This window comes from Novosphingobium sp., assembly GCF_965229225.1.
Taxonomy (GTDB): Bacteria; Pseudomonadota; Alphaproteobacteria; order Sphingomonadales; family Sphingomonadaceae; genus Novosphingobium.
Genome location: NZ_OZ245867.1, coordinates 1,472,595 through 1,584,134 on the forward strand (window position 1 = coordinate 1,472,595; position 111,540 = coordinate 1,584,134).

The window sequence follows — 111,540 nt, forward strand, 5'->3', positions numbered from 1 at the left end:
GCGCCCTGGGTGCACGCTATCGACACACTGGCCTTTGTCTGCGCCGTCTACTTCTCGGAGGCAGACAAGGCCGATTTCAACAGTCCGTTCATGGCCCTCACCGCCTTCCTGCTGATCAGCGCCACCTTGCGCTGGGGTTGGTTCGCGGTGGCCTGGACCTCGGTCGCGCTCATAGGTTTCAACGTTGCAATCGGCGCGAGCCTCTTGCTATCCGGGCTGCCGATCGAGCTGTATCGCTACGGGCGGCGGCTGATGTATCTGGGCGTGCTGTCGATCATGATGGTCTGGCTAAGCGGCGAACAGCGTGGCCCCCGATCAGCCCCAATGCCGCGAACGCCGGGCACGCCGGGCGAGCGGCGCAACGCCATTCTGGTCGAGACGCTCACCTTCGCGCGGGTTGCGCTGCAAGCGCGCGGGGCAGCGATCGCTGTCCCGCATGGCGAGGAACCCTGGACCGAGTTGCTGCGCGATTCCGGTTATGCAGTGATCGTCGACCGGCTCGGGCCCGAAGCGCTCGAAGGCAGCTTCGGCGAGCCTGACCGCGCGGCCCTGATCGATCGCATGCGCGGCCGGCGGATCATCAGCCGCACCAGTTCCTACCCACTCGCGATTCCCGGCCCGGTCAACGCGCCGCTGGCAGCCCATTGCGGGATTAATGAAGCCATGATCGTCACCTTCGAAACGGTGGCGGGCCCCGGGCAATTGCTGATCTGGGGCATCCCGGACATGTGCGTGGACGACCTTCCACTGGTCGAGACGATCGGCCGCCACCTCAGCACCGAGCTCGACCGCGAAGATCTGGCCGAGCTGGCGCAGGCAGCTTCTGCGGCCGCGCTGCGCGATGCACTGGCGCGCGACCTGCATGACAGCGTGGCGCAGTTCCTGGCCGGCACCCTGTTCCGGCTCGAGGCCCTGTCGCGCTGGATCCGCGAGGGCCATGACCCGACAGCCGAGATCAACGATCTGAAAACCGCGCTGCGGCGCGAACAGGGCGAGCTGCGCGCGATGATCCAGCGGCTGCGGCGCGGCGAGGAGGGCGACCGGCGCACCGACCTCGTCGAGGAAATGGAAACGCTGCTCGGCGAAATGAGCCAGCATTGGCACATTGCAGTCCGGCTTGACGCGCAAGTGCGGCCGATGCCGGTCTCGATCGGCCTCGCCCATGAACTGCGGCAGGTGCTGCGCGAAGCGGTTGCCAATGCCGCGCGTCACGGTCACTGCCGTGAGGTCGTCGTATCGGTATGCACCTGCGCATCGGGGCTGACATTGCGCATCGGCGATGACGGCGAGGGTTTCCCGACCGACCGCCCCCCGCCCCGCCCGCGCTCGATCAGCGAACGGGTCGAGGCTCTGGGCGGAACGCTCTCGATCTGCCATAATCACCCTGGCGCGTTGCTCGACATCGCCTTGCCCAATAGGATTGCCTGATGATTCCCGTTCTTGTTGCTGATGACCACGGTTTCATTCGTGCTGGCGTGGAAGCCGTGCTGCGTGGCAGCAGGTTCCAGGTGGTCGCCGCGACTGCCAGCGGCGAAGAGACGTTGGCCGCCATCGCCACCCATGATCCTGCCATCGTGTTGCTCGATATCAACATGCCGGGCATGAATGGGGTTCAGGCCCTCGAAGCGCTGCGGTCGAAGGGAGACAAGCGCGCGGTGGTGCTGCTGACCGCCGGGATCAACGACCGCCAGCTGCTCGCGGTGATGCGTGCCGGGGTGGAGGGCATCGTGTACAAGGACGGTGCCGAGGGCGGCCTCGTCGATGTGTTGGACAAAGTGCATTCGGGCGGGAAAGCCATCGATTCCGCGCTGCTGCAGCGCGCACTCGACCTCTCTCTCAGTGCCGATTCCGGTGGCCCGCTCGAACGGCTCAACCAGCGCGAGCGGCGTATCGCAAGGCTGGTCGCGCGCGGGATGCGCAATCGCGATATCGGCACGGAGCTGGGCATCGGTGAAGGCACGGTGAAGGTCTACCTCCACGCGATGTACCAGAAGCTGGGCATCGAGAACCGCACCGAGCTGGCGCTGCTCGCGGTTAACGATCCGGGCGAATAGGGTTCGCCCTCCAGCCGGTTCAGGCCGGTTCGAGCACCACGGTGGCCGCAGCGGTATTGCTGATCGGCACATGATAATTACGCATGACCATCGCCTGCGGCGCTTCGCCCAGCGCGCCGCGTGCGGCGATCCAGTTGAGAATCTCGACGCCCTGCGTGCCTGCCAGTTCGGCCACTTCTTCCGCCGAATGCGCCGTCAGCGCCGCCGGATCGTCCGCCAGATGATCGAGGCAGAAGCGGTCGTAGTCCGGGTTCATGAAACCGGCGCGCGCACCTTCAAGCTGGTGCGAAAGGCCGCCGGTGCCCATCACCACGATCCGGTCATCACCCTTCCAGCTGCGCAGCGCCCGGCCGACCGCCTGCCCGAGGGCAAGGCAGCGCCGCGGCGAGGGCAACGGGAACTGCACCGTGTTGATCGCAATGGGCACGAGTTTGACCGGCCAGACTTCGGCATCGGGCCAGGCGAGCTCGAAGGGGATCGACAGCGCGTGATCGACCATCATCTTCTGGCAGGTGGTGATGTCGAACTCGGCCTCCACCAGCGCCTCGATCAAGTGCCAGGAGAGATTGGGATGCCCCTCGAAGCTCTTGTAGACGGGCAGGCCCCAGCCCTCGTCAGCATTATCATACCGTGCAGCCGCGCCGACCGCGAAAGTGGGCATGGCATCGAGGAAGAAGTTGAGCCCGTGGTCGTTGTAGAACACGACAGCGACATCGGGGGCGACTTCGGCGAGCCACTGGCGGACCGGCGGAAACCCATCGAAGAAGGGCTTCCAGTATGCCGACTGCTGGTCACCGCGCTGGATGGCACCGCCGATCGCGGGAACGTGGCTGGTAAAATATCCACCGACAACATGGGCCATCACGCGTTCTCCCTCTCGCGGGAAGAGGTCGATGGCCGCGACCCGAAATGCAGGCCGCCCAGATCGGGATCGACCCCGGCACGCGCGGCGACGAGCATCGCCTTGAAATCGTCCACGCTGCGGCCGGTCTGCAGCGCGCCGAGATCCTGCACGTTGAGGCCGAGGATCCCGGCCAGCTTGGCGAGGTAATAGACGTTGCCGCCGGCCTCGAGCATGGCGAGCACATCGCGCGCGGCCACGGCGGCGCGCTGCTCCCCGGTCACGCCATATCTGGCGCAGTAGGCGTCCTCATCCGCGACAAAGGCAGTGCGATTGGCCGCATCGTTGAACGAATAGCACATCGCATTGAGCGCAAAGCCGCGCATCGCCAGATCGCCATCAAACAGCGCGGTGCCCGGAATGGAGCGGCGCAAGGCGCGGGGATCGACTGCAGGGCCGGGACTGCGTTCAGACGGTGCGCTGGATGGTGGCGACATGGGCACTTCTCTTCGCGGAAGGCCGGGATGCCCCGGCTTCTTCTGCCTAACAACGTGGACGCGCCGACGAATTGACCGGGGTCAATCCGCAGGCTGCGATTATGAAATGCGGCCCGATAGGCAGTGTTACGTAACAGACAATGCGGATTGCGCGGCACCAGGCCGGGGCGCACATCCAGTGCCATGGCCCTCACCAATGCCGAGCGGCAGCGCCGCTACCGCCAGAATCTGAGAATGCGCGCTTCGCCGGACGGCGTGGGCGAGCAGGCGCGCATGGCGGTGGAGCGCGCGGTGCAGGCGCTCTGGGCTTTCCATCAGCGTCCGGGGCCGGGCGGGATCGATTGGTCGGCGATCGACGGCTGCACGACGATAGCACAATATCGATCCGAACTGGAGCGAAGCCCGGGTAACCTGATCCAGGCCGCCCGCGCCTTCCTGCCTGATTTTGCCGATCTCTCGCCAGAAGAAGCGCGCGCCATCGCCGTGATCATCGAGATTTCCGACGCGTTGCGCCTTGCCCCGCGCCGCGCTGGCCGCGCAGCCGAAGGCGCCTGACCGGCATTCCCGCACAATCGGGAAAAGGCTGCATTCCCCATGCCTGATCTGGGGTTAGCGGTGTTTCCGCGCACCAGAACGACCTCACGCGTCCTGTGCCGGCCGTGTTGCCGCCGACGGCATTTGCCTCTTCCGAACTGGATTTCAATTTGCGGGCATTTATTCGGTATTTACCAGGGTCTGAAACAGAATACTGTTAACCTGGGCGTGCGCCATTGAGGATGTAATGGCGCTTGCTGGGGTAGTTCCGATGGGTTAGCCGCCGGACGTCAGGAGAAATATGAGCGTCGACCGTCAGTTTATGCGGCTCTTTGCGGCGCGCTATCGCGGCAGCCTCATTCTCGTCGGCATCGCCAGCGTGATGCTCAATGTGCTCGTTTTCGCCGGTTCGGCGTACATGCTGCTGGTTTACGACTCTGTTCTGCCGAGCCGCAGCGTGCCCACCCTGATCGGCCTGTTCGGCATGTTGCTGCTTGTCTATGCGTTCCAGTCGGTGTTCGAGGCGATCCGCGGCGAAGCTCTGCTCGGCATCGCCAACGGCGTGCACGACGACCTGTTCGAGGCGGTGCATTATGCCACCGTCACCCGCCCCCTACGCGCGGGCGCCGACAAGGGCGACGGGCTGCAGTTCACGCGCGACCTCGATTCCATCCACACGTTCCTCGCAGGGCAAGGCCCGGTTGCGCTGATCGATCTGCCATGGGTGATCACCTTCATGATCGTGCTGTTTGCGCTGCACTGGTGGCTGGGCGTGACGGCGCTGGCCGGCGTGTTCATCATGGCGGGCATCGCTATCATCTCCAATCGCCGCACCCAGGCCGGATCGCGCGAGTTGGCGACCATCACCGGACGCCGGTCTGCCGCCGCGCTTTCGGAGATCCGCTTTGCCGAAAGCGCGCTGGCGATGGGTATGCAAGAGCGGCTTGTGGCACGCACGGCAAGCTGGGAAACCGGCTTCATCGAGGCGCAGTCGTATCTTTCGCGCACGGTCACGCGGCTCGGCGGCGCGAGCAAGGCGTTTCGCATGCTGTTGCAATCGCTGATCCTTTCGGTCGGCGCGCTACTGGTGATCGACGGCCAGGCGAGCGGCGGCGTGATCCTTGCCTCCTCGGTGCTTTCTGGCCGCGCGCTGGCGCCGGTGGACCAGGCCATCGCCAACTGGAGAGGCTTCGTTGCCGCACGCACTGGCTGGGGCCGGATCGCGCAGGCGGTCACCACGTTCCGCAAGCCGCCCGTGCGCGGCGTCACGCTGGAGCGCCCTTCATCCGAGCTTTCGGTGCGCGATATCTGGGTCGCACCTCCGGGCACGCAGCGCCTCACACTATCGGGGGTGTCGTTCACGCTCACGCCGGGCCAGGTGCTGGCGGTGATCGGCCCCAGCGCCGCCGGCAAGACGACGCTGGTGCGCGCAATTCTGGGCATCTGGAAAGCCAACCGCGGCGAAGTGCGGCTGGACGGGGCGACGCTCGACCAGTGGGACCCGGAAGCGCTGGGCAGCTATTTCGGCTATGTGCCGCAGACGGTCGACCTCGTGGACGGCACGATCGGCCAGAACATTGCGCGCTTTGATCCTGCGGCCACATCGGCGGGCGTCATGGCTGCGGCCAAGGCGGCCGGCCTGCACGAAGTGATCCTCGCATTGCCCGATGGCTATGAAACGCCGGTCTCGGCGGGAGCGGTGGAACTTTCCGCCGGCCAGCGCCAGCGAGTCGGCCTCGCCCGCGCGCTCTATGGCGATCCGTTTCTCCTCGTGCTCGACGAAGCCAACTCCAATCTCGACGCGGCGGGCGATGCCGCGCTGGCCAACGCGATTGCCGGGATGCGCGCGCGCGGCGGCATCGTGATCATGATCACCCACCGCCCGGCCACGCTTGGCCCGGCGACCCACCTTGCCGTGATCAACAGCGGCCGTCTCGCCGATTTCGGCCCGCGCGACGAAGTGCTGCAACGCATGCAGGCCCAGAACGGCCCCGGCGGCGCGGCGGCGCAGGTCCCGCAGGGCGCGCCCGGTGAGAGCAATTCGGCCAAGGAAGCCACCGCATGACATTGCCCACCACCGTTTCCGATCCCGTGCGCCAGTTGCTGCCGGTGTTCGGCGAGGAAGGGGCTGAGAAGGCGAACTCGCCGGTCCTGCTAAAGCGGCTGCTCTATGCTGTCGGCGGCCTGTTTATCGTGCTCTTCGCGCTCGCGGCCCTCGTTCCGATGGGCGGCGCGGTGATCGGCGGCGGCTCGGTCGGTGTCGAATCGCGCGTGAAGCGCATCGCCCACCCGACCGGCGGCGTGATCAAGGCGATCTACGTTCGCAATGGCGAGCACGTCGCGCAGGGCCAACTGCTCATGCGGCTCGACGACACTGTGACCGGCGCCGACGCGACCTATTCCAACCTCACGGTCGAGCAACTGCTGGCGCAGAAGGCGCGGCTGGAGGCGGAACGGCTCGGCTCCGGCAAGTTGCTGTTCCCGCCCCAGTTGACGAATTCGAAAAGCACCAGCGCTGCGAAGGCCATGACCGACGAGGCGCGGCTCTTCGCGATCCGCCAGACCGAGGAAGCGGGGCTGCGCGCGCAGCTTGCCGCGCGGGTGCTGCAATACAACGAGGAAATCCACGGGCTGGAATCCCAGATTTCCGCGCTCAAACAGCAGCGCAAGTTGATCGAGCCCGAACGGCAGGGCGTCAAGGACCTGTGGGACAAGCAGCTCGTCACGATCAACCGCCTGAACCAGCTGGAGCGCACGGCGGTAGATCTGGATGGCAATGTCGGCTCGCTCCAGGCACAGATCGCGCAGGCCCGCGCCAAGATCACCGAAGCGCAGGAACAATCGATCCAGCTCGGCCAGACGCGGCGCGTGCAGGCAGGCACCGATCTCGCGCAGGTCAACACGGTGCTCAATCAGCAGCAGCTGCGCAGCGTGGCCGCATCCGACCAGCAGGACCGCAGCGAGATCCGCGCGCCTTACACCGGGGTGATCGAAAAGATCGCGTTCGCCGCGATCGGCGATGTGGTGCGCCCCGCTGAACCCATCATGGAAATCGTGCCCGATCGCGATACGTTCGTGGTGGAGGCGATGATCAACCCTTCGGACATCGACCAGACCATGAAGGGGCAGACCGCCCGCGTGCGCTTCACGTCGTTCAACCGGCCGACCACGCCGGAAATCCTCGGCAAGGTCACTTATGTGGCGACCGACCGCACCGAGAACCCCGAATCGCGGCAGGCCTATTACATGGTGCGGATCGAAGTGGACCTGGCCGCGGTGAAGAAGGAAGGCCTCGCGCTGCGCAGCGGCATGCCGGCCGAAGTCTATATCGAAACCGGCAACCGCTCGCTGCTGTCCTACCTCACGAAGCCGTTCATGGACCAGTTCATGCGCGCCTTCCGCGACAACTGAGCGGCATGGCGATGATACCTGCCCTGCCCTTGCGCGCCGCACTGCTGGCCGCGTGTGCCGCCAGCGCCGCGTGCGCTGCGCTGGCTCCCGCTTTCGCAGAGGATGCGGCGCTGCCTGCCCCACCCATGCAAGGCCCGCCCGATAGCGGCGCTCCGGCGGGCAGTTATGGCAACGACGATCCCGACAGCGGACGCGACGGGGGCGACATCAGGGCAGACGGGGGGGCGGACAGCGCCGACGACACCGCAATTCCGGAGGCAGACCGCATCGCGCTGCGTCCAGAACTGCCCGCAGAAACCCCCGCCGACATCGCTGAACGCGCGACGAGCGGAGCGCCGATCACATCGCTGACCGATGCGCTGCGGCTTGCCTATTGGACCTCGCCCTTGCTGCTGGCGCAGCGCTCGACGGTAAAAAGCTACGATTACCGCATCGCGCAGGCCCGGGCGAACTACGGCCCCAAGCTGAACTACAGCCTTGCCACAACCTTCCAGAGCGACCGGTTCGAGCAGCGGCGCGGCCTTCCGGTTGCCTTGTCAGGCTGGACCACAGCCGCTTCTGCCGTACTGACGCAGCCGATCTTCACCTTCGGCCGCAATGCCTCGCAGGAGCGCAACTCGGCCGCGCAGCTGGAGTTCCAGCGGCAGGTGCTGCGTTCGACCGAGCAGCAGGCGCTGCTCGATGCCATCACGAGCTATATCGGCGTGCTGCGGGATCGGGCTGCGGTGCTGATCGCCAAGGACAACCTTGCGGCGCTGGAACGCCAGCTGAATGACAACAAGGCGCGGCTCGCGGTGCGCGAAGTGACCGCGACGGACGTCCAGCAGATTTCCACCCGCGTCGCGCTGGGACAGGCCCAGGTCTATGGGGCGCAGCGCGATGCTGCCTCCAGCGAGGCGAGCTTCCTGCGCATGGTCGGCGTGCCCGCGGGCGATCTGGTGCCGCCAAATCCGCTCCAACTGCCGGTGCGGCAACTGGAGGAAGCCTATGCCTATTCGGAAATGCACAGCCCGGTGATCCTTGCGGCACAAGCGCGCGAGAAAGTCTCGCGCGCCAGCGTGGCGGCGGCCAAGTCCGATCTCATGCCGCGCATCGATTTCCAGGGAAGCGCAAGCTACGGCTCGCAGAGCGCCTATAGCGACGATTTGCGGCAGCGGGGCCTGCGCGGGCAGTTCATCATTTCGGGGCCGATCTTCGAAAGCGGGTTGCGCCGCGCGCGGGTGAGCGAAGCCATGGCGGCAAACGATGCCGACTGGCGCCTGCTCGATGCGTCGCTGCGGGAAAGCCGGGCGACCCTCGCCGCATCGTGGAACGACTGGCAGGCACAGCAAGCGGCCATCGCCAGCTACCGCGCGGCAGAAGAATCCGCGCGCAAGGCCTATGAAGGCGCGATCCTCCAGCAGCGCGCGGGCCTCATCACCACGCTCGACGTGCTGGACCTCGCGCGTGAATTGCTGGTGGCGCGAAGCAATTCGAACACCGCGATTGCCAACGCCTACATCGCCAAGGCGCGCGTGCTGGCGGCGGCGGGCGCGCTTGAGCAATCGTGGCTGATGCCCGATGCCGCGCGCTATGATGTGGACCGGCATCTCGGCAAGGTGAAGCACAACGGCGATGTGCCGATCTACACGCCGATTGCGCGCGCGATCGAAAACGCGGGCGTGATCGGCAGCACGGCAACACGCCCGGTGCGCGATCCGGCAGGTGCGCGCACGGCAGCGCCGATCGTGATCCTGCCGGCGGACAAGCTGGTGGAACCGGCGCCCTCACCCGCCGCTTCGGCGCCCGCTGGTGCTCTGGCAGATCCGCCGAATTGACCGGGTGCTTGCGCCAGGGGCCGGTCGCCTGAAAATAACTCTCGCTTGTATCCGGCGGCAGGAGTAGCGGCGCGCCGATGGACCACAACGCGATTCAGGATGGCGCGCCTGCAGGCGGTGAGCCCGTTTCCGGCCCGGCCGTTGCAGGGGCTGGGGCAGTTGCAGGGGCCACAGCCCCAGCCGATGCCCCCGCAGGGAGTGGCGAGCAGCACCCGGATGAGCAAGGCCACGGCCACCAGCGCGAAGGTCTTGCCACGCTGGCCGTCGGCGCGATCGGTGTGGTTTTCGGCGATATCGGCACCTCGCCGCTCTATTCGTTCAAGGAAACCTTTGTCGGCCACCACCTCATGAAGGTGGATCAGCTACATGTGTTCGGCGTGCTCAGCATCGTGTTCTGGACGATGATCGTCATCGTGACGGTGAAGTACCTGTTCCTCGTGCTGCGCGCAGACAACAAGGGCGAAGGTGGCAGCCTGGCCCTGCTCGCGCTTGTCAGCCGCTGCCTGTCAGACCGGCGCTGGACATATGTCATGTCCGTGTTCGGCCTCACGGCCACGGCATTGTTCTTCGGCGATGCGATGATCACGCCGGCGGTTTCAGTGCTGTCTGCGGTCGAGGGCCTGACGGTGGTCCACCCCGGCTTCGAGCATCTGGTCCTGCCGATCTCGATCGCGATCCTGATCGGCCTGTTCGCCATCCAGTCGCGGGGCACTGCGGCGATGGGCAAGCTGTTCGGCCCGGTGATGATGTTCTATTTTCTGACCATCGCCGTGCTGGGCGTGATCGGGATCATGGAAGCGCCGAATATCCTTTGGGCGCTCAACCCCATGTACGCAGTGCTCTTCTTCGCCGACGACCCACTGATGGCCTACCTCGCGCTGGGTTCGATCGTGCTGGCGGTGACTGGAGCCGAAGCGCTCTATGCCGATATGGGCCACTTTGGCCGGCCTGCAATCATGGCGGCGTGGCTGTGCCTCGCCTTCCCGTGCCTGTTGCTGAACTACCTCGGGCAGGCAGCGATGATCATGAACCGGCCGGAAACGGTGGCCAACCCGTTCTTCATGCTCGCCCCTGATGCTCTGCGCCTGCCGCTGGTGCTGCTCGCAACAGCCGCGACCGTGATTGCCAGCCAGGCGGTGATTTCCGGCGCGTTCTCGGTCTCGCAGCAGGCGGTGCAGCTCGGCTATCTGCCGCGCATCCGCATCCGCCACACGAGCGCGAGCGCCGCGGGGCAGATCTACGTCCCGATCGTCAACTGGACGCTGCTGGCGCTGGTGGTGATGCTGGTGCTGGGCTTCCGCACTTCGGGCAACCTCGCCTCGGCGTACGGCATCGCCAACACCGGCACGATGTTCATAACCTCGTGCATGTTCGGGGTGCTTGCCTTCCAGGTCTGGAAGTGGCCCGCGCCGATTGCTGGGTTCTTCACCTGCCTGTTCCTGCTGGTGGACGGCGCCTACTTCTCCTCGAACATGACCAAGATTCCCGATGGCGGCTGGTTCCCGCTGTTGGGCGCAAGCATCACCTTCACCATGCTGAGCACGTGGTCCACCGGCCGCCGCATCATGCGCGAGCGGCTGGCCGAGGATTCGATGCCGTTTGACATCTTCCTCGGTTCGGTCTGCCCGAAGGTGCGGCGCGTGGCCGGCACTTCGGTGTTCCTCGCCTCCAACGTGGAAGGCATTCCGCCCGCGCTGCTCCACAACCTCAAGCACAACCACATCCTGCATGACCGGGTGGTGGTGCTGACGGTGGAGACCCAGAACGTGCCGCACGTGCCGCCCGAAAAGCGGCGCGAGGTGGAAGACCTCGGCTACGGGTTCTACCGCATGATCATCCGCATCGGTTTCATGGACGAGGCCAATGTGCCCGCCGAACTTGCCGCCGAAACGCGCGCTGGCGGGGCGTTCAAGCCGATGGAGACGAGCTATTTCCTCGCCCGCCAGACGCTGATCGCCTCAAAGCGCCCGGGCATGGCGATCTGGCGCGAAAAGCTGTTCGCATGGATGGTGCGCAATGCGGAAAGCGCGATGGTTTTCTTCCGCCTGCCGACCAACCGCGTAATCGAACTCGGCAGCCAGCTGGAAATCTAGGGTCCAAACTCCACCACCTGATCCGCCAGCCGGGCGACATCGGCGCGGTCGTGGCTGACGAGCAGGATGGGCAGCGCCAACTCGGCGCGGATGCGTCCGATGACCGCAATGATCGCCTCGCGCCGCGCATCGTCGAGCGCGGTGAGCGGTTCGTCCATCAGCAGGAAGCGCGGGCCCGAAAGCAGCGCCCGCCCGATGGCGACGCGCTGCGCCTCGCCCCCTGAAAGCGTACGCGGGCGGCGGCCGAGCAGCGGGGCGATGTCGAGGAAAGCCGCGGCTTCGTCGAGGCCGAGGAAGCGGCGCTCGGGCGGCGCGAGCTTGTAACCATAGAGCAGGTTGTCGCGCACGCGATGGTGCGGAAAGAGGCGCAAGTCCTGAAACACCATGCCGCAGGCGCGCTGCTCGGGCGGCAGGTTCACGCCCTGCGCGCTGTCAAAAAGAACGGTGCTGCCGACCGCGATCCGCCCGGCGGAAGGGCGCAACAAGCCGGCAATCGCCTCCAGCATGCTCGACTTGCCCACGCCTGACGGCCCCACCAGCGCGGTGATCCCTGCCGGAGCGGTGAAGCGGCAGGCAATCGTGCGCTCCCCCCGCTGCAGCCTAACGTCAACATCAAAGGACATGGCCGCCCCTGCCACTACCCGAAGCGCGGCTGAGCGCCTCGGAGGCGACCAGCGCCGCCAGTGAGAGCGCCACGGCCATCAGCGCCAACCGCCAGACCGCGCTCTCGCCTTCGGGCAGCTGGAGCGCGGCATAGATCGCCAGCGGCAGTGTGCGGGTTTCCTCAGGAATGTTGGAGACAAAGGTGATCGTGGCGCCGAACTCGCCGAGCGAGCGCGCGAAGCCGAGCACTGCGCCCGCCAGCACGCCCGGCGCGGCAAGCGGCAGCGTGATCGTGGCGAAGGTGCGCCAGCGCCCCGCACCCAGCGTGCGCGCGGCCTGTTCGAGCCGGGGATCGACGGCTTCGAGACTGAGCCGGATCGCGCGCACCATCAGCGGCAGCGCCATCACGGCAGCAGCGATGGCCGCGCCGGTCCAGCGGAACAGCACGGTGACGCCGAACAGGGCAAGCAGCCGCCCCCCCGGTCCTTCCGGCGCAAAGGCGATCAGCAGTAACCAGCCGATCACGACTGGCGGCAGCACCAGCGGCAGGTGGACAATGCCATCAAGCAGGATCTTGCCCGGAAAGCGCAGCCGCGCGAGCGCCCAGGCGAGGCCGAATGCCAGCGGCAGCGCGCCGGCAATCGCAGCGAGGCTGACCTGCAGCGAGAGCAGGACGATGCCCCATTCCTCGGCGGTCATGCCGATGCCAGATCCATCGCCGCTCAGCGCGTGCCGAAGCCGTAGCGGCTGAGGATGCCCTTGCCTTCCGCCGAAACGAGAAAGCGGCGGAAGCCCTCCGCCTCCGGATTGGACGAGGCGACGAGGCGGGCGAGCGGATAGACGATCGGCCGGTGCATGTTCGCCGGAATCCAGCCTGCCACGCGGACAGCTCCGTCAGCCCGCGCATCCGTGGCATAGACGATGCCGAGCGGAGCCGCCCCGCGCGCGACCAGCGCCAGCGCCGCCCGCACATTCTCTGCACGGGCCAGGCTGCCCTCCACGCTCGGCCAGACCTTGAGCCGGGTCAGCGCTTCCTTGGCATAGCGGCCAGCGGGAACCGCATCGGGATCGGCAAGCGCGAGCCGCCCGCCGCCAAGCGCGGCCGCAAGCGGAAAGCCGGGCCTCACCGCAAGGCTCACGCGGCTCTTGGCGGGGGCGACGATGACGAGGCGGTTGGTGAGCAGATCGGCACGGGTGGCGGAAACGATCAGATTGCGCGCTGCGACATAATCCATCCACTCCTCATCGGCGGAGAAGAAGAGGTCGGCCGGTGCCTTGGCCGCGATCTGGCGCGCGAGCGCGGACGATGCTGCAAACGACAGGACGGGCCGAGGGTGCCCCTTCTTTGCCCAGCTGTCCGCAGCCAGGGTCAGCGCTTCCTGCAGACTGGAGGCCGCCAGCACGAGTGGGCCGCGCGCTTGGGCATGCGCCGGAGAGACCTGCGCCGTGATCAGGAGCAGGCAAAGGGCAAGGCCATGGCGAAGGCGGCGCAGCAGAGACGGCAAGGACAGCTCCAGTCAGCTATATTCCGGGATATACAACCCCGCACCAAATTGCCTAGAGCGAATTCGGCGCCTATGCTTTGCGCGATGGGCGGTCTCCTGCGCTGTCATATCCGTTTCACCGTCTCAGCCGAAGGCCCACCGATGCACCGACTCCGCCCCCTCAACACCGGCCTGCTTCTGGCGGCATCCGCCCTTGCGGCGCTGGCGGCATCCCCTGCCTCGGCGCAGGCCGCTGCGGAATCGATCTGGCACAGCGCTGGCACGGTCGCGCCGGTCGATGCGGCGCGTGAGCCGGTCTATGGGCAGCCCGCGAGCGATTTCAGCGTGATCGTTTGGCTCGATCCCGAATGCCCCTACTGCAAGATGCTGGGGCGGACGCCGGAAAAGGTCGTCGATACCAGTGGCGGCCGGGTGAACCTCGTGGTGCGCCTGCTGCCGCTGCCCATGCATGGGCGGGCAGCATTCGTTGCGTCGGCAACGGCCATCTGCGTGAGCCGGCAGACGCCTCCGGCTGGCTACTTCCGGTTTCTCGATCGCTACATGGAGCTGACGCGGACCAATGGCGCCGGTCTTCCCGAAACCACGGGCGCAAGTGTCGAAGCCCTCGCTCGGGAAGCCGGCGTGAACGACATGGCCGCGCTCGATGCCTGCGTCCATGCGCCGGATACGGTTCAGGCGCTGGGCCAGGAATTCAACGCCGCCAATGCCGCCGGGGTGACCGGCACACCCGCCATCGTGGTGCGCGACAACCGCTCGGGCAAGCTCGCCATGACCGAGGGCGCGATCCCTGCGTCCGAGATCACCGGTGTGATCCGCGCTCTGGGCGCGAACGGGGCGGATTGAAAAACGGCGGCGGAAGCCGAAGCTGCCGCCGCCAGGAGAGGGGTGTAACGCTCGCCTGCAGCGCAGAAGCGTGATGCCCCGCTATAGCGCTGCAGCGCTGAATTTTTGATGAATTGGCCAATCCGGCTGAAATTGCACGCGCGGGCGTCGCGATGGCTGCGCTCCCCCAACAAATCCTGCGATGGCTGCAACACACTCGGCGGCAAACCCGCTCGACCGTGAGGCGGCGGAGGGCATCGCCTTTGCCACCGGGCGGCGGGTGGAGCGCCGCGATGCGCGCGCCGGTAGTCAGCCGCATCAAGGTCATGGCGGGGCTCAACATCGCCGAGCGGATCATGCCGGTGCCGGCAGACAGCATCGTGATCGACATCCGCACCGTGGGGCCGGCGGGGGATGCCGGTGGCGGGGCGGCGGATGCGGGGGTGGAGATCGCGCTCGCCCGGCTCACCCGCCCCGGGCTGACGGCGCGCTGGGCCTGCCGCCGCCGCAAGTGAAGACCCTGCGCGACAGCTTCGACGACTGGATCGACCAGGACGACGAGCCCCGCACGGACGGCGCGGAGAGCGAGATCGCCGGTCAGCGCCCCGCCTTCCCGATCAGCGATCCGGCGGACTGGCGCGGCCGGGTGGTGACGATCATCGCCACGGCGCGCGGCCCCGGCGGCGCGCAGGCCCAGCGGCGCGTGGTGGCCGAAATCACCGGCAATCCGCGCCAGCCCTATGTGCTGCGCTGGGGGGCGTGAGGGACAGCGGCGTAAGGGACAGGGGCGGGCGGGCCGCAATCAGGGCGCGCAAGTTGACACGGTTGACACGGTCCTGAGGGAGTTTGGCGGACTTGGTTTCGATGGCCGGTTCGGCGGGCGGCGGGAATTCGTGTTCATCGAACAGCATGTCGAGCGCGGCGAGGCGGGTCTGGCTGGCGGCGTCCCATTCGGCGGCGGCGGCGGTTTCGGCGGTGTGCTGGGCTTGGGCGAGCGCCTCGGGCCAGATATCGATGGGATCGATGGCATCGAGATCGAGCCCGGCGAGCGCTTCGGCGGGGAGGTCCTCCGATTCAGGGGGGAAGGCATAGAGCACCTCTTCGCGCGCGGCGAGGAGGGCTTCCTCGCGGGTGGGCTGCGCGGGGGTCCATTGCGGCGGGGCATCGAAATCATAGTCCGGCGGCGCGAAGGCGGGTTCGTCACCGGGCTCCGCCGCTTCGCGCAGCTCGGCGAGGTATTCATCGAAGCGGGCGGCGATGCCCGGCGCGGGCTCACCCTCCTGCACCGCCTGATCGGCATGGCGATCGAGCCGCGCGATGTGGGCCAGCAGCAGGCGCGCATCGAAGCGGACGCGGTGGCCGACAGCCTCACCCCGGTAGAAGATCGTCTCCTGCACCCCATTCATCGCGCGTTCGGCCAGCACTTCCTCCGCCGCATCGCGCGCAAGGAGCAGCGCAGCGTGCCAGCCATGGGAGAACGCGGCATCGCGCCGCTTGTGGACATAGGCCGCCTGCGCCGAAACGCCGACCGCAGCGCAGGCGCGGCGGACATTGCCGGTGGTGGCAAGGAAATGGAGGAAGCGCACGCGGCGGTCCGGCGTGAAGGGGCGCGAGAAGGTGAACTCCCCCTCCCGCCTGCGGGAGGGGGTTGGGGGGAGGGTGTGTTCGGGATACGCTGCGCTTGACCCAACATGCCCTCCCCCAGCCCCTCCCGCAGGCGGGAGGGGAGCAAAAGGATCGACATCATCGGGCAGCCCCAGATCGCGCTCCATGGGAATCCACCCGCGCCCGAACCCGCTGGAATTGTGCTGTGCCATGCCGTGCGACTCCCGATTGGAACAAAGGGGGATCATTGTGGCATGGGTGGGGGTGTGTAGGAAAAAATTTTTTCCCAAACCCTAATTTTGATCGAAATTGAAGCTAATCACTCTTGCTCAACAACATTCTAGATAAGCTCAGAAATGACATCTCTAGTAGCATTAAGCGCTTCTTTTGATTCCCGCCAATACTTACTACGACGGACTACGGGAGGAGCTTTGTCCGCTAGAACCAATAATCTCCCACAACTGTCAAATACTTGCCTCTTCTGGGCCTTATCCATCGATCCAATTCTTGCATCCACAAACTCAAGGTATAAACGCGCAACACGATAAGGATAGTAACCTTCCCTTACTGACGACATTTGCTTCGATAAAATTTCGTGAGCGGACATAAATGCATCATAATAGTCATCCCACTTATCGGTTCTAGATCGACTTTCAAGAAGAAACCGCGCATAGGTATTTTCTATTTGATAAGGATCGTACCCACCTCGATTTTTTGTCAAACCGAATGCTGTCGTAAAATGAAATCCAGCATCTTCATATTTTTTGAATGACATGCAAGCAATTGCATATTGAAGCCAAAACTGTGGATTTGACACACCTACACCGGTAGATCGAATATTTTCAAAATAAGAAACTAATTTCGCCTCTTTTTGATTGTCATCCGCAAGTATTCTTTCAATGAACCCAAATCTCATCATCTGCTTAACAGGCTCCTCATAAGCCCGTATATCCAAACAAAGTCGATCAAGGCGTGCTATAATCCACGGAAGCTCACTCACTAATGTACTATCTGAGACAGAATCCTTAAGAACAGCCTGTGCAAATGCTGGAGATCTTACTGAAATTCTATTCCGGCTTATATCAAAAAATTCTCTAATTACTTCATTTGTCTGCGTCGAACTCAGTTTAAATACATCACTCCCCACGATTTCACTTAACTGCGAAACTGTAAGATTACTACCTGCATATGCTAGTGAAAGCGCGGTTACTACGCTCTTGCGAAGACCGCTCACGCGGCCATCAATTCCGTCGAACAAGCGCGAAACTCGCGAAAAAATGTCAGTCGACTTACAAACATCCAAAAGAACGCTAGCCAAGCTACCTTTGTAACGGCGCGTGAGAAGCCTAGACCGCTCTAGAAATTTCAAGCCTTGCCGATCGCCCCACAGCCCATTCTCGTAAAGAAGCTCATTCAGTCGATCTGCCTCGCTTGACGACAAAACAGATATATCGATTAAATCAAAATCATCGCCAAGTGTATTGGATAGACTAGTCATCCGCGTTTGCAACACTGCACTTCTCTGAGTTGCAACAAATGAAATCAGTGGAAACCGCTCAATTAACCCTCTGAGTTCTGTAGCAAGTGCAATTCCACCTTCGACAAATATTACTGTCTTTTTGTGATCATCAGATGTTAGAGAGCTAAGGAAGTCCAAGTCGTCAGCAAAACCATCAAGATCTCCGTCCAATCGCAGGACCCGACGTCCCTGCGACAAAAATGAGTGCGCAATCTCGTTCAGACAGATGGACTTCCCTTCCCCCAACCCCCCCGTGCACGAACCAACGCAAAGCACCCTTATTCGGCTCGGCAAGCTTCGCACTAATCTCATCTCGAGATACGTAGTAATCTGTCGTCCCGTTTACTAAATCTCTCGAAATGAAATCTGGATTACAGTCACCTTTAATTAGAAGATCAACGACATCTTTGCGACTCGGCTTTTCCGGGGATGGCACTAGGCAAACATCACGAAGAGCGGCAAGAAACGGACTGGCCTTGGGGACGTCTATCCTATCTGCTGGGGGTATCATTGCGCAAACTTCATCAGTATCGAGCCTGTGAGTTGATCCAAATGCAGATGCACGGATTTCAACCGATCTAGGGGCACCTTTTCCAATTAAGAAGAATGTCTTATCTTTCAGGCTCGGGTTTGAAAACAACAAACGGGCGACATCAATATCTCCTACTCCATAGCCAAAAAATATTAGCGAATCAGCATACTCGACGTCATTTCTAAACATCTCGATCCAGCCAGATTCTCTGAGCTTGTCCGACGCATACTGTTCATTAGTGAGGACGTATTCCTCTTCCCAGTCCTCTGTAGAAAGGCGATCAACATAACCATGAAGATGAACAACCGTGAATTCGTGCGCATGGTGTACTGGACGATCACTTGAAGTAGCAACGCTGTAATTTAAACCTCTACTAGCACGGCCAAACTCGATTGAATTATCATAATTCGTCGTGTATATCCGTCGCCACGGCAAGCATGCTATGACCGTTTGGGGATCGGACTGCGATTTTACAGTAAACCGCTTTTGTATGAGTTCCCTAAGTGAAGGGACACATTTGTTTTGCTCATAAATGCTCGCAGCCAAATCCAACGACAGGTGGTCTGTCTCTCCAGCTGCGCCCCCAAGTTCAGCTGCAAATTCAAAGCCATATGGGACGGAACCTTCGATCGCGGCAATCCCGGCTGAGAAGCCAGCCCCCATGAATGCAATTGAACGTCCAAGATACACTCGACGAAGCGCTTCCTCTAAATCCATAGCGGTTCCCTTTCGAGGGCTAAGCTACCGACTTGCAAACACCCGTCAATCGGGACCGGCATTTGCTTTTTGACGCATTTCGATTTTTCGGGGTGCGGGGCGATGGCCCTCTTCTTTGCTTTTGCTTTGTGGGTGGGTCCGCAGTGGTGGGGGCGGATGGGATTTGTGTTTGCGGGGGTGGTGTGTTTGCCGAGGGTGCCCCTCCACCACCTTCGGTGGTTCCCCTCCCCGTTCCGGGGAGGAACTACCCCTCCACCACCTGCTTCCTTCGACAGGCTCAGGATGAGCGAGGCGGTCCCCCTCCCCATTTGTGCGTGCCGCAAAAATGGGGAGGAATGGGGGCTTATTTCCAGGTGAAGCGGTAGCCGTAGGCGAGGCCGAGGGTGAATTGATCGCGGCGGCCGCGTTCGCGGATGAGGGTGCTGTTGGCGGCGGCGTTGCCGAGGCGGTCGTAGCCGGCGAGGAGGGTGAGCGCGCCGTGCTGGCCGCGGCTCCCCAGGGGGCGGGTGAGCGTGCCGCCCAGCCCTGCGGAGACGAGGCCGGAGCCCGTCTGGTAAGCCGTGAGGCCGGCGCGGGCGGCTTGATCGGGGGTCACGCCGAAGTAGACCTGCGTGTACTTCGCGCTGGCGAAGGTGCTGCGCGCGGTGAGCGAATAGCGGAACGCGCCGGCGCGATCGGTGAAGCGGATCGAGGGTTCGGCGACGAGGCCCTCGTGGCCGCCGGTGCCCTGGCGGACTTCGGTGCGCAGGGCGAGGCGGCGGTCTGGACTATATTGCACGAAGCCGCCGAATTCCCCGGCGAGGCCGACGTTGCCGAAGCCGCGCAGGGCATCGCTGCCGCCGGCGACGAGGAAGGGCGAGCCGCCGGTGGATTCGCGTCGGCCAAAGCGGAGGCGGGCGATGGGGCCGATCTTCCAGCCATCGCGGTTGATCGCGTTCCAGCCGAGGCCTTCCTGCACCGAGGCGAAGACGGCATCCTTGTAGGCCAGGCGGATATCCGGGAAGATCGAGAAAGCGGTATCGCGCGAGCCTTGCCAGGCGGGGGCGACGATGGGCGCGACGCCGACGGTGAGGACCCAGGTGGGCGGTGCGGGCGGGCCGGCGGGGCGGGCGGGTGTGCTTTGGCTTTGGGCATGCGCGGCGGGCGCGAGGAGGGTGAGCGCGGCCGCGAGGGCGGTGCAGTGGGCGGTGTTCATGGGGGCCAGGTCCTGACGATGGCGTCTTGCGGAGTGGGGTGCGACTGCGCAGCGCATAGCAGGCGGGCGGCGTGGTTGCGTTGCTATGTTATAACGTATTGTTGCCGGGGTGGACGGGAAGGAAGAACCCCTCCGTCAGCCCTTACGGGCTGACACCTCCCCATTTGCACTTCGTGAAAATGGGGAGGAACAACTGTCAGCGTTTGAGGAGCGGCGCGAGGTAGTGGCCGGTGAAGCTGCGGGGGTTTTTGGCGACCTGCTCGGGCGTGCCTTCGGCGACCAGCTCGCCGCCGCGCACGCCGCCTTCGGGGCCGAGATCGAGCAGCCAGTCGGCCGTTTTGATCACATCGAGGTTGTGTTCGATGACGACGACGCTGTTGCCCTGATCGACGAGGCGGTGGAGCACTTCGAGGAGCTTGCGCACGTCTTCGAAGTGGAGGCCGGTGGTGGGCTCGTCGAGGATGTAGAGCGTTTGCCCGGTGGAGCGGCGGGCGAGTTCCTTGGCGAGCTTGACGCGCTGCGCTTCGCCGCCGGAGAGCGTGGTGGCCTGCTGGCCGACCTTGACGTAGCCGAGGCCGACTTCGTTGAGCATGTGCATCCGATCGCGGATCGGGGGGACGGCCTTGAAGAATTCCTCGGCGTCCTCGATCGTCATATCCAGCACATCGGCGATGGAGTGGCCCTTGAACTTCACCTCGAGCGTTTCGCGGTTGTAGCGGCGGCCGTCGCACTCCTCGCAGGTGACGTAGACATCGGGCAGGAAGTGCATCTCGATCTTGATGAGGCCGTCGCCCTGGCACTTCTCGCAGCGGCCGCCCTTGACGTTGAAGCTGAAGCGGCCGGGCTTGTAACCGCGCGCGGCGCTTTCGGGGAGGCCGGCGAACCAATCGCGGATGAGGGTGAAGCTGCCGGTGTAGGTGGCGGGGTTGGAGCGCGGGGTGCGGCCGATGGGGGACTGGTCGATCTCGATCACCTTGTCGCAGTGTTCGAGGCCGGTGACGCGATCATGCGCGCCGGCGATGACGCGGGCGCCGTTCAAGGTGCGCGCGGCGACGGCGTGGAGCGTATCGATCGTGAAGCTCGATTTGCCGGAGCCGGAGACGCCGGTGACGCAGGTGAACGTGCCGAGCGGGATGGAGGCGGTGACGTTCTGCAGGTTGTTGGCGCGGGCGCCTTCGACGGTGAGCTTGAGGCCGTTGCCCTTGCGGCGCTTCTTCGGCACTTCGATGCGGCGGGCGCCGGTGAGGTATTGGCCGGTGAGGCTGTTGGGGTTCGTCAGGATCGCCTGGAGATCGCCCTGCGCGACGATCTCGCCGCCGTGGACGCCGGCGCCGGGGCCGAGATCGACGATGTGATCGGCGGTGCGGATCGCGTCTTCATCGTGCTCGACGACGATGACGGTGTTGCCGAGATCGCGCAGGCGCTTGAGGGTGATGAGCAGGCGATCGTTGTCGCGCTGGTGGAGGCCGATGCTGGGCTCGTCGAGCACGTAGAGCACGCCGGAGAGGCCGGAGCCGATCTGGCTGGCGAGGCGGATGCGCTGGCTCTCACCGCCGGAGAGGGTGCCGGAGGTGCGATCGAGGTTGAGGTAATCGAGGCCGACGTTGTTGAGGAAGCCGAGGCGCTCGTTGATTTCCTTGAGGATGGCCTTGGCGATCTGGCTCTGCTGCGAGGTGAGCTGGGCATCGAGCGCGCCGAACCATTCCACCGCAGCGGCGACGGAGAGGTGCGTGATCGACGAGATGTCGGCCATGGCGACCTTGACGCTCAGCGCCTCGGGCTTGAGGCGGGCGCCGTGGCAGGTCTCGCAGGGCTGCGCGGTCTGGAACTTCGAAAGCTCCTCGCGCATCCACGCGCTTTCGGTTTGGAGCATGCGGCGGTTGAGATTGCCGATCACGCCTTCGAAGGCCTTCTGGACGGTGTAGCTTTTCCGGCCATCGACGAAGGTGAGCGGGACGGCCTTGCCGGCGGTGCCGTAGAGGATGACGACCTTGGCCTCGCCGGGGAGCTTTTCCCACGGCGTTTCAAGGCTGAAGCCGAAGTGGCCGGCGAGGCTGGCGAGCACCTGCATGTAGTAGGGCGACGGCGGGTTGGACTTGGCCCAGGGCACGACCGCGCCCTGCTTGAGGCTGAGCGCTTCGTTCGGCACGACGAGCTGGGGATCGAACAGGAGCTTTTCGCCGAGGCCGTCGCAGGCGGGGCACGCGCCTTGCGGGGCGTTGAAAGAGAAGAGGCGGGGTTCGATGGACTCGATGGTGAAGCCGCTGACCGGGCAGGCAAACTTTTCGGAGAAGACGATGCGGTTGGCGGGGAGGCCGGTTTTCTTCATGCCCTTGGCGCTGCGCTTGCCCGAGGGGCCTTCGACAGGCTCAGGCTGAGCGGGGGTGGGAGCAGCCCCTTGCCCACCAATCGCCTCAACCGTGGTATCCGCCAGATCGAGATAAACGGTGCCATCCGCCAGCTTGAGCGCCTGCTCGAAGCTGCCTGCCAGCCGGGTGCGGAAGCCTTCGTCGGCCTGCTTGACCGCGATGCGATCGACCACGACTTCGATGTCGTGCTTGAGCTTCTTGTCGAGCGCGGGGGCGTCCTCGATGGCCATCAGATCGCCATTGATGCGCACGCGGGTGTAGCCGGCGCGTTGCCATTCGGCGAGCTCCTTGCGGTACTCACCCTTGCGGCCGCGCACGACGGGGGCGAGCAGATAGGCGCGCGTGCCTTCCGGCAGGGCGAGCACGCGGTCGACCATCTGGGTGACCGTTTGTGCCGCGATGGGCAGGCCCGTGGCGGGCGAATAGGGAATGCCGACGCGCGCCCAGAGGAGGCGCATATAGTCGTAGATCTCGGTGACAGTCGCCACGGTGGAGCGCGGGTTGCGGCTGGTGGTCTTCTGCTCGATCGAGATCGCGGGGCTGAGCCCGTCGATATGTTCGACATCGGGCTTCTGCATCATCTCGAGGAACTGGCGCGCATAGGCCGAGAGGCTCTCGACATAGCGGCGCTGGCCTTCGGCATAGATCGTGTCGAACGCGAGGCTCGATTTGCCCGAGCCCGAAAGGCCGGTTATGACGATCAGGCTATCGCGCGGGAGATCGACGTCGATCCCCTTGAGATTGTGCTCACGCGCGCCGCGAATGGAGATGGTGCTGAGGGACATGGGGGCAGTCTGTTCCAGATTTGTTCGATTCCGGCAAGAGGCGCGCGGGCGTTTTGCGACACGTGGGTGGCGGGGCGCGCGATAGCAAGGTGGCGCGGGGGGCAAGAAAGCCGCTCGACAGAGCCGGGGTTGTGCCCCCGTATCTTCAGGCAGATCAGGCGGCGGCAGACACGCCCTCTGCCTTGAGACGCACGCCGAGTGCGGCCAGTACCTTGAGCAAGGTATCGAGCGTGGGATTCCCGCATTCGCTGAGCGCGGTGTAAAGCGCCTGGCGGTTCATTCCCGTCGCGCTGGCCAACTTGCTCATGCCCTCGGATCGCGCAATCACGCCGAGCGTGCTGGCGACATAAGCCGCATCGCCGCTTTCCAGAGCATCGTTCAACGTATCAAGCACATCATCCGCGGTGCGAATGAACTTGGCCGCATCAAAAGGCGTAGTGGTCAGCTTCGTCATCGCTCATTCCCATGCCCTGATCTTCCCGAGGGAGGGCAATCCTCGTCATCAATCAAATTTGATCGGCCAATTCATTTGCGCGCTTGATTGCAGCGCCCTGCCCCTGCTTGTCGCTGCCACAAAGCAGAATATAAACCACCTGATCGCGGACCGTGTAGTAGACCCGGTAGCCCGGACCATGATCGATCCGCAGCTCGCTGAGGCTCCCGCCAAGCGATTTCCAATCACCCGGGTTGCCTGCCTGCAATCGCATGATGCGCTGGGCAATCTTGAGTTGCGCCCGGGGATCGCGCAGCCCTTGATGCCAGCGGGCAAATTCATCGGTCTGCCGGACTTCGAACATTTGTCGTTTATATGCGACAAGCGTTATGAGATGTCAAGCCTGCCCAAGGCGGCAGAGCCTCTTTATCCATCTGTGCGGGAACTTGCGGCGGCGCTGAGCGGGGTACGGCACTAGACCGCATGAGCCCTCGACCGTGCGGGGGTGTGCGGATTTAAAGCGAAAGCGCGCGGGCGCCTTGGGGGCCGGTCCACTGCGCGCGGACGTTCCAGACGTGTTCGATGATTTCCTCGGAGAGGGCGACCGCTGGCGGCCCATCGGCGGCGAGGCGGCCGTTTTGGAGGACGATGACGCGGTCTGCGTGGTTCATCGCGTGGGCGAGGCTGTGGACGACGAGGACGACCCCTGCCCCGGCATCGGCGAGCCCCCGGAAATGCGCGAGGAGCGTGGCGGCGTGGGCGAGGTCGAGGCTGGCGAGGGGTTCGTCGGCGAGGATCCAGCGGGGCTGGCCGGCGAGGACGCGGGCGAGGAGGACGCGGGCGCGTTCGCCGCCGGAGAGGGTGTGGATGCCGCGGGGCGCGAGGTGCGCGGCATCGAGCGCGGTGAGTGCGGCTTTGGCGGCGGCCTCATCCTCGGCGCGCGAGGTGCGGTGCGGCAGGCGGCCGAGGCGGACGAGTGCTTCGACGGTGAGGTTCCACGCGGGCTCGGCATGCTGGGGCAGATAGCCGATCTCCTGCGCGCGGCGGCGCGGCGGGAGGACGGCGAGCGGGGTTTCGCCGAGGGTGACGGGGCCGGCCTCCAGCCCCGCGAGTGCCCGCAGCAAGGTGGTCTTGCCCGCGCCGTTGGGGCCGCAGATTGCGGTCAGTTCGCCGGGGCGGAGTGCGGTGGTGAGGCTGGCGAGGCGGCCGGGGACGGTGAGGTTTTCGGCTGTGAGGTTTCGGGGAGCAAGGTTCATGCCAGTTCGCTCCTCAGGCGCAGGAGCAGGTGCAGGAAGAACGGCGCGCCCAGGAGGCTTAGCGCAATGCCGATGCGCAGTTCGCCGCCCGCGAGCGGCAGCAGGCGGCAGAGACAATCGGCGATGAGCAGGAGCAGCGCCCCGCCCAGCGCGCTGGGGAGGAGCAGGCTGGACGGGCGCTGATCGGTATAGGGGCGCAGGATGTGGGGCACGACGAGGCCGACAAAGCCGATGATCCCGGCGGCGGCGACCCCGGCGCCCACGACGAGGCCGGTGCCGAGAACCACGAGCCAGAGCAGGCGGGTGGGATCCACGCCCAGGGAGCGGGCGGTTTCCTCACCCAGAGTGAGCGCATCGAGCGCAGGAGCGGCGCGGGAAAGAAGGATCAGGCCAAGCGCGGTGGGCGGCGCGGCGAGCAGGACATCGTGCCACGAGCGGCTTTCGAGGCTGCCCATCAGCCAGGTGACGATCTCGCTGAGCGCGAAGGGATTGGGCGCGAGGCTGATGACGAGGCTGGTGAGCGCGCCGGAGAGGCTGGCGAGCATGAGCCCCGCGAGCGCGAACAGGGTGGTGCTGTTCTGCCCGCTGGCATTGCCCGCGATGAGCGCTAGCGCGGCCATGGCGATGGCCGCGCCAAGCAGCGAGGCGAGCGGGAGCAGCGTGCCGAGACCGAGCGCGAGGCTGAGCACCGCGCCGAACGCGGCAGTGGGGGCGACGCCGAAGAGGCCGGGATCAGCCAGCGGATTGCGCAAGTAGCCCTGCATCGCGGCCCCTGCCCCGCCCAGCCCCGCACCGATGACCAGCGCCAGCGCGGCGCGGGGCGCGCGCAGTTCGGCGAGGATGGTGAAGGCGTTGACGGTGTGGGGCGCGAAGGGGTTGAGCCAGACTTGCCCGGCGAGGAGGCTGAGGGGGATCGCGATGGCCAGTGCCGCAAGGAGAAGGGGGACGGGGCGGGTCATTGGCTGGCTATCAGCTTGGGCGGAACAGACCCTTCCCGGACCCCTCCCGCATGCGGGAGGGGAGAAGAACCCCTCCGTCTCGCTTCGCGAGCCCCCTCCCCATTTGTGCCTGCGGCAAAAATGGGGAGGGGAGAAAGAGTGCGCCGCACTTCGGCGAGGCGCTGGGCGGCGGGGATGATGGTGGGGCCGGCGCAGTAGAGCAGACGCGGATCAAGCGCTGCGCGGGTGGTGCCGGTGAGATGGGTCAGCGCGGGATGGCTGAGCGCGCGGTCTGACCCGGCGACGAGGATCACGCGCGGGGGATCGGCGAGGACGCGTTCGAGCGGGAGCTGGTCCGCCTGCCCCAGCCCGCGCGCGGCGGCGAAATTGGCGAAGCCGGTGCGGCGCAGGAGATCGGCGATCAGGGTGTTGTCCCCCGGGACGATGCCGCCGGGCTCCCACACCAGCGCGGGCAAGGCGCCCGCACGGGTGGGCGCGGCGGCGGCGAGGGCCGCATCGATGCGCGCGATGAGCGCTTCGCCTTGCGTGGGGTTACCGGCCATCGCGGCGAGCCCGCGGATCTGGGCGCGGCTTTCCTCGACCGTGCTGGCGATGCCGATGGTTTCGAGGCGCAGGCCGAGGCGCCGGTAGGCTGCGGCGGTGGCGGGGGGGACGAAGGTGCTATCGACCACCACATCGGGGCGAAGCGTGAGGACTTCCTCGAGCGTGCCGCGCGTGGTGGGGAACTGGCGGGCCTTGGCCGGGTCCATCGAGGCGGCGCGGGGATCGGCGCTGTAGTGCGAAAGCGCGAGGAGCTGGCCGGGGGCGGTGACTTCGGCGAGGATCGCGTCGGCGCAGGGGTTGAGGCTGACGATCGTGGGGATGCGGTGGGCCTGTTCGCGCGGTGTTTCGCCTTTGGGCTGCGGGGTGCAGGCGGTGAGCGCCGCGAGCAGGAGGCAAAGAACCCCTCCGACCCGCCTGCGGCGGGCCACCTCCCCATTTGTGCTGCGCAAAAATGGGGAGGACAAAGTGGAAGGGTTCTGCGGCATCAGTAGCGCACCCTGAGGCCGGCGAAGGCGCCTCGGCCGACGGCGCTGTAGCCGGCGGCGGTGGGGAGGCGGTTGTCGAAGACATTTTCGACGCGGGCGTAGAGCGTCACGCGGTCGTGCAGCGGGAGGCTGGCGCGGAGCGTGGCGACCGGGCCGCCGGGGAGGCGGACGGTGTTCGACGCGTTGTCGAAGCTTTGGCTGATGAGGCGCAGGTCTGCGCCAAGCGCGAAGCCTGCCAGCGGGGTTTCCCAATCGCCGCTGAGCGTGAGCGCGTGGCGCGGGCGGCGGGCGAGATCGTTGCCGAACTGGGCAGTGCCGGGGGTGAGATTGCGGGCCTTGGTGTAAGTGTAAAGGCTGCGCAGAGTGAACCTGGCGGTGGGCCGCAGGGTGAGTTCGGCCTCGGCGCCTTCGGCGCGGGCCTTGCCGACATTGTCGTAAGTGCCGAAGGGACGATTGGTGCAGATCGCGGAGGTCTGGCCGAAGCAGGAGACGAAGGCGATCAGGTTGCGGCTATCGCGGCGGTAGACCGTGACGGCGGCGGTGACGGGGCCGCTCTTGTATTCAAGGCCCGCATCGTAGCTGCGGCTGCGTTCGGGCTGGAGCGCGGCGTTGCCGTAGTCCGAGAGGAGCTGGAACAGCGTGGGAGCCTTGAAGCCCTCACCGTAGCTGGCGCGCAGGCGCAGGTTTGGCGCGAGGCGGACGGTGCCGTTGGCGCCAAGGGTGGTGGCATTGCCGAAGCGGCTGTGATCATCATAGCGCAGGCCAGCGGCGAGCGAGATGGCATCGGTGTACCAGCCGAGCATCATGTGGCCGCTGGTCTGGCGCGCGGTCTGGCGGGCATCGAAGGTGCCGGAATAGCGCGTCCATTCGCTGTCCGCGCCGAAATCGAGCGCGAAATTTGCGGGCAGTGTGGCGCGGCCGGTGAGATCGGCGCGGTGGCTGCGGCCGCGGTAGCCGTAGCTGGGGGCAGTGCCGCCATTTGGGCCGAAAGTGGGGTCGTAGTAATCGCGCTTCGTATCGGAGAGGGCGAAGCCGGTGTTCAGGGTGAGCCACGCGCCTTCGTAGCGCAGATCGGCGCGGCCGGAGGCCTGACGGGTGGTCTGGTATTCGGGGGTATCGGCGAAGGTGTAGTTTGGCGCGGGGTAGCCGTCGATCTCGGTGCGGGTATCGGCGTAGCGCGCATTGGCGACGAAGGAGAGGCCGGGGGCGAGATCGAGGCGGGCCTTGCCGCCGAAGTGCCATTGGCGCGCGCCGTCCGCTTCGGTGCCGACCGCAGCGGCGGAGACGCCATCGGTGGTGGTGTAGCCGCCGGTGAGCGAGAGGGCATACTTTTCGCGTGCAAGGCCGGCGGCGGCCTCTCCCGCAAAGGAGCCGCGGCTGCCGCCTTCGGCGCTGGCCTCATAGCCGTTCAGTTCGCGCGTCTGGATGGCGATGACGCCGCCGAGCGCCGCGCTGCCCCAGGTGACCGAGTTGGAGCCGCGCAGGACGTCGATGCGTTCGATGCCGCCGGTGGTGAGCGTGCCGAAATCGAAGCCCGCGCCGGGGGCGGCGACGTCTTCGACGCGGACGCCGTCGATGAGGACAAGGACTTGTTCGCTATCGGAGCCGCGCAGGCGGACGCCGGTGAAAGCGCCGGGGCCGCCATTGCGGCTGAGCGTGAGGCCGGGGACCTGTTCGAGCGCGCGGGTGATATCGGGGCCTTGCAGGCGGGCGAGATCGGCGGCGGTGAGGACGGTGATGGGCTGGCCGGTCTGGTCGATGCGGCTCGGGCTGCCGGTGGCGATGACGGTGATCTGATCGGCCTGCTGGGCAAGCGCGGGGGTTGCCAGAGCGCATGAGGCTGCGGCGGCAAGATACAGATTTTTCATTCGGTTTTCCTCCCGGCCCATGGACGTTGCCGTCCATGGCGGGAGAGTGCGCGGGGCCATAAGGCGCGCCGTCTCACGCATGCGCCCGGTACACCCCGCCCGGCCGCGGAACGACCACACACCGGCAGGTTTCCTGGCTCGCCCGGGGTCATCGCCCCCTGCCCGCCTTCCCAGCCTTGCGGCCAGTGGCATGATGGACAGGGCGCTATCCGGGCACAGTTGCGGGGGCAGCTTCGGGGGCAAATCGTTGAAGACTTGTCCGAATTCCCTCTTAGCCCGCTTTCGCGGGCACCGGTGGCGTCGAGGGGATGTGTAGCGGGACCTGCACTTTGGGGCAAGTCCCCCTCCGTCATCGCTCCGCGATGCCACCTCCCCATTTGTGCTTCGCAAAAATGGAGAGGGAAGAGGAACTGCGGCGGAGTTGGCGTTAATGCTCTGACAGGGGCCTGTGCCTTAGCGGGACGGGGTGAAATGGCAGGATGCGCAAGCCCCACAGAGGCTCTAGCGCTGCAATGCCGCTAAATGAGTCCCTCTGTTCCATGCCTCTGATCATTGACTACCGGCCGGTGAAGCTGCCGCCCCAGGCACTGGCGCCTCGGCGGGTGGTGGTGCCTGCGGTCAAGGTGGCTGCGGCGCCGGTAGTGCATGACATGCCCTCCCCCGCACGGGAGAGGCTTTTCAAGCGCTGGGGCGGAATCCTTGGCGTTGCGGTGTTGGGCTTTGCGCTGTGGCTGGCGGGGCCGGGGTGGATCGCGCCGGGAGTGCCTTCGGCGCAGGCGCGCGATGGGTTGCAGCCGTTCGAGCGGCCGGGCGACAGCTTTCCGGGCTCGGCGTTCTATTATCTGGCGAGCGATGACACCGGCATGCTCGCGCCCGATGCGGCGAAGTCTGCGTGGGATGCGCAGCTGGCGCAGATCCATGGCGACGACGCGGCCCCGATCACTGGCGTGGGACCGGCGGCGCGGCCAATCGCGATGCGGGGCACGAGCCTTGATCAATCGCGCGCGCTGCAGTGCCTGACGGCGGCGATCTATTACGAGGCGGCGAGCGAGCCCGATGCCGGGCAGCGCGCAGTGGCGCAAGTTGTGCTCAACCGCGTGGCGCATCCGGCCTGGCCCAAGACGGTTTGCGGCGTGGTCTATCAGGGATCGGAGCGCGCAGGCTGCCAGTTCAGCTTTGCCTGCGACGGATCGATGGCGCGGCGGCCCGTGGCCGCGTTCTGGGACCGCGCGCGGCGCGTGGCCGCCGATGCGCTGGCAGGGTCCGTCTATGCGCCGGTGGGGCTGGCGACGCATTACCATACCAGCGCGGTGCATCCCTACTGGGCGGACAGCCTGACCTTCATCGGCACGATCGGCGCGCACCGGTTCTATCGCTGGAGCGGCGCGGCAGGACGGCCGATCGCGTTCAATGCGGTCTATTCGGGCGGAGAGCCGGTGGCGGCCCCGCATCCGCGCACCTGGACTCCGGCGGCGGCGGACGTGGCCGATCCGATCCAGCTGGAAAAGGCGTTCGAGGCGGGGCGGATCGAAGCGCTCAAGTCTGCACAGGCGGCACCGGGCGCGGCGGGCCGCAATGCAGCCTCGTTCGGCCAGTCCCCGCTGCCGAGCTATGGCGAGCCGCGCGCGGCCACGCCGCAGTTTGCGCCCGCAGTCGAGGCGCGCGGGGGCGATGCGCTGTACCGCGCGGGGCAATTGCCGGGCGGGGCGACGGTCAATCCCGCCTACGAAAATGCCGGCAAATGGATTGCCCAGCCGGGCGGCTAGGTTCAGCCCAATGCGGGCTCATCTTGCCAGGGAGGCCCATTTCGGCGCGCTCTGGCATCATCCTTAAACCACTGTACTGATTATACTTGTTCTCCGCTAAGTAGGGTTAGCTATACCTTTACCCTAAGGGCGAACGCGCTGTTCACCCCGGCCTGCTATATCCGCTCCATCGGCAACCGAGGAGAGCCCCCCATGCTGCATTTTGCCCCTCGCTACGGGATCATCTCGCCCTGCCTCCACTGGGGCGACTTGCGCCCGCGCGCGCTGCGTGTGCCGCGCGCTTTCAACGACAACGGCGCTGCGCTGGCAGCGCACAAGGCCGGTGCCAACGATTCCGATCCGCAGGACGACGCGCTGCTCACCGCAGCGCTGCGGCTGTTCGCCGCGCATGGCCTGTCTGCCGCGCAGCGCGCGTGCGAGGCGGCGGAAATCGCGGCCGAGAGCGGCGACAGTGCCAGTGCCGAGTGGTGGCTCGCGGTCTGCGCGATGCTGGACGGGCCGCTCGCACGGGCCTGCGCAGCGCGGGCCAGACTGCAAGGCTGAGGCGCAAGCAAGCCCTTTTGCTATTGCGAACTGTTATCACAAAAACCCGCAGAGAGCGGGTTTTTGCGCCTTGCAATCACCATCCTGCAGGCTTAGGTCGCTCCTATCCGCTTGGATTCCTTCCCGTCATGCGGGACGCGGGAGGCCCTTATGGCGGTAGCTCTCGGGCGGCCTGACAGGGCTGCGTGTCCCGCGTATCCGGGAAAGGAATGCAAAGGCATGGCTCGCAAGAAAATCGCGCTGATCGGCGCCGGCAACATCGGCGGTACGCTCGCGCACCTCGCGGCGCAGAAAGAACTTGGCGACATCGTACTGTTCGACGTGGTCGAGGGCGTGCCGCAGGGCAAGGCGCTCGATCTTTCGCAGTGCGGCCCGGTTGAAGGGTTTGACGCGAAGATCACCGGTTCCAATGATTATGCCGATATCGCCGGGGCCGATGTCATCATCGTGACCGCCGGCGTTGCGCGCAAGCCGGGCATGAGCCGCGACGACCTGCTCGGCATCAACCTCAAGGTGATGAAGGCCGTGGGCGAGGGCATCAAGGCCAATGCGCCGAACGCCTTCGTGATCTGCATCACCAATCCACTCGACGCGATGGTCTGGGCGCTGCGCGAATTTTCGGGCCTGCCGCATCACATGGTGGTGGGCATGGCGGGCGTGCTGGATTCGGCGCGTTTCAGCCACTTCATTGCCGATGAGTTCCAGGTTTCGGTCAAGGACGTGAACACCTTCGTGCTCGGCGGCCATGGCGATACGATGGTGCCGGTGACACGCTATTCGACCGTCAACGGCATCCCCGTGCCCGACCTCGTCAAGATGGGTCTTTCGACGCAGGAGCGCATCGACGCGATCGTGCAGCGCACCCGCAGCGGCGGCGGCGAGATCGTGGCCCTGCTCAAGACCGGCTCGGCGTTCTATGCGCCCGCCACTTCGGGCATCGCGATGGCCGAAGCCTATCTCAGCGACCAGAAGCGCATCCTGCCCTGCGCGGCCTATGTCGATGGCCAGTACGGCGTTGACGGACTCTACGTGGGCGTGCCGGTGATGATCGGTGCGGGCGGCGTGGAAAAGATCATCGAAATCGAACTGGACGACGCCGACAAGGCCGGCCTGCAGGTTTCGGTCGATGCGGTGAAGGAGCTGCTGGTGGCGTGCAAGGGGATCGACCCGTCGCTCGCCTGAGTGGGCTGGCGTGAGGCTGGGCCGGGGCGCGAAGACCTGCCCGCAGCAGGTTCGCGCCCCGTTCAGCTACGAGGTTTTACGTGGCCCCGGGAGTGCGCTCCTTTTGCAGGGACACGGGTAAACCCGCTGGTTGTGCGGGTTTGCATGGTTATCGTTCCGGGCGGCGCATTTCGCTCATGGGAAAGCAAGTGGTCCGACGCCCCAACCTCCCCGGGGCGAGAGGAGTGAGAGATGGGTTACGAAGAGCGCGCTTTCGAAGTGGATCCGTTGCAGGAGGGTCCGCAGGCGGGGCCTTCCTGGGCTTCGAAGCGCTGGCCGGTGAGCGATCCCGGCGCGGGCGACGACCTGACCCGCGCGCTCGACCCGATGGCGCTCAAGCAGGAAATCGCCAAGGCCGCGAAGGCGGCTGGCGCGCCGCTGGACGAAGCCGCGCTGGAAGCGGCGGCGGGCGCTTCGATCCGCGCGATGATGCTGGTGCGCACCTACCGCGTGCGCGGGCATCTGGCCGCGGACCTCGATCCACTCGGCCTTGCGCGGCAGGAACTGCCGGCGGACATCACCCCGGAATACCACGGCTTTGTGGGGCCTGACCTCGACAAGAAGGTCTTCGTCGGCGGCGTGCTCGGCATGCAGTGGGCGACCCCGCGCGAAATCGTGAGCGTGCTGCAGCGCAACTATTGCGGCAAGGTTGGCCTCGAATACATGCACATCGCGGACGTGGAGGAGCGCAAGTTCCTGCAGGACCGGATCGAGGGCGGCGACAAGTCCATCGATTTCACCCCCAACGGCAAGAAGGCCATTCTGGCGGCGGTGGTACGCGGCGAGCAGTACGAGAAGTTCCTCGGCAAGAAGTACGTCGGCACCAAGCGCTTTGGCCTTGATGGCGGGGAATCGATGATTCCGGCGCTGGAGGCTGTCATCAAGTATGGCGGCCAGCTTGGCGTGCGCGAGATCATCTATGGCATGGCGCATCGGGGGCGCCTCAACGTGCTGGCGAATGTGCTGGCCAAGCCTTACCGCGTGATCTTCCATGAGTTTTCCGGCGGCAGCGCGAACCCCGAGGACGTTGGCGGTTCGGGCGACGTGAAGTATCACCTCGGCACCAGCACGGACCGCGAGTTCGACGGGATCAAGGTGCATATGAGCTTGCAGCCCAACCCAAGCCATCTGGAAACCGTCGATCCCGTCGTGCTGGGCAAGGCGCGCGCGCAGCAGGCGTTCCGCGAGGATATCGGCCCAGGCAAGCACAAGCAGGTGCTGCCGATCCTGATCCACGGCGACGCCGCCTTTGCGGGCCAGGGCATCGTGTGGGAGTGCCTCGGCTTTTCGGGCGTGAAGGGGTATAACACCGGCGGGTGCCTGCACTTCATCATCAACAACCAGATCGGCTTTACCACCAGCCCGCAGTTCTCGCGCGGTTCGCCCTACCCGTCCGACGTGGCGAAGGGCGTGCAGGCGCCGATCATCCACGTAAACGGCGATGATCCCGAAGCGGTGACCTTCGCGTGCAAGCTGGCGATCGACTATCGCCAGAAGTTCGGCCGCGATGTGGTGGTCGACATGTGGTGCTATCGCCGCTTTGGCCACAACGAGGGCGACGAGCCCAGCTTTACCCAGCCGCTGATGTATGCGCGGATCAAGCAGCACCCGGCGGTTTCGGAAGTCTATGCGCGCCGCCTGATCGAGCAGGGCGTGATCGACAAGGACTGGAAGGGCGAGACCGAGGACCGCTTCGTCGCGACGCTGGAGGCCGAGTTCGAGGCAGCCAAGGGTTACAAGGCCAACCATGCCGACTGGTTTGGCGGGCGCTGGAGCGGGCTGAACAAGCCGGCGGACCCGGAAACCGCGCGCCGCAACGTGGCGACCGGGATCGACCAGAAGCGGTTTGACGCGCTGGGCCGGACGCTGACCACGGTGCCCGACGACCTGACCATCCACAAGACACTGGGCCGCGTGATCGAGGCCAAGAAGGCGATGTTTGCGGAAGGCGAGGGTTTTGACTGGGCAACCGGCGAGGCGCTCGCGTTTGGCAGCCTGCTGACCGAAGGCTTCAACGTGCGGCTTTCGGGCCAGGATTCGGGGCGCGGCACGTTCAGCCAGCGCCATGCGGTGTGGGTCGATCAGACCAGCGAGCGCAAGTTCGTGCCGCTGACCACCCTGCCCCACGGCAAGTTCGAAGTGCATGACAGCCCGCTCTCTGAATACGGCGTGCTGGGCTTCGAATATGGCTATGCGAGCGCGGACCCGAAGACGCTGGTGCTGTGGGAAGCGCAGTTTGGGGACTTTGCCAACGGCGCGCAGATCGTGATCGACCAGTATATCGCGGCTTCGGAAGCCAAGTGGCTGCGGGCCAACGGCCTCGTGATGCTGCTGCCGCATGGCTATGAAGGCCAGGGTCCGGAGCACTCCTCCGCGCGGCTGGAGCGCTATCTCCAGCTCTGCGCCGAGGACAATATCCAGGTGTGCAACATCACCAGCCCGGCGAACTACTTCCACGTGCTGCGCCGGCAGATGCAGCGGCCCTTCCGCAAGCCGCTGATCATCATGACGCCCAAGAGCCTGCTGCGCCATCCGCTGGCGAAATCGAAGGCTTCGGACTTTGTTGGCGAGGGGCACTTCATGCGCATCCTTTCCGACCTGAATCCGGCGAGCGATGCGAACACCAAGCGCGTCGTGCTGTGCAGCGGCAAGGTCGCCTACGACCTGATCGAGGCGCGCGATGCGGCGGGGATCACCGATACGCAGATCATCCGGCTGGAGCAGCTCTACCCGTTCCCGGGCGAGCCGCTGGCGCTGCGGCTTTCGCGCATGACGCAGCTTGAAGAGGTGGTGTGGTGCCAGGAAGAGCCGCGCAACAACGGCGCGTGGTTCTTTGTCGAGCCGCTGATCGAGGAATCGCTGAAGGCATCGGGCAGCAAGGTGAAGCGCGCGCGCTATGCCGGGCGTTCTGCGGCGGCGTCCCCGGCGACGGGCCTTGCCAAGCGCCACGCAGCCGAACAGGCCGCGCTGGTGAGCAACGCGCTTTCGCTTTCGGTGCGCGGCGAGCTGCGCCGGACCAAGAAGAAGGCCTGATCGGCCGCAATTTTCTCAGGAAGACAATCCCATGTCTATCGAAGTCAAAGTTCCGGTTCTGGGCGAAAGCGTCAGCGAAGCGACGGTTGGCCAGTGGCTGAAGCAGCCCGGCGAGGCGGTGGCGCTGGATGAACCCATCGCGAGCCTTGAGACCGACAAGGTTGCGGTCGAAGTGCCCTCCCCCGTTGCGGGGATCATGGGCGCGCATGTGGCCGCCGAGGGTGATACCGTGGCGGTGGGCGCGGTGCTGGGGATGATCGAGACGAGCGGGGTGGCTGCGGCGGCCCCTGCTCCGGCGGCTGCTTCAGCCCCTGCCCCGGCGGCTGTCGCTGACGATGCGGCGGCGCTTTCGCCGGCGGTGCGGCGCGCGGTGCTGGAGCATGGGATCGACCCGGCCACGGTGAAGGGCACCGGCAAGGACGGGCGCCTGACCAAGGAAGACGTGCTGGCGGCGGCGGTGGCCAAGCAGGCTGCGCCCGCGCCGGTCGTGGCGGTTCCGGCCCCTGCCCCGGCTCCGGTCGTGGCGGTTTCGGGCGGGCGCAACGAAGAGCGGGTCAAGATGACCCGCCTGCGCCAGACCATCGCCAAGCGGCTGAAGCAGGCGCAGGAAACCGCCGCGATGCTCACCACGTTCAACGACGTGGACATGAGCGCGGTGATGGAAGCGCGCGCGAAGTACAAGGACGTGTTCGAGAAGAAGCACGGCGTGAAGCTTGGCCTGATGAGCTTCTTCGCCAAGGCTTCGGTGCTGGCGCTGAAGGACATTCCTTCGGTCAACGCGCAGATGCAGGGTGATGAGATCGTCTACTTCGATTACGTGGACATTTCAGTCGCGGTTTCGGCGCCCAATGGCCTCGTCGTGCCGGTGGTGCGCGATGTCGACAAGATGAGCTTTGCGGGCATCGAGAAGGCCATCGCCGAATACGGCAAGAAGGCCCGCGACGGGACGCTGACCATGGCCGACATGGCGGGCGGCACGTTCACGATCTCGAACGGCGGTGTGTTTGGCGGGCTGATGTCCACCCCGATCATCAATCCGCCGCAGTCTGCGGTGCTGGGCCTTCACCGGATCGAGGACCGGCCGGTGGTGCGGGGCGGGCAGATCGTGGTGCGGCCGATGATGTACATCGCGCTTTCGTATGATCACCGGATCATCGACGGGCGCGAGGCGGTGACGGCGCTGAAGACGATCAAGGAAGCGATCGAGGATCCGACGCGGCTGCTGATCGATATGTGATCTGGTACAAGACTTTCGTCATTCCCGCGAAGGCGGGAATCCAGTTCTGCGCCGCCCTGGATTCCCGCCTTCGCGGGAATGACGAGGGATGGTGGAAGACCCGCAAGGAAAGAGCCTCAACATGGCTGAATACAACTACGACGTCCTCATCATCGGTGCCGGCCCCGGCGGCTATGTCGCGGCGATCCGGGCGGCGCAGCTGGGGCTGAAGGTGGCTTGCGCCGATGGGCGCGAGACGCTGGGCGGCACGTGCCTCAACGTGGGGTGCATTCCTTCCAAGGCGCTGCTGCACGGCTCGGAGAAGTTTGCCGAGGCGGTGGACGGGACCTTTGCCAAGTACGGCATCAAGACCGGGCCGGTGACGCTCGATCTGGCGGCGATGCAGGCGCAGAAGGTGGATTCGGTCAAGCAGCTGACCGGCGGGATCGAGTTCCTGTTCAAGAAGAACAAAGTGACCTGGCTCAAGGGCTATGCCGCGTTCGAGGATGCGCACACGGTTGTCGTGGCGGGCGCGAAGGTGACCGCGCGAGACGTGGTGATCGCGACCGGTTCGAGCGTGACGCCGCTGCCGGGCGTGACGGTGGACAACGACGCGGGCGTGGTGGTCGATTCCACCGGCGCGCTGGCGCTGGAGCGGGTGCCGGAGCATCTCGTGGTGATCGGCGGCGGCGTGATCGGGCTGGAGCTGGGATCGGTGTGGCGGCGGCTCGGCGCGAAGGTGACGGTGGTGGAATTCCTCGACCAGTTGCTGCCCGGCATGGACGGCGATGTGCGCAAGGAAGCCGCGAAGATCTTCAAGAAGCAGGGCATGGAGCTGAAGCTTTCCACCAAGGTCACGGGCGTTGCCGTGAAGGGCAAGACCGCGACCTTGACGGTGGAACCTTCGGCAGGCGGCGCGGCGGAAACGCTGAGCGCGGACTGCGTGCTCGTTTCGATCGGGCGGCGGCCGAATGTGGAAGGGCTGGGGCTCGAGAGGATCGGCCTTGAACTGAACAAGCGCGGGCAGATCGAGACGGGGCATGATTTCCGCACCGCGGTGCCGGGCGTCTGGGCCATCGGCGACGTGATCCCGGGGCCGATGCTGGCGCACAAGGCTGAAGATGAGGGCGTCGCGGTGGCGGAGTTCATCGCCGGGCAGACGGGCATCGTGAACCACGCCGTGATCCCGAGCGTGGTCTATACCTTCCCCGAGATCGCGGGCGTGGGCCTGACCGAAGAGGCGGCGCGCGAGAAGGGCGAGGTGAAGGTTTCGAAGTTCCCGATGCTGGCGAACAGCCGCGCCAAGACCAACCACGAACCCGACGGCTTCGTGAAGGTGATCGCGGACGCGAAAACCGAGCGGGTGCTGGGCGTGTGGTGCATCGCCTCGGTCGCGGGATCGATGATTGCCGAAGCGGCGCTGGCGCTGGAGTTTGGCGCGACGGCGGAAGACATCGCCTATACCAGCCACGCGCATCCGACCCATGCCGAGGCGCTGAAGGAAGCGGCGATGGGCATTGGGGGCAAGCCGATTCATATTTGACGTTCGCGGCTCTTGCCGCAGATTGGTTCGCGCAGAGTTCGCAGAGGGCGCAGAGGGGTTGCGGCAGGTTGCCGACGCTTCTCTGCGATCTCTGCGGTCTCTGCGGTCTCTGCGCGAAACTATTTCCTACTGAGGGCGCCCCTCCATCACATTCGGTGATCCCCCTCCCCGTGCCGGGGAGGAATTACCCCTCCGACCCGCTTCGCGGGCCACCTCCCCATTTGTGCGTTCCGCAAAAATGGGGAGGACCTTCAGGCGCGCTTGCGGACTTCCACTTCGAGGAACTGGGGGGTGCTGCTGCTGGCCATGCGGGCGGCGGTGGCGAGGGCATAGGGGCTGGCGCGGTAGCGCGTGACGAGGCCGCCGGCGCCGTCGCTGACCAGCGGGGTTTCGAATTCGACGCCGATGGTCGCATCTTCGGAGCGCGAGACGGTGACGACGGCGAGCTGGCCCGCGCCGAGATCGAGCACAAGGCTGGTGCCGACGGGCACGCCGACGAGGCCCTCGATCCCTGCGCCGGTGGCCGAGAGATTGCGTAGCAGCGCTTCGTAGCGGTGGTCTTCGTGGATCACGCCGATGCGGCGATAGACCGAGCGGCGCTCCGGCCGGTGGCGCTGGGGGCCTTCGGGCGGGATGCGCAGTTCGCCCGCCGCCATGCGTTGGAGCAGCACCGCTTGATGGAGCGGGGGCGAATAGAGGAAGCCCTGGATGAACCGGGCGCCCTTGGCGCAAACGACATCGCGCTGATCGAAGGCCTCGACGCCTTCGACGGTAGTTTCCATGCCCAAAGCATCGGCCAGCCCGATGATCGCGGCGATGATCTTGGCGCTGTTCTGATCGCTGAGGGTGCAGCTTTCGACGAAGCTGCGATCAACCTTGAGCTTGTCGAACGGCGCGGCGCGCAAGTAGCTGAGCGAAGAGTAGCCGGTGCCGAAATCATCGAGCGCGAGGCGGACGCCAAGGGACTTCAGCGCCTTGAACGCGCCATCGGTGACTTCGCTATCGCCCATGAACACCGATTCGGTGAGTTCAAGCTCCAGCCGATCCGGATCGAGGCCGCTGGCATCGAGCACATCGGACACGATGCCGGGAAAATCGGGGTGGGCGAACTGCACTGCCGAAACATTGACCGCGACGCGCAAGGGGTGCGGCCAGAGCGCGGCATCGCGCGCGGCCTGGCGCAGCGCCCAGGCGCCGAGCTGGAGGATCATGCCGGTATCTTCGGCAACGGGGATGAACACCGAAGGCGGAATCGCGCCGCGCTGCGGATGCTCCCAGCGCATCAGCGCCTCAAAGCCGACGACGGCGTGATCATCGGTGCGCACGACGGGCTGGTAGACCATGCCGAGTTGGGGGTCGTCCCAGCTTTCGTCCGAACCATCGACCGAGGCGATCGCTTCGCGCAGCGCTTCTTCGAGCAGACGGCGCTCTTCCTTCTCATCCTTCAGGTCGGAAGAGTAGAAACGGAACTGGCCGCGTCCGCCGTGCTTCGCAGCATAGAGCGCAAGATCGGCGGCGCGGACGATATCCTCGCGCTCGGTGCCATCGAACGGGGCGATGGCCATGCCGATCGAGACGCCGATGACGACGTGATTGTCGTCGATGGAATAGGGCTGTGAGATGAGGCCGATGATCCTGTCGGCCAGTTCGCCAAGCTTGCCGCGATCTTCCTGATCGGCGAGCAGGATCTGGAACTCGTCGCCGCCAAGGCGGCCGATCTCGCCCGCCGAGCCCACGACGCGGGTGAGGCGCTGGGCGACCTGACGGAGGAGTTCGTCGCCCGCGGGGTGGCCGAGCGTATCGTTGACGTGCTTGAACCGATCGAGATCGAGCATCATCAGCGTGGCGGGACGCAGGGTGCCTTTGAACGCGGCGAGCACAGAATCGAAGCGGCGGGTGATGCGGTGACGATTGGCAAGGCCGGTGAGCGAATCGAATTCGGCAAGGCGCGAATCCTCGATGCGGCGTTCGTATTCCACCGTGATATCGCGCGCGCTGCCGCGATAGCCGTGGAACGCGCCGTCCGTTCCCGGCTTCGCCACATCGATCTTGGGCTGGCCGGAAAGCGCCCACCATGCGAGGCGCGTGCCGGGTGCGCAGCGATCAGGGGCGAGGCGCACGGTCACGTCCGCGATCCGCGTGTGCGTGCCAAGCAGGAACTGCAGCGGGCGGTCCGAGCGTTCGCCGGGGTTTTCGGGATCAGTTTCGAACAGGCTGGTAAAGGGCTGACCGATCAGCATTTCCGGCGTAAGACCGAAGCGTTCACAGGCGGCGGGGGAGATATAGGTCAGGCAGCCGGAGGCATCGGTGGCCCAGAACCAACCGGAATGGCCACGCTCGATATCCTCGAACACGGCCAGCCGATGCGCGGCATCATCGCCGGGAGGCGACGGTTGCGGCGGCTTTGCGCCGTGCCAGGTCTTGAGCAGATTCTTCACTGCGCGCAGGGAGCCTGTTGGAGAAAGAGACCGTTCCGGCTCTCATCCTAGGCACGCACTGGTTACTTTCGTCCTAAGTGGAGCGTCAATGAGCCCGATTTCCATCCTTGCATTGAGCTTGCCCGCGGCGCCGCGATTGCCGGCTTCGGATGTCTTTGCCCTGATCGCGGCGCTGGACCCGGCGGGCATCGCGATCACCGCGCTGAGCGGGGCGCTGCTGGCGGCGCGGATGCGCCAGACGTTCGTGACGATGGCGTTCTTTGCGGTGGTGACGGGCGTGGGCGGCGGCACGGTGCGCGATCTGCTGATCGGGGCGCCGGTGTTCTGGGTCCACAATGCCTGGACCGCGCCGGTGTGTCTGGGCGTGGCGCTGATGGTGTGGTTCAGCCCTTCGCGCTGGTGGCAGGGCGAGAGCACGCGGGTGATCGAATGGGCCGATGCAGCGGGGCTTGGCGCCTATGCCGTGCTGGGGACGGCAAAGGCACTGGCGCTGGGCGTGGCGCCGGTTCCAGCCGCGCTGATGGGCGTGATCACCGGCTGCGTGGGCGGGGTGATCCGCGACGTGATCGCGGGGCGGCCCTCGATCATCATGCGGCCCGAGCTTTATGTGACGCCCGCCGCGCTCACCTCGGCGCTGTGCGCGTGTGGACATATGGCGGGGATCGACAAGATGATCGTATGGCCGGTGGCGGCATTGGCGGGCTTTGGCCTGCGGGGTGCGGCGATCCATTGGCAGCTGGCGCTGCCAGCCTATGGATGGCGTAGCAGGGGGAAATGAGGATGCGGACGTTCTTGTTGGTTGGTGCCCTGTTGCTTGCTGCGGGAGCAAGTGCGGCGGAGCAGGCGAGCCCCTATGGCCAGTGGCGCACGCCCGAGCGCGGCGGGCTGATCGAGGTGAGCCAATGCGATGGCGGGCTTTGCGGGAAGATCCTCGGCGGATCGAGCGGCGGCGCGGAGGACAAGTTCGACCGCAACAACAAGAACCCGGCGCTGCGGGGACGGCCCTTGCTGGGGATGTATATCTTCCGCGGGCTGAAACCGGCGGGCGGGAGCTGGAAGGGGACGATCTACAATCCCAACGACGGCGGGACCTATGCGGCGACGGTTTCGCTGCGCTCGCCCGGGGAACTGGTGGTGAAGGGGTGCTTGGTCTGGCCGCTGTGCAAGACGCAGGTCTGGGCGAAGGTGAAGTAGAAGGAAGAACCCCTCCGACCTGCCTGCGGCAGGCCACCTCCCCATTCGCACTTCGTGAAAATGGGGAGGAGAAGGCTACCTGCACCTGGTCATTGCGCGGCGCGTAGCGACGAGAGGGGGGAGCGTCCGCCCTCCCCCTCCCTCGGCTCAGTCCATCGTGACCACGACTTTGCCCACCGCCTTGCGGTCCGCGAGCATGGCGATGGCTTCGCCGCCGCGCTCGAGCGGGAAGCGGGCGCTGACGCGGGGGTTGATCTTGCCGGCTTTGAGCAGTTCGAACAGTTCGGCGACGTGCTCGGCGTTCTTCTGCGGTTCGCGCGCGGTGAAGGCGCCCCAGAATACGCCGCAGACATCGCAGGATTTGAGCAGCGTGAGGTTGAGCGGCAGCTTCGCGATGCCGGCGGGGAAGCCGACGACGAGGAAGCGGCCTTCCCACGCGATGGCGCGCACCGCGGGTTCGGAATAATCGCCGCCGACGATATCGTAGACGATGTCCGCGCCGTTCGGTCCGCAGGCGGCCTTGAAGGCATCGGCGAGGGCCTTGCTCTGGTCCTTGTCGAACGGCGGGCGGCCGTAGATCACGACATCATCCGCGCCGGCTTCGCGGGCGGCGGCGGCCTTTTCCTCGCTGGAGACGGCGGCGATCACGCGGTTGCCATAGGCCTTGCCGAGTTCGATCGCGGAAATGCCGACGCCGCCGGCAGCGCCGAGGACGAGCATGGTCTCCCCCGCCTTGATGCGGCCGCGATCCTTGAGGCCGTGGATCGTGGTGCCGTAGGTCATCAGCAGCGAGGCGCCGGTTTCGAACGAGACGCCTTCGGGCAGCGGGAACATGCGGCCCTGATCGAGCGCGACTTTCTCGGCGAGGCCGCCATTGCCGCACATGCCGATGACGCGGTCCCCCACCTTCCACTGGGTGACGCCCTCGCCCACGCTTTCGATCACGCCGGAGAACTCGCCGCCGGGCGAATAGGGGCGTTGCGGCTTGAACTGGTACATGTCGCGGATCATCAGCGTATCGGGGAAGTTGATCGCGCAAGCCTTGACCGCGACGACGACCTGACCGGGGCCGGCGGTGGGTTCATCGATTTCGTCAAGCGTGAGGGTTTCGGGGCCGCCGACGGCGTGGGTTCTGAGGGCTTTCATCGATCTCTCCGGTGCTTTGGTTGGCACCTTTGAGCCATGTTTTGGCGGGCTTGGGAAGCCCTATTTAAGCGGGTGGTTAAGGGAGGGGATTCTCGCAGAGACGCGAAGGATAAGAAGAGCGCAACGATGCCGCACTCGCCTTCAGCGACAGCTGTACGATGATACCTCGTTCCAAGGAACAAGCGGCTTCGCCGCCTTCCCGGCCTCTCTGCGGTCTTCCTTTTCCTCAGCGTCTCTGCGAGAAACAGGCAGGTTACGCGGCGGTGGCCTCAGGCCGGGTGGACGAGGAAAGGGCGCTCGGCGCTGGCTTTGGCTTCGTAGGCGCTGATCGCATCGCCGCGGGCCATGGTGAGGCCGACTTCGTCGAGGCCGTTCAGCAGGCAGTGCTTGCGGAAGGCGTCGATCTCGAAGGTGAAGCGGTCCTGGAAGGGCGTCGTCACGGTCTGGGCTTCGAGGTCGATGTGGACGGGTTCGGTTGCCGCGACTTCCATCAGGCGGTCGATGGCTTCCTGCGGGAGGACGACCGTGACGATCCCGTTCTTGAAGGCATTGCCCGAGAAGATATCCGAGAACGAAGGCGCGATGACGGCCTTGATGCCGAGATCGAGCAGCGCCCAGGCGGCGTGCTCGCGGCTGGAGCCGCAGCCGAAGTTGTCACCCGCGATGAGGATCGGCGAGCCCTTGAATTCGGCGCTGTCGAAGATGTTGTCCGGATCCTTGCGCAGCGCTTCGAACGCGCCGCGACCGAGGCCTTCGCGGCTGATCGTCTTGAGCCAGGCAGCAGGGATGATCACGTCGGTATCGACGTTTTTGCGGCCGAACGGGATGGCGCGGCCATCGATGGTGGTGACGGGTTCCATGGCGCGGGCTTTAGACCGGTGTTGGCGCAGGTTGCAAGGATTGCGGCATGCGCGAAGCGATCGAAAGAGTGTTCGCGCAGAGAGCGCAGGGTTCGCAGAGAAGAAGGCGGCGGCGAGGCCGCCTTGAAGAGATCGAAATGGCCTGCGGCGCGTGCAAGCCCTGATAGCTTTGCGGTCTCTGCGCTCCCTGCGCGAACCTTCTGCGTTTGCGCGAAAATCAGTCCGTGTCGATGGGATCGACGGGGGGCTTGGGAGCCGCCTTTTCCGCGCGTTCCTTGCGGCGCGAGGAATAGAGGAGAGCGGCGGCCAGTGCGGCCGAGCCGATGGCTGCGCCGGCAATCGCGGCCGGGCCGGTCCAGCTGTTGCTGCTCTCTTTATCGGTCTTCTTGGTCACGGACGTGCTCCTTGATCCCGCCTCACCTTCGAAGTGGCCTTGGCGAGCCGTGATTGCAAGCGGGCGAAGGGGGCTATCCGCAGGTGTGATGGGAAGAAGGGGTTTCTCGCAGAGACGCAAAGGGAAAGAAGGGCGCCGAGACGCGGTGGTGGTGAGCCGGCGTGGGCCGGAGCTTTGACCGTGTCTGCCTGAAGCCGCTTCGCGGTCTCTTCTTCCTTCGCGTCTCTGCGAGAAACAGTTTCCTTACATCCCGTCGACGGCCTTGCTGACCATCACGTTGACCGCAACGCGGCGGTTCTGCGCGCGGCCTTCGGGGGTGCTGTTGTCCGCCAGAGGATTGGCGGTGGCCATGCCCGAGGGCGTGAGCATCTTGTAGGGCTTCCAGCCGCAGGCCTGCTGCAGATAGTTGACCACGCGGGTCGCGCGCTGATCGCTGAGGCGCTGGTTGAGATCTTCGTTGCCCTTGGAATCGGCATAGCCGACGACGAGCAGGACCGCGTTCTTGATCCCCTGCGCCTGCGTGGCGGTGGCGCAAAGATCGGCCTTGCCCTGCGGCGTCAGCAGCGTCTTGCCCGAGGCGAAGTTCACGTTGGTGGTGCTCTTGATATTGTAGTCGTCAATATCGCCAAAGCGGGTCCGCAGCGCCTCGGTCATCGCGCGGACTTCGGCGGTGGCGGCGCTCTGCTCCTCGAAGCCCTGCTTGGTGCCGGTGCGGATCATGTTGGCGATCTTGAGATCCTTGTCCTTGAACTGGATATCAGCCGCCATGAGCGCATCGCCCGACTGCAAGGTGTGGACCGTGACGGGGAGGCCATTGAGCAGCGCATTGGCGGCCAACTGCTGGCGGCTCATGCCGAAGAGGCCCTTGCTCGAGCGGATCTTGGTGTAGTCGTTGACGTTGACGATGGTCTTGGTGCCATCATCGGCAGTGATTTCCATGCGGTCTGCGCTGCGGCGCGAGATTACGCCCTTGATGTCCGGTCCCTTGGGCAAGGCGGCGGCATCGCTGGTGGGGGCGACGGTGGTGCGCAGCTCGGCGCCGGTGGCGACGGGGGGCTGGGCCTGGGTCTGCTGGCTCTGGTCGACGGGCGGGAGCTCCTGCGCCAGCGCGAATTGGCCGGCCGGCAGCGACGCGGCAAGCGTTGCTGCGAGGATCAGGCCGGTCTTTCCGGTGTTAAGGGAACGCATCGGGTTACTCCTTCAAGCTCTGTCATGACGCCGCGCGGGGGTGCCGCGGGCAGAAGCCGGATGCGCCGCAGCAAGGTTTTGCGGCGCCAAGATGAACGGCTTCGTCTCTTCCCTGCTGGAGCAGGCTTTCTGCCAGATGAACAGACGGGTTCAGATAGGTCGTGGCAAGGCTGCACCGTGCGGGTGCTGCGACAGAACGTTGCCGATACGTACAAATGCCTGAATCAGCCCGAATTGGCGCTGTCGACCAGCCGTGCACAGGGCAAGGCGGGCCGACAGCATAACCGGACAAGGCGAGCGGGAGGCGCTGCGGGAGGTGGAGTCGGGGCGGCTCAGACCAGTTCGCGCACGTCCGTCAGGCGGCCCGTCACCGCTGCGGCGGCGGCCATGGCGGGCGAGACGAGGTGCGTGCGCGCGCCAGGGCCCTGGCGGCCGACGAAGTTGCGGTTGGAGGTGCTGGCGCAGCGTTCGCCGGGGGGGACCTTGTCCGGGTTCATGCCGAGGCAGGCCGAGCAGCCCGGTTCGCGCCATTCGAGGCCGGCCTCGATGAACACCTTGTCGAGGCCCTCTTCCTCGGCCTGACGCTTCACGAGGCCCGAGCCGGGGACGACGATGGCCCAGGTGACGTTCGCGGCCTTCTTGCGGCCCTTGAGCACGGCGGCAGCAGCGCGCAGGTCTTCGATGCGGCTGTTGGTGCAGCTGCCGATGAACACGTTCTGGATCTCGACCGAAGTGAGCGGCTGGCCGGGTTCGAGCCCCATGTAATCGAGGCTGGCGCGCGCGGCGGCCTGCTTGGACGGATCGGCGAAGCTTTCGGGCGCGGGGACGACGCCGGTGATGGGGAGGACGTCTTCCGGGCTGGTGCCCCAGGTGACGCTGGGGGCGATGTCCTTGGCATCGATCACGACCGTCTTGTCGTACTTCGCGCCGGCATCGGTGGCGAGACTGCGCCACCAGGCGACGGCCTTGTCCCATTCCTCACCCTTGGGCGCGTAGGGGCGGCCCTTGAGGTAGGCGAAGGTCTTGTCATCCGGCGCGATGAGGCCGGCGCGGGCGCCGTGTTCGATCGCCATGTTGGAGACGGTGAGGCGGCCTTCGATGGAGAGGTCGCGGATGACCTGCCCGGTATATTCGATGACATGGCCGGTGCCGCCCGCCGCGCCGAGCACGCCGGTGATGTGGAGGACGACATCCTTGGCGGTGACGCCGGGGAGCAGCGTGCCTTCGACGCGGACTTCCATCGTCTTGGAGCGCTTCAGGAGCAGCGTCTGCGTGGCGAGGACGTGCTCGACCTCGCTCGTGCCGATGCCGAAGGCGAGCGCGCCGAGGCCGCCGTGGCATGCGGTGTGGCTATCGCCGCAGACGATGGTCGCGCCGGGGAGCGAGAAGCCCTGCTCCGGCCCGACGACGTGGACGATGCCCTGCTCTGCATCCGCATCGCCGATATAGCGGATGCCGAAGGCGGGCGCGTTGGCTTCGAGCGCTTCGAGCTGCGCGGCGCTTTCGCGATCGGGGATCGGCACGCGCGCGCCGTGGGAATCGCGGCGGGCGGTTGTCGGCAGGTTGTGATCGGGCACCGCGAGCGTGAGATCGGGGCGGCGCACCTTGCGCCCGGTAAGGCGCAGCGCCTCGAACGCCTGCGGGCTCGTCACTTCATGGACGAGGTGGCGATCGATGTAGACGAGGCTGGTGCCATCGTCGCGATCCTCGACGACGTGGGCGGCCCAGATCTTTTCGTAGAGCGTTTTGGCGGTGCTGTTCATGGTATGGCGCGCTAGACCCGGCGCGGGGGCATTTCAAGGCGTGGCAGCGGGCGGTGACGCAATTTTGTTGCCCGTTGGGGGCATTTCAGACCTGCCCGAGAGGATGGCTGGGAACGCGGCGCTTGGTGGTGTAGAGGGCTGCGCATGATTCAGTTCCTGATCGTGTTCGCAACCGTATGGGCGATGGAGTTCGTGGCGTGGAGCAGCCACAAGTATGTCATGCACGGCTTCGGCTGGGCCTGGCACCGCGACCACCACGAGCCGCATGACAGCTTTTTCGAGCGCAACGACCTTTATGCCGTGGTCGGCGCGGCGATGTCGATCAGCGGGTTCATGATTGGCAGTCCGCTGGTGGCCGGCGCCTATGCTTGGTGGCCGGCGACCTGGATCGGCGTGGGCGTGCTGATCTACGGGATCATCTATACGCTGATCCACGACGGCCTCGTCCACCAGCGCTGGTTTCGGTATGTGCCGCGCAAGGGCTATTTCAAGCGGGTGGTGCAGGCGCACAAGTTGCACCATGCGACGATCGGCAAGGAAGGCGGGGTGAGCTTCGGCTTCATCATCGCGCTCGATCCGGCCAAGCTGAAGCAGGAACTGCGGCGCCAGCGCGAGGCTGGGATTGCGGTGGTGCGCGACGCGGTGGATTGAGCGCGCGCAGGCCCGAAAAATAGGGACAGTCCCCATTTTCACCAAGCGCAAAGAGTAATTTACACCTGTTTTCACGCCAATAAAAAATGGGGACTGTCCCTATTTATTCGTTGCGGGTCCAGATCCAGGTGCCGGAAAGGGCCATCACGGCGAGCGGGATCAGCACCCATGGCCAGCCGGCGGTGAAGCCCGTCACCAGTACCGAGACGGCCATCGCGATCAGCGCGGCCCATTTGGCGCGGCGGGGGATGGCGCGGCGCTGGCGCCAATCGAGGAGCAGCGGGCCATAGGTCGGGTGGTCGAGCAGGCGCTGCTCCCACACCGGATTGCCGCGCGCGAAGCAGAACAGCGCAAGGAGCAGGAACGGCACCGTGGGGAGCAGCGGCAGGAACGCGCCGACTGTGCCGATGCCAACGAACATGAGGCCAGCGCCGGTCCAGAGGTGGCGGCGCATGTGGCTACCCCTGCGCGATCCGCGCGGCGTGTTCGCGCACGAGGGCGATCATGTTGGGGACGCCCTGGGTGCGGTTCGATGAGAGCTGGTTCTTGAGGTCGAAGGGCGCGAGGAGCGCAGCGATATCGGTTTCGGCGACTTCGCCGGCCGGCCGGTCCTGCACCGCGGCGAGGACGAGCGCGACGATGCCCTTGGTGATCGCGGCGTTGCTATCGGCGAGGAAGTGCAGCGCGTTGCCATCACCGGCGACCGGGTAGACCCAGACGCTGGCCGAGCAGCCGCGCACGAGGGTGGCGTCGGTTTTCAGCGCTTCGGGCATGGGTTCCAGCTTGCGACCGAGATCGATCAGCAGACGGTAGCGTTCGTCCGCGTCGAGGAATTCATACTCTTCAAGGATGTCGTCGAGCTGGCTCATGGGCGGCGGACATAGCGGATTGGGCGCGGTGGGCAAGACGGTAGAGAGTACCCCTCCGTCAGCCCTGTGGGCTGCCACCTCCCCGAGACGAGTTCGGGGAGGGATTACCCCTCCGACCCGCTTCGCGGGCCACCTCCCCGTTTGTGCCTGCGGCAAAAATGGGGAGGACCGTAGTCGTCAGAGATCGACGCCGGCGGCAATGGCTTCGAGTTTGCGCAGGCGTTCCTTGATGTCGCTGAGATCGATCATGCCGAGCGCGTGGTGGGTGCCATCCGCCGGGCGGGCGAGCTGGGTGCGCTGGAGATCGAGCCAGCCGTTCCACGCGGTGAGTGCAGTGCGGGCAAGGATCGCGATGGCCACCAGCGAGGCGGCGGCGAGCACGGCGGCTGTTGTGAAGGGCATGGCGGCACTCTCCTTCGTCTCAGTGTTCGCGCAGGGCTTCGATATCCTGCGCGAGGCGGCTGGCATCGCGGCCATCGGTGAGGATGCGTTCGAGCACTTCGACGCGCTTCCTCAGTTCGATCACTTCGCGTTCGAGCGCGGGATCGGCCCGGCTGGCATTGCGCAGTTCGGCGAGCGGGTGGCCAAGGCCGGCCTCGTAACGGGCGCTGCGCATCTTGGCCCAGGCGAGGATCGCGACGATCGCGACAATGGCGCTCCAGAAGCTCATGGATCAGTCCTCAGGTGACGGGGTTCAGGTGGGGAAATCAGTTGGCGGTTGCGGTGCGCAGGTCTTCGATCTCGCTGGCGAGCGCGGCCACTTCCTGGCCCTGGCGATCAGTGGCGATGCGTTCGAGGACACGGACCCGCTGTTCGAGCTTCTGCGCCTGCGCGGCAAAGCTGGCGGCCTGTTCGGCGCTTTCCTTGGCGGCGAGCTCCAGCTTGCGCTCCTTGAAGGCGAGGCGGCGCTTGTAGACATCGGCGACGACCCCGATGATCGAAATCAGGCCGATCATCAGCGCGGCAAAGGCAATCGCATCGGCGGCGTTCATTGCTTGGTGCTCCTGGTGGTATGCGGCGCTTTGGTGTCGGAGGCGCGCAGCGCCTCGATCTCGTGAGTCAACTGATAGCCGCTGTCGGTGACGATGCGCTCGACATTGGCGAGGCGATCCTTGACCGAGCCGAGTTCGGCGCGGAGCTGGGCGTTTTCCTGGCTGAGCAGCTTGATCCGCTCCTGCTCGGCGGTGCTGGTCTTGGGATAGACCGCCTGCCCCCAGGCACCATCAAGCGGGTAGCCGTGGCGGATGCGCAGCCAGGTGGTCAGCACCCAGCCACCGAGCGTGGCCAGCGTGATCGTGCTGATCAGCGGGGTGAGCTCCACGAGTTTCGAGATTTCCTCGGCGCCCATCAGTTCCTCCCGTGTTCGATGGCCGAGCCATCCCGGCGCGCCGAATCCCGCAGCGCCTCGATCTGGCTGGCGACGTCGTAGCTCTTGTCGGTGACAATGGCTTCGAGGACGCGGACCCGTTCTTCGAGTGCGGCGGCGCGGGCGGCAGCCTGATTGCCGACTTCGCCCAGCGCATCAGAGCGGATCTTCTCGATCTTCTGCTGGTGCGAGGTCCAGATCGCAATGATCGGGATGATCAGCGCAAGCACCGGGATCATTAGCGCGAGCGTACCGTTGTCCATGGAAATTCCCCCGGGGAGGTTCAGGCGATCAGCGCAGCTTCTCGATCTCTGCCGAGAGGCGCGGATTGCCCGAAACGTAGAACTGTTCGACTTCGGCGAGGCGGCGGTCGATATCGCGGAAGGTGCTGCGCACTTCCCGTGCGGTGCGGGCCGGCGACTGGCGCACGCCCTGCCAGAACTTCTGCTCTTCGCGGTCGACATAGAGCCGGGCGGGCTTCTTTTCGGCCAGGAAGCCCAGCGCGAAGTAGATCAGGAACGGCCAACCCATCGAGAAGGCAAGGACCAGGAAGCCGATCCGGACCCACAGGACATCGATCCCGGTGTAGTCGGCGATGCCGGAGCACACGCCCATGAACTTGCCGTTGACCTTGTCGCGATAGAACTTGGTGCGCTGGGGCAGCTGATTGCTCATTTGGAAATCCCCCTCTGCTGCGCGACCAGACGGTCCAGCTCGCGCAATTTCTGATTGTCGGCGTCGAGATCGGGCAGAACCCGAGCGGGACGGAATTCCGGATTGTCGGCGGCGACGAGGCGTTCGACGGTGTCCATGCGTTCATCGAGGCGGCGGGCGAGCTGATAGAGCTCGTCGAGCAGCGCCTCATCGCCCGAGGTGAGCGTGGCGGCGGTTTTCCACTTGGTAATGAAGTGGAGCACGATCCACGGGAAGGCGATGAACAGCGAGACCATCGCGATCAGCGGGACAAAAATCTCTTCCATCGATCAGCCCTCCTTGCTTTCGCTCTGCCCAAGCGCGCGCTTCATGGCTTCGAGTTCCTCATCGACCTTGTCCTGCCCGGCGAGCGCGGCGATTTCGTCCGCGAGGTTGGGCTGGGCGCCATCGGCGAGACTGAGCGCATCGGCACGGCCTTCGGCATAATCGACGCGGCGTTCGAGCTGGTCGAAGCGCGAGAGAGCCTCGTCGACGCGTTCGCTGGTCATCAGCGTGCGCAGGCGGACGCGGTTTTCGGCGCTTTCGAGGCGGGCCGCGATCGCGGTCTGGCGGCTGCGGGCTTCGCGCAGGCGGGTCTGCAGCTTTTCGATGTCAGCCTCGTAGGCGCGCATCGAATCGTCGAGCACCTTGATTTCGCCGGCAAGCTGCGCGCCCATGTCGGCGGCCTTGTTCTTTTCGACGAGCGCGGCGCGGGCGAGGTCTTCGCGGCCCTTGGAAAGGGCGAGCTGGGCCTTGTCCGCCCAATCGGCCTGGAGCCGATCGAGCTTGGCGACGTGGCGGGCCATCTCCTTCTGATCGGCGATGGTGCGGGCAGCCGAGGCGCGCACTTCGACGAGGGTTTCCTCCATCTCCATGATGATCATGCGGATCATCTTGGCCGGGTCATCCGCCTTGTCGAGCAGGTCGTTGAAGTTGGCGGCGATGATGTCGCGGGTGCGGGAGAAGATGCCCATCAGGTTGGCTCCGGTGGTAAACGAGGCGGAAGGCCGCGGGGTTTCGGTATCGGGACGGCGTAGCGCACCAAGCTCGATTTCGAAACGGGATTGCGAGCGCCCGACTGGCTTGAAGGGCGTGTCCGCGCCCATCAGGCGAGCTCACCCGTGATCGCGGCGCTGGAGGCGACGACCTGGGGAGCCGCGGCGGCAACCGGGCGGGTGGCGACGGCGACGTTGAGCGCCGTCATCGCTGCGATGCTGATCAGCGCCGCGCGGCCGAGCTGGGTCGAGAAGAAGCGGGCAGTGTACATCGAAAGTCTCCTGTTGGTTCCCTGTGCGGGAATTGATCCTTGCTTTGCATGGGGCGTGCCAAACTGCAGAAGCCCAGCAATTCCGGCGTTTTGGCGGATCAGCGAAATCGCTTATGTGGGGATTCTTGCCTAGGCTTGGGAATTTCTGCTAGACCTTGGGACAAGCTACGAAGCGGGGCGTTCCATGGATCGCGAAGTTCAGTTCATCGGCCAATCGAGCGCCTTCCTCGATGCGGTGGAGCGCGCCAGCCGCGCCGCGCCGATGCGCCGCCCGGTGCTGGTGATCGGTGAGCGCGGGACCGGCAAGGAACTGATCGCCGAACGCCTCCACCGCCTTTCGACGCGGTGGCAGGAACCGCTGGTGACGATGAACTGCGCGGCGCTGCCCGAGACCTTGATCGAGGCGGAGCTGTTCGGACACGAGGCGGGCGCCTTTACCGGCGCGACGCGGGCGCGGGCGGGCAGGTTTGAAGAGGCGCATGGCGGCACGCTGTTCCTCGACGAGCTGGGCACGCTTTCAATGGGCGCGCAGGAGCGGTTGCTGCGCGCGGTGGAATATGGCGAAGTGGCGCGGATCGGGGCTAACAAGCCGATCATGGTCGATGTGCGGATCGTGGCGGCGACCAACGAGAACCTGCCGAGAATGGCCGACGAAGGGCGCTTCCGGCCCGACTTGCTCGACCGGCTCAGCTTCGAGGTGATCACGCTCCCCCCGCTGCGCGTGCGCGAGGGGGACATTGCGGTGCTGGCCGACTACTATGCGCGGCGCATGGCGGCAGAGCTGGGCTGGCCAAGCTGGCCGGGCTTTGCCGCGCACGTGGCGAAGCAGATGGAAGACTATGCCTGGCCGGGCAATGTGCGCGAGCTGCGCAATGTGGTGGAGCGCGCAGTCTATCGCTGGGACGACCCTTCGCGCGCGATAGGGCATATCCAGTTCGATCCGTTCGAAAGCCCGTGGCGGCCAGCGGGGGTGGCGGCGGCACCGGTGAAGGCGGCGGGGAGCGCGCCGGCGGAGGCCCCTGCGCCTGTGGTTCAGCACGATCTGGACGGCGTGAGCGACTTGCGCGGCGCGGTCGATGCGCACGAGCGGGCGATCCTGGAGCACCATCTGGGCCGCAATCGGTATAACCAGCGGCAGACGGCGAAGGCGCTGGGGCTGACCTATGATCAGCTGCGGCACTGCCTGAAGAAGCACGGGCTGCTGGAGCGGGGTGAGGGTTAGATCTTCTCAGGGATCGCGGCGATGTGAGGCGGCGAAGGGAAGAGATTTTCGCGCGGAGGCGCAAAGGCGCGGAGAAAGGAAAAATGGTTCGCGCAGAGCGCGCAGAGATCGCTGAGATGTTCATCTTGCGGCGAAGCCGCGCTAACATTTCGTGAGGTCGTCTCTCAGAAGAGAGCCTGCGGCGCACTCAACATCTTTGCGAACTCTGCGATCTCTGCGCGAAAATCATTTTCTCCGCGCCTCTGCGATCTCTGCGCGAGACCCCTTCCTTTTGCGCCTCCGAGAGAATCCATCTAACGGCTGAATGATGCCCCTCACCCGCCTCACCTTGCGCGATTTTCGCAACCATGCCGCGACGCGGCTGGAGGAGACGGCGCGCTTCAACGTGCTGATCGGGGAGAACGGCGCGGGGAAAACCAATGTGCTGGAGGCGATCTCGCTACTCTCGCCAGGGCGCGGCCTGCGGCGTGCGAATCCGGCGGAAATGGCGGCGCGCGGCGGGGATGGCAGCTTTGCCGTGGCGGCGGAACTAGGCGGCGGCGACGTGGCGCTGGCGACCGCGACCACGCCCGCAGCACCGGGGCGGCGGACGGTGCGCATCAACGGCGCGGAAGGGCCCGCGGCGCGGCTGGGCGAATGGCTTTCGATCACCTGGCTGACGCCTGCGATGGACCGCCTGTTTGCCGAAGGCGCGGGCGCGCGGCGGCGGTTTCTCGACAGGCTGGTGCTGGCGGTGGAACCGGGGCATGCGCGGGTCGCCAGCCGCTACGAGACGGCGCTGCGCGAGCGGAACCGGCTGCTGGAAGGACCGGGGGAGCCTGATCCGCTGTGGCTCGACGGGATCGAGGTCGGCCTCGCCGAAGCGGGCGCGGAACTGGCGCGGGCGCGGGCGGGACTGATCGATGGACTGGCGGGCGCGCTGGCGGATCTGCCCGAGGCGCCGTTTGCGCGGCCGGCGCTGGCCTATGTCGCGGGCGGGCCGGTTGAGGCGGAGGCCTTGCGCGCGGCTTTGCGCGAAGGGCGGCGGCGCGACCGCGCGGCGGGGCGGACTTTGACCGGGCCGCACCGCGATGATCTGGGCGTAACGCTGGCGGCCAAGGCCGCACCAGCGGCGGACTGTTCGACCGGCGAACAGAAGGCCATGCTGATTTCGATCGTGCTCGCCCATGCAGCGCTGACGGCAGGCGCTCGGCCGCAAGTGCTGCTGCTGGATGAAATCGCGGCGCACCTCGATCCGGTGCGGCGCGCGGCCCTTTACGAGCGGCTGGCCGAGGCGGGCGCGCAAGTGTGGATGACGGGGACGGAGCTAGCGCCGTTCGAGGGTCTGGGCGCGAACGCCGCGGTGTGGCGCGTGGCGGATGGGGCGGTTGTGCGGGAGTAGGTAGGGTTGCGCTTGCCCCCTCCCGCTTGCGGAAAAAATAGGGACTGTCCCTATTTTATTTTTATTAAACAGTTATTTATGTGGGTATGAATGATTTCGTAAAATGGGGACTGTCCCTATTTTTTGGGGGCAAGGTTGCCTGTACGAGTGGTGAAGCAATCCGAATTGAGCGAACCCTAGCGCTCCGTTGCGGCCTTGAGCGCCTTCGCCACATCGTCTTTGGTCGCCGCGACGATCCGGTTCACGCCTTCCGCCGTGGGGTGGATGTGGTCATCGAGCAGAAGCTTGTCGTTGCCGATCACCGCCTGCAGGAAGAACGGGACGAGCGGAGCCTTGTGCTTGGCAGCGAGCGCAGGGAAAATGGGGTTGAAGGCGCTGACGTAGTCCTTCCCCATGTTGGGCGCGGCGAGCATGCCGGTGAGCATCGCGGGGATGTCGCGCTTGTCGAGTTCCGTCAGGATCGCATCGAGATTGGCGCGCGTTTCGGTGGGCGGCAGGCCGCGCAGCATATCGTTGCCGCCGAGGCCGACGAGGACGAGCGCGGGCTTGCGCCTCTGGTTGTCGAGCGTGAAGGCGAGCCGTTCGCGCGCGGCGGCGGTGGTATCGCCCGAGACGCCGGCATTGACGACGCGGGCCTTGATGCCGCCAGCGTTCAGCGCGGCTTCGAGGCGGGGCGGATAGCCCTCACCCGGTGCGAGACGGTAGCCGGCGTAGAGGCTGTCTCCGAAGGCGAGGATGACGGGCGCATCGGCGGGAATGGCGGGCGCGGCGGCGGCGGCCTTTGTCTGGAGGGCTTCGGGCGGCGGCGCTGGCTGCGAGCAGGCGGCCATCGCGAGGGCAAGCAGCGGGATCAGGCGGCGCATCGGGAGTCCTCAAGGGCTAGGTTGCGAGGTGCAACCCATTCGTGGCAATAGCGGGAAGTGACAAGCACCGCCACCGGCTCGCCCTCCCCTGCCCCCCTGATCTCAGCCCCCGTCATCGACGCGCGTGATCTGGCGCTGAGCCTTGGACAAGGCGAGGCGCGGGTTAATGTGCTGCGCGGGGTGAGCCTTGCGGTCATGCCGGGGGAGACAGTCGCGCTGCTGGGGCCTTCGGGTTCGGGCAAGAGTTCTCTGCTGGCGGTGCTGGCGGGGCTGGAGCGCGCAGGAAGCGGCACGCTGACGGTCGCTGGTCAGGACTTCATGGGCCTTTCCGAGGATGCGCTGGCGGCGGCGCGGCGCGGACGGATCGGCGTGGTGCTGCAGGCGTTTCACCTGCTGCCGACGATGACCGCGCTGGAAAACGTGGCAACGCCGATGGAGCTGGCAGGCGTGCGCGATGCGGCACCTGCTGCAAGAGCGGCGCTGGAGGCGGTGGGCCTCGCGCACCGCATGGGGCACTATCCGGCGCAGCTTTCGGGCGGCGAGCAACAGCGCGTGGCGATTGCCCGCGCGCTGGCTCCGCGCCCGGCGCTGGTCTTTGCCGACGAGCCGACGGGCAACCTTGACCATGCCAATGGCGAGGCGGTGGCGGATCTGCTGTTTGCGCAAGTGGCGGACGTGGGCGCGACCTTGCTGATGGTGACGCATGACGAGGCACTGGCGCAGCGCTGCGGGCGGATCGTACGGCTGGAGGATGGACGGATCGTTTCGGACAGCGCGTTGTGAGCCGCTGGAGTCTTGCCTGGCGGCTGGCGCGGCGGGGGCTGGACTGGCGGTTTCGCGGGCTGCGGCTGCTGATCGTGTGCCTTGTGCTGGGGACGGCGGCGCTTTCTGCCATTGGAACGCTGACGGGCGGGATCGGGCGTGAGCTGGCGGCGCGTGGGCAGTCCATGCTGGGCGGCGATCTGGAGCTGACCTTGGCCGGGCGCGAGGCCGCACCTGCGGAGCTGGAAGCGATGCGCGGGCTGGGCACGGTTTCGCAGGGCGTGCGGCTGCAGGCGATGGCGCGGCGGGCCGAAAGCGCGGACGATGCGGTGCCGGTGGAATTGAAGGCGGTCGATGCGCGGTGGCCGCTGTATGGCGCGTTCACCGTGGAGGGCGGACGCCGCGCCGGTGCGCCGCAGGGGATGACCGCGTGGATCGATCCCGGCGTGGGCGACCGGCTGGGGGTCAAGGCGGGAGACCGACTGAAGATCGGTCAGGCCGAACTCATCATCGGCGGCGTAATCGCGGGCGAGCCGGACCGCCTCTCCGAAGGCTTTGCGCTGGGGCCGACAGTGATCGTGAGCGAGGAAGCGCTCGCTGCCTCGGGGCTGGTGCAAGTCGGCTCGATGGCGCGGTGGAAGTACCGGCTGCGGTTGCCGCAAAAGGCCGATCCGGCGGCGCTTTCCGATGCCTTCAAGGCGCGGTTTGCGAGCAGCGGGTTTCAGGTCCGCACGCGCGACAAGGCTTCGCCGGGGCTGGACAGGTTTGTCGAGCGCATGGGGCAGTTTCTGGTGCTGGTGGCGCTGGCGGCGCTGGGGATTGCGGGAATCGGGATTGCGGGGGGCGTCTCCTCGTACCTCGAGGCGCGGCGGGCAAGCATTGCGACGCTGAAGATCCTTGGCGCGGATGCGGGCGATATTGTGCGGATCTACCTGCTGCAGATCGCGGCGGCGGCACTGGCGGCGATTGCGCTGGGGCTGCTGCTGGGCGTGGGCATCACCCCGCTGCTGGCGCGGGCGCTGGAGGGGTTGCTGCCGATCCCGCCGGGGTTCACCGCGGATGCGGGGGCGCTGGCGGTGGCGGGAGCCTATGGCCTGCTGATCGCACTGACCTTTGCCGCGCCGCCGCTGCTGGACGCGCGGCGGGTGCCGGCGATGGCCTTGCTGAGGGCGCGGGTGGCGCCGCTGGGGCGCGGCTGGCGAGTGCCGTTGTGGGTGCTGCCGGTGGGTGTGGGGCTGAGCGGGATTGCAGCGCTGGCGGTGCTGACTTCGCCGCAACCGTGGCTGGCAGCAGGGTTCCTCGGCGGGGCGGCGGCGGTTTTTGCGCTTCTCGCGCTGATCGGGCGGGGCCTTTCGTGGGTGGCGGCGCGGCTGCCCCGGCCCAAGCGGCCCTTGCTGCGCATGGCGCTGGGCAATCTGCACCGGCCGGGGGCGCAGACTTCCGCCTTGGTGGTGGCGCTGGGCTTTGCGCTGGCGGCCTTCGTGATGCTGGCGGCAGTGCAGACGAGCATCGATGCCAATATCGCCAAGCGCGTGCCGCAGCGGGCGCCGGATTACTTCGTGCTCGACGTGCCGCGCGGTGCTGGCGCGGAAACGTTCAAGGCGCTGGTGCGGCGCGAGGCGCCGGGCGCGGCGGTGCGGATGTTGCCTTCGATGCGCGGCGCGGTGCTGGCCTATGGGCCGGAAGGCGCGATGACCGAGGTGACGGCGCTCAAGGCGATCCCCGAGGATTCGTGGCTGCTACGCGGCGACCGGGGGTTGACCTATGCCGAGGATATCCCGCAAGGCAACGTGCTGAGCGCCGGGCGCTGGTGGCCGAAGGACTACAAGGGCGAACCGCTGGTTTCGGTCGACGAGGATCAGGCAAAAGCCATTGGCCTCAAGGTGGGCGACAGGCTGCGCATCAGCCTGCTCGGCACCGAGCGCGAGGCGCGGGTGGCTTCGCTGCGGCGGATCGACTGGTCCTCGTTCGGGTTCAACTATGCGCTGGTGTTCAGCCCCAATGCGCTGGAAGACGCGCCGCATACCTTTGCCGCGACGATCACGCTAGGAGGTCACGGGGGGGCGGCACCGGAGAAGCGGCAGGCCGTGCGGCGCGCGATCCTTTCGGGGCTGGTCAAGGCGCTGCCGGAAAGTTCGGTGATCGAGGTGGGGCCGGTGCTGGGGCAGGCGCGTACGCTGCTGGGGCAAGTCGGCACCGCGATCTTTGCCGCGGCGAGCGTGGCGGTGCTGGCCGGGCTGGCCGTGCTGGCCGGCGCCATCGCGGTGGCGCGGGCGGCGCGACAGTATGACAGCGTGATCCTGCGCGTGCTGGGCGCGAGCCGGGGGCAACTCCTCGCGCTGCTGGCGGCGGAATATGCGCTGCTGAGCGCCGTGCTGGCGCTGGTGGCGCTGGTGCTGGGCGGCGGGACCGCGTGGCTGGTGATCGTGGAACTGTTCGAGTTCGACTGGGCGCCGGACTGGGGCCGCGTGCTGGGCGTTTTGGCTGGAGGCGTGGCGCTGGTGATGGTGCTGGCGGTGGCGGGATCGCTATCGGTGCTGCGGACCCGGCCGGCGGAAGCGCTGCGGGCGCTTTGATTGGTTTCGCGCAGAGATCGCAGAGACCGCAGAGAAGAGTGCTAGCGCGGCTTCGTTCGGGCTGCAGGCCCTTGTTGATCCAACGGAAGTGATCAAAAGCAGCTTAGCCGTGGCCGGAATGCCTCTGCGATCTCTGCGATCTCTGCGCGAAACCACTCTTCAGCGGAACACATCCACGCTGCCAGGGTCCTTGGGATCGGGGCCGTACTGGTTGGAGCCGCGCGTGCCTTCGAGGCACATCAGGACGAACAGCGCAAAACCGCCGAAGAAGGGGAGGAACATGAGCAGCAGCAGCCAGCCGGTGCGGTCCTGATCGTGCAGGCGGCGCACCGAAACGGCGAGCGCGGGGATGAAGCTCACCAGCGCGAACAGGCTGCCGATCACCCCACCCCCGCCCGTCAGGCGGCTGCCATAGCTGAAGCCGGTGCCAAGGTCCGTAGAGGTGCGGACGACCTCGTTGGTGCCGAACAGCGCGTTGAGCACCGCGAAGACCAGCACCCAGAACAGCACGAACATCCAGTATTCGCGGCGGCGCGAGCGGCCGGTGAATTCGGCGTAGCGGCGGTAGGGCAGCAACATCCAGTTCATCGCGCAGGGGCCTTTCGTGATACCGTTATGGCAGGTAGAGCCATCAATCGGCGTTTGAGGCAAGGGTTGCTGCGCATTGCACGCTGGCCACCCTTGCCGCATCGCACAATTACGGGTAAGCGCGCGCCGATGACCCGGCCTCAACGCTGGGCACGGCGTGCTGCCTGCGGCCTGCGCTGATCCCGTGATTCTATCGAAAGCGTCTTCATGTCCAATACCCTGCGCAATATCGCGATCATCGCGCACGTCGACCACGGCAAGACCACGCTGGTGGACCAGCTGTTCCGCCAGTCCGGCACGTTCCGCGACAACCAGCGCGTGGAAGAGCGCGCGATGGATTCGAACGACCTCGAAAAGGAGCGCGGGATCACCATTCTCGCCAAGTGCACCTCGGTCGAGTGGAACGGCACGCACATCAACATCGTCGATACGCCCGGCCACGCCGACTTCGGCGGCGAGGTGGAGCGCATCCTGAGCATGGTGGACGGCGTGATCCTGCTGGTGGACAGCAGCGAAGGCGCGATGCCGCAGACCAAGTTCGTGACCGGCAAGGCGCTGGCGCTGGGCCTGAAACCCATCGTCGTCGTCAACAAGATCGACCGCCCCGATGGCCGTCCGCAGGAAGTGCTCGACGAAGTGTTCGACCTGTTCGTCAGCCTCGATGCCAATGACGAGCAGCTGGAATTCCCGGTGCTCTATGCCTCGGGCCGCAATGGCTATGCCAGCGAAGACCAGGAAGCGCGCGAGGGCACGCTGAACCCGCTGTTCCAGAAGATCGTCGATCACGTGCCGCCGCCGGCTGCGGACGTTGACGGGCAGTTCAAGTTCCTCGTGACCTTGCTCGACCGTGACAACTTCCTTGGCCGCATCCTGACCGGCAAGGTCCAGTCGGGCACGATCAAGGTCAACTCGCCGATCCACGCGCTGGACCGCGACGGCAAGATCGTCGAGACGGGCCGCGCCTCGAAGATCATGGCGTTCCGGGGCCTTGAGCGCGTGCCGGTGGACGAAGCCAAGGCGGGCGACATCATCTCCATCGCGGGCCTGACCGTGGCGACAGTGGCCAACACCATCGCCGATCCAACCGTGACCGAGCCGCTTTATGCGCAGCCGATCGATCCGCCGACGCTTTCGATGCGCTTTGCGGTGAACGATTCGCCGATGGCGGGGCGCGAGGGCACCAAGGTGACCAGCCGCATGATCCGCGACCGGCTGGAGCGCGAAGCCGAATCGAACGTGGCGATCAAGGTGACCGAGAGCGCCGACAAGGACAGCTTCGAAGTGGCCGGCCGCGGCGAACTGCAGCTGGGCGTGCTGATCGAGACGATGCGCCGCGAGGGCTTCGAGCTCGGCATCAGCCGCCCGCGCGTGCTCTATGGCGAAGACGAGGACGGCGGCCGGACCGAGCCTTATGAAACCGTCGTGATCGACGTTGACGACGAGTTCGCCGGCACGGTCGTGGAAAAGATGGCGACCCGCAAGGGCGAGATGACCGACATGCGCCCCTCGGGCGGCGGCAAGACGCGCATCACTTTCTCGGCACCCTCGCGCGGCCTGATCGGCTATCACGGCGAGTTCCTTTCGGACACGCGCGGCACCGGCATCATGAACCGCCTGTTCGAGAAGTATGGCCCCTACAAGGGCCGGATCGAAGGCCGCAAGAACGGCGTGCTGATCTCCAACGGCGCGGGCGAGGCGGTGGCCTATGCACTCGGGCCGCTGGAAGAGCGCGGCATCCTGTTCGTGGGCGTGGGCACGCCGCTCTATGAAGGCATGATCATCGGCGAAAACGCCAAGCCCGACGATCTCGAAGTCAATCCGATGAAGTCGAAGCAGCTGACGAACTTCCGTTCGACCGGCAAGGACGATGCGATCCGCCTGACCCCGCCGAAGATCATGACGCTGGAACAGGCCATCGCCTATATCGACGACGACGAAATGGTCGAAGTGACGCCGAAGTCGATCCGCCTGCGCAAGGCGCTGCTCGATCCGCACGAGCGCAAGAAGGCCGGGCGGAAGAAGGAAGCGGCGTAAGCGCTGCGAGCTTCGGATGAGACACGAGGGGCGGCCTTTGCAGGCCGCCCTTTTCGTTTGGGGCCAGCGGGCATGGACCTTACCGCCCGGCAATGACATAGCCTGCGCCGAAACAACCGGAGCAGAATGATGCCGATTTCCCTTTACGATGCCGTCGTGCCTTCCAACCTCCAGATTCTGGGTGCAGTGGACAAGCTGCTGGACAAGGCCGAGGCGTTCTGCGCCGAGCATGGGCGCGGCGAAAGCGATCTGATCGATGCGCGGCTGGCACCCGACATGCTGCCGCTGGGCTATCAGGTGAAGAGCTGCGCAGCGCATTCGGTGGGGGCCGTCGCCGGGGTCAAGGCCGGCCTGTTTGAACCCGATCTGACGCCGTGGCCGACGGACTTCGCGGGCCTCCATGCGGCCATTCAGGGCGCCATCGCCGAGCTTTCCGCGCTGGACCCGGCGGAGTTCGAAGCGCTGGGCGAGAGCGACACGCTGTTTGCGTTTGGCGAGATGAAGCTGCCCTTCACTGGCGCGAACTTCCTGCTCTCGTTCGCGCAGCCCAACTTCTATTTCCACGCCACGACCGCCTATGCGATCCTGCGCGCACAGGGCGTGAAGGTGGGCAAGGGCGATTTCATGGGCATGCCGCGCATCAAGCGGTGAGCGCGGGCCTGGGTCCAGACAGGAGGGCGGCCTTTGCGGGCCGCCCTTTTTGCGTTTGGGGGGGTGGTCAGCCGCCCGGCCTTTCAAAAAATGCGCCCTGCCCGGAATAAAACCCTGCGCTGATCCGTTGATCGTCGTGGTAAGTCTTATGTGGGATTCGCGCAGCATTGGCTGGGCGGGAGCAGCATCGGGAGCAGGGTCATGTCCATTCATGCGGGGCTTCGTGTCATTTCCCTTGGGGCGCTGCTGGCGCTCGTGCCGGTGGGACCGGTGCTGGCAGCGGGCGGCGGTGGCGGCGGGGGCGGCGGCATGTCGGCACCAAGCCAGTCTGCGCCGCAATATGATCCGGCAGCGGAATACCAGAAGGGCATTGCGGCCTATCAGGCGCAGAACTTCAAGGATGCGGTAACGGCTTTCCGGCATGTGACCGATGTGGTGGCGACGCATGCGCCCGCGCAGTATCTGCTTGGTTCGAGCTATCTGCAGATGGGTGAATTCAAGAAGGCGAAGCGGCCGCTGGAACAGGCGGTGCGCCATGATGCCACGATGATCGATGCGCACCGCGATCTTGGCGTCGTGCTGGCGAAGCTGGGCGATACCGCCAAGGCGGGCGAGCAGCGCGACATGCTCACCGCGCGCAAGACGCAGTGCGCGGGGACCTGCCCGGATGCGGCCAGCCTCGATGCGGCAATTGCGGCTGTGGATGCCGCGATGGCAGGATCTCCGCAGGCCTATGCGCCGCAGCGCGCCATCGCGCCGCTCGCTTCGATCGACGCTGTCTATGTTTCGGCGGTGAGCAAGATCAACGAGCACCGCTATGGCGAGGCCATTGCCGAGCTGGAAAGTTCGCTGTGGGCGGCGGGCCCCCATCCCGACATCCTGACCTACCTCGGTTTCGCCAACCGCAAGCTGCACCGCTATGACGCGGCGCGTGGCTGGTATGAGATGGCGCTGGCGGTGGCGCCGACCCATCGCGGCGCGCTGGAATACTACGGCGAGCTCAAGCTGGAGCTGGGGGATGTGGCCGGAGCGCGGCAACACCTTGCGCGGCTGGATGGCCTGTGCGGTTTCGGGTGCCAGCAGGCCGACGAACTGCGCCGGTGGCTGCGGGAGTCTGGCAAATCCGCCTCCTGACGGCCAGCGCCGCGCTGGCGCTGATCGTGGCAACGAGCGCGTGGGGCGCCGGCGCGCCTGCGCTGAGCGCGCTGATCTGGATTGCGCCCGGGCATGAGGCGGCGGCGCTGACCCGCCAGCCGGCGATGTGTTCGCGGGCGGCAGCGGGCGATGCGCAGGTCATGATCGGCGAAGCTCTGTTTAACGCCCCGATGCTGCTGGGTGGGCAGGCCGCGCGCGCGGACATGAGCTGCGCCAGCTGCCACAGCAACGGGCGGCGCAATCCGCACTTTCAGCTGGACGGTGTTTCGGCAGGGCCCGGGACGGCGGATGTCAGCTCCAGCTTCTTCAGCCCGGCGCGGGCCAATGGACGGTTCGATCCCAAACCGATCCCTGATCTGGCATTCCCGGTGAACGTATCGCGGGATCCTGCTTCCGGCGCGCTCGAGCGGTTCCTGCGAGGACTTATCGTCGAGGAGTTTTCCGGGCGCGAGCCTTCGCCTGCGGCGCTTTCTGCGCTCGCGGCCTATGTCCGCGCGATCGGCGATTGCGGTGCGGAGCAGGAACAGCCGCGCCGTCTTGCCGATCAAATTGCGCTCGTGCGTCTCTCGGTCATGGCGGCGGAGCACCTTGCTGCTGCGGGCGATCCGGAAACGGCGGCGATTGCCGTGGCCGGGGCACGCCACCAGCTGGGACTGATCAACGAGCGCTATGCCGGACAAGGCCTTGCACGGGAGCGGGACCGGCTGCTGGCCGCATCACGCGCCTTGCAACCAGCCGCAGGGTCGCGCGCGCCGGAGCTGGCCGAGCTGCGGCGGTGGCTCACCGGGTTCGAGCGCAATCTGATGCCGATGCTGGCACGGTCCGAAGTGCGCTCGCTCTACGACGACGCGCGCGCCGGACTGTGGGTCAGCCGGAACCGCCCGGAATAAGGCAACCCCAGGCCTCGTTCGCGCGGCGCGCTGCCAGCCCATTCTGAATATCGCGAATCGTCATGACGGATTCGCTCGGTTTCTTTCAGGTGGCAACGGTCCGCCATGGCCCTGCGAAAATCCGGCGTTTCTGCTTGCCGGGTATGCTGGACCTGAGGAATGTCTTTACCCATCTGTTTCCAAGAGTTTTTTTAGCGTCCGAGCGAAGCAGACCGGGTGGCGGTTGATAAAGGCGTTCAGCAAAAGCGCCTTTAATCTGAACAAATCCTGCAAGCGCTATCCCGCCTCCGTTCAGGCAGCGAGGCCTAGACAGATCTTCGACGGCGACGAATCGCGGCGGGATGTTCCAGTCAGCCTTTCCTTCGCCTCAGGAGACGGACCATGTTGAGGTTTGCAAAGAAGGGGACGCTTGCCATCGCCCTTGCCGCCACGGCGCTCGCCAGTGCCACGCCGGCCATGGCCGATCCTTATGGCGGCTATCGCCACCACCGCGGCGGCGACGGCACCGGGGCGGCGATCGCGGGCGGGATCATCGGGCTGGCGCTGGGCGCGATCATCGTTTCGGCGGCAAACAGCAACCGCAACCGCGATCACTACGACCGCCGCTACGACAACCGCTACCGCGGCCAGGTTCAGTACCAGAACCAGTATCGGGGCCAGCCGAGCTGGCAGGGCGCCTACAACGGCGATCCCTATGACCAGCGCTATCAGGGCGGGCAGCCGGGCTACAGCCGCGATGGCTATCCGCAGGGCAACGACGGGTACTACGACCGGCGCGGCTATCGCGATCCGGACACTGATCAGGACGAATACCGGGGCAACTGATCGCAATATCGGGGCGGCGCGCCGCATCGGGCGCGCCGCTTCAGAAACGGTTCAGGGCGGGGGCGCTCCCTTTCACGGATGAGCGCAGGCCCGGGACCGGCCCCGCGCAGGAGAAGAGCCATGAAGCTTTGGAAACCAGGACTTGTCGCTGCCGCGCTTGCCGCCGGCAGCATGGTGATGGCGGTGCCGGCAGAGGCACACGGCCGGCGCGGCGATGATACCGCCGTGGCGATCGGCGCGGGCGTGCTCGGCCTTGCCGTGGGCGCAGCGATCGCATCGAACAACAATTCGGACGTCTATGTCCGCTACGACAATCGGCCGCGCTATTATGGCGGGTATTACCCCGCCTATCCGGTCTATCGCGCCTATCCGGCCTACCGCGCCTATCCGGGCTGGCGGGGCTATGATCCGCGCTACGAACAGTGGCGGCGCTGGCGCGAACACGAACGCTGGGAAGAACACGAACGCTGGGAGCATCGCGGAGGCTGGCGCGGCTGGTAAACTCGGGTCTGGTCGCACCCCTACGCTTTCACGATAACCCTGCTCGCACCGGTCACTTGCGCAGCGCATGCGCCCGCAGATGACCGGTGCGCCTTTCTTATGTGGGCAAAAGACACTATGGGCGCGCGGATGGACCGCACCGCCGAGACCGCCGCCGAGACCGCCATTGTAGAACCAGTGCAGGACGCATCACCCGTGGACGCCCCGCTGAAGGGGCTGCGCGTGGCGCTGCTGAGCGGCAACTACAACTATGTGCGCGACGGGGCGAACCAGGCGCTGAACCGGCTGGTGGGTTATCTCCAGCGGCAGGGTGCGCAAGTCCATGTCTATGCGCCCAAGGTGCGCAAGCCCGCATTTCCTTCGATGGGCAAGCTGGTGGGGCTGCCTTCATTCCCGGTGCCGGGGCGCGCGGAATACCGCATCCCGTTTTCGCTGGGCCGCAAGGCACGCGCCGATCTCAAGGCGTTTCAGCCCAATGTCGTCCACGTCTCATCGCCGGACCCTGCCGCACACCGCGCCGTCAGCTGGGCGCGGGGGCGCGGATTGCCGGTGCTGGCGAGCGTACACACCCGCTTCGACACTTATCCGCGCTATTACAACATGGCCTGGCTGGAGCCGATCCTGACCGCGCTGCTACGCCGGTTCTATCGCCGCTGCGATGCGCTGGTCGCCCCATCGGAATCGATGGCGCAAGTGCTGCGCGAGGAGCGGATGAACTATGACATCTCGCTGTGGTCACGCGGGGTGGATCGGACGATCTTCAATCCCGGGCGGCGCGATCCGGAATGGCGGCGCAGCCTGGGCATTGCCGACGACGAGGTGGTGATCGGCTTCCTCGGCCGGCTGGTGATGGAAAAGGGGCTCGACGTGTTTTCGGACACGATCGACGAACTCGCCCGCCGCAGCGCAAAGGATGGCACGCGCCACCGGGTGATGGTGGTGGGCGAAGGCCCGGCGCGCGCGTGGTTCGAGGCGCGGCTGCCGGGCGCTGTCTTCACCGGGTTTCAGGGCGGCAAGGATCTGGGCCGCGCAGTGGCGGCGATGGACGTGCTGTTCAACCCATCGGTAACCGAGACGTTCGGCAACGTGACGCTGGAAGCGATGGCCTGCGGCGTGCCGGTGGTGGCAGCGGCAGCCACCGGGAGCCAGAGCCTCGTTTCCGATCGCGTTTCGGGCCGCCTCATCGCGCCAGGTGCGCTGCACCAGTTTGCCGAGGCCCTGCGCGCCTATGTCGAGGATGGCGCACTGCGTGCAGCGCATGGCGCTGCGGGCGAAAAGCGCAGCCTCGATTTCAGCTGGGATGCGATCAACCAGGCCGTGGCGGACACGTACCTCAGGCTGATCCGGCAGAAGGACGCGCTGAAGCAGCGCTGAGCGTTCCGCTAAGCCACCCGTTCAGAACACGAAATCGGCCGCAGTGAGGTTTGCCTTGAGCACGCCTTCGAGCACGACGCCGATGCCGGGTGCGAGCGAGATGATGGTGTCGCTGCCCTGCTGCCGGGAAGCGGCCATGACCTCGGCAAAGGTATCGTAGCGGCTGTCCCACGCAATGAGCAGCCGGTCCTCGGTGCCGCCGGCGGTGAAATCGCGAATGCGGTCCCAGCCGCTGTCCGGCCCGAGCACGAAGGCATCATCGCCGGTGCCGCCAAGGAGCACATCGTTGCCGGCGCGCCCGTCGATATAGTCGCCGCCCTCGCCGCCCGTGATCGTGTTGACCCCGGCATTACCATAGAGCGCATCGCTCGCGCGGCCGCCGCGCAGGTTCTCGAAGCCGGTGAAGCTGTCGCCCTGCCCATCGTCACCAAAGCCCTGACCGGAATTGAGATCGACCGAGACCCATGTGGTCGACGTCTCATAGCTCAAGGTATCGATGTCGCCGCCGCCGCTCATCGTGTCGGCTCCCGCGCCGCCGATGACGGTATCGCGGCCCGCACCGCCGGTCAGCGTATCGGCGCCGGCACCGCCCATCAGGGTATTGCCGGTCGCGCCGGCCTTGAGCGTATCGCCCAGAGCAGACCCCTCGACACCCTCGAAGCCCGAGAAGGTATCGCCGGTGGCATCGCCGCCGCTGGCGGTGCCAGCACCGAGATCAACCGTGACGGCAGCGGCGGAGCCAGTGTAATCGAGCCTGTCGATGCCTGCGCCGCCGATCAGCGTATCGGCCCCGGCACCGCCGCGGATCACGTCATTGCCGTTGCCGCCGTCGATCCGATCGACGCCGCCACCGCCGACGAGAATGTTGCCCTCGGTATTGCCGGTCAGCGTATCGTTCTGATCGCTGCCGATGATGTTGCGGATGCCGGTCAGCACGTCACCGGTGGCATCGCCGCCGCTGGCGGTCTGCGCGGCGAGACTGACGGTAACGCCGCTGGTGGAACCGGCATAGCTGGCGCCGTCGTCGCCATCGCCGACCAGCGTATCACCGCCAAGGCCGCCGACGAACCAATCGGCACCGCCGCCACCTGCAATGCTGTCGTCTCCCGCCCCGCCGAAGATGTAGTTGCTGGCGGCATTGCCGGTGAGGCTATCGGCAAAGCGGCTGCCGATGATGTTCTCGATGCTGAAGAAGGTATCGCCCGCCGCCTCGCCCGATCCGGGGAGGCCGCCGAGGTTGACGGTGACAGCGCCGCTTGCCGAGGCATAGCTCGCGTAATCGGTGCCGTTGCCGCCGACCAGCTGGTCTGCGCCCAAGCCGCCCTCGAGCGTATCGTTGCCATCGCCGCCGACCAGCCGGTCCGCGCCGCCAAGGCCGAAGAGCTGGTCCATCCCACCCGCGCCGGAAATGACATTGCCGAGCCCGTTGCCGATGCCTGTGAAGACCGGCAGCGCGACCAGATTGGTGAGGTTTTCAACTTCGGCGCCAAGCGAATAGGTGGAGCGGCCATCGATGCGGGCCTCGTCCACGCCGCCGCCCGCTGCCTCGACGATACGGTCGCCGGCGCTGTCGATGACATAGGCATCATCGCCCGTACCGCCGGTCATGAGGTCGTCGCCGCTCCCCCCATCGAGCCGGTCGCTGCCCTGGCCGCCCTCGAGCTTGTCATTCCCGTCATAGCCATAGAGCACATCGTCACCGCCGAGGCCGGAGAGCGTATTGGCCTCGTTGTTGCCGTAGAGGGCGTTGGCCTCGCCGTTGCCCGTCCCGTTCAGCGGGCCGTTGCCCCAGAGGATCAGGTCCTCGATATTGGGGGCAAGAATGGTGCTGATGGTCGAGAAGACGAGATCATGGCCGCCGCCAATGTCTTCGACGATCCTGTCGCCGGTATCGTCGACGTAGTAGGTATCGTCGCCGGTGCCGCCGGTCATCCGATCGGCGCCGCTGCCGCCGTCGAGCTTGTCGTTGCCTGCGCCGGCGACGAGCGTATCGGCCCCGCCGCCTGCGTCGAGCAGATCGTTGCCGCCCGCCCCGGTCAGCGCATCATTGCCCGCGCCGCCGAGCAAGATGGCATCGCCATCGGTGACGGCCGCCGTGAGGGTGACGCTGTTCTGCGCGAGCGCGGCGTTGAGGATGCGGAAGCGGCCGGACGCTTCCTCGCCGCTGAAACCGTTGACGGCGTAGAAATCGAGGCTGCCATCGGCAATCGTATCGCCCGCAAAGCTGAGGCTGATGGAGCCGAAGCCGCTGTCCCATCCGTAGCCGCCGTAGCCATAGTAGCCGTCCGAGCCGGAGTAGGAGAAATTCCACGTGGTTTCGTAGAACTGCTCGAAAGTCTCCGGATCGTTATAGCCGGGGATGTAGTAATCGACGCTCACATCGAAGGCGCCTGACGCGCGATCGACGAAGACGTTGAAGGTGGTGGTCCCTACCATCGTCAGCTCTCCCCAGCCCAATAGGGCTTAATACCTAGAAGAGTGCCATGGATGGGCGCGCGACGCGAATATCCGATACGGATGCAATCGTGATTTGCGGCAAGGGGAGCCGGGGCAGCGATGTAGCGATCAGGTGAGCACGCCTTTGGCTGCCATGCTGCGCGCGTAGATCAGGAAAAAGACGAGCGCACTCCAGATCGTGAGCACGAGTCCCGCCGGTGCGGCCTCCGGCGGGTGGAACCAGAATGCCTGCGTGAGCTGGCTGACAGCAAGGCCGAGGAGCGAAAGCGCGAAGGCCGGAGCGGCCTGGCGCGAGCGGGCAATGAGCAGCAGCGAGCCCAGCAGCGAGCCCCAGACGCCGAGCGCCCAGAATGCAGTGAGCCATGCGGGAAGCTTGGCCATATAGGCGGCGCTTTCGGCGTTCATGCCCATGCTGGCGAAGTAGCTTTCGGGCGAGAGCTTCGACATCAGGTAATCGTAGCAGCCGAACAGATTCCACAGCAGGCTGAGCACCGCGATGATCCAGAACGATACGGGGGTTTTCGGTCTTGGGTTCAGGGGCATGGATGATCTCCCTCTCCGGCGGGGAGCTTACGCCGGAGAGGGAGCGCTGGCAATCAGCCATCCAGATCGGACCATGCCCACGTCAGCTCTTCGCGGAAGGCGAAGCGATCGATGTGACGCTCGACCGCGCCCTTGAGGCCGTCCCGCTGGCCCGGCTCGCTGGCGGCGATGTGGCATTCGAGTGCATCGGGCTGCGCGGTGAAGGTGACCACCGCATCCCCCGCCCACGCTGCGCCGCGCGCGTCACGCGGGAAGGTGACGGTGCCCTGCTGCGCATCGAAGGTGACGGCGAGGTTGTGTTCCCAGTGTTTGCAGACCTGCTGGAGGTATTTGCTGGCATGCTGGGTGGCGACGATGGCCTGTGCGCTGCTCATTGCGCGGCGCCCAGGCGTTCGATCTTGCGCGCCGCTTCGTCCAGGATATCGGCGATCTGGTGCGCGGTAGCCTCATCCAGCCCGCCGCCGGCCTTGTGGCGCAAAGCGAGCATGAGATTGGCGACGGCGCGGCGCAAAGGCGGGCTGCCGCTGCGGCCTTCCGCCTCGGACCGGGCCTTGCCGAAATCGCCGAGGCGCTGGACGACGGCCTTGGCTTCCTCCATCCGGGGCGCGAGTTCGGAGCGGCCGGCCTCGGTCATGGTGAAGGCCTTGCGGGCGCCCTCCCCCGGAACTTCGGTGATCATGCCTTCATCAACCAGCAGTTGGAGCGTGGGGTAGACCACGCCGGGGCTGGGCGCATAGGCGCCGGCGGCCAATTCCTCGATGGCCTTGATGAGTTCGTAGCCGTGGCGGTCTTGTTCATCGAGCAGGAGGAGCAGGAGCAGGCGCAATTCGCCGGGGCCGAACATGCGTCCACCCCGCCCGCCGTGGCGGCCGCGACCGCGAAAGCCTGGGCCTTCATCGTCCCAGTCTTCGCCGCCGAATCCGCCGCCCCAACCGCCGCCGCGATGACCCCATCCTCCGCCGAAGCCGCGCGCCATCATTTTCATGGCGAAGTGATGCCCGAGGCCGTGTTTGTGGCCATGGTCATGGCCGTGTCTGTGAAATCGCATTGCATATCCTTGATGCTTCATGATGGCTCTAAGATATATCTTTAAACGCTCTTGGCAAGAGGGTGAGCGAGAGTTTTTGCTGGTCGGGCGGCGGAAGGAAGCCAAACCCCGGATCAAGTCCGGGGTGACGAAGGAAGAAATGAGCTATGTTTCAGATACATAATCCCGTCACCCCGGGCTTGACCCGGGGTTCGGCTATTCTTCCTGCGCTGGGCGCGCCGCGCAACGTGCGGGGTGACGGGCAAGGCCTGCGTTGGTATCGCCGGAGTCGGATGTCCGACCTCTTCGCCCCCTCCCCTGCCGAAACGCCGCGCGATGCTGCCGGCCACGATGCGCCGCTGGCCGAGCGGTTGCGTCCGGCGAACCTTGGCGAAGTCGTCGGACAGGATCACCTGACCGGGCCGGATGGCGCGATTGGCCGGATGGTGGCGGCGGGGAAGCTTTCCTCGATCATCCTGTGGGGCCCGCCGGGCACCGGCAAGACGACCATCGCGCGGCTGCTCGCCGATGCGGTGGGCTTGCGCTATGTGGCGATCAGCGCGGTGTTTTCTGGCGTGGCGGACCTCAAGAAGGCCTTTGGCGAGGCCGAGGCCATGGCGCAGATCGGGCGCAAGACGCTGCTGTTCGTGGACGAGATCCACCGCTTCAACCGCGCGCAGCAGGACGGGTTTCTGCCCTATGTCGAGAAGGGCACCGTCACGCTGGTGGGCGCGACGACCGAGAACCCGAGCTTTGCGCTGAACGCGGCGCTGCTGAGCCGGGCGCAAGTGCTGATCCTGCACCGGCTGGATGCCGACGCGCTGGGATCGCTGCTGGCGCGGGCGGAGGAGCTGACGGGGCTCAGGCTCCCCCTCACCCCGCCTGCGCGCGAGGCGCTGATCGCTTCGGCGGATGGCGACGGGCGGTTCCTGCTGGGGCAGGCCGAGACGCTGTTTGACGTGTCCTTGCCCGCGCCGCTGGGGCCGGAGGAACTGGCGAAGTTCCTGATGCGGCGCGTGGCGGTCTACGACAAGGACCGCGACGGGCATTACAACCTGATTTCGGCGCTCCACAAGGCGCTGCGCGGATCGGACCCGCAAGCCGCGCTCTACTACATGGCGCGGATGCTGACGGCGGGCGAGGAGCCGCTCTACGTGCTGCGGCGGCTGGTGCGCTTTGCGAGCGAGGATATCGGACTGGCGGACCCGCAGGCGCTGGTGCAGTGCCTCGCGGCGAAGGATGCGTACCAGTTTCTGGGCTCGCCGGAAGGAGAGCTGGCCATCGTGCAAGCCTGCCTCTACCTGGCGACAGCGCCCAAATCGAACGCGGCTTATGCGGCGCAGAAGGCGGCCTTCAAGAGCGCGCGGGAGACAGGTTCGCTCAGCCCGCCCCCGCATATCCTGAATGCGCCGACCAAGCTGATGAAGGACATCGGCTATGGCGAAGGCTATTCCTATGACCACGAGGCCGAGGATGGCTTTTCCGGCGCGGACTACTGGCCGGAAGAGATGCGGCCACAGCAGTTCTACAAGCCGGTGGAGCGCGGGTTCGAGCGCGAGATCGTGAAGCGGCTGGATTGGTGGGACAAGAAGCGGCGCGAGCGGCGGGGGGAATGAAGCCGCAGCGTTTCAAACATTTCGCAGCGATTGACTGGTCCGGCGCGGCGGGGGAGCGGCACCGGGGGATTGCGGTGGCGATCTGCGGGGCGGGCGGCGCGGCGCCGAAGCTGGTGCGGCCGGGGCATCGCTGGTCGCGGAGCGAGGTGCTCGAGTGGCTCCGGGATGACTTGCCGGCGGATGCCTTGGTGGGGATGGATCTGGGCATTTCCCTCGCCTTCGTGGATCGCGGCGCGTTCTTTCCCGGTTGGGCGGAGAGCCCGGCGGACGCGAAGGGCTTGTGGGCGCTGATCGATGCGATTTGCGGCCATGAGCCGCACTTATCGGTGGGGGCGTTTGTCGATCATCCCGAGGCTTCGGCGCACTTCCGGCGGCATGGCGGACGCGAGGGGGCGGCGTTCGGAGGCGGGCGCGGGCGGCTCAGGGCTTCCGAGCTGGCGCAGCAGGCCATGGGGTGCTCGCCCTATTCGAACTTCAACCTCGTCGGCGCGGCGCAAGTGGGCAAATCGAGCCTTTCGGGGATGCGGGTGCTGCACCGGCTCGGCGGGCGGCATGCGGTCTGGCCGATCGATCCGCTGCCCGCGGCGGGCTCGGTGATCTGCGAAATCTACACGACGATTGCGGCCATGGCGGCGGGGCGCAGCGCGAGCCGGTCGAAGGTCAGGGATGGCGCGGAGCTCGACGAAGCGCTCGCCCGGCTGGGGAGCGCGCCGGTGGGCATCGTGGGCGCGGTGGATGATCACACGAGCGATGCGCTGATGGCGGCGGCATGGCTGCGCAAGGTGGCGCACGATCCGGCGCTGTGGTCGCCCTCTGGGCTGACGGATGCAATTGCCCGCACCGAGGGCTGGACCTTTGGCGCCACCTGACGCTAAGGACGGCGCCAGGGCCGGCTTAGCTCAGTTGGTAGAGCACCTGATTTGTAATCAGGGGGCCACGGGTTCGAATCCTGTAGCCGGCACCATCACCCGATTTGCTTTCATTGATCGTCACCCCCTGCACGCGGGGGTCCAGGGCGTTTGTGCGCGGCCATCGCGTGGGCCGCTCTGGATTCCCGCCTTCGCGGGAATGACGAGGGTTTTGGCATGACGGTGGAGGCGTTGAAGCCGACCGAGGTGTGATCAGAACAGCGTCGTCAGGCCGTAGAACAGCGCGCCCACGGCGGCGGAGGCGGGGATCGTGATGATCCATGCCACGACCACGCTCTGCGCCACGCCCCAGCGCACGGCAGACGCGCGGCGGGCGGTGCCCGCGCCGATGATCGCGCCGGTGACGGTGTGGGTGGTCGAGACGGGGACGCCCAATGCCGAGGCGCCGAACAGCACGATCGAACCCGCAAACGAGGCGCTGAAGCCCTGATGCTGCGAAAGCTTGGTGATGCGCCCGCCCATCGTCTCGATGATCTTCCACCCGCCTGTCAGCGTGCCGAGCCCGATCGCGATATAGCAGCTGATCGCAACCCAGTGCGGCACTTCGAACGGGCCAGTGAGGCGACCGGTGGAATAGAGCAGGACCGTGATGATCCCCATCGTCTTCTGCGCATCATTCAAGCCGTGGCTGAGCGAATAGGCGGCGGACGAGACGAGGTGCAGATAGCGGAAGCGCGTTTCCGCCGTGCGCGCGGAGGAGCGGCGAAACAGCCAGCTGGTGATGAGCATGACCACCATCGCCAGCAGCATGCCGATCGTGGGCGAAAGCACGATGGCGATCAGCGTCTTGTTCAGTCCGCTCCACTGGATGCCCGAGAGGCCCGCATGGGCAAGCCCCGAGCCGATCAGACCGCCGACCAGCGCGTGGCTGCTGGAAGAGGGAATGCCCTTGAGCCAGGTGAGGATGTTCCACACCGAGGCCCCGATCAGCGCGCCGAAGACGACTGCGGGGGTGACGAGGTCCTTGTCGATCAGGCCCTTGCCGATAGTCGCGGCCACGGCCTGGAGGCTGGGGAAGGTGATCGTCAGGAAATAGGCGCCAGCATTGAACACGGCCGCGAAAACGACCGCCTGCACCGGCGTGAGCAGCCGGGTGGCGACCACCGTGGCGATCGAATTGGCGGCATCGTGCAGGCCGTTCAGGTAATCGAACGCGAGCGCGATCGCGATCAGCCCGACGAGCAGCGGGAAAGCAAGCTCGTGCATGGCTTACGAATGGTCGATCACGATGCCGTCGATCTCGTTCGCGGCATCTTCAAAGGCATCGACGATGCGTTCGAGGTGCTTGTAGACCTCGCGCTCGACCACGAAGCGCAGCGTATCGGTGGCGCCATGATCGCGCAGCGCACGGCGCAGGCCCGCTGCGTGGATCTCGTCCGCATGCGCTTCCATGCGCACAAGCCGTTCGGTCAGTTCATGAAGTCGCGCTCCGTTGCGCCCGACATCGCGCAGCAGCGGCACGGCCTCTGCCATGACGCGGGCGGCATCGACGATGATCGCGGCCATATCGCGCATTTCGGGGGCGAACGTTTTCACCTCATAGATGCTGATCGCGTTGGCGGCGGCCTGCATCTCGTCCACCGTATCGTCCATCGCGCCGATCAGGCTGGTGATCGCGCCGCGGTCGAACGGGGTGAGGAAGGTCTTGCGCACCGTTTGCAGCACGGTGCGAGTGATCTCGTCAGCGTCGTTCTCGCGCTCGTTGATCTCGCGGATGTGATCGGCGCTGGATGAGCCTTCTTCGAGCAGCCGCGCCATCGCATCGGAAGCGGCGAGGACTGTGGTGGCGTGAGCCTCGAACATATCGAAGAAGTTGCCCGATTGGGGCAAGAGACGCTGAAACCAGGCGAACATCGATCCGATCCGTGTGTGGTGCGCCACGGCCCCTAGCACACTCGTGCGCTGTGTCGCTGCCCTGAATTCGGATGCGGCGAAAGATTGGATGAGATCGCGCAGATCGGGCTCGTCCACCGCGTCTGCCGCTTCGGCCAGCGTGAACCAGCGGCGCTCGCGCTGGTGCTGTTCCTTCCACGCGGGCATTTCGCGCGTGACAGCAAGCGGGAAGACATCGACATCGACCATCAGCGAGGCGCCGTTGCCGCGCTTCTTGCGGTAGCGGTAGCTGCCGAGCGGGGTGGGGCAAGCCGCCCCGGCAACGCCCGCTTCCTCTTCCGCTTCGCGCGCTGCGGCGAGGTGGGGCAGCATCGACGCGCTGAGATTGCCCTTGGGAATGACCCAGCGCTTCGTCTCGCGCGAGGTGACCAGCATTACGCGCACCCCCGCATCGGCGGCGACGTCTTCGAAGCGATAGGGCAAGGCGGCGATCTGTCTGATGGTCAGGCTCCCGGAATCCGGCAGTCTCTAGACCATCGGTTGCAATCGAATGCCAGTTTCGTGACAGGATTTTGACAAGATATCGTCAGAAATCCGGTGCAATCTTCAGACGATCCCCGCCCCAAGCCCCACGACCTTGCGTTCCTGTGCCTTGCGGCTGCGGTATTGGCTGAGGCGGAAGGCCTCCAGCACATCGATCGCGCCGCCCGCCTCCAGGCGCGCCATGGCGAGGATGGGGGCGACATCGGTGTTGTAGGCGCGGCGCAGCGCCTGAAAGGCCATCATCGTATCGTTGGCTTCCTGCGCGGCATGGAGCGCGGCGCGGTCCACCAGTGCGGCTTTGGCGTAGCACTGGGTGATCGTCTCGGCGGACGAGAGCATCGATTCAATGGGATCGGTGACGTTGTGCGACTGGTCTATCATGTAGCTGGGGTTGAAGCCCCCTTCCCGTTCATTGGCGCGCGGATTGGCTTCGGCCTCGGCCAGTTCGTTGAACACGAGGAACAGCTGATGCGGGTTGATCGCGCCTGAATCGAGATCGTCGTCGCCGTATTTGCTATCGTTGAAGTGGAAGCCGCCGAGCTTCCCGAAGCGGTGGAGGCGTGCGACGATCTGTTCGATATTCACGTTCGGCGCGTGGTGGCCGAGATCGACGAGGCACTTGGCCTTGGGGCCGAGCTCCTGCGCGGCGAGGATCGAGGAGCCCCAGTCGGAAATGACGGTGGAGTAGAACGCGGGCTCGAACATCTTGTGTTCGAGCAGCATGCGCCAGTCGTCCGGCAGCGCGGCGTAGATCTGCGCGGCGGCTTCGAGATAGCGGTCTAGGCTGCGGCCGAGATCCTGCTGGCCGGGGAAATTGGTGCCATCGCCGACCCAGACGGTGAGATCGGTGGAGCCGAGCTGGCGGCCGATTTCGATGCATTCGATGTTGTGCTCGACGGCTTGGCTGCGCGTCGCGGCATCCTGCGCGGCGAGTGAGCCGTTGGCATAAGTGTGGGGCTGGCCGGGCTGGTCCTGGAAGGTGTTGGAATTGACCGCATCGAAGCCGAGGCCAAGCGCGGCGGCCTCTTCGCGCAGCGCCTTGTAATCGCTCACCTTGTCCCACGGGAAATGGGGCGAGACGCGCGGGGTGCTGCGGCCGAGCTGCTGGATGACGGCGCAGTCTTCCAGCTTTTCGTGAATGTTCGTCGGCTCGCCAGGGATCGGAAACTTGGCAAAGCGCGTGCCGCCGCGCCCCGCGCCCCATGAGGGGACGGCGACGGAGAAGGCCGCGACCTTGGCCTTGATGGCATCGATTTCGATCCCGGTGCGGGCGAGTTTGCGACCCAAGGCGGCGTAGTCGTCTTCCAGTGCCTCGCGGTGGACGTGGTTGCGGTCTGCGATGAGGTCGGACGAGATGGGCAGCTCAATCATCGTATTCCTTTCTGCCGCTCCCTACAGGTGCGGGACAATCACTCTCTCATCGTCCGTCACCCTGAACTTGTTTCAGGGTCCATCGTGCCGGATACGCGGCGCTATCTGGAAGACGGCAAACCGCGAGGCTTGGTTCTCGAACTCGGCACTCCGTTCAGGCGGAGAGATGGACCCTGAAACAAGTTCAGGGTGACAAGGGTGTTTGTGGATCTGATGTTTATCGACATCACCGCGTGAACGCCTGCACGTTGCCTGCGTCAACATTGATCATGTTGCCGGTGGACTTGGCGGAAAGATCGGAAGCGAGCCACGCGGCGGCTTCGGCGATGTCTTCGGGGAGCACATCGCGCTTCAGCATCGAGCGGTTGCGGTAGTGGGCTTCGAGCTCCTCGCCCGCATCGACCTTGTTGGCGGCGGCGCGTTCGCGGCGCCAGTCGCCGTCCCAGATGCGACTGCCGCGGATCACGGCGTCAGGGTTCACGATATTGACGCGGATGCCATCGGGCGCGCCTTCCAGCGCAAGGCAGCGCGCGAGGTGGTTGGCGGCGGCCTTGGCCGAGGCATAGGCGGAGGCCCCGGCGGCGGCGGCTACGGCGTTCTTCGAGCCGATGAAGACGACCGACGAGCCGCCCTGATCCTTCATGCGCTTGAGCAGCGGCCATGCCGCGCGGGCGGTGAGGAAGTAGCCCTGCGCGAGGACATCGTGGTTGCGGTGCCAGAGGCTTAGGGTCGTTTCCTCGATGGTGGCGGAGGAGGCGATTCCGGCATTGGCGACGAGCATGTCGAGCCCGCCGAATTCGCGCGCGCAAGTGGCGAAGGCGGCGGTGACGGCGGCTTCGTCGGTAACGTCGAAGGTGGCGGTGCGGATCACATCCTTGCCGAACTGCTGCGCGAGGCCTGCGCGGGTGGCCTCCAGCGCATCGCCGTCGCGGTCGGCCAGCAGCACGCAGGCGCCTTCCTTAAGGAGGCGCAACGCGGTGGCGGCGCCGATGCCCCCTGCCCCGCCGGTGACGAGCGCGATGCGGCCGACCATGGGCTTTGGCGCGGGCATGCGCTGGAGCTTGGCTTCCTCGAGCAGCCAGTACTCGATGTCGAAGGCTTCCTGTTCGTCGAGCGCGATGTAGTCGCCGATGGCTTCCGCGCCGCGCATGACGTTGATGGCGTTGCCATAGAATTCTCCGGCAAGGCGCGCGGTGGTCTTGTCGGATGCGAAGGTGATCCGGCCAAGGCCCGGCACCAGCACGACGACCGGGTTGGGATCGCGCATGGCAGGGGAGTTCGGCCGTTTGCAGCGTTCGTAATAGGCGGCGTAGAGCGCGCGGTAGTCCGCCAGTTGCTGCGCGAGGTAGGTGTCATCCGTCAGGCGGGCGGGATCGAGCGTGAGGGGGGCGATCTTGGTGCGCAGGAAGTGATCGGGGCAAGAGGTACCGAGCGCGGCGAGGCGCTGGAAATCGGCGTTGCCGGTGAATTCGAGCGCTTCGGCATCATCCGAGAAGTGGCCGAGCTTGCGGCGAGTGCCCGTCATCAGCCCGCGCAGGCGGGGCATGAGATCGGCGGCAATGGCGTGGCGGTCCGGATGCGGGGCGACGATCTGGCCGCCGAACGCGGGCTTTCCGGCCATCGCCTTGTTGAGATAGCGGGCGGCATCGGCGATCAGGCTGATGGTGTGTTCGTAGGCGGCCTTGGCGCTGTCCGCCCAGCAGATCACGCCGTGGCCGGCCAGCATGACGCCCTGTACGTGCGGATTGGCGCGGACATAATCGCGCAGCATCACGCCAAGGGTGTAGCCGGGGCGTTTCCACGGCAGCCAGCCGATCCTGCCGCCCCAGATCGCCTGCGTTGCCGCCTCACCGCCCGAGCTGGCGGCGAGCGCGATGATCGCATCGGGGTGGACGTGATCGACGTGGGCGAAGGGCAGCAGCGAATGCAGCGGCGTATCGATGCTGGCGGCGCGGGCATTGAGGTTGAAGGTGCAGTGGGGGAGAAAGCCGACCATTGTGTCGTCGTCGTCCGGGCCGGAATAGTGCGCTTCGAGGGCGAGGAGCTTGTCCTGATAGAGCGTGGAGAAGCCGTCCAGTTTCATCGAGCCGATATCGCCGCCCGAGCCTTTGACCCAGAGGACAGGGACTTCGGCACCGGTAAGAGGATCGGTGCCGGTGAGCTTGGCGGACGTGTTGCCGCCGCCGAAGTTGGTGACGGTAAGGTCGCTGCCAAGGAGGTTGGAGCGATAGAGGAGCAATTCCTCAGGCCGCAGCGTGGCGGCGTGGGCGTCGTCCCAGCGGCTGACGGGCACGGCGAAGGGGATCGCGGGAGCTGAGCTTGAAGGCATTGGGGGGGTATGGGCGTTCATCACAGGCATCCGGCAGCGGCAGCGAGGCTGCCTTCGAAGCGGTTGCTAACATTTCTACTGGAAACGATCAATATTGATTGATAATGATCGTTTCAGATAAGGGGAGACGGGCGCTGAACGAGGGCGCTTTCATCGTGATCGATATGGGCAAAAGCCTGAGCAAGGTCTCGCTGTGGGACCGCGCCGGGCGTCGGCTCGACGCGCGTGCGCGGCCCAATGCGGTGGCGGGCGCCGTGCTCGATGTGGCGGGGATTTCTCGCTGGCTGGTCGAGGCGCTGGGGGCGTGGGCGGCACATCCGGTTGAAGCGATTGTACCGGTAGGCCACGGCGCCGGGGTCGCGGCGCTTCGGGATGGCGCGCTGGCCTTTGCGCCGCTTGACTATGAAGCGGCGATTCCGACAGACGCGATGGCGCGCTACCGGGCTGCGCGGGATCCGTTCGGCGTGACGGGCTCCCCTGCCCTGCCCCACGGATTGAACCTTGGCGCGCTACTGTGGTCGCTTGAGGAACAGGGCGCGCTGGCGGGGACGACCCTGCTGCCCTGGGCGCAATACTGGGCTTGGTTTCTGAGCGGAGTGGCGGTGAGCGAGGTGAGCTCGCTTGGGTGCCATACCGATCTGTGGGAGCCGGCGGCGGGCGGGTTTTCGCCTTTGGCCAAGCGCATGGGCTGGGCCGCGCAGTTTGCGCCGCTGGCCCATGCGGGCGATGTGGTGGGCATGCTGAAGCCGGAGATTGCGGCGGCAACGGGGCTCTCCCCGCAAGTGCGCGTGCTGGCCGGGGTCCACGATTCCAACGCGGCGCTGCACGGGGCGCGCGGGTTTGCCGAGATTGCGGACCACGAGGCGACGGTGCTTTCAACCGGCACGTGGTTTGTCGCGATGCGGCGGGCGCAGCGGAGCGCACCGGTTCTGCCGGAGGGGCGCGATTGTCTGGTGAACGTGGACGTCGAGGGGCGCGCGGCGCCTTCGGCGCGATTTATGGGCGGGCGGGAGATCGAGATCGCGGCAGACGGTGCGGCGGTCGATGCGCTGGCGGAGCAGGCCGAGCTGATCGCGGCAGTGCCGGAACTGCTGGCGAATGGCGCGATGCTGCTGCCGACTCTGGCGCCGGGCTGCGGGCCGTTCCCGGATCACGCGGCGCGGTGGATTGGCGAGCCGGATGACCGGCGCGCGGCGGCGTGTCTTTATGCCGCGCTGGTGGCGGATGCTTCGCTCGACCTGATCGGCGCGCGCGAGACACTGCTGGTGGAGGGTCGCTTTGCCGGAGCGCAGGTCTTCGTGCGAGCGCTGGCGGCGCTGCGGCCGGACATGCGCGTGATGGTCGCGGATGGGCCGGGCGATGCGGCGTTCGGCGCGCTGCGGCTGGCCAATCCGGGGCTGGTGCCATCCGCCGAGTTGCGGCAGGTGGAGCCGCTGGCCGGCGATCTCTCTGCCTTTCGCGCGCGCTGGCGGATGGAGACTGCGCCGTGATCATCGCCAATATCGCCGATTTCCGCGAAGCCGCACGGCGGCGGCTGCCGCACTTCCTGTTCGAGTATCTCGATGGCGGTTCCTATGCCGAGGAAACGCTGCGGCGGAACGTGAGCGATCTGGCGGGGATTGCGCTGCGGCAGCGGGTGCTCGCCGATGTGGCGGATATCGATCTTTCGGCGGAGCTGTTCGGCCGAAGCCAAGCGATGCCGGTGGCGCTCGCGCCGATCGGGCTGGCGGGGATGAACGCGCGGCGGGGCGAAGTTCAGGCCGTGCGCGCGGCGGAGAAAGCCGGGGTGCCGTTCACGCTCTCGACCGTCTCGGTCTGCCCCTTGGGGGAAGTGGCAGGAGCGGCGAGCAAACCCTTCTGGTTCCAGCTCTACATGATCCGCGACCGGGGGCATATGCGCGCGCTCTTGGCGGAGGCGCGGGAGGCGCAGGTGAGCGCGCTGATGTTCACCGTGGACATGCCGGTGCCGGGCAGCCGCTACCGCGATGTGCGCTCGGGCCTTGCGGGGGCTTCGGGACTGATGGGCGATCTGCGGCGCGCTGCGCAGGCGGCGATGCGGCCCGGTTGGGCGTGGGACGTGGGGCTCTGGGGCCGTCCGCATCACCTTGGCAATATTGCGCCCGTGCTGAAGGGGCGGACCGGCCTTGAGGATTTCTTCGCGTGGATGCGCGCGAACTTCGATCCCTCGATCCATTGGCGCGACCTCGATTTTATCCGCAGTGAGTGGTCTGGACCGCTGATCATCAAGGGAATCCTCGATCCCGAGGATGCGCGGCAGGCCGCCGAAGTGGGCGCCGATGGCATTGTGGTTTCCAACCACGGCGGGCGGCAACTCGACGGCGTGCTTTCGAGCGCGCGCGCCTTGCCGCCGATTGCCGATGCGGTGGGCAACCGGCTGACTGTGCTGGCCGATGGCGGCGTGCGGTCAGGCCTCGATGTGGTGCGGATGCTGGCGCTGGGCGCGAAGGGCGTGCTGCTGGGGCGGGCATGGGCCTTTGCGCTGGCGGCGGGCGGCGAGGCCGGGGTTTCGAAGATGCTGCGCCTGATCGATGCGGAAATGCGCGTCGCCATGGCGCTGACGGGCGTAACGCGGGTGAGCCAGATCGGCCGGGACAACTTGGTGAGGGGATAGCGTTTGAGCGAGGCAGCGCACGGGAAAACCGCATGGCGTGACACGATTCTGGCGGGGCTCGCCAACTATATTGATGCGGGCTCGATCGTGGCGGGATCGGTGGCGCTGGCGCTGTGGCAGGAGCATTATCACCTTTCGCCGGGGTTCCTCGGGCTGCTGGGCGCGTTCGGGCCGAATGCGATTGGTGCGGGCGTGGGCGCGCTGGTGGGCGGGATCCTGTGCGACCGGCTGGGGCGCAAGACGATCTACCAGTGGGACATGCTGATCTACGCCGCGGGCATGGCGCTGCTCGTCTTTGCCGTGGCGCCGTGGATGATCGTGGCGGGGTTCCTGATCGTGGGGCTGGCGGTGGGCGCGGATATTCCGGCCTCGTGGTCGCTGATTGCCGAGGGTGCGCCCGATGGCGCACGGGCGCGGCATTCGGGTATGGCGCAAGTGCTGTGGTACCTGGGGCCGGTCGTGGTGCTGCTGATGAGCCTCGCGCTGACAGGGCTTGGCGAGCTTGGCGCGCGGATCGTTTTTGCGCATCTGCTGGTCATTGCGATTGCGCTGGCGTTCCTGCGTTCGCGCATGGCGGAATCGGTGCGGTGGAAGGAAGCGCAGGCATCGGGCGAGCAGCGGCCGCCGATATCCTCGCTGTTCAAGGGCAAGCACCTCGGCTCGATCCTTGGCCTTGTCGGCATGTACGGCTTCTGGAACTTGTGGGCGGGGACCAACGGGTTCTTCTTCCCCTATATCCTGCGCACCGTGGGCGCAGCGACGCAGGCGCAGGCGGTGGGCATTCAGGCGCTGAGCTTTGCCATCGGGATGGCCTCCATCGGGCTCGTGTTCATGCAATTGGCGGACCGGGTGAACCAGCGGACGCTGTTCGCGATCTCGGCGGCGGTGCAGGTGGTGGGCATGGGGCTGCTGGCGGTCTTCCCGCTGACGATCCCGGTGGCGCTGCTCTATGTGTTCCTGCTGCAGTTTGGCGGCGGGTTTGGCGCGCAGAGCTTTTTCCAGCTGTGGAGCGCGGAGATGTTTCCGACCATGCTGCGCTCGACCGCGCAGGGGGTGTGCTTTGCCATCGTGCGGGTGAGCCTTGGCGTGTTCAGCTTCTTCGTTCCGCTGCTGACGGCGACGGGCTTTACCACGCTGGCGGTGATCCTGACGGGGTTCCTCATTGTCTCGGGCGTGATCGGCTTTGTGTGGGCGCCGCGCAATGAGGGCAAAAGCCTTGAACAACTCGAGGCCGAGCGGCATGACGGTTTTTGATTGCATGTAATCAAGGGGGCACGGGTGCACGCGGCGGAACGCGAAAAGGTGATCGTCGAGGCGATGCAGGGCACCGGCTTCGTGACCTATCGCGAACTGGAAGCGACGCTCGATGCCTCGCCCGCGACGATCCGGCGCGATCTGGCGCGGCTGGAGGATGCCGGGGCCATCGTGCGGGTGCACGGCGGGGCGAAGCTGGCCGAAGGGCCGCGCGCGCCGGTGCTGCAACTGGCGGGCACGCCGTTCGACCAATCGATCAACCGCAACATGGCCGCCAAGCGCGCCATCGGCGCGGCGGCGGCAGCGCTGTGCGAGCCGGGCGAAGGCGTGATGATCGACGGCGGCACGACGACCTTGCAGATGTGCCCGCATCTGGCGGGGCTGGGGCTGCAGGTGCTGACCAATTCGCTCCACATCGTGAACGCGCTGCTGCCGCAGGCGGGCACGCGCATTCTGGTGCCATCGGGCACGGTGTTTCGCGAGCAGAACATTATCCTCGCGGCGGCAGGCGAGGAATCGATGCCGCGCTTCCACGCGCCCAAGCTGTTCATGGGCGCGGCTTCGGTGGGGCCGCAGGGGGTAATGCAGCAGGACGTGGTGCTGGTGGCGGCGGAGCGGCGGCTGATCGACCGGGCGGAGCAGGTGATCCTGCTGGTGGATTCGGCGAAGTTCGCGAGCGGTTCGGGCACGATTGTGTGCGGGCTGGATGAAGTGGATGTGCTGGTGACCGACGCGGGGATCGCGCCGGATCATGCGGCGATGGTGAAGGCGGCGGGGGTTGAGCTGGTGGTGGCGGGGTAGACCCGTTTTCCCCCAACCGCTAACCCTGAGCTTGTCGAAGGGTGCTGGCGCGACGGTTGCGTGTGATGCTTCGACAAGCTCAGCATGAGCGGTTCTGGGGTGTGTTGGGCGGCCCTCAATCCGGCGTCAGCACCATTTTCAACGCCCCTGCCTCGCGCGCTTCGAACAACCGATAAGCCTCCGCGCCTTCGCTCAAGGGCATGCGGTGGGTGATCGTGCGTTCGGGTTTCAGGCGGCCGGACTGGACGAGCGGGAACAGCGCGGGCAATTCCTCCGGCACTGAGCAGGTGCCGATGCGGAAGGTGAGGCCGGCGGCGAAGGCGCGTTCCAGCGGGAAGGCAAAGCGGCGCGATTGCTGGACGCCGATGACCGAGACTGTGCCGCGCGGGCGCACCAGCCGCAGCGCGAAATCGACCGTCGCGTCGCTGCCGACGACTTCGACGACGCAATCGAGCTTGCGGCCTTTCGTGTCCACCTTGATGCGTTCGAGCGCTTCGCCCGGGTGGAGCGCGATCGCGCCCGATGCTTCCGCCATCGCGCGGCGTTCGGGGATCGGATCGACGGCGTAGACCACGTGCGCGCCCATCACATAGGCGCTTTCGACCGCCATCAGGCCGATGGGGCCGAGGCCGATGACGGCGACCGACGAGCCGGGCCGTATATCGGCCTGGCGCGCGCCGAACCATGCCGTCGCCAGCGCGTCGGTCATCATCAGCGCCTGATCTTCGCTGACGCCTTCGGGGATGGGGACGGCGTTCATGTCTGCGGCGGGCACGCGCACGGCTTCGGCCTGCGAGCCTTGCAGGCGGGCGGAGAGGCCGTAGCAGGCACTGGCATTGAACTCGCAGGTGTGGACCACGCCCGCGAGGCACGAACGGCAGCGGCCGCAGCCGACCGCAGCGGGGAGCATGACGAGATCGCCGACCTTGTGGCGCTGGACCGCGCTGCCGACTTCGACCACTTCGCCCACCGCCTCGTGGCCGACACAGAAGCCCTTGTCCTCCGAAAAGCCGTGGCCGTGGTAGATGTGCAGATCGGAGCCGCAGATCGAGCAGGCGGTGACGCGCACCACGGCGTCTGCCAGCGATTGGGGCGCGGGATCGTCCATGCTTTCATAGCGGACATCGCGCGCGCCGTAGTAGCGCAGGGCTTTCATGCGCAGAGACCTTTCCGTGCTTTCGCCCCGCCATACCGCAACCAATCCCGCTCATGCTGAGCTTGTCGAAGCATGCTGGCGCAGCGCTTGCGGCAAACACCCTTCGACAAGCTCAGCGTGAGCGGAGTGGGGGCGGCGGGGAAGTGCATTCGACTGTGATTCACAGCGTGAGTCCTCCATCGACGATGAGCGTCTGCCCGGTGACATAGGCGGCGAGCGGCGAGGCGAGGAAGAGGACGGCACCGGCCATGTCTTCCGGCGTGCCGAGGCGGCCTTGCGGGATGCGGGCAATGGAGCCAGCGAGGCGCTGCGGGTTCTGGGTCGTGACTTTGGTGAGCTTGGTATCGACGAGGCCGGGGGCGATGCCGTTCACGCGGATGCCCTCCCCCGCCCAGGCATTGCCAAGCGTGCGGGTGAGGCTGACCGCGCCGGCCTTGGACGCGGCATAGGCCGGATTGCCGACATTGGCGCCGAAGCCCGCGACCGAACTCACCGTGATCAGGCTGCCTCTGGTCTCCGCGAGTTGTGATTTGAACTTGCGCGCGCAGTTCATCAGGCTGTCGAGGTTGATTGCCATGACCTTGTCCCAGCCCGCCTGCTCGAACTCGCCGCGCTTGTAGACGACGGTGCCCTGCGAGAGGACGAGGACATCGAGGCTGGCGAAGGGCAAGGGCGCGGCTTCGATCGCGGCGGGATCGCCGACATCGACGCAGGTGTAGCCGAGACCGGCGAGATCCGAACCCTCGGCGGGATCGTAGTCCTGCGCCCGCGCCCGCGTGCCCCAGACATGGACCGCCGCGCCGCGCTGGCGGAAGGCGTGCGCCACGCCGTTACCGATGCCGCTCGATCCGCCGACGACGAGGACCTTGCGGCCGGTGAAATCGGTATCGCCGTTCATGTACACACTCTCCCCCGGGGCCCTCCGCCCTCTTGCACCTCCTTTTCGGCAGGGAGCGCGGTGTGCGCAAGAGGGCGCGCCGTTCGTTCAGCAAAGTCCCATTGAATATGAACAGAGGCCAACGACACATTCAGCCTCATGCCACGGCGAATCAGGCAGAATCGCTCCATCGACACCAGTGAAGGGGTAGTACGATGAAGACGATGACCAAGGTTCTTGCCACCGCGCTCGCACTCGGCAGCGCTGTGACTCTCGGCGGTTCGGCCAGCGCACAGGACTGGCGCGGCAATGGATATGGCTATGCTCAGCCCGGAGGCGGCGGCTGGCAGGGTTATCCCGGCGGTACCTGCTCAGGCCAGCGCGGCTATGGGCTGGAGCGCGAGTTGCGCTTCAAGACCAGCCGGGGCCTGATCGATTACCGCACAGCGCAGCGCATCCAGCGAGATATCGACCGGCTGCAGTGGAAAGAGCAGCACGAATGCCGGGAAGGCGACTGGCGCGCGGTGGGCAAGATCAACCGCGATTATGACCGGATCGATCACTGGATCGACGAGGCGGCCGGGCGTCGCTGGGGCTGGTGAACCGCCCGCGCCCCACCCGAAACCTTACCCGCGGCCGCGATAGGACGCGACCCCCTGATCGGGCACCCACAGCCCGGCGGGGGGCGCGTCGGATTGCCAAAACACATCGATCGGGATGCCGCCGCGCGGATACCAGTAGCCGCCGATGCGCAGCCAGCGCGGGCTCATTTCGGTGAACAGCCGCTGGCCGATGCCGACGGTGACATCCTCGTGGAAGCCGGCGTGATTGCGGAACGCGCCGAGGAACAGCTTCAGCGACTTCGATTCCACGATCGTCTCGCCCGGCGCGTAGTCGATCACGAGATGCGCGAAATCGGGCTGGCCGGTCACCGGGCAGAGCGAGGTGAATTCGGGCGCGGCAAAGCGGACCAGAAACAGCGCCCCGGCGCGCGGATTGGGCACGTAATCGAGCACGGCCTCCTCGGGCGAGGCGGGCAGGCTGCTGGTCTGGCCAAGGTGGAGGGGGGTGGCGCCGATATCGGTCATGGCTGGTCCTTTCTTGCGCCGCGCCTTTGCACCGGCGGAGACGGCGGAGCAAGCGGGCTGTCTGAAGGGGAAAGGGGTTTCTCGCAGAGGCGCAAAGGTGCGGGAAGAGCGCAAAGAGGCTGCGCGGCCAGTCGGCGGCAGCATTGGGCAGGCGGCGCACGATCTATCTTGCGGCTTCGCCGCTGCACTCCGCTCCTCGGCGGTCTCTGCTTCCTTCCTGTTCTCTGCGAGAAACCCTCCGGCAAGGAATGGCGGATTCGCAACATTTTTGGCGTGACGGCAGCAGGGGGCGGGTCTAGTCTCGTCCCCAAGGACCCGCACAGACGGGCCGCACGCAGGACGGAGCTAAGCACATGGATTCCCTGGTCTCGACCCAGTGGCTCGCCAACGAGCTGGGCGCGAGCGATCTGCGCATCGTTGATGCCAGCGCATTCCTACCCGAGCACGGCCGCGATCCGGTGCTGGAATACGAGGCGTGCCACATCCCCGGCGCGGTGTTCATGAACCTGGCGGAGCTCACCGATCCGGCGCGGCCGGGGCTCAATATGCTGCCCAGCGCCGAGCGCTTTGCCAGCAAGATGCAGAGCCTGGGCCTCGGCGATGGCAGCCGGATCGTGCTCTATGACGATAGCCCGGTGAAGACCGCCACGCGCGCGTGGTTCATGCTGACGATGTTCGGCGCGACCAACGTGGCGCTGCTCGATGGCGGGATCGCCAAGTGGAAGGCAGAAGGCCGCAAATGCGCGCAAGGGCGCGAAACGCTGCGGCACCGGCATTTCACCGTGTGGAGCGATGACCGCACCGTGCGCAGCAAGGAAGACGTGCTGGCGAACCTGAGCAGCGGGCGCGAATTGGTGATCGATGCGCGCGGCCCGGGGCGGTTTACAGGCGAAGTGGCCGAAGTGAAGCCGGGGCTTGCCAGCGGGCACATTCCGGGCGCGCGCAATGTCTATTACGCCAGCCTGTTTCGCCCGGATGGCACGTGGAAGAGCCTGGGCGACATCCGGGATGTGTTCGAGGCGGCCGGCGTGGACCTCACCCGCCGGATCATCACCAGCTGCGGTTCAGGTGTGACCGCCAACGTGCTGATCTTCGCGCTGCACCTCATCGGCAAGGATGATGTGGCACTCTATGACGGCAGCTGGAGCGAATGGGGCGCGGATCCGGAGACGCCGAAAGAGACGGGCGCGGCGCGGTAGGGGCATCTTCGGAAAGGGTCCGTTTCCAACCGTTCTCTGCTTTGCAAGCCGTCTGGCGCGTGGCAGTTTTGTAGGCGGAGTGGAAAGTCGGGCTTTGCCAAGTGCTTTCCCCCAAACTTGAGTGGGAAGTCCGGCCTGGCTGTGAGTGCTTCCCCCGACTGTGTGGGGAGGCCCGGCAATGCTGTGTGCCTCCCCCCGATCCTCTAATCGATTTTGGCCCCCTCTTGGGCCTGGTTCAGGAACCTGCCTCGCACTTCCCTTCCCCGCTCACCCTGAGCGTGTCGAAGGGTGTTGGTGCAGCCGTTGCGCAAGATGCTTCGACAGGCTCAGCATGAGCGGGCTTTGGCGCAGGTCTGGGTTTGGGTTGGACTGCGTGATTCCCTTCGCCGGAAAATGCCCCTAAAGGTGGCGCATGGCGGAACATGACAGCGAAAACCTCGGCACCGGCACGCGGCTTGTGGGCGTCGGCCGGCGGGCCGAATGGACGGGCACGGCGGACCATCCCGGTGCGGTGGTCAATCCGCCGGTCTTCCGGGCGAGCACGCACCTCTATCCCGATATGGCGGCGCTGAGGGCGCATCCGGCCAACGAGGACGGCAAGTTCTACTATGGCCGCCGGGGCGCGCCGACGCAGTGGGCCTTGGCCGAGGCGTTGACGGCGCTGGAGCCCGGAGCCGAGGGCACAGTGCTGTATCCCTCGGGCGTGGCGGCGATCATGGGCGCGCTGCTCACGGTGCTGCGGCCGGGCGATGTGCTGCTGATGATCGACAATGCCTACGAGCCGAGCCGGGCCATGGGGCGCGGCCTCCTCAAGGATTTCGGCGTGGAGACGCGCTGGTTCGATGCCGGCGATCCGGCGGCGTTCGAGGCGGCGATCTGCCCGCGCACCAAGGCGGTGCTGCTGGAATCGCCGGGCAGCCTCACCATCGAAGTCTGCGACGTACCGTCGCTTTCCGCCATCGCCAAGGCGCGCGGGCTGACCGTGGTGCTCGACAACACCTGGGCCTCGCCATTGGGCTTTCCGGCGCTGGAGCGCGGGGCGGACATTGCGATCATGAGCCTGACCAAGCATGTCGGCGGGCACTCCGACGTGATGATGGGCAGCGCGAGCGCGGGGCCGGAATGGCACAGGAAGCTGCGCGTGCGGGCACAGGGACTGGGCAATGTCGTCTCGCCCGATGATGCCGCGCTGATGCTGCGGGGGCTGCGCACCATGGGGCTGCGGCTGGCGCAGGAGACGACCTCGGCACTGGCGATTGCGCAATGGCTGGAAGGGCGGCCGGAGGTGGCCAAAGTGCTCTGCCCGATGCTGCCGGGGTCGCCGGGGCATGACCTGTGGGAGCGCGATTTCACCGGTGGCTGCGGCCTGTTCAGCTTCGTACTCAAGGGCGGAACCTCCGCAGCGCGCGACGCGCTGATCGATGCGCTGGCGCTGTTCGGCATCGGCTTTTCGTGGGGCGGGTTCGAGAGCCTGGCCACCCCGGTCGATCCCGCGCCGATCCGCACCGCAAGCCCCTGGCCGCTGCCCGGGCTGGACGAAGGCGACCGCTTTGGTGTGCGGCTTTCGATTGGCCTTGAAGATACGGCCGACCTGATCGCCGATCTGGAACGCGCGCTGGGCGTTTGGAGTGAGGCGGCATGAGCGAGTGGACCAAGCTGCGCCGCACGGTGACCGAATGGGCTGCCTCGCTCGACGATGTCGGCTTCGATGTCGGCCGCACGCATATCTCGCTGTTCAACGCGGTGTGGATGATCGTCGTCGTCGTGCTCGTGATCGTGTTCGGGCGCGTGGCCGGCCGGATCGGGCGGCGCACGGTCCGCAGCATGAAGGGCCTAGACGGGACGCAGCGCGCGCTCGGCGAGAAGCTGATGACGGTGACGGTGTGGACCATCGCGGTGCTCGTCGGCATAGATGCGGTGGGGATCAATCTCACCACGCTGACGGTATTTTCGGGCGCCTTCGGCCTCGCAGTCGGCTTTGGTTTGCAGAAGACTTTCGGCAACCTGATCGCGGGCGTGATCCTCCTCATGGACCGCTCGATAAAGCCGGGCGACGTGATCGCAGTGACCGACACCAAGGGTAGCACTTTCGGCGTGGTGCACAGCATCGGCGTGCGCGCGGTTTCGGTGACGACGCGCGATAACCGCGAAATCCTGATCCCGAACGAAATCCTGATGACCACGCAAGTGGAGAACTGGTCGTACTCCTCGCGGCTGGTGGGGATCACGATTCCCATCGGGATAGCCTATGAAAGCGACCTGGACCTTGCGGAAAAGCTGCTGCTGGAAGCCGCGCTGACCGTACCGCGCGTGCTGCGCGACCCGGAGCCTTCGATCCTCCTCAACGCCTTCGGCCCGAGCGCAATCGAGCTCCTCATCTACATCTCGATCGACGATCCGGAAAACGGCGTCGGCAACGTGCGCTCGGATGTACTGAAGGCAACGTGGCATGCGCTGAAGGACAGCGGGGTAAGCATTCCGCTGCCGCAATCAGACGTGACGCTGCGGGATTCGGATGGGCTGCGGGTGCTGTCCGAGGCGCTGGGGCGTGGAACCCTGACGTAAGCGGTCTTTCGTCCCCACCCCGTTCGGGGGAGGCTGGGTGGGGGTGCGCTACTCTTGAAGGGCGAGCGCCGCTCCCCCTCCCCCATCCCCTCCCCGCCGGGAAGGGGGGCTGGCCGGTCAGAGAGCGTTAGCCTGCGGGGCCCCTCGCCGGACGGTAGACGCGGTATTCGATGCCAAGCCCCGGCAGGACGCGGCCTTCACCGACGAAGAACGTTGTGTTGACCCAGCTGTAGCGCGGGTCGCCGGTCTCGATCCTTGGATTGGTGCAGAAGTATTGATCGGCGAACTCGGTGCCGGTGCCGTTTTCGATGGCGCCCATGACGGCCGCGTTCATTTCGAGCAGGCCGAAATACTGGACGTAGAGAAAGGCCCCATCCGGGGTTTCGACTTGCGCGCGAACGTCGACCCTCAGGAAGCCGTCGGGCCCGATCAGCGCCCACTCGCCGCCGCCGCGGATGGTGCCGTTCAGGCGCTCGCCGACCACTTCGCCGCCGTCGATCTCGTAGTACATGCGCGTGCCGATGGGGCCAGCACCGATCGGCAACGGCGGCTTCAGACCGGCTCTGAAAGTGAACTCGTGCACCAGTTCCATTCGGCTTCTCCCCTGTTTTATAGCCTGTTGACAGTATCACCTGTTCGGGCAGCGAACACAGGAAAACGTCGGCGTCGGCAGAGGCCGGCCGCGCGCTAAAGCTTACCTAGCCGCCCCCCTAGCTTTCCTCGCTGGCGATTGCGCATCGGAGCGACCATCTGGCCGCCATGGACAGTGCGCCCAACAGAATCGGAACCGTCTACCTCGTAGGCGCAGGCCCGGGTGATCCGGACCTTTTGACGCTGCGTGCGGCGCGTTTGCTGAGCGCGGCGACGCTGGTCGTGCATGATGGCCTGGTCGATCCGGCGATCATGGCAATGGTCCCCGAGGGCGCGCGGCTGGTTTCAGTGGCGAAAAGCCGCGCACGGCACACCATGCAGCAGGACGATATCAACGCGCTGCTGGTGCGTGAGGCGCTGGCGGGGCACGATGTGGTGCGGCTCAAGGGCGGCGATCCGTTTATCTTCGGGCGCGGCGGTGAAGAGGCAGAGGCCTGCCATGCCGCCGGGGTTCCGGTTCAGGTCGTGCCGGGTGTGAGCGCGGCGCTGGGCGCAGCGGCGGCGGCGCAGATTCCGCTGACGCACCGCGAGAACGCCTCGATCGTCAGCTTCGTGGCCGGGCAGTGCAAGGGCCTCGCCGATCAGAACTGGGCCGGCCTGGCGGGCGTGGGCCGCACGCTGGTGATCTACATGGGCGTCGCCACGAGCGATGCGATTGCCGAGAAGCTGATGGCCGACGGCCTTGCGCCCGACATGCCGGTGGCGGTGATCGAGAACGCGGCGCGGCCTTCGATGCGCGTGCTGCGCGGCGCGCTCGCCGGGCTTGGCGCGCTGGTCGCCGAGCAGAAGGTCAAGAGCCCTGCCCTCATCGTGATCGGCGAAGTGACCGCGCGCGAGCGGCATCTGGAACTTGCAAGGATAGCGGAGAACGCTGCGTGAAGATTTTGACGGGGAATGATCTGGCATCCGGCGATGTCGTCTGGTGGGACGGCAAGAGCTGGTCGCGCGATGTGAATGATGCGGTGGACGTAGGCGATGCCGCGGCTGCAATCCTCGCTGCCGAGGAAGCTGCGCAGCGCGTCAACGCGAGCTATGCGATTGCCGCGACCAAGACCGCCGAGGGCGTCCGCCCCGCGCATATCAAGGACCGCATCCGGGCGCTTGGCCCGACCGTGCGGCTCGACCTTTCCCTCCGCCCCGGCGATCCCGACGCCGCGAAGCAGGTGATCTGAACATGTACCAGTATGACGAATACGATCAGGCGATGGTCGATGCCCGCGTGGAAGAATTCCGCGGCCAGGTGGCGCGGCGCATGGCGGGCGAGATCACCGAGGACCAGTTCAAGCCGCTGCGGCTGAAGAACGGGCTCTATTTGCAGCTGCACGCCTACATGCTGCGGGTGGCCATCCCTTATGGCACGCTCAACGGGCGGCAGATGCGCCTGCTCGGCGATATCGCGCAACGGTATGACCGCGGCTATGGCCACTTCACCACGCGGCAGAACATCCAGTACAACTGGATCAAGCTCGAAGACACGCCGCAGATCCTCGCGGATCTCGCGACGGTCGAGATGCATGCGATCCAGACAAGCGGCAACTGCATCCGCAACATCAGCTCGGACCACTTTGCCGGAGCGGCGGCGGACGAGCTGGTCGATCCGCGCCCTTATGCCGAGCTGCTGCGCCAGTGGTCGAGCTTCCATCCGGAGTTCGATTACCTGCCGCGCAAGTTCAAGATTGCGGTGATCGCGAGCGATACCGACCGCGCGGCGATGCGGCTGCATGATATCGGCATCCAGATCGTGACGAACGAAGCGGGCGAGATCGGTGCGCGCTTCCATGTCGGCGGCGGCATGGGGCGCACGCCGATGATCGCCCCGGTGATCCGCGAGTTCGTGCCTGCGCTGCAGATGGTGAGCTACGCCGAGGCCTGCCTGCGCGTCTACAACCGCTATGGCCGGCGCGACAACAAGTACAAGGCGCGGATCAAGATCCTTGTCCACGAGATCGGCGCGGACGAATACCGCCGTCAGGTGGAGGAAGAGTTCGCGCATATCCTCACTCTGGGGCTGGAGCCGCCGCAGGCCGAGTTCGAGCGCATTGCCGCGTTCTTCGCCGATCCCGGCCTCGAGAGCGGGCTGGCAGACGGCTATGACCGCAGCGATCCGGACTTTGCGGTGTGGGCGGACCAGAACACCGCCGCGCACAAGCAGGCGGGCTACAAGGCGGTTGTCATCAGCCTCAAGCCTGCGGGCGGCATTCCGGGCGATGCCACGGCGGACCAGATCCGCCTGATGGCTGACCTTGCCGAAGCCTACAGCCTCGACGAACTGCGCGTGACACACACGCAGAATATCGTGCTGCCGCATGTAAAGCAGAGCGATCTCTACGCGCTGTGGCAGAAGCTCGATGCGGCGGGCCTTGCCACCGCGAACCTCGACCTGATCGGCGATATCATCGCCTGCCCGGGGCTCGACTATTGCAGCCTTGCCAATGCGCGTTCGATCCCGCTGGCGCAGAAGATTTCCGAGCGGTTTGCCTCGCCCGAACGGCAGCGCACGCTGGGCGAACTGAAGCTCAAGATTTCGGGCTGCATCAACGCCTGCGGGCACCACCACGCGGGCCACATCGGCATTCTCGGCGTCGATAAGAAGGGCACCGAGAACTACCAGCTGCTGTTTGGCGGCTCGGAAGCGGCGGATACTTCGCTCGCGCAGATCGTCGGCCCCGGCTTCAGCGAGGACGGGATCGTCGATGCGATCGAAACCGCGACCGAAGTCTACCTGAAGTCGCGCGCCGAGGGCGAGCGCTTCATCGATACCTACCGCCGCATTGGCGCTGCGCCGTTCAAGGAGGCGATCTATGGCTGAGACTTTGCTGCGCCTGCGCGTCGATTCGGCGAGCGGCGCCCCCGTGCTTTCGCTGGCGGACTTTCTGGCGTCCGACAACGCGGCGGCCGTCCGCATCGAGCCGGGCGAGGACGCGCGCGCGCTGCTGCCGCATCTTTCGCGTCTCGCGCTCGTCGAGGTGAGCTTCCCGGCCTATGGCGACGGGCGCGGCTATAGCTCGGCGCGGATCCTGCGCGAGCATGGTTACAAGGGCGAGCTGCGCGCGGTGGGTGATGTCCTGCTCGATCAGCTGAGCCACATGAAGCGCTGCGGGTTCGATGGCTTTGCACCCGCCAAGCCGATCGCGCCCGAAGCCGCGCAGCAGGCCTTCGCGACCTGGCCCGATGTCTATCAGAAGACGGTGGACGGCCGCTCGCCCATTTGGGCCAAGCGCCATGGCCTCTGAACAGACGAGAGCCGTAGACCGGATCGCGACCGCGCCGCGCTTCACCGAAAGTGACGCGATCCGGCTCAACAACCTGTTCCGCGGGACCGACACGCCCGAAATGCTGCGCAGCGTCCTCAAGGACAAGCTGATCGGCGAGGTTGCCGTTGTCTCCAGCTTCGGCGCGGAAAGCGCGGTGCTGTTGCATCTGATCGCTCAGGTGGACCCGTCGATCCCGGTGATCTTCCTCGAAACACACAAGCATTTCCCGGAAACGATCACCTATCGCGACGCGCTGGTGGCCCATCTGGGGCTCACGAACCTCCTGATCGTCGAGCCGGACATCGATCTGGTCGCCAAGAAGGACGAGAACGGTCTGCGCTGGTCGTGGGACCCGGATGGCTGCTGCGATCTCCGCAAGGTGCAGCCGCTGGCCCGCGCGCTCCTGTCGTTCGATGCCTCGATCAGCGGGCGCAAGGGCTTTCAATCGGCCACGCGCAGCGGCCTCCCTCGCTTCGAGATCGACCGCACCGATGCGGAAGGGCGGCTGAAGTTCAATCCGCTCGCCTCGTGGAACTCCGAGGACCTTGAGGCCTACATGGCGCTCCACGATCTGCCGCGCCATCCGCTGGTGGCGCAGGGCTATCCCTCGATCGGCTGCGCCCCCTGCACCAGCAAGGTCGCCGCCGGAGAAGACCCGCGTTCGGGGCGCTGGAAGGGCTGGGACAAGGTGGAGTGCGGCATTCACGTACCCGGTTCGCCGGACAGCACGGCAACCGATGGCGAGCTGCCGCCGGGGTATGATCCGGCGTTCTGAGGGATTTCCCTCACCATTGAGCACCTTGCCGCGCCCTCGCCCCAAGGCCTAGGCGCGTTCCATGTCCTCTGCCCCCCTCACCGTCTGGTACGATGGCGCCTGCCCGCTCTGCACGCGCGAGATCGCGCTGATGCGGCGGCTGGACCGGGCGCGGCGGATCGAATTTGTCGACGTGAGCGAGGACGGGGCCGCCTGTCCGCGTGATCGGACGCTTCTGCTGGCAAGGCTCCATGCGCGCGAGGATGGTGTGCTGCTCGATGGCGCGGCGGCGTTTGCGGCGATGTGGCGGGCGATCCCGCTATTTCGTCCCCTGGGCCTCATGGCGCGCAATCCCGTAGTGCTCTCGGCGCTCGAATGGGCCTATGTGCGTTTTCTGCGGGTGCGGCCCGCACTTCAGAGGATGATGCGTTGAGCGACGACAGGTATCGCAAGGTTCCCACCAGCCGCCTCTCGCGCTTCTCCGCATTCGGCCAGCTGGCTGGCGGCGTCGCGGGCGGGGTGATCGCCGAAGGGGCCAAGCGCCTTGCGCGCGGCGAGCGGCCGGCGATGTCGGACCTGCTGCTCACCCCCGCCAATGCCACGCGCGTGACCGAGCAGCTGTCGCGGCTGCGCGGCGCGGCGATGAAGCTGGGGCAGATGATCTCGCTCGATGCGGGGGACCTCCTGCCGCAGGAGCTGACCGCGATCCTCGCGCGGCTGCGCGATGCGGCGCACTTCATGCCGCCCAAGCAGCTGCAGACGGTGCTCGCCGCGGCCTGGGGGCCGGACTGGCGGCGGCGTTTCGCCCGCTTCGAGGCGACACCGATTGCCGCCGCTTCCATCGGGCAAGTCCACCGCGCGGTGATGCACGACGGGCGCACGGTGGCGGTGAAGGTGCAATATCCGGGGATCGCCGCCAGCATCGATGCCGATATCGACAACGTGGCGACCTTGCTGCGCGTTTCCGGCCTGCTGCCCAAGGCGCTCGATATCACGCCGCTGCTGGCGGAGGCGAAGCGGCAGCTGCACGAGGAAGCAGACTACTTGCGCGAGGCCGAGCAGATGCGCCGCTATGGTGCGATGCTGGCGGGCGAGGCGCAGTTCGTGGTCCCCGCGCCGGTGGATGAACTCACCGGGCCGGGCGTGCTGACGATGGACTTCATCGCCGCCAAGCCCATCGATACGCTGGCCGATGCGCCGCAGGATGTGCGCGACCGGGTGATGGGCGCGATGCTCGATCTGGTGCTGCGCGAGCTGTTCGAATTCGGCTTCATGCAGACCGACCCCAACTTCGCCAACTACCGCTGGCAGCCCGAAACCGGCCGCGTGGTGCTGCTCGATTTCGGCGCGGCGCGGGGTGTGCCGGAGGAAACGCAGGCCGCTTATGCGCGGATGATGCAGGCGGGCCTCGATGGCGATCCGGCGGAACTCAAGCGGCGCATTTGCGAGGTGGGGTTCGCATCCGAAGAGCAGATGGCGCGGCATGGCGCGGCGTTTGAAGGCGTGATCGGGGTGATCCTGGAGCATGTGAACAAGGCCGAGATCTTCGATTTTGCCGACCGCAGCTTCGTGGCCCGCTTACGCGATTTCGGCGAGCCGGTGGCGCAGGACCGCGACACCTGGCACCTGCCGCCGATGGATACGCTGTTCGTGCAGCGCAAGGTGAGCGGCACCGCGCTGCTGGCAGTGCGAATGAAGGCGCGGCTGCCGCTGCAGGGCATGGTCGCGGCGCGGCTGGCCGGGCTGCAGCCGAAGCCTGCGGAGCCGGCCGAAGCGGCTATTTGAGCCAGCCCGCCTCGCGGTACCATGCTGCAGTGGCGTGCAGCCCTTCGCGCGTATCGATACGCGGGCGCCAGAGGCTGCGGGGCGGCTGCGCGCCCTCTCCCACGGTCCAGTCCGGATGGCAGATATAGCGCGCGCGGTCGGGCGTCAGCTTGGCCTTGCTGCCGCGAAACAGGCGGTCGGCACGGGCGGCGAGGCCAACCATGCGCGGCGACAGCGACAGCGGGCGGATCGGCTTTTCGCGCCCGGTCCCGGCATTGGCCGCCGCGCCGATCGCCTGCGCGAGGCGCACATGCGTCCAGCCGCCGGGTTCGCCATCATCGGGCTCGAACACATGGTGCGTGGCCTCCTCGCTGCTGGGGAGCAGCGCGAGCAGCAGCTCGGCAAGATCGGCGACATGGATCACCGAAAGTCGCCCAGGCGGCGGCAGCGGCACGATGCCGCGGCGCGCGAGGCGGAACAGCTCGAGCATTTCGGTATCGCGCGGGCCGAACACGGCGGGCGGGCGCACCACCGTCCAATCGAGGCCCGAGGCACGAACCAGTCGTTCGCCGCGCAGCTTGGAAGCGCCGTAGATCGACAGCTGCGGTTCGCGCGCGGCGAGCGAGGAGACGTGGATCATGCGCCCCACGCCCATTTCGTGCGCGGCCTCGATCACGCGCAATGTGCCTTGCACGTTGCCTTCCTCGAAACCCGCTGGATCGGGCGTATTGACCACCCCGGCGATGTGGATCACCGCACTGGCGCCCTCCATCAGGCGCTTCAGCGCATCCTTGTCGGCCAGATCGCCGAGGGTCCATTCCACCCCGCCGCGCAGGCGCTGCTTGCGCCGGGTGAGCGCGCGGACATCGATGTGGTGGCGAGCGGCGGACAGGAGCACCGCCTGCCCGACAAATCCGGTCGCGCCGGTAACCGCTACGAGATCGCCCTTGCTGCTCACAGCATCACCAGCTGATCGCGGTGGATCAGCGCCGAGCGTGGGGCGTAGCCAAGCAGCGCCTCGTGGTCAGCCGAAGGATGGCCCATCAGCGCAGCGCATTCCGCCGCGTCGTATTCGCTGAGGCCGCGCGCAAGGACCGCGCCATCGGGGCCGTGGACGGCGATCGCATCGCCGCGCAGGAAAGTGCCTTCCACCGCCGTTACCCCGGCGGCAAGCAGACTGGAGCCGCGCGCGAGGGCCGCAGCGGCGCCCGCATCGACCGTGACCGCGCCCTTCATGCGCAACTTGCCGCCAAGCCAGGCCTTGCGCGCGCGGGCCTTGCGCCTAGAGCGTTGGGGCGGACAAAACAGGGTGCCGCGTTCCTCGCCCAAGGCCGCAGCGATGGGGCTATCAGGGCGGCCATCAATGATCGCAAGCGCAATGCCGGCAAGGCCCGCAATCTCGGCAGCCTGCAGCTTGGAGGTCATCCCGCCCGAGCCTAGGCCGGAGGAGGAACCGCCCGTCGCCATCGCGTGGATTTCAGGCGTGACGCCGCGCACCACGGGCACGCGCACCGCGCCTTCGAGGCGGGGATCGCGATCGTAAAGCCCATCGATGTCCGAGAGCAGCAGCACGGCGCTGGCATCCGCCGCCTGCCCGACGCGGGCGGCGAGGCGATCATTGTCGCCGAAGCGGATTTCCTCGGTGGCGACGGTGTCGTTCTCGTTGATCACCGGCACCGCGCCCGATGCGAGCAGCGTGCCGAGCGTCGCGGTGACGTTGAGATAGCGGCGGCGGTCTTCGAGATCCTCGAGCGTGAGCAGCACTTGTGCGGCAATCAGGCCATGCGCGGCGAGCAGCTCGGCCCAGAGCCCCGCCAGCGCGATCTGACCGACGGCGGCGGCGGCCTGCGCATCGGCGAGGCTCCCCCGCCCGCCCCGCGCGAGGCCAAGCTTGCGCGCGCCGAGCGCAATTGCGCCCGAGGACACGACGATGACATCCTGCCCCCGCGCACGGGCGGCGGCAATTTCCGCCACCAGCAGCGTGAGCCACGCCCGGCGCGGCTGGCCATCCCTGCCGACGAGCAGCGCCGAGCCAACCTTGATGACAAGGCGCGGGGTCTCGACGGCGTCAGTCAGCTGGGCGAGGTGGTCAATTGACATGGTGGCCGCCGCTTAGGGGAAATGCGGCGGCGCGTGAAGGGGTTGCCCTACTGCGCTTCGTCATTCCCGCGAAGGCGGGAATCCCGTGCCGCATATGCAGCGCCAGTTGCTCTGAATCCCCGCCTGCGCGGGGATGACGAGGTGCTGGGGGGCGTGCGTAGTCGAGCTGCGGTACTGCTCAGATCGGCGACCAGGGCTTCTGGTCTTCGGCGTCTTCGACCTCGCCATCCGGCCGTTCGGTGGCGGTGGCGGCGGGGAGGTGCTCGAGGACAGCGTCGAGCAGAGCGTTCATGCCCTTGCCGGTCGCGCCCGAGATCGGGAATACGCGCTTTGCCCCGGCGGCGCGGAGCTCGGCGCGGAAGGCCTTGACGAGTTCGGCATCGACGGTGTCGATCTTGTTGAGCGCGATGAGGCGCGGCTTGTCTTCAAGACCGCCGCCATAGGCTTCGAGCTCTTCCTCGACGATGTGCAGCGCCTCGGCGGGATCGGTGCCGTTGATATCGATGAGGTGGATCAACACGCGGCAGCGTTCGATGTGGCCAAGGAAGCGGTCGCCCACCCCGGCCCCTTCGGCAGCGCCGGCGATGAGGCCGGGAATATCGGCCAGCACGAATTCGCGGTTGCGATGGCGCACCACGCCGAGCTGCGGGCGCAAGGTGGTGAAGGCGTAGTCACCCACCTTGGCCTTGGTGTTGGTGATCTGGTTGATGAAGGTGGACTTGCCGGCATTGGGCAGGCCGACGAGGCCCGCATCAGCGAGCAGCTTCAGCCGCAGCCAGACGTACATTTCCTGCCCGGGCCAGCCGGGGCCGACCTGGCGCGGGGCGCGGTTGGTGGAGGATTTGAAGGAGAGGTTGCCGCGACCGCCATCGCCGCCGCGCAGCAGGACGGCGCGCATGCCCGGCTCGGTGAGATCGAGCAGCACCGTCTCACCGTCCTCGTCGATCACCTGCGTGCCGACGGGGACCTTGACGACAAGATCCTCGCCCCCCGCGCCGGTGCGGTTCTTGCCCGCGCCGCCGCCGCCGCGCGGGGCCTTGAAATGCTGGGTGTAGCGAAAGTCGATCAGGGTGTTGAGGCCGCTGATCGCCTCGAAGATGATATCCCCGCCCTTGCCGCCATTGCCGCCATCGGGGCCGCCATATTCCACATACTTCTCGCGCCGGAAGCTGACCGCACCGGGACCGCCCGCGCCGGAGCGAATGAAGATCTTGGCCTGGTCGAGAAAATGCATGGAATGGAGCTATCGAAGCGCGCGGCCTTCGACAAGCTCAGGCTGAGCGGATGTGGGGTAGGCACCGACGACCGCTCATCCTGAGCTTGTCGAAGGATCGCAGGCCAAGAGGGCCAATTTACGGCATACTGGTGGAGCCGAGGGGGATCGAACCCCTGACCTCGTCATTGCGAACGACGCGCTCTCCCATCTGAGCTACGGCCCCGTTCCCAGTATCCTCCGGCATTCAGGCACGAAGCCCTCCCGCCGGGAGCGCGGCCATTAGCCCAGCGGGCGGGCGCTTGCCAAGTGCAAAATGCGGGCGACGCTGGCTCCGCAGGTTTCTCGCAGAGATGGGAAGGAAAAGAAGACCGCGAAGATGCCCCCGATGGCAGCGCAGCCGCTCTTGCCATAAGATGAGCTGCCGCATCTCCCGGCTTGCGGCTGGGCTGCAAACATCCTCTCTGCGCTCTTCTCTCTGCGTCTCTGCGAAAAATCCTTCAGGGCGTCCCGCTGGTCGCCGCAGGCGCGGCAGGCGGGCCGTACCTGGCGTTCCATTCGGCGAGATCGAGCCGGTACTTTTCATAACGCCGGTAAAAATCGTCATAAACGATCTCGATGCTGGGCAGGCTGCGCAGCGCGAAGGCTTCCAGTTCGGCCGGCTTCAGAGTGGGCGTCCTGGCCGCGGCAACCTTGGCTCCGGCCTTTTTCGGGGGAGCCGCTTTTGGTGCGGCGGGCGTGATCTCGGCGAGATCGCCGGTGACTGCCAGCACCGCATTGCAGAATTCCGGCATGGCCGGCGGCAGCGCGAAGTGGTTGTAAACCGAGGTCATGTAAGCCTCACGCGGGGCGGTGAACTTCGCGCCGTAGCGTGCCTTGAACTCGGCATCGACCTTGCGGTTCGCGGCCATCAGCGTGGTGTTATAGCTCTTCAGGAAGACCTTGTAGCGCGGCAGAATTTCGGCGTGCTTGGGATCGCTGCAATTGAGCGCGGCGACGTTGAAGGCCGAGCGCAGGTTCCACAGCATCTGCGTGGGCGAGATATTTCGGTTCACCGACTGGCGCAGGCCGCCTGCATCGAGCGGGGGAATGGTGAGATTGTCGCTGGCGCCGGACGGCGGGACGGGCTTGGGCGGTGGCGGAATATAGGGCTTGGGCTTGGGTGGCGGCGGCGGCGGGGGTGGCGGCGGCGCAGGCGCGGCGCAGCTCGCCAAAGCGGCCGCAAGGACAGCGGCCGGAAGGAACCGGGCGATCTGGAAGAATGCTGGCGCCGCAGGGCGCGAGGTACGTGGCATGCGAGAGTGTTCCCCCGGAAAAAAACTTACGTGGTCTAACCGGCCCACCGCGCAATGAAAATGCCCGGCGAGCCGGATGGCCCGCCGGGCACGGTAATGTGAAACAATGCGCTTCAGATCAGCGGCGATCGCCCATGAACTGCAGCAGGAACGTGAACATGTTGACGAAATCGAGGTAGAGCGTGAGCGCGCCGAGCACGATCATCTTGCCCGCGAAATCGGTGCCCGCGACCTGATCGTACATCAGCTTGAGCTTCTGCGTATCGTAGGCGGTGAGGCCCGCGAAAATCAGCACGCCGAGGAAGCTGATGCCCCAGGCAAGGCCCGCCGACTGCAAGAAGATGTTGATCAGGCTGGCGATCAGGATGCCGACGAGGCCCATGATCAGGAACGTGCCGAGGCCGGACAGGCTCTTCGTGGTGGTGTAGCCATAGAGGCTGAGACCAGCGAAGGCGCCCGCAGTGGCGAAGAACGTCGCCGCGATCGAAGGGCCGGTATAGACCGCGAAGATCGCCGAGAGCGAAATGCCCATCAGCACGCTGAACGCCCAGAACAGGCCCTGCATCGTGGTCGTCGAAATGCGGTTCGCGCCGAAGCTCATCACCATGACGATGGCGAGCGGGGCGAGCGCGACGAGCCAGCGCAGCGGCGTGCCGAACACGGCATCCGCCATGCCCGAGGTAGCGAACAGCAGCGCGACCACGCCCGAGAGCAGAACGCCCGAGGCCATGTAGTTGTAGATCGACAGCATGTAGCGGCGCAGACCCGCATCATACGCGGCGCCGCGCCCGGCGAGACCCGCCGCAGCGCCGAAGCCTGCCGGGCTCCAGCCCGAGGGCTGGGGGTCATTCCAGTTTGCCATGACGTACCAAACTCCGTTTCGGCCCGGGATGGACCGAGTGCTGCCAATATCGCCCCAAACCCATGCCTTTTCAAGCAGGAGGGTCATAACAGAGTGTGTCAAAGCGTAATAAGTTCCGGTTTTGGCCCGCATCCGGAAAAATAGGGACAGTCCCCATTTTCCGGCGCTATTTTCTGGCGCTATCTTCTGGCGGCTTCCGTAAGCTCTTCGCTGCGATCGCGGGCGGCGCGCAGGGTGTCGGTGATCAGCGCGGCAAGGCGCTGGTCCGCATCCAGAACCCTGAGGCCGGCTTCGGTGGTGCCGCCGGGGCTGGCGACGCGGCGGGCCAGTTCGCCGGGCGCTACGGGGGCGGAAGCCGCGAGCGCGGCGGCGCCCTCGACCATGGCGAGTGCCAGCCGGTCGGCCTGTACGCGCGGCAGACCGAGCGTGGCAGCCGCTTCGCCCAGCGCATCGATGAAGCGGTAGACGAAAGCGGGGCCGGACCCGGCGAGCGCGGTGACGATATCCATCGCGCTTTCCTCCGCCAGCCATTCAGCGGGGCCGAGCGGGGCCATCAGCGCCTCGGTCCGCTCCCGCAAGGGGCCTGCGGCATCACCGTAAAGCGCGATGGGCGACTTGCCGATCGCGGCAGCGAGGTTGGGCATCACGCGCACGATCGCAGCGGCCTGCGGGAACGCGGCGCGCAGGGTGCGGCAATCAACCCCGGCGAGGATCGAGAGCAGCAACGTGCCCTCCCCCACATGCGGCGCAATGGCGGCGGCGGAAGCGGTGAACTGCTGCGGCTTGAAGCCGAGGAGCACCACATCGGCACGCTCCGCGCCCTCTGGCCCTTCGCGCAGCAGCCGCACGCCGGTGGGCGCCTCTGCCAGCAGCGGATCGACCACGGTGAAGGCAGCCGGATCGAACCCGGCAGCGAGCCAGCCGGCGAGCATCGCGCCGCCCATGTTGCCGCAGCCGAACTGGAGAAGGGAGAAGGTCACGTTGGGCTCTCGCTTGAAAAGTTAGGCATTGCACATGCCCTCCCCCAACCTCTCCCGCAAGCGGGAGGGGGTGTCAGGCTTCGCCCGCGGCGTCGATCAGCGCGCTGGCGAGCGCATCAGAGGGGGACTTGTCGCCCCAGAGCAGGAACTGGAACGCGGGGTAGAACCGGTCGCACTCGTCGACCGCAGCCTCGATCGCGGTCTGCGCCTGGACGAGGCTGAGAAGGCCATCGTCGCCCAGCATCAGCCCGTGGCGGTAAAGCAGGACCGAGCCGTTCGACCAGATATCGAAGTGGCCGAGCCACACCTGCTCGTTGATGAGCGCCATGATCTCGAACATCGCATGGCGCTTGTCTTCGGGCACGCGGATATCGGGCAGGCAGAGAATCTGCAGGACGTGGTCCTCGCTGCGCCAGATGCAGCGCAGCTGATAGCTCGCCCAGCTGCCCTGGATTTCGCCGTGAATCTCGTCTTCGGAAACGAACTCGCACGGCCAGCCGCGCGCCTCGAACAGCGAGGCGAGCATATCGACGGGCGCCGCATCTTCGCGTTCGCTGTCTTCATGGCCGGTGCGCATCGGGTGTTCCTCGGGTCCCGGACTGGGCCCTTGCGAGCCATCGCGGAGAGGGCCCGTGGCGGCAATCGGGGCCCCGTCCGGGGCTGGGCAAAACTCGACTAGTCTGTTCATAAGCTGTGGAGAAGCGGTGGAGCCCCGCTTCCGCCCCAGCTGCTACTTCACGCCGAGGCTGTCGACCGCCTGACCGGCCGGGCTCGTCCACTCGAAGCTGCCGACGCCGTCCTTGCGCAGCCTGTCGACGAAGGCCAGCGCTTCCGCGTCGCTCGCGAAAGGCCCTGTGAGCAAACGATAATTGCTACGCCACGGCGTGATCGAGGGCTTGCGGCCCCTGAGCGCGGCGGACGCGTTGACAAGGCGCTGCCACTCCTTGCCCATGGCGGTGCGGTTCGAACCGGTGAGCACCTGGACCCAGATCCGGCTGGCGTGCGCGGGCTCGGCCTTGCCGTTCTTGCCCTTCTGCGCCTTGCCGTTTTCGGGCGGGCACTGGGCCTCTGCGGCCCCCTTGCCTTTCGTTTTGGCAGACGACTTTGCGGCGGTTCTGCCCTTGGCCGGAGCTGCCTTGCCCTTGCCCGTCTTGCCCTTGGCGGGGGTTTCGAGGCAATCGGTGTTGAGCGCGAGCTTGTCCTTCGCCGCCTTGGCCGCCGTTTCCTTGCCGGTCTGGCCCTTTTCGGCCTTGTCCTTGCCGCCGCGGGTGACGGCGGCTTCCGGCGCATCCTGATCGCTGGTGCGCGAAACCGCGGTGGGGCCATCCGGGCGCTCGCCCCGATCCCTGGTGTTGCGATCCTTGGCGCCGCGATCCTTCGATTTGGCTGAAGGCGCCTTGGCCGATTCGCGCAGCGCTTCGATCCGCGCGAGATCGACCGCCTCGGTTTTGGCGGAGGCTTCCTGCTCGGGCGGCTTGAAGCCATCGAACATGGTGCGGAAATCGGCGGGTGCGGTCGCGGCTTGCGCCGGAGGCGGCGGCGTGGGCTGCGGCAGCGGAGTCGGCGTCGGCGCGGTCGAAGCGGGGGGGACCGCTGCCGATGCGGAGGCGGCGGGCGGAGGTGCCAGCAGCGCGAATTGCGGCCCAGGTGGCGGGGTGGGCGCCGAGGACGGGGCCAAGGACGGTGCCTGAGCCGGAGCCGAAGACGTCGTCGCAGGCGCGGCCGTTGCCACCTGAGCAGGTGCAGGAGCCGGGGTGGGTGTGACCGGCTTGGTGACTTGCGGTGCCGTAGCGGGCGGCGTGATGGCCGGTGCGGGCGTCGGCGCAGGTGCCAGCGCCAATGCAGGCGGCGGCGTTGGCGTGGGCGCAGGGATGGGCGTGGAAGTAACCGGGCGCGGTGCCGCTGGGGGTGCCAGCGGCGTACCCGGCGGCACATCGAGCTTCGACAGAACAGTCGGGCGGGCCGGTGCTGTCTGGGCAGGGACCGTGAGGCTCTGGGGCGAGGACTGCGGCTGCTGCTGCGCTGCGGCGGTGCGGGTGCCCGGCTGGAGGCCCCATGGCGCCGTGACCGCAGGTACTGTCGAAGCCGGCGGCGGTGGCGGAATTGGTGCAGGCGCGGGCGTGGCGGCGGCGAGCACCGTCTCGCGGCGGTCTTCCTTGCCCGGACGGCGGCGCTTTGAACGATCGTCACGTCCGCGCGCACCCAGGGCTTCGCCCTGCGGCACAAGCGCGGCATCGACGCGCGGCGCGCGCGGGTGGGCGAGCGCATACTGCACGACCTGCGGATCATCGCGGCCAATGTCGGCCGCGCGCGGGAAGCGGCCAAGATTGGCGGCGGCAGCCTGTTGTGCGGGCGTAAGGCGCGGCATGTAGCGCAGATAGGGCGAGATCGCTGCGGCAAGATCGGCGGGCATCGTCGCGCGAGCAATGCCTTCGGCTTCCTCGCTCTGCCCGGCGATGGCCATGATGAAGGTGCGCACGCGCCAGGCGCCGCGATCCTGCCGCTCGAGCATGGGCTGGATGATGAGCTCGGCACCGCGCCGGTCGCCAGCAATGACGAGGCTCAGCGCGTAGCGGCGGCTCGTCTCGTCATTGCGGCCAGCGGAAAGGGCCAGCTGGTACTCGCGCTGGGCCGCCGCATTGTCGCCGATGAGATCGTAGGCAAGCCCGCGATCGGGGGCCATTTCGGCGCGGTTGAAGCCCGCCTGCTCGGCCAGATCGAACCAGCGGATTGCCTCGAACGGCTGGTTCGCGCGCAGCATTGCAATGCCCATCCGCGCCCGCACTCCGGCCGTACCGGGCGCCACCTGTTCAGCGCGGGTGAGGAAGCCGATCGCCGCATCGGTATCGCCCAGATCGAGCGCAGCGCCCCCGGCATCGAGCAGCGCACTGATATCGCGCGGATCGCGCGCAAGCCGGGCCAGCGCGGCATTGAGCATGCGCGTGGGGCTTGGCGTGATCGGCTGGACGACCGGGACCGACGTGCTGGGAACCGGCTCGACCGCGTCATCATCGACAGCCCCGGCCCGCTGTTGCGCCCAGGCGGGCTGGGCAAGTGCGAGGGCCGTGCCAAGAAACAGCCCGAAGCGGACGGGCGAAACACGGTGCCGGAGCCCGGAGCAGAAGAAGCGTCGGATCATGGGGCCGACCTTATCGCGGCTTGGGGGACACGCAAAGCTGAGCCGGCGACAGTGGCAACAAAGCGGGGCGGCTCGCGGTGCGCTGGCCACCCCCTAGCCACCGCACCGCACATGCCAAATCCCTTGCGCCGAACCGTGCGGCTTTACTGGTTGTTCTGACGACCGAGGAAGCGCGGGATGTTGAGCGCGCTGCCATCTTCGCCATCAGCATCTTCTTCGCCCACGCGGCCCCCACCGCGCGAGAGATTGGCCATCCGTTCAAACAGCGTGCTGCCCGGCGCGCTGCGCGGCGGCGCATCGCCCGAAGGGTCGGGCTGCGCACGGCCGAAGCGCGGCGGAACAGGCTCGGCATCACCGAGCCCGAGTTCAAGCTCACCGGCTCCTGCGGCAGGCGGCGCGGATTCCTGAACATCGGACAAGTCGAGCGTCAGATCGAGCGGTTCCTCGGCAGGCGCGGCGCCCGCGGGTTCCGGCTCGCTTGCGGCCGGTTCAGGCGGGGCAAAGCTGGGCAGTGGTGCGAACGGCTGCGGCGCGGCGGCAACCGGCTCGGGCGCCGGTTCGGGTGCGGCAGGACGAGCCATACCACCCGGGAACGCGGGACCGCGCAGGCCCCCGGTCGTCGCCGGGCGAGCCGCGGATTCGGCCATCTCGGCGCTCTGCTCGATACCGGTGGCAACCACCGAGACGCGGATCTTGCCATCGAGGTGCGGGTTGAACGCCGAGCCCCAGATGATGTTCGCGTTGGGATCGACCAGTTCGCGGATGTGGTTGGCCGCTTCGTCGACTTCGAGCAGCTTCATGTCGTCGCCGCCGATGATCGAGATGATCACGCCCTTGGCGCCCTGCATCGAAACGCCGTCGAGCAGCGGATTGGCAATCGCGCGTTCCGCCGCTTCGAGCGCGCGGTTCGGGCCTTCGCCCTCGCCGGTGCCCATCATCGCCTTGCCCATCTCGCCCATGACCGAACGCACGTCGGCAAAGTCGAGGTTGATCAGGCCGGGCATGACCATGAGATCGGTGATCGAACGGACGCCCTGCTGCAGCACTTCGTCGGCCAGCTGGAAGGCTTCCTTGAACGTGGTCTCCGCCTTGGCGACGAGGAACAGGTTCTGGTTCGGAATGACGATCAGCGTATCGACGTGCTTCTGCAGCTCGGCAATGCCGGATTCGGCGGCGCGCATGCGGCGCGTGCCTTCGAACAGGAACGGCTTCGTGACGACACCAACCGTCAGCACGCCCTTGCGGCGCGCGGCTTCGGCGATCACGGGTGCAGCGCCGGTGCCGGTACCGCCACCCATGCCTGCGGCGATGAAGCACATGTGCACGCCTTCAAGCGCGCGTTCGATGTCCTCGATCGTTTCTTCCGCAGCGGCACGGCCGACCTCGGGACGGGCGCCGGCGCCGAGGCCCTGCGTCATGTCCGGCCCCAACTGGATGCGGTTGTCCGCGATCGAATTGTTGAGCGCCTGCGCGTCGGTGTTGACGACGACGAAATCGACGCCTTCGATCTTCGCGTTGATCATGTTGGCGATGGCGTTGCCGCCCGCCCCGCCCACGCCGATGACGGTGATGCGCGGCCGCAGTTCGTCGATGGCCGGCGGTCCGATGTTGATGCTCATAGCGCTCTCCCGTGCGGGTCTGCGGGGGGCCAGAAACGGAGCCCCGGAAATCGTAACAATTGCTTTGGCACGGATTGTTTGACCGAATCAAAGCTTCGACAGGTTTTTCCACAAGTAGGAGGGTTTGATCGGCCCTCCACCATCAGAAATAGTCTTTCATCGCACGCCAGATGCGCTGCAGCAGACCCAGCCCGCTGTAGGATTGCGTAGGCCCCCAGGTCGGCCCGATCTTGCGGATATCGACAGGATCGGCCGCAGCATAGAGCATCAGGCCGACAAGCGTGGAGGAACTGGGCGTCGCATGGCCCGGCGGCAGGCCCAGCATGGTGGGCGGCGAACCGATGCGCACCGGGCGGCCCAGCGCGGCCTGCGCATAGTCGGCAAGCCCCGGAAGCTGCGCGCCGCCGCCTGTCAGCACCACCTGCTGGCCGCGCTTGCCGTTGAAGCCGAGCGCTTTCAAGGCCCGCCCCACTTCGTCGGTGAACACGCCGAGCTGCTGGGTGATCACCGAGACGAGCTCGGCGCGAGGGATGCGGTTCTTGTCGTCGGCGTGGCGCGCCACGGGTGCGCCCTGCTCGGGATCGCCCGGGGCGTTGACCGGGATCATCTCGCGGTGATCGGCGGGGCTCGCCAGCGCGGAACCGGCCATGCATTTCAGCCGTTCGGCCTGATAGCGGCGAATGCCGAAGGCCGAGGCGATGGCATCGGTAATATCGCCAGAGCCGAAGGCAATCGCCTGCATGCCCAGCAGCATGCCGCCCGCATAGACCGAGACGGTCGTCACTTCCGCGCCGAATTCGATCAGCGCCACACCCAGTTCGCGCTCCTCGGAAGAGAGGCAGGCATGGCCCGCAGCAATGGGTGAGCCGACGACAGCCTCGACCCGCAAGTGCGCGTTTTCGACCGTTTCCTTGAGGTTGCGCACCGGCGCACCGTCCGCAAGCATGACATGGATATCGACCGCGAGCCGCTCGGCATGGAGGCCCTTGGGATTGGGCACGCCGTCTGCGCCATCGAGCGTGTAGTGCGCGGGCTGGGCGTGGAGCACGGTGCGGCCATCGGGCTGGATCACCTCGCGACCGGCAATCAGCAGGTGCTCGATATCGTCGCTCTCGATCCGCCGCCCGCCGATCTCGACTTCAACCTTGGCGGTGGTGCTGGCAAGGCCTGCACCCGAACAGCCGATCCACACGCTCTGCACGCTGGCATTGGCCATCTTCTCGGCGCGCTCGATCGCATCGCGCACCGAATGGGTGGCGGCGACCATATCGGTCACGTAGCCGCGCTTGATCCCCTGCGACTGGCGATGGCCCGAACCCATGACGACCATCTCGCCCGCCTCGGTCAGCCCGGCGATGATCGCCGAGACCCGGAACGAGCCGAGATTGACGGCAGCGAAAACCTTGGTGATGCGGGGGGCAGCCATGGCCGGACGATCAATCCTGCACGGTCTTGGCGATAGTGACTTTGGCGGGGCCGCCCTTGGCGGGTGCGGCGGATGCGACGGCGCTGCGCGCGGCTTCGGTCTTCGCGGCGGCGGCATTGGCCTTGGCAGTCGTTTCGGCGCGGGCGGCGGCGGCCACTTCATCCGCGCGGCCGGGCACCCGCATGTAGATGCGATCAGGGTTGCGCATGTCGAAGCTCGCCACCTTGCCGCCGAGCAGGCGGTCCACGCCGTCCATGCGGGCGAAAGTGAGCAGCGCGCTCGCCGCCTGGGTATCGCCCTCGGGCAGCGCGACGACCTGGCGGGTCTTGAACGTCAGGTTCCAGCGGCGGTTGCCGATCCATTCGGCCTCCGCCACCTGCGGGCGCAGCGCGGGTGCGGCATCGAGGAGGTGGACGAGATCGGGCACGCGGCCTTCCGCGCCATTGCCGGAAAGGACGAGCAGGCCCCGGGCCTTGCCCGGATTCACCGCCTCGAGCGGGTGGCCGGTCTCGTCAATCAGGGTCAGCTTGCCGTCGCGGCGCATCACGGCATGGGGGCTACGTTCGATCACATCGACCACCAGCGTATCGGGCAACTGGCGCGAGACGCGGGCGTCCTTCACCCACGAAAGCTGGAGCAGTTCATCGCGAAGGCTCGCGATATCGAGCCGGGGCATGGCCTGATCGCGCTGGCCGAGCACCTTCTCGTAGATCTTGAGCTCGTTCATGCGGTTGACGCCGCGCACTTCGACGCGCTTGACCTCGAAGCCGGACTTGGAGGCGATCAGCGCCATCTCGGCTTCTGCCAGCTGCGGCACACCCGCCATGCTGGCAACGATCCACATCAGCACCGCCGCGCCGCCAAGGATGACGAACATCAGGATGCGGTGCAGCGTTTCCTCGCTGAAGGGCATCCATTGCATGATCTGGTCGATCGCCGAGCCGGTCTGGCGGCGGGCGGCGGTCACCTTGCGCTTGGTGCCGCTGGCCGCCGCAACCTTGCGCACCGCTTTCCCGCCCCGGCGAATGGTCTGCGCCATGGCTCAGGCCTCCTTCTTCGCTGAAGCGAGCGCATCGGCGACTATTGCCTCGACGAGATCGCCATAGTCCATGCCCAGCGCGCGCGCCTGTTCGGGCACGAGGCTGAGCGGGGTCATGCCCGGCTGGGTGTTGACCTCCAGCAGGAACAGGCCTTCGACGCCCTGCTCGTCATCCCAGCGGAAATCGCTGCGGCTGGTGCCCTTGCAGCCGAGCAACTGGTGCGCGCGGAGCGCTATGTCCTTGCAAGCCTCGGCGATGTCTTCGGGGATTTCGGCCGGGCAGATATGGTCGGTCATGCCGTCGGTATACTTGGCGTCGAAATCGTAGAACCCGGACTTGGGCTTGAGTTCGGTAACAAGAAGCGCCTTGTCGACGAGCACGGCGGTGGTCAGCTCGCGGCCGCGGATGAAGGGCTCGGCGAGCAGCTCGTCGAACTCGTTCCACGGGCCGATGCTGTCACGGCTGATCGGATCGCCGTAGTTGCCATCCTTGGTGACGATGGCCACGCCGACCGAGGAGCCTTCGTTGACCGGCTTCACGACATAAGGACGCGGCAGCGGATCGCGCTCGAACAGCTCCGCGCTCTGCACAATGCGCCCGCCGGGCATGGGGATGCCGTGAGGCACGAGCGCCTGCTTGGTCAGCTGCTTGTCGATGGCAATGACCGAAGTGGCGAGGCCGGAGTGCGTGTAGGTGAGGCCCATCAGGTCCATCAGGCCCTGCACCGTGCCATCTTCCCCCGGCGTGCCATGGAGCGCGTTGAACACGACATCGGGCGCGGCTTCGGCAAGGCGCTGCGCGACATCG

General features: G+C 66.3%; 106 protein-coding genes, 2 tRNA genes and 1 riboswitch (2 of these 109 running past the window's edge). Of the genes, 48 read left to right on the plus strand and 60 right to left on the minus strand.

What is annotated here, in order from left to right:
- A protein-coding gene (locus ACO06X_RS06610) for a sensor histidine kinase (RefSeq protein WP_421839150.1) crosses the window boundary here: on the plus strand, positions 1-1,428 show its 3' portion. Its footprint begins 153 nt before the window's first position; only the last 1,428 of its 1,581 coding nucleotides appear in the window; the start codon falls outside the window, past its left edge; it ends in the stop codon at positions 1,426-1,428.
- Positions 1,428-2,054, plus strand: a complete 627-nt coding sequence (locus ACO06X_RS06615) for a response regulator (protein WP_298171933.1) — start codon at positions 1,428-1,430, stop codon at positions 2,052-2,054. The genes ACO06X_RS06610 and ACO06X_RS06615 overlap by 1 nt, the downstream gene beginning before the upstream one ends.
- Before the next feature lie 19 nt (positions 2,055-2,073).
- Here the strand turns inward: ACO06X_RS06615 and ACO06X_RS06620 are convergent, their stop codons facing one another.
- Together ACO06X_RS06620 and ACO06X_RS06625 are read right to left on the minus strand one after the other, a co-directional pair.
- Entirely contained in the window at positions 2,074-2,916 is an 843-nt protein-coding gene (locus tag ACO06X_RS06620; RefSeq protein WP_421839151.1) for a class III extradiol dioxygenase family protein, read from the minus strand.
- Positions 2,916-3,392 carry a protocatechuate 4,5-dioxygenase subunit alpha gene (locus tag ACO06X_RS06625; protein WP_421839152.1) on the minus strand — a complete coding sequence of 159 codons (477 nt, stop codon included), beginning with the start codon at positions 3,390-3,392 and terminating at the stop codon, positions 2,916-2,918. The genes ACO06X_RS06620 and ACO06X_RS06625 overlap by 1 nt, the downstream gene beginning before the upstream one ends.
- A gap of 183 nt (positions 3,393-3,575) precedes the next feature.
- Between ACO06X_RS06625 and ACO06X_RS06630 the strand changes: the two genes are divergently transcribed.
- From ACO06X_RS06630 to ACO06X_RS06650, 5 genes are all read left to right on the plus strand, one after another.
- On the plus strand, positions 3,576-3,947 hold the full coding sequence (locus ACO06X_RS06630) for a hypothetical protein (RefSeq protein ID WP_421839153.1): 372 nt from the start codon (positions 3,576-3,578) through the stop codon (positions 3,945-3,947).
- A 280-nt stretch (positions 3,948-4,227) separates the two neighbouring features.
- Positions 4,228-5,991 carry a type I secretion system permease/ATPase gene (locus tag ACO06X_RS06635; RefSeq protein WP_421839154.1) on the plus strand — a complete coding sequence of 588 codons (1,764 nt, stop codon included), beginning with the start codon at positions 4,228-4,230 and terminating at the stop codon, positions 5,989-5,991.
- A complete protein-coding gene (locus ACO06X_RS06640; protein WP_421839155.1) occupies positions 5,988-7,337 on the plus strand; it encodes an HlyD family type I secretion periplasmic adaptor subunit in 1,350 nt (449 codons plus the stop codon). The genes ACO06X_RS06635 and ACO06X_RS06640 overlap by 4 nt, the downstream gene beginning before the upstream one ends.
- A 5-nt stretch (positions 7,338-7,342) precedes the next feature.
- On the plus strand, positions 7,343-9,154 hold the full coding sequence (locus ACO06X_RS06645) for a TolC family protein (protein WP_421839156.1): 1,812 nt from the start codon (positions 7,343-7,345) through the stop codon (positions 9,152-9,154).
- 77 nt (positions 9,155-9,231) lie between these two features.
- Entirely contained in the window at positions 9,232-11,247 is a 2,016-nt protein-coding gene (locus ACO06X_RS06650) for a potassium transporter Kup (RefSeq protein ID WP_421839157.1), read from the plus strand.
- On the opposite strand, the gene ACO06X_RS06655 is transcribed toward ACO06X_RS06650, so the two are convergent.
- Genes ACO06X_RS06655 through modA form a run of 3 tightly spaced genes read right to left on the minus strand, consistent with a single transcriptional unit; the run spans position 11,244 to position 13,355 of the window.
- Positions 11,244-11,870, minus strand: a complete 627-nt coding sequence (locus ACO06X_RS06655) for an ATP-binding cassette domain-containing protein (RefSeq protein ID WP_421839158.1) — start codon at positions 11,868-11,870, stop codon at positions 11,244-11,246. The two genes, ACO06X_RS06650 and ACO06X_RS06655, sit on opposite strands and share 4 nt — an antisense overlap.
- Complete coding sequence (modB, locus tag ACO06X_RS06660; protein ID WP_298172035.1) at positions 11,860-12,549, minus strand: molybdate ABC transporter permease subunit; 690 nt, start codon at positions 12,547-12,549, stop codon at positions 11,860-11,862. The genes ACO06X_RS06655 and modB overlap by 11 nt, the downstream gene beginning before the upstream one ends.
- A 23-nt stretch (positions 12,550-12,572) precedes the next feature.
- Positions 12,573-13,355, minus strand: a complete 783-nt coding sequence (modA, locus tag ACO06X_RS06665) for a molybdate ABC transporter substrate-binding protein (RefSeq protein WP_421839159.1) — start codon at positions 13,353-13,355, stop codon at positions 12,573-12,575.
- 141 nt (positions 13,356-13,496) lie between these two features.
- Here modA and ACO06X_RS06670 point away from each other — a divergent pair, with 141 nt between their 5' ends.
- The 3 genes from ACO06X_RS06670 to ACO06X_RS06680 all read left to right on the plus strand — a co-directional run bounded on the left by ACO06X_RS06670 (position 13,497) and on the right by ACO06X_RS06680 (position 14,940).
- Complete coding sequence (locus ACO06X_RS06670) at positions 13,497-14,198, plus strand: DsbA family protein (protein ID WP_421839160.1); 702 nt, start codon at positions 13,497-13,499, stop codon at positions 14,196-14,198.
- A 272-nt stretch (positions 14,199-14,470) separates the two neighbouring features.
- A complete protein-coding gene (locus tag ACO06X_RS06675) occupies positions 14,471-14,692 on the plus strand; it encodes a hypothetical protein (protein WP_421839161.1) in 222 nt (73 codons plus the stop codon).
- On the plus strand, positions 14,689-14,940 hold the full coding sequence (locus ACO06X_RS06680; protein WP_421839162.1) for a hypothetical protein: 252 nt from the start codon (positions 14,689-14,691) through the stop codon (positions 14,938-14,940). The genes ACO06X_RS06675 and ACO06X_RS06680 overlap by 4 nt, the downstream gene beginning before the upstream one ends.
- Here ACO06X_RS06680 and ACO06X_RS06685 read toward each other — a convergent pair.
- The 11 genes from ACO06X_RS06685 to ACO06X_RS06735 all read right to left on the minus strand — a co-directional run bounded on the left by ACO06X_RS06685 (position 14,894) and on the right by ACO06X_RS06735 (position 28,443).
- On the minus strand, positions 14,894-15,763 hold the full coding sequence (locus ACO06X_RS06685) for a hypothetical protein (RefSeq protein ID WP_421839163.1): 870 nt from the start codon (positions 15,761-15,763) through the stop codon (positions 14,894-14,896). The two genes, ACO06X_RS06680 and ACO06X_RS06685, sit on opposite strands and share 47 nt — an antisense overlap.
- A 359-nt stretch (positions 15,764-16,122) precedes the next feature.
- Entirely contained in the window at positions 16,123-17,472 is a 1,350-nt protein-coding gene (locus ACO06X_RS06690) for a hypothetical protein (RefSeq protein ID WP_421839164.1), read from the minus strand.
- The gene (locus ACO06X_RS06695; RefSeq protein WP_421839165.1) at positions 17,456-18,550 is read right to left on the minus strand and encodes an SIR2 family protein; all 1,095 of its coding nucleotides are present in this window, start codon (positions 18,548-18,550) and stop codon (positions 17,456-17,458) included. The genes ACO06X_RS06690 and ACO06X_RS06695 overlap by 17 nt, the downstream gene beginning before the upstream one ends.
- 343 nt (positions 18,551-18,893) lie before the next feature.
- Entirely contained in the window at positions 18,894-19,745 is an 852-nt protein-coding gene (locus tag ACO06X_RS06700; protein ID WP_421839166.1) for a MipA/OmpV family protein, read from the minus strand.
- A gap of 196 nt (positions 19,746-19,941) precedes the next feature.
- Positions 19,942-22,899 carry an excinuclease ABC subunit UvrA gene (gene uvrA, locus ACO06X_RS06705; RefSeq protein ID WP_421839167.1) on the minus strand — a complete coding sequence of 986 codons (2,958 nt, stop codon included), beginning with the start codon at positions 22,897-22,899 and terminating at the stop codon, positions 19,942-19,944.
- A 154-nt stretch (positions 22,900-23,053) separates the two neighbouring features.
- The gene (locus tag ACO06X_RS06710; protein ID WP_421839168.1) at positions 23,054-23,353 is read right to left on the minus strand and encodes an addiction module antidote protein; all 300 of its coding nucleotides are present in this window, start codon (positions 23,351-23,353) and stop codon (positions 23,054-23,056) included.
- A gap of 52 nt (positions 23,354-23,405) precedes the next feature.
- Complete coding sequence (locus ACO06X_RS06715) at positions 23,406-23,696, minus strand: type II toxin-antitoxin system RelE/ParE family toxin (protein ID WP_421839169.1); 291 nt, start codon at positions 23,694-23,696, stop codon at positions 23,406-23,408.
- A gap of 151 nt (positions 23,697-23,847) precedes the next feature.
- Positions 23,848-24,588, minus strand: a complete 741-nt coding sequence (locus ACO06X_RS06720; protein WP_421839170.1) for an ABC transporter ATP-binding protein — start codon at positions 24,586-24,588, stop codon at positions 23,848-23,850.
- Positions 24,585-25,547 (minus strand): FecCD family ABC transporter permease, encoded by a 963-nt coding sequence (locus ACO06X_RS06725; RefSeq protein ID WP_421839171.1) that lies wholly within the window; start codon positions 25,545-25,547, stop codon positions 24,585-24,587. Before ACO06X_RS06725 ends, ACO06X_RS06720 begins: the two co-directional genes overlap by 4 nt.
- Positions 25,544-26,518, minus strand: coding sequence for an ABC transporter substrate-binding protein (locus ACO06X_RS06730; RefSeq protein ID WP_421839172.1), 975 nt, complete (start codon positions 26,516-26,518; stop codon positions 25,544-25,546). The genes ACO06X_RS06725 and ACO06X_RS06730 overlap by 4 nt, the downstream gene beginning before the upstream one ends.
- Before the next feature lie 56 nt (positions 26,519-26,574).
- Complete coding sequence (locus ACO06X_RS06735; protein WP_421839173.1) at positions 26,575-28,443, minus strand: TonB-dependent receptor plug domain-containing protein; 1,869 nt, start codon at positions 28,441-28,443, stop codon at positions 26,575-26,577.
- A 107-nt stretch (positions 28,444-28,550) separates the two neighbouring features.
- A riboswitch (cobalamin riboswitch) is annotated at positions 28,551-28,754 on the minus strand.
- A 228-nt stretch (positions 28,755-28,982) separates the two neighbouring features.
- On the opposite strand from ACO06X_RS06735, the gene ACO06X_RS06740 reads away from it, so the two are divergent.
- The 6 genes from ACO06X_RS06740 (at position 28,983) to lpdA (ending at position 37,765) form a co-directional block, all read left to right on the plus strand.
- Positions 28,983-30,209 (plus strand): cell wall hydrolase, encoded by a 1,227-nt coding sequence (locus tag ACO06X_RS06740; RefSeq protein ID WP_421839174.1) that lies wholly within the window; start codon positions 28,983-28,985, stop codon positions 30,207-30,209.
- Between the two features lie 192 nt (positions 30,210-30,401).
- Positions 30,402-30,752, plus strand: a complete 351-nt coding sequence (locus ACO06X_RS06745; protein ID WP_421839175.1) for a hypothetical protein — start codon at positions 30,402-30,404, stop codon at positions 30,750-30,752.
- A 219-nt stretch (positions 30,753-30,971) separates the two neighbouring features.
- On the plus strand, positions 30,972-31,934 hold the full coding sequence (mdh, locus tag ACO06X_RS06750) for a malate dehydrogenase (RefSeq protein WP_421839176.1): 963 nt from the start codon (positions 30,972-30,974) through the stop codon (positions 31,932-31,934).
- Positions 31,935-32,165: 231 nt separating this feature from the next.
- The gene (locus ACO06X_RS06755) at positions 32,166-35,006 is read left to right on the plus strand and encodes a 2-oxoglutarate dehydrogenase E1 component (RefSeq protein ID WP_421839177.1); all 2,841 of its coding nucleotides are present in this window, start codon (positions 32,166-32,168) and stop codon (positions 35,004-35,006) included.
- Positions 35,007-35,037: 31 nt separating this feature from the next.
- Positions 35,038-36,243: a 2-oxoglutarate dehydrogenase complex dihydrolipoyllysine-residue succinyltransferase gene (gene odhB, locus ACO06X_RS06760; RefSeq protein WP_421839178.1), complete on the plus strand. Its 1,206-nt coding sequence runs from the start codon at positions 35,038-35,040 to the stop codon at positions 36,241-36,243.
- Between the two features lie 121 nt (positions 36,244-36,364).
- A complete protein-coding gene (lpdA, locus tag ACO06X_RS06765) occupies positions 36,365-37,765 on the plus strand; it encodes a dihydrolipoyl dehydrogenase (protein ID WP_421839179.1) in 1,401 nt (466 codons plus the stop codon).
- A 251-nt stretch (positions 37,766-38,016) separates the two neighbouring features.
- Here lpdA and ACO06X_RS06770 read toward each other — a convergent pair whose 3' ends face one another.
- Positions 38,017-40,203: a sensor domain-containing protein gene (locus ACO06X_RS06770; RefSeq protein WP_421839180.1), complete on the minus strand. Its 2,187-nt coding sequence runs from the start codon at positions 40,201-40,203 to the stop codon at positions 38,017-38,019.
- 88 nt (positions 40,204-40,291) lie between these two features.
- Between ACO06X_RS06770 and ACO06X_RS06775 the strand changes: the two genes are divergently transcribed.
- Entirely contained in the window at positions 40,292-40,981 is a 690-nt protein-coding gene (locus ACO06X_RS06775) for a trimeric intracellular cation channel family protein (RefSeq protein ID WP_421839181.1), read from the plus strand.
- Positions 40,982-40,983: 2 nt separating this feature from the next.
- Positions 40,984-41,397, plus strand: coding sequence for a DUF2147 domain-containing protein (locus ACO06X_RS06780; RefSeq protein ID WP_421839182.1), 414 nt, complete (start codon positions 40,984-40,986; stop codon positions 41,395-41,397).
- 147 nt (positions 41,398-41,544) lie between these two features.
- On the opposite strand, the gene ACO06X_RS06785 is transcribed toward ACO06X_RS06780, so the two are convergent.
- The 5 genes from ACO06X_RS06785 to leuC all read right to left on the minus strand — a co-directional run bounded on the left by ACO06X_RS06785 (position 41,545) and on the right by leuC (position 46,748).
- Positions 41,545-42,543, minus strand: coding sequence for an NADPH:quinone oxidoreductase family protein (locus ACO06X_RS06785; RefSeq protein WP_421839183.1), 999 nt, complete (start codon positions 42,541-42,543; stop codon positions 41,545-41,547).
- 269 nt (positions 42,544-42,812) lie between these two features.
- Positions 42,813-43,403: a 3-isopropylmalate dehydratase small subunit gene (leuD, locus tag ACO06X_RS06790; RefSeq protein ID WP_421839184.1), complete on the minus strand. Its 591-nt coding sequence runs from the start codon at positions 43,401-43,403 to the stop codon at positions 42,813-42,815.
- Between the two features lie 217 nt (positions 43,404-43,620).
- Complete coding sequence (locus ACO06X_RS06795; protein ID WP_298172534.1) at positions 43,621-43,797, minus strand: hypothetical protein; 177 nt, start codon at positions 43,795-43,797, stop codon at positions 43,621-43,623.
- Between the two features lie 243 nt (positions 43,798-44,040).
- Positions 44,041-44,985, minus strand: coding sequence for an OmpA family protein (locus tag ACO06X_RS06800; protein ID WP_421839185.1), 945 nt, complete (start codon positions 44,983-44,985; stop codon positions 44,041-44,043).
- Between the two features lie 332 nt (positions 44,986-45,317).
- Positions 45,318-46,748, minus strand: coding sequence for a 3-isopropylmalate dehydratase large subunit (gene leuC, locus ACO06X_RS06805; RefSeq protein WP_421839186.1), 1,431 nt, complete (start codon positions 46,746-46,748; stop codon positions 45,318-45,320).
- 144 nt (positions 46,749-46,892) lie between these two features.
- Between leuC and ACO06X_RS06810 the strand changes: the two genes are divergently transcribed.
- The gene (locus ACO06X_RS06810) at positions 46,893-47,399 is read left to right on the plus strand and encodes a sterol desaturase family protein (RefSeq protein WP_421839187.1); all 507 of its coding nucleotides are present in this window, start codon (positions 46,893-46,895) and stop codon (positions 47,397-47,399) included.
- Between the two features lie 103 nt (positions 47,400-47,502).
- Here ACO06X_RS06810 and ACO06X_RS06815 read toward each other — a convergent pair whose 3' ends face one another.
- The 11 genes from ACO06X_RS06815 to ACO06X_RS06865 all read right to left on the minus strand — a co-directional run bounded on the left by ACO06X_RS06815 (position 47,503) and on the right by ACO06X_RS06865 (position 51,594).
- The gene (locus ACO06X_RS06815) at positions 47,503-47,853 is read right to left on the minus strand and encodes a YbaN family protein (RefSeq protein WP_421839188.1); all 351 of its coding nucleotides are present in this window, start codon (positions 47,851-47,853) and stop codon (positions 47,503-47,505) included.
- 4 nt (positions 47,854-47,857) lie between these two features.
- Entirely contained in the window at positions 47,858-48,268 is a 411-nt protein-coding gene (locus ACO06X_RS06820) for a SufE family protein (protein WP_421839189.1), read from the minus strand.
- A 177-nt stretch (positions 48,269-48,445) separates the two neighbouring features.
- A complete protein-coding gene (locus ACO06X_RS06825) occupies positions 48,446-48,670 on the minus strand; it encodes a hypothetical protein (RefSeq protein ID WP_421839190.1) in 225 nt (74 codons plus the stop codon).
- Positions 48,671-48,689: 19 nt separating this feature from the next.
- Positions 48,690-48,938: a hypothetical protein gene (locus ACO06X_RS06830; protein ID WP_421839191.1), complete on the minus strand. Its 249-nt coding sequence runs from the start codon at positions 48,936-48,938 to the stop codon at positions 48,690-48,692.
- A gap of 37 nt (positions 48,939-48,975) precedes the next feature.
- Entirely contained in the window at positions 48,976-49,260 is a 285-nt protein-coding gene (locus ACO06X_RS06835) for a hypothetical protein (protein ID WP_421839192.1), read from the minus strand.
- Complete coding sequence (locus tag ACO06X_RS06840; RefSeq protein WP_421839193.1) at positions 49,257-49,616, minus strand: hypothetical protein; 360 nt, start codon at positions 49,614-49,616, stop codon at positions 49,257-49,259. The genes ACO06X_RS06835 and ACO06X_RS06840 overlap by 4 nt, the downstream gene beginning before the upstream one ends.
- The gene (locus ACO06X_RS06845; RefSeq protein ID WP_421839194.1) at positions 49,616-49,897 is read right to left on the minus strand and encodes a hypothetical protein; all 282 of its coding nucleotides are present in this window, start codon (positions 49,895-49,897) and stop codon (positions 49,616-49,618) included. Before ACO06X_RS06845 ends, ACO06X_RS06840 begins: the two co-directional genes overlap by 1 nt.
- Before the next feature lie 28 nt (positions 49,898-49,925).
- On the minus strand, positions 49,926-50,309 hold the full coding sequence (gene pspC / locus ACO06X_RS06850; protein WP_421839195.1) for an envelope stress response membrane protein PspC: 384 nt from the start codon (positions 50,307-50,309) through the stop codon (positions 49,926-49,928).
- Positions 50,306-50,614, minus strand: coding sequence for an envelope stress response membrane protein PspB (gene pspB / locus ACO06X_RS06855; protein ID WP_298173885.1), 309 nt, complete (start codon positions 50,612-50,614; stop codon positions 50,306-50,308). Before pspB ends, pspC begins: the two co-directional genes overlap by 4 nt.
- A gap of 3 nt (positions 50,615-50,617) precedes the next feature.
- Positions 50,618-51,433, minus strand: coding sequence for a phage shock protein PspA (gene pspA / locus ACO06X_RS06860; RefSeq protein ID WP_421839196.1), 816 nt, complete (start codon positions 51,431-51,433; stop codon positions 50,618-50,620).
- Positions 51,433-51,594 (minus strand): hypothetical protein, encoded by a 162-nt coding sequence (locus tag ACO06X_RS06865; RefSeq protein WP_421839197.1) that lies wholly within the window; start codon positions 51,592-51,594, stop codon positions 51,433-51,435. The genes pspA and ACO06X_RS06865 overlap by 1 nt, the downstream gene beginning before the upstream one ends.
- A 184-nt stretch (positions 51,595-51,778) precedes the next feature.
- On the opposite strand from ACO06X_RS06865, the gene pspF reads away from it, so the two are divergent.
- Together pspF and recF are read left to right on the plus strand one after the other, a co-directional pair.
- Complete coding sequence (gene pspF, locus ACO06X_RS06870) at positions 51,779-52,816, plus strand: phage shock protein operon transcriptional activator (RefSeq protein ID WP_421839198.1); 1,038 nt, start codon at positions 51,779-51,781, stop codon at positions 52,814-52,816.
- A 307-nt stretch (positions 52,817-53,123) separates the two neighbouring features.
- Positions 53,124-54,197 (plus strand): DNA replication/repair protein RecF, encoded by a 1,074-nt coding sequence (recF, locus tag ACO06X_RS06875; RefSeq protein ID WP_421839199.1) that lies wholly within the window; start codon positions 53,124-53,126, stop codon positions 54,195-54,197.
- A 176-nt stretch (positions 54,198-54,373) separates the two neighbouring features.
- Here the strand turns inward: recF and ACO06X_RS06880 are convergent, their stop codons facing one another.
- A complete protein-coding gene (locus tag ACO06X_RS06880; RefSeq protein ID WP_421839200.1) occupies positions 54,374-55,060 on the minus strand; it encodes an arylesterase in 687 nt (228 codons plus the stop codon).
- 99 nt (positions 55,061-55,159) lie between these two features.
- Between ACO06X_RS06880 and ACO06X_RS06885 the strand changes: the two genes are divergently transcribed.
- Both ACO06X_RS06885 and ACO06X_RS06890 read left to right on the plus strand, forming a co-directional pair.
- The gene (locus ACO06X_RS06885) at positions 55,160-55,843 is read left to right on the plus strand and encodes an ABC transporter ATP-binding protein (RefSeq protein WP_421839864.1); all 684 of its coding nucleotides are present in this window, start codon (positions 55,160-55,162) and stop codon (positions 55,841-55,843) included.
- Positions 55,840-58,398 (plus strand): ABC transporter permease, encoded by a 2,559-nt coding sequence (locus ACO06X_RS06890; RefSeq protein ID WP_421839201.1) that lies wholly within the window; start codon positions 55,840-55,842, stop codon positions 58,396-58,398. Before ACO06X_RS06885 ends, ACO06X_RS06890 begins: the two co-directional genes overlap by 4 nt.
- Before the next feature lie 159 nt (positions 58,399-58,557).
- On the opposite strand, the gene ACO06X_RS06895 is transcribed toward ACO06X_RS06890, so the two are convergent.
- Entirely contained in the window at positions 58,558-58,986 is a 429-nt protein-coding gene (locus ACO06X_RS06895) for a DUF805 domain-containing protein (RefSeq protein WP_421839202.1), read from the minus strand.
- Positions 58,987-59,193: 207 nt separating this feature from the next.
- Between ACO06X_RS06895 and typA the strand changes: the two genes are divergently transcribed.
- The 7 genes from typA to ACO06X_RS06930 all read left to right on the plus strand — a co-directional run bounded on the left by typA (position 59,194) and on the right by ACO06X_RS06930 (position 66,416).
- Positions 59,194-61,020 carry a translational GTPase TypA gene (typA, locus tag ACO06X_RS06900; protein ID WP_421839203.1) on the plus strand — a complete coding sequence of 609 codons (1,827 nt, stop codon included), beginning with the start codon at positions 59,194-59,196 and terminating at the stop codon, positions 61,018-61,020.
- 129 nt (positions 61,021-61,149) lie between these two features.
- Complete coding sequence (locus ACO06X_RS06905) at positions 61,150-61,671, plus strand: DUF1993 domain-containing protein (RefSeq protein WP_421839204.1); 522 nt, start codon at positions 61,150-61,152, stop codon at positions 61,669-61,671.
- A gap of 201 nt (positions 61,672-61,872) precedes the next feature.
- Positions 61,873-62,805 (plus strand): tetratricopeptide repeat protein, encoded by a 933-nt coding sequence (locus tag ACO06X_RS06910; protein ID WP_421839205.1) that lies wholly within the window; start codon positions 61,873-61,875, stop codon positions 62,803-62,805.
- A complete protein-coding gene (locus tag ACO06X_RS06915) occupies positions 62,772-63,716 on the plus strand; it encodes a hypothetical protein (RefSeq protein WP_421839206.1) in 945 nt (314 codons plus the stop codon). Before ACO06X_RS06910 ends, ACO06X_RS06915 begins: the two co-directional genes overlap by 34 nt.
- A gap of 381 nt (positions 63,717-64,097) precedes the next feature.
- Positions 64,098-64,541 (plus strand): hypothetical protein, encoded by a 444-nt coding sequence (locus ACO06X_RS06920; RefSeq protein WP_298169499.1) that lies wholly within the window; start codon positions 64,098-64,100, stop codon positions 64,539-64,541.
- Between the two features lie 120 nt (positions 64,542-64,661).
- Entirely contained in the window at positions 64,662-65,042 is a 381-nt protein-coding gene (locus ACO06X_RS06925) for a hypothetical protein (RefSeq protein WP_421839207.1), read from the plus strand.
- A gap of 129 nt (positions 65,043-65,171) precedes the next feature.
- Positions 65,172-66,416 (plus strand): glycosyltransferase family 4 protein, encoded by a 1,245-nt coding sequence (locus tag ACO06X_RS06930; protein WP_421839208.1) that lies wholly within the window; start codon positions 65,172-65,174, stop codon positions 66,414-66,416.
- A gap of 21 nt (positions 66,417-66,437) precedes the next feature.
- On the opposite strand, the gene ACO06X_RS06935 is transcribed toward ACO06X_RS06930, so the two are convergent.
- The 4 genes from ACO06X_RS06935 to ACO06X_RS06950 all read right to left on the minus strand — a co-directional run bounded on the left by ACO06X_RS06935 (position 66,438) and on the right by ACO06X_RS06950 (position 70,401).
- The gene (locus tag ACO06X_RS06935; protein ID WP_421839209.1) at positions 66,438-68,852 is read right to left on the minus strand and encodes a beta strand repeat-containing protein; all 2,415 of its coding nucleotides are present in this window, start codon (positions 68,850-68,852) and stop codon (positions 66,438-66,440) included.
- A 129-nt stretch (positions 68,853-68,981) separates the two neighbouring features.
- Complete coding sequence (locus tag ACO06X_RS06940; RefSeq protein ID WP_421839210.1) at positions 68,982-69,416, minus strand: hypothetical protein; 435 nt, start codon at positions 69,414-69,416, stop codon at positions 68,982-68,984.
- A gap of 53 nt (positions 69,417-69,469) precedes the next feature.
- Positions 69,470-69,790, minus strand: a complete 321-nt coding sequence (locus tag ACO06X_RS06945; protein WP_421839211.1) for a DUF2218 domain-containing protein — start codon at positions 69,788-69,790, stop codon at positions 69,470-69,472.
- On the minus strand, positions 69,787-70,401 hold the full coding sequence (locus tag ACO06X_RS06950) for a PadR family transcriptional regulator (protein ID WP_421839212.1): 615 nt from the start codon (positions 70,399-70,401) through the stop codon (positions 69,787-69,789). Before ACO06X_RS06950 ends, ACO06X_RS06945 begins: the two co-directional genes overlap by 4 nt.
- A 335-nt stretch (positions 70,402-70,736) precedes the next feature.
- Between ACO06X_RS06950 and ACO06X_RS06955 the strand changes: the two genes are divergently transcribed.
- The 3 genes from ACO06X_RS06955 to ACO06X_RS06965 all read left to right on the plus strand — a co-directional run bounded on the left by ACO06X_RS06955 (position 70,737) and on the right by ACO06X_RS06965 (position 73,023).
- A complete protein-coding gene (locus tag ACO06X_RS06955) occupies positions 70,737-72,059 on the plus strand; it encodes a replication-associated recombination protein A (protein WP_421839213.1) in 1,323 nt (440 codons plus the stop codon).
- A complete protein-coding gene (locus tag ACO06X_RS06960; protein WP_421839214.1) occupies positions 72,056-72,928 on the plus strand; it encodes a hypothetical protein in 873 nt (290 codons plus the stop codon). The genes ACO06X_RS06955 and ACO06X_RS06960 overlap by 4 nt, the downstream gene beginning before the upstream one ends.
- 19 nt (positions 72,929-72,947) lie before the next feature.
- Positions 72,948-73,023 (plus strand) — tRNA-Thr (locus ACO06X_RS06965).
- 157 nt (positions 73,024-73,180) lie between these two features.
- Here the strand turns inward: ACO06X_RS06965 and ACO06X_RS06970 are convergent.
- The 4 genes from ACO06X_RS06970 to ACO06X_RS06985 all read right to left on the minus strand — a co-directional run bounded on the left by ACO06X_RS06970 (position 73,181) and on the right by ACO06X_RS06985 (position 79,028).
- Complete coding sequence (locus tag ACO06X_RS06970; RefSeq protein ID WP_421839215.1) at positions 73,181-74,194, minus strand: inorganic phosphate transporter; 1,014 nt, start codon at positions 74,192-74,194, stop codon at positions 73,181-73,183.
- Between the two features lie 3 nt (positions 74,195-74,197).
- Entirely contained in the window at positions 74,198-75,322 is a 1,125-nt protein-coding gene (locus ACO06X_RS06975) for a DUF47 family protein (RefSeq protein ID WP_421839865.1), read from the minus strand.
- A 105-nt stretch (positions 75,323-75,427) separates the two neighbouring features.
- Positions 75,428-76,735, minus strand: a complete 1,308-nt coding sequence (gene rhaI / locus ACO06X_RS06980; protein ID WP_421839216.1) for an L-rhamnose catabolism isomerase — start codon at positions 76,733-76,735, stop codon at positions 75,428-75,430.
- A gap of 226 nt (positions 76,736-76,961) precedes the next feature.
- Positions 76,962-79,028, minus strand: a complete 2,067-nt coding sequence (locus ACO06X_RS06985; RefSeq protein ID WP_421839217.1) for a bifunctional rhamnulose-1-phosphate aldolase/short-chain dehydrogenase — start codon at positions 79,026-79,028, stop codon at positions 76,962-76,964.
- 140 nt (positions 79,029-79,168) lie between these two features.
- Between ACO06X_RS06985 and ACO06X_RS06990 the strand changes: the two genes are divergently transcribed.
- The 4 genes from ACO06X_RS06990 to ACO06X_RS07005 are packed head-to-tail and all read left to right on the plus strand — an operon-like array spanning position 79,169 to position 83,751.
- Complete coding sequence (locus tag ACO06X_RS06990; RefSeq protein WP_421839218.1) at positions 79,169-80,554, plus strand: FGGY-family carbohydrate kinase; 1,386 nt, start codon at positions 79,169-79,171, stop codon at positions 80,552-80,554.
- Positions 80,551-81,696 (plus strand): FMN-dependent L-lactate dehydrogenase LldD, encoded by a 1,146-nt coding sequence (gene lldD, locus ACO06X_RS06995; RefSeq protein WP_421839219.1) that lies wholly within the window; start codon positions 80,551-80,553, stop codon positions 81,694-81,696. The genes ACO06X_RS06990 and lldD overlap by 4 nt, the downstream gene beginning before the upstream one ends.
- Before the next feature lie 3 nt (positions 81,697-81,699).
- A complete protein-coding gene (locus ACO06X_RS07000) occupies positions 81,700-82,950 on the plus strand; it encodes an MFS transporter (RefSeq protein WP_421839220.1) in 1,251 nt (416 codons plus the stop codon).
- Positions 82,951-83,751 carry a DeoR/GlpR family DNA-binding transcription regulator gene (locus ACO06X_RS07005; RefSeq protein ID WP_421839221.1) on the plus strand — a complete coding sequence of 267 codons (801 nt, stop codon included), beginning with the start codon at positions 82,951-82,953 and terminating at the stop codon, positions 83,749-83,751. It begins immediately after the preceding gene.
- Between the two features lie 115 nt (positions 83,752-83,866).
- On the opposite strand, the gene ACO06X_RS07010 is transcribed toward ACO06X_RS07005, so the two are convergent.
- The gene (locus ACO06X_RS07010; protein ID WP_421839222.1) at positions 83,867-84,907 is read right to left on the minus strand and encodes an alcohol dehydrogenase family protein; all 1,041 of its coding nucleotides are present in this window, start codon (positions 84,905-84,907) and stop codon (positions 83,867-83,869) included.
- Positions 84,908-85,067: 160 nt separating this feature from the next.
- On the minus strand, positions 85,068-85,805 hold the full coding sequence (locus ACO06X_RS07015; RefSeq protein WP_421839223.1) for an SDR family NAD(P)-dependent oxidoreductase: 738 nt from the start codon (positions 85,803-85,805) through the stop codon (positions 85,068-85,070).
- 194 nt (positions 85,806-85,999) lie between these two features.
- Between ACO06X_RS07015 and ACO06X_RS07020 the strand changes: the two genes are divergently transcribed.
- Complete coding sequence (locus tag ACO06X_RS07020; RefSeq protein ID WP_421839224.1) at positions 86,000-86,386, plus strand: histidine kinase; 387 nt, start codon at positions 86,000-86,002, stop codon at positions 86,384-86,386.
- Between the two features lie 24 nt (positions 86,387-86,410).
- Here the strand turns inward: ACO06X_RS07020 and queF are convergent, their stop codons facing one another.
- Positions 86,411-86,872 (minus strand): preQ(1) synthase, encoded by a 462-nt coding sequence (gene queF, locus ACO06X_RS07025; protein ID WP_421839225.1) that lies wholly within the window; start codon positions 86,870-86,872, stop codon positions 86,411-86,413.
- A gap of 353 nt (positions 86,873-87,225) precedes the next feature.
- Between queF and ACO06X_RS07030 the strand changes: the two genes are divergently transcribed.
- The 3 genes from ACO06X_RS07030 (at position 87,226) to ACO06X_RS07040 (ending at position 90,636) form a co-directional block, all read left to right on the plus strand.
- Positions 87,226-88,071, plus strand: coding sequence for a sulfurtransferase (locus ACO06X_RS07030; RefSeq protein WP_421839226.1), 846 nt, complete (start codon positions 87,226-87,228; stop codon positions 88,069-88,071).
- Positions 88,072-88,483: 412 nt separating this feature from the next.
- Positions 88,484-89,713, plus strand: a complete 1,230-nt coding sequence (metC, locus tag ACO06X_RS07035) for a cystathionine beta-lyase (RefSeq protein WP_421839227.1) — start codon at positions 88,484-88,486, stop codon at positions 89,711-89,713.
- Positions 89,710-90,636: a mechanosensitive ion channel family protein gene (locus tag ACO06X_RS07040; protein ID WP_421839228.1), complete on the plus strand. Its 927-nt coding sequence runs from the start codon at positions 89,710-89,712 to the stop codon at positions 90,634-90,636. Before metC ends, ACO06X_RS07040 begins: the two co-directional genes overlap by 4 nt.
- 127 nt (positions 90,637-90,763) lie before the next feature.
- Here the strand turns inward: ACO06X_RS07040 and ACO06X_RS07045 are convergent, their stop codons facing one another.
- The gene (locus tag ACO06X_RS07045; RefSeq protein WP_421839229.1) at positions 90,764-91,228 is read right to left on the minus strand and encodes a DUF3237 domain-containing protein; all 465 of its coding nucleotides are present in this window, start codon (positions 91,226-91,228) and stop codon (positions 90,764-90,766) included.
- 167 nt (positions 91,229-91,395) lie between these two features.
- Between ACO06X_RS07045 and cobA the strand changes: the two genes are divergently transcribed.
- The 7 genes from cobA (at position 91,396) to ACO06X_RS07080 (ending at position 97,080) form a co-directional block, all read left to right on the plus strand.
- Positions 91,396-92,166, plus strand: coding sequence for a uroporphyrinogen-III C-methyltransferase (gene cobA / locus ACO06X_RS07050; protein WP_421839230.1), 771 nt, complete (start codon positions 91,396-91,398; stop codon positions 92,164-92,166).
- Entirely contained in the window at positions 92,163-92,459 is a 297-nt protein-coding gene (locus tag ACO06X_RS07055; RefSeq protein WP_421839231.1) for a DUF2849 domain-containing protein, read from the plus strand. The genes cobA and ACO06X_RS07055 overlap by 4 nt, the downstream gene beginning before the upstream one ends.
- Positions 92,460-92,461: 2 nt before the next feature.
- The gene (locus tag ACO06X_RS07060; RefSeq protein ID WP_421839232.1) at positions 92,462-94,096 is read left to right on the plus strand and encodes a nitrite/sulfite reductase; all 1,635 of its coding nucleotides are present in this window, start codon (positions 92,462-92,464) and stop codon (positions 94,094-94,096) included.
- Complete coding sequence (locus tag ACO06X_RS07065; protein WP_421839233.1) at positions 94,089-94,520, plus strand: DUF934 domain-containing protein; 432 nt, start codon at positions 94,089-94,091, stop codon at positions 94,518-94,520. The genes ACO06X_RS07060 and ACO06X_RS07065 overlap by 8 nt, the downstream gene beginning before the upstream one ends.
- Positions 94,510-95,316, plus strand: coding sequence for a phosphoadenylyl-sulfate reductase (locus ACO06X_RS07070; RefSeq protein ID WP_421839234.1), 807 nt, complete (start codon positions 94,510-94,512; stop codon positions 95,314-95,316). The genes ACO06X_RS07065 and ACO06X_RS07070 overlap by 11 nt, the downstream gene beginning before the upstream one ends.
- Positions 95,317-95,377: 61 nt before the next feature.
- Positions 95,378-95,728, plus strand: a complete 351-nt coding sequence (locus ACO06X_RS07075; protein WP_421839235.1) for a thiol-disulfide oxidoreductase DCC family protein — start codon at positions 95,378-95,380, stop codon at positions 95,726-95,728.
- A complete protein-coding gene (locus ACO06X_RS07080; RefSeq protein ID WP_421839236.1) occupies positions 95,725-97,080 on the plus strand; it encodes an ABC1 kinase family protein in 1,356 nt (451 codons plus the stop codon). The genes ACO06X_RS07075 and ACO06X_RS07080 overlap by 4 nt, the downstream gene beginning before the upstream one ends.
- Here the strand turns inward: ACO06X_RS07080 and ACO06X_RS07085 are convergent.
- The 13 genes from ACO06X_RS07085 to ACO06X_RS07145 form a co-directional block, all read right to left on the minus strand.
- Positions 97,073-98,017 carry an SDR family oxidoreductase gene (locus ACO06X_RS07085; RefSeq protein WP_421839237.1) on the minus strand — a complete coding sequence of 315 codons (945 nt, stop codon included), beginning with the start codon at positions 98,015-98,017 and terminating at the stop codon, positions 97,073-97,075. The two genes, ACO06X_RS07080 and ACO06X_RS07085, sit on opposite strands and share 8 nt — an antisense overlap.
- Positions 98,014-99,159, minus strand: a complete 1,146-nt coding sequence (gene proB, locus ACO06X_RS07090) for a glutamate 5-kinase (RefSeq protein WP_421839238.1) — start codon at positions 99,157-99,159, stop codon at positions 98,014-98,016. Before proB ends, ACO06X_RS07085 begins: the two co-directional genes overlap by 4 nt.
- A 178-nt stretch (positions 99,160-99,337) precedes the next feature.
- On the minus strand, positions 99,338-100,393 hold the full coding sequence (gene obgE, locus ACO06X_RS07095; RefSeq protein ID WP_421839239.1) for a GTPase ObgE: 1,056 nt from the start codon (positions 100,391-100,393) through the stop codon (positions 99,338-99,340).
- A 129-nt stretch (positions 100,394-100,522) separates the two neighbouring features.
- Positions 100,523-100,598 (minus strand) — tRNA-Ala (locus ACO06X_RS07100).
- A 274-nt stretch (positions 100,599-100,872) separates the two neighbouring features.
- Positions 100,873-101,667: a hypothetical protein gene (locus ACO06X_RS07105; protein WP_421839240.1), complete on the minus strand. Its 795-nt coding sequence runs from the start codon at positions 101,665-101,667 to the stop codon at positions 100,873-100,875.
- 118 nt (positions 101,668-101,785) lie between these two features.
- A complete protein-coding gene (locus tag ACO06X_RS07110; protein ID WP_298174133.1) occupies positions 101,786-102,529 on the minus strand; it encodes a Bax inhibitor-1/YccA family protein in 744 nt (247 codons plus the stop codon).
- Between the two features lie 179 nt (positions 102,530-102,708).
- Positions 102,709-103,509, minus strand: a complete 801-nt coding sequence (gene proC / locus ACO06X_RS07115; protein ID WP_421839241.1) for a pyrroline-5-carboxylate reductase — start codon at positions 103,507-103,509, stop codon at positions 102,709-102,711.
- Positions 103,510-103,582: 73 nt separating this feature from the next.
- Positions 103,583-104,086: a YbjN domain-containing protein gene (locus ACO06X_RS07120; RefSeq protein ID WP_421839242.1), complete on the minus strand. Its 504-nt coding sequence runs from the start codon at positions 104,084-104,086 to the stop codon at positions 103,583-103,585.
- A 153-nt stretch (positions 104,087-104,239) separates the two neighbouring features.
- A complete protein-coding gene (locus tag ACO06X_RS07125) occupies positions 104,240-106,648 on the minus strand; it encodes an SPOR domain-containing protein (protein WP_421839243.1) in 2,409 nt (802 codons plus the stop codon).
- Between the two features lie 143 nt (positions 106,649-106,791).
- A complete protein-coding gene (gene ftsZ, locus ACO06X_RS07130; protein WP_421839244.1) occupies positions 106,792-108,267 on the minus strand; it encodes a cell division protein FtsZ in 1,476 nt (491 codons plus the stop codon).
- Between the two features lie 142 nt (positions 108,268-108,409).
- Positions 108,410-109,693 carry a cell division protein FtsA gene (gene ftsA / locus ACO06X_RS07135; RefSeq protein ID WP_421839245.1) on the minus strand — a complete coding sequence of 428 codons (1,284 nt, stop codon included), beginning with the start codon at positions 109,691-109,693 and terminating at the stop codon, positions 108,410-108,412.
- A 10-nt stretch (positions 109,694-109,703) separates the two neighbouring features.
- On the minus strand, positions 109,704-110,732 hold the full coding sequence (locus tag ACO06X_RS07140) for a cell division protein FtsQ/DivIB (protein ID WP_421839246.1): 1,029 nt from the start codon (positions 110,730-110,732) through the stop codon (positions 109,704-109,706).
- 3 nt (positions 110,733-110,735) lie between these two features.
- Positions 110,736-111,540: the 3' portion of a D-alanine--D-alanine ligase gene (locus tag ACO06X_RS07145; RefSeq protein ID WP_421839247.1), read on the minus strand. The gene runs 140 nt beyond the window's last position; only the last 805 of its 945 coding nucleotides appear in the window; the start codon falls outside the window, past its right edge; its stop codon occupies positions 110,736-110,738.

What these genes read in the sequence shown, in the direction of transcription:
- ACO06X_RS06615 (WP_298171933.1), top strand. Translation starts at nt 1,428, where the DNA reads ATGATTCCCGTTCTTGTTGCTGATGACCACGGTTTCATTCGTGCTGGC.
- ACO06X_RS06620 (WP_421839151.1), bottom strand. Translation starts at nt 2,916, where the DNA reads ATGGCCCATGTTGTCGGTGGATATTTTACCAGCCACGTTCCCGCGATC.
- ACO06X_RS06625 (WP_421839152.1), bottom strand. Translation starts at nt 3,392, where the DNA reads ATGTCGCCACCATCCAGCGCACCGTCTGAACGCAGTCCCGGCCCTGCA.
- ACO06X_RS06630 (WP_421839153.1), top strand. Translation starts at nt 3,576, where the DNA reads ATGGCCCTCACCAATGCCGAGCGGCAGCGCCGCTACCGCCAGAATCTG.
- ACO06X_RS06635 (WP_421839154.1), top strand. Translation starts at nt 4,228, where the DNA reads ATGAGCGTCGACCGTCAGTTTATGCGGCTCTTTGCGGCGCGCTATCGC.
- ACO06X_RS06640 (WP_421839155.1), top strand. Translation starts at nt 5,988, where the DNA reads ATGACATTGCCCACCACCGTTTCCGATCCCGTGCGCCAGTTGCTGCCG.
- ACO06X_RS06645 (WP_421839156.1), top strand. Translation starts at nt 7,343, where the DNA reads ATGGCGATGATACCTGCCCTGCCCTTGCGCGCCGCACTGCTGGCCGCG.
- ACO06X_RS06650 (WP_421839157.1), top strand. Translation starts at nt 9,232, where the DNA reads ATGGACCACAACGCGATTCAGGATGGCGCGCCTGCAGGCGGTGAGCCC.
- ACO06X_RS06655 (WP_421839158.1), bottom strand. Translation starts at nt 11,870, where the DNA reads ATGTCCTTTGATGTTGACGTTAGGCTGCAGCGGGGGGAGCGCACGATT.
- modB (WP_298172035.1), bottom strand. Translation starts at nt 12,549, where the DNA reads ATGACCGCCGAGGAATGGGGCATCGTCCTGCTCTCGCTGCAGGTCAGC.
- ACO06X_RS06670 (WP_421839160.1), top strand. Translation starts at nt 13,497, where the DNA reads ATGCACCGACTCCGCCCCCTCAACACCGGCCTGCTTCTGGCGGCATCC.
- ACO06X_RS06675 (WP_421839161.1), top strand. Translation starts at nt 14,471, where the DNA reads ATGCGCGCGCCGGTAGTCAGCCGCATCAAGGTCATGGCGGGGCTCAAC.
- ACO06X_RS06695 (WP_421839165.1), bottom strand. Translation starts at nt 18,550, where the DNA reads ATGGATTTAGAGGAAGCGCTTCGTCGAGTGTATCTTGGACGTTCAATT.
- ACO06X_RS06700 (WP_421839166.1), bottom strand. Translation starts at nt 19,745, where the DNA reads ATGAACACCGCCCACTGCACCGCCCTCGCGGCCGCGCTCACCCTCCTC.
- uvrA (WP_421839167.1), bottom strand. Translation starts at nt 22,899, where the DNA reads ATGTCCCTCAGCACCATCTCCATTCGCGGCGCGCGTGAGCACAATCTC.
- ACO06X_RS06710 (WP_421839168.1), bottom strand. Translation starts at nt 23,353, where the DNA reads ATGACGAAGCTGACCACTACGCCTTTTGATGCGGCCAAGTTCATTCGC.
- ACO06X_RS06715 (WP_421839169.1), bottom strand. Translation starts at nt 23,696, where the DNA reads ATGTTCGAAGTCCGGCAGACCGATGAATTTGCCCGCTGGCATCAAGGG.
- ACO06X_RS06720 (WP_421839170.1), bottom strand. Translation starts at nt 24,588, where the DNA reads ATGAACCTTGCTCCCCGAAACCTCACAGCCGAAAACCTCACCGTCCCC.
- ACO06X_RS06725 (WP_421839171.1), bottom strand. Translation starts at nt 25,547, where the DNA reads ATGACCCGCCCCGTCCCCCTTCTCCTTGCGGCACTGGCCATCGCGATC.
- ACO06X_RS06735 (WP_421839173.1), bottom strand. Translation starts at nt 28,443, where the DNA reads ATGAAAAATCTGTATCTTGCCGCCGCAGCCTCATGCGCTCTGGCAACC.
- ACO06X_RS06740 (WP_421839174.1), top strand. Translation starts at nt 28,983, where the DNA reads ATGCCTCTGATCATTGACTACCGGCCGGTGAAGCTGCCGCCCCAGGCA.
- ACO06X_RS06745 (WP_421839175.1), top strand. Translation starts at nt 30,402, where the DNA reads ATGCTGCATTTTGCCCCTCGCTACGGGATCATCTCGCCCTGCCTCCAC.
- mdh (WP_421839176.1), top strand. Translation starts at nt 30,972, where the DNA reads ATGGCTCGCAAGAAAATCGCGCTGATCGGCGCCGGCAACATCGGCGGT.
- ACO06X_RS06755 (WP_421839177.1), top strand. Translation starts at nt 32,166, where the DNA reads ATGGGTTACGAAGAGCGCGCTTTCGAAGTGGATCCGTTGCAGGAGGGT.
- odhB (WP_421839178.1), top strand. Translation starts at nt 35,038, where the DNA reads ATGTCTATCGAAGTCAAAGTTCCGGTTCTGGGCGAAAGCGTCAGCGAA.
- lpdA (WP_421839179.1), top strand. Translation starts at nt 36,365, where the DNA reads ATGGCTGAATACAACTACGACGTCCTCATCATCGGTGCCGGCCCCGGC.
- ACO06X_RS06775 (WP_421839181.1), top strand. Translation starts at nt 40,292, where the DNA reads ATGAGCCCGATTTCCATCCTTGCATTGAGCTTGCCCGCGGCGCCGCGA.
- ACO06X_RS06780 (WP_421839182.1), top strand. Translation starts at nt 40,984, where the DNA reads ATGCGGACGTTCTTGTTGGTTGGTGCCCTGTTGCTTGCTGCGGGAGCA.
- ACO06X_RS06785 (WP_421839183.1), bottom strand. Translation starts at nt 42,543, where the DNA reads ATGAAAGCCCTCAGAACCCACGCCGTCGGCGGCCCCGAAACCCTCACG.
- leuD (WP_421839184.1), bottom strand. Translation starts at nt 43,403, where the DNA reads ATGGAACCCGTCACCACCATCGATGGCCGCGCCATCCCGTTCGGCCGC.
- ACO06X_RS06800 (WP_421839185.1), bottom strand. Translation starts at nt 44,985, where the DNA reads ATGCGTTCCCTTAACACCGGAAAGACCGGCCTGATCCTCGCAGCAACG.
- leuC (WP_421839186.1), bottom strand. Translation starts at nt 46,748, where the DNA reads ATGAACAGCACCGCCAAAACGCTCTACGAAAAGATCTGGGCCGCCCAC.
- ACO06X_RS06810 (WP_421839187.1), top strand. Translation starts at nt 46,893, where the DNA reads ATGATTCAGTTCCTGATCGTGTTCGCAACCGTATGGGCGATGGAGTTC.
- ACO06X_RS06815 (WP_421839188.1), bottom strand. Translation starts at nt 47,853, where the DNA reads ATGCGCCGCCACCTCTGGACCGGCGCTGGCCTCATGTTCGTTGGCATC.
- ACO06X_RS06820 (WP_421839189.1), bottom strand. Translation starts at nt 48,268, where the DNA reads ATGAGCCAGCTCGACGACATCCTTGAAGAGTATGAATTCCTCGACGCG.
- ACO06X_RS06825 (WP_421839190.1), bottom strand. Translation starts at nt 48,670, where the DNA reads ATGCCCTTCACAACAGCCGCCGTGCTCGCCGCCGCCTCGCTGGTGGCC.
- ACO06X_RS06830 (WP_421839191.1), bottom strand. Translation starts at nt 48,938, where the DNA reads ATGAGCTTCTGGAGCGCCATTGTCGCGATCGTCGCGATCCTCGCCTGG.
- ACO06X_RS06835 (WP_421839192.1), bottom strand. Translation starts at nt 49,260, where the DNA reads ATGAACGCCGCCGATGCGATTGCCTTTGCCGCGCTGATGATCGGCCTG.
- ACO06X_RS06840 (WP_421839193.1), bottom strand. Translation starts at nt 49,616, where the DNA reads ATGGGCGCCGAGGAAATCTCGAAACTCGTGGAGCTCACCCCGCTGATC.
- ACO06X_RS06845 (WP_421839194.1), bottom strand. Translation starts at nt 49,897, where the DNA reads ATGGACAACGGTACGCTCGCGCTAATGATCCCGGTGCTTGCGCTGATC.
- pspC (WP_421839195.1), bottom strand. Translation starts at nt 50,309, where the DNA reads ATGAGCAATCAGCTGCCCCAGCGCACCAAGTTCTATCGCGACAAGGTC.
- pspB (WP_298173885.1), bottom strand. Translation starts at nt 50,614, where the DNA reads ATGGAAGAGATTTTTGTCCCGCTGATCGCGATGGTCTCGCTGTTCATC.
- pspA (WP_421839196.1), bottom strand. Translation starts at nt 51,433, where the DNA reads ATGGGCGCGGACACGCCCTTCAAGCCAGTCGGGCGCTCGCAATCCCGT.
- ACO06X_RS06865 (WP_421839197.1), bottom strand. Translation starts at nt 51,594, where the DNA reads ATGTACACTGCCCGCTTCTTCTCGACCCAGCTCGGCCGCGCGGCGCTG.
- pspF (WP_421839198.1), top strand. Translation starts at nt 51,779, where the DNA reads ATGGATCGCGAAGTTCAGTTCATCGGCCAATCGAGCGCCTTCCTCGAT.
- recF (WP_421839199.1), top strand. Translation starts at nt 53,124, where the DNA reads ATGCCCCTCACCCGCCTCACCTTGCGCGATTTTCGCAACCATGCCGCG.
- ACO06X_RS06880 (WP_421839200.1), bottom strand. Translation starts at nt 55,060, where the DNA reads ATGCGCCGCCTGATCCCGCTGCTTGCCCTCGCGATGGCCGCCTGCTCG.
- ACO06X_RS06895 (WP_421839202.1), bottom strand. Translation starts at nt 58,986, where the DNA reads ATGAACTGGATGTTGCTGCCCTACCGCCGCTACGCCGAATTCACCGGC.
- typA (WP_421839203.1), top strand. Translation starts at nt 59,194, where the DNA reads ATGTCCAATACCCTGCGCAATATCGCGATCATCGCGCACGTCGACCAC.
- ACO06X_RS06905 (WP_421839204.1), top strand. Translation starts at nt 61,150, where the DNA reads ATGCCGATTTCCCTTTACGATGCCGTCGTGCCTTCCAACCTCCAGATT.
- ACO06X_RS06910 (WP_421839205.1), top strand. Translation starts at nt 61,873, where the DNA reads ATGTCCATTCATGCGGGGCTTCGTGTCATTTCCCTTGGGGCGCTGCTG.
- ACO06X_RS06920 (WP_298169499.1), top strand. Translation starts at nt 64,098, where the DNA reads ATGTTGAGGTTTGCAAAGAAGGGGACGCTTGCCATCGCCCTTGCCGCC.
- ACO06X_RS06925 (WP_421839207.1), top strand. Translation starts at nt 64,662, where the DNA reads ATGAAGCTTTGGAAACCAGGACTTGTCGCTGCCGCGCTTGCCGCCGGC.
- ACO06X_RS06930 (WP_421839208.1), top strand. Translation starts at nt 65,172, where the DNA reads ATGGACCGCACCGCCGAGACCGCCGCCGAGACCGCCATTGTAGAACCA.
- ACO06X_RS06935 (WP_421839209.1), bottom strand. Translation starts at nt 68,852, where the DNA reads ATGGTAGGGACCACCACCTTCAACGTCTTCGTCGATCGCGCGTCAGGC.
- ACO06X_RS06940 (WP_421839210.1), bottom strand. Translation starts at nt 69,416, where the DNA reads ATGCCCCTGAACCCAAGACCGAAAACCCCCGTATCGTTCTGGATCATC.
- ACO06X_RS06945 (WP_421839211.1), bottom strand. Translation starts at nt 69,790, where the DNA reads ATGAGCAGCGCACAGGCCATCGTCGCCACCCAGCATGCCAGCAAATAC.
- ACO06X_RS06950 (WP_421839212.1), bottom strand. Translation starts at nt 70,401, where the DNA reads ATGAAAATGATGGCGCGCGGCTTCGGCGGAGGATGGGGTCATCGCGGC.
- ACO06X_RS06955 (WP_421839213.1), top strand. Translation starts at nt 70,737, where the DNA reads ATGTCCGACCTCTTCGCCCCCTCCCCTGCCGAAACGCCGCGCGATGCT.
- ACO06X_RS06960 (WP_421839214.1), top strand. Translation starts at nt 72,056, where the DNA reads ATGAAGCCGCAGCGTTTCAAACATTTCGCAGCGATTGACTGGTCCGGC.
- ACO06X_RS06970 (WP_421839215.1), bottom strand. Translation starts at nt 74,194, where the DNA reads ATGCACGAGCTTGCTTTCCCGCTGCTCGTCGGGCTGATCGCGATCGCG.
- rhaI (WP_421839216.1), bottom strand. Translation starts at nt 76,735, where the DNA reads ATGATTGAGCTGCCCATCTCGTCCGACCTCATCGCAGACCGCAACCAC.
- ACO06X_RS06990 (WP_421839218.1), top strand. Translation starts at nt 79,169, where the DNA reads ATGATCGTTTCAGATAAGGGGAGACGGGCGCTGAACGAGGGCGCTTTC.
- ACO06X_RS07010 (WP_421839222.1), bottom strand. Translation starts at nt 84,907, where the DNA reads ATGAAAGCCCTGCGCTACTACGGCGCGCGCGATGTCCGCTATGAAAGC.
- ACO06X_RS07015 (WP_421839223.1), bottom strand. Translation starts at nt 85,805, where the DNA reads ATGAACGGCGATACCGATTTCACCGGCCGCAAGGTCCTCGTCGTCGGC.
- ACO06X_RS07020 (WP_421839224.1), top strand. Translation starts at nt 86,000, where the DNA reads ATGAAGACGATGACCAAGGTTCTTGCCACCGCGCTCGCACTCGGCAGC.
- queF (WP_421839225.1), bottom strand. Translation starts at nt 86,872, where the DNA reads ATGACCGATATCGGCGCCACCCCCCTCCACCTTGGCCAGACCAGCAGC.
- ACO06X_RS07030 (WP_421839226.1), top strand. Translation starts at nt 87,226, where the DNA reads ATGGATTCCCTGGTCTCGACCCAGTGGCTCGCCAACGAGCTGGGCGCG.
- metC (WP_421839227.1), top strand. Translation starts at nt 88,484, where the DNA reads ATGGCGGAACATGACAGCGAAAACCTCGGCACCGGCACGCGGCTTGTG.
- ACO06X_RS07040 (WP_421839228.1), top strand. Translation starts at nt 89,710, where the DNA reads ATGAGCGAGTGGACCAAGCTGCGCCGCACGGTGACCGAATGGGCTGCC.
- ACO06X_RS07045 (WP_421839229.1), bottom strand. Translation starts at nt 91,228, where the DNA reads ATGGAACTGGTGCACGAGTTCACTTTCAGAGCCGGTCTGAAGCCGCCG.
- cobA (WP_421839230.1), top strand. Translation starts at nt 91,396, where the DNA reads ATGGACAGTGCGCCCAACAGAATCGGAACCGTCTACCTCGTAGGCGCA.
- ACO06X_RS07060 (WP_421839232.1), top strand. Translation starts at nt 92,462, where the DNA reads ATGTACCAGTATGACGAATACGATCAGGCGATGGTCGATGCCCGCGTG.
- ACO06X_RS07065 (WP_421839233.1), top strand. Translation starts at nt 94,089, where the DNA reads ATGGCTGAGACTTTGCTGCGCCTGCGCGTCGATTCGGCGAGCGGCGCC.
- ACO06X_RS07070 (WP_421839234.1), top strand. Translation starts at nt 94,510, where the DNA reads ATGGCCTCTGAACAGACGAGAGCCGTAGACCGGATCGCGACCGCGCCG.
- ACO06X_RS07075 (WP_421839235.1), top strand. Translation starts at nt 95,378, where the DNA reads ATGTCCTCTGCCCCCCTCACCGTCTGGTACGATGGCGCCTGCCCGCTC.
- proB (WP_421839238.1), bottom strand. Translation starts at nt 99,159, where the DNA reads ATGTCAATTGACCACCTCGCCCAGCTGACTGACGCCGTCGAGACCCCG.
- obgE (WP_421839239.1), bottom strand. Translation starts at nt 100,393, where the DNA reads ATGCATTTTCTCGACCAGGCCAAGATCTTCATTCGCTCCGGCGCGGGC.
- ACO06X_RS07105 (WP_421839240.1), bottom strand. Translation starts at nt 101,667, where the DNA reads ATGCCACGTACCTCGCGCCCTGCGGCGCCAGCATTCTTCCAGATCGCC.
- ACO06X_RS07110 (WP_298174133.1), bottom strand. Translation starts at nt 102,529, where the DNA reads ATGGCAAACTGGAATGACCCCCAGCCCTCGGGCTGGAGCCCGGCAGGC.
- ACO06X_RS07120 (WP_421839242.1), bottom strand. Translation starts at nt 104,086, where the DNA reads ATGCGCACCGGCCATGAAGACAGCGAACGCGAAGATGCGGCGCCCGTC.
- ACO06X_RS07125 (WP_421839243.1), bottom strand. Translation starts at nt 106,648, where the DNA reads ATGATCCGACGCTTCTTCTGCTCCGGGCTCCGGCACCGTGTTTCGCCC.
- ftsZ (WP_421839244.1), bottom strand. Translation starts at nt 108,267, where the DNA reads ATGAGCATCAACATCGGACCGCCGGCCATCGACGAACTGCGGCCGCGC.
- ftsA (WP_421839245.1), bottom strand. Translation starts at nt 109,693, where the DNA reads ATGGCTGCCCCCCGCATCACCAAGGTTTTCGCTGCCGTCAATCTCGGC.
- ACO06X_RS07140 (WP_421839246.1), bottom strand. Translation starts at nt 110,732, where the DNA reads ATGGCGCAGACCATTCGCCGGGGCGGGAAAGCGGTGCGCAAGGTTGCG.